The sequence below is a fragment of the Paludibacter propionicigenes WB4 genome, assembly GCF_000183135.1.
Lineage (GTDB): Bacteria > Bacteroidota > Bacteroidia > Bacteroidales > Paludibacteraceae > Paludibacter > Paludibacter propionicigenes.
The window spans coordinates 1,095,757-1,211,099 of the sequence record NC_014734.1 but is presented as its reverse complement, the minus strand read 5'-3'; the positions used below and the strand labels follow the sequence as shown (position 1 = coordinate 1,211,099).

General features: G+C 37.1%; 93 protein-coding genes and 3 tRNA genes (1 of these 96 running past the window's edge). 68 read left to right on the top strand and 28 right to left on the bottom strand.

The genetic code is table 11. From position 1 onward, the window contains the following. Positions 1–23: 23 nt before the first annotated feature. Positions 24–959, top strand: a complete 936-nt coding sequence (locus PALPR_RS04970; RefSeq protein ID WP_013444523.1) for a ketopantoate reductase family protein — start codon at positions 24–26, stop codon at positions 957–959. 345 nt (positions 960–1,304) lie between these two features. Here PALPR_RS04970 and PALPR_RS04965 read toward each other — a convergent pair whose 3' ends face one another. Next, the gene (locus PALPR_RS04965) at positions 1,305–1,931 is read right to left on the bottom strand and encodes a carbonic anhydrase (RefSeq protein ID WP_013444522.1); all 627 of its coding nucleotides are present in this window, start codon (positions 1,929–1,931) and stop codon (positions 1,305–1,307) included. A 6-nt stretch (positions 1,932–1,937) separates the two neighbouring features. Further along, complete coding sequence (locus PALPR_RS04960; RefSeq protein ID WP_013444521.1) at positions 1,938–2,363, bottom strand: OsmC family protein; 426 nt, start codon at positions 2,361–2,363, stop codon at positions 1,938–1,940. Between the two features lie 125 nt (positions 2,364–2,488). Between PALPR_RS04960 and PALPR_RS04955 the strand changes: the two genes are divergently transcribed. Further along, positions 2,489–3,589 carry a lactonase family protein gene (locus tag PALPR_RS04955; protein WP_013444520.1) on the top strand — a complete coding sequence of 367 codons (1,101 nt, stop codon included), beginning with the start codon at positions 2,489–2,491 and terminating at the stop codon, positions 3,587–3,589. A 76-nt stretch (positions 3,590–3,665) separates the two neighbouring features. Here the strand turns inward: PALPR_RS04955 and PALPR_RS04950 are convergent, their stop codons facing one another. Together PALPR_RS04950 and PALPR_RS04945 are read right to left on the bottom strand one after the other, a co-directional pair. Then, a complete protein-coding gene (locus PALPR_RS04950; RefSeq protein ID WP_013444519.1) occupies positions 3,666–7,178 on the bottom strand; it encodes a bifunctional proline dehydrogenase/L-glutamate gamma-semialdehyde dehydrogenase in 3,513 nt (1,170 codons plus the stop codon). 422 nt (positions 7,179–7,600) lie between these two features. Further along, positions 7,601–8,275, bottom strand: coding sequence for a superoxide dismutase (locus PALPR_RS04945; protein ID WP_013444518.1), 675 nt, complete (start codon positions 8,273–8,275; stop codon positions 7,601–7,603). A 252-nt stretch (positions 8,276–8,527) separates the two neighbouring features. Here PALPR_RS04945 and ruvA point away from each other — a divergent pair, with 252 nt between their 5' ends. The 5 genes from ruvA (at position 8,528) to PALPR_RS04915 (ending at position 21,698) form a co-directional block, all read left to right on the top strand. Next, a complete protein-coding gene (gene ruvA, locus PALPR_RS04940) occupies positions 8,528–9,118 on the top strand; it encodes a Holliday junction branch migration protein RuvA (protein WP_013444517.1) in 591 nt (196 codons plus the stop codon). Between the two features lie 92 nt (positions 9,119–9,210). Beyond that, positions 9,211–16,665: a T9SS outer membrane translocon Sov/SprA gene (sov, locus tag PALPR_RS04935; RefSeq protein WP_013444516.1), complete on the top strand. Its 7,455-nt coding sequence runs from the start codon at positions 9,211–9,213 to the stop codon at positions 16,663–16,665. Positions 16,666–16,853: 188 nt separating this feature from the next. Continuing rightward, positions 16,854–17,429, top strand: coding sequence for a nucleotide exchange factor GrpE (locus PALPR_RS04930; RefSeq protein ID WP_013444514.1), 576 nt, complete (start codon positions 16,854–16,856; stop codon positions 17,427–17,429). A gap of 73 nt (positions 17,430–17,502) precedes the next feature. Continuing rightward, positions 17,503–18,654, top strand: a complete 1,152-nt coding sequence (dnaJ, locus tag PALPR_RS04925; protein WP_013444513.1) for a molecular chaperone DnaJ — start codon at positions 17,503–17,505, stop codon at positions 18,652–18,654. Positions 18,655–19,376: 722 nt separating this feature from the next. Further along, complete coding sequence (locus PALPR_RS04915; RefSeq protein WP_013444511.1) at positions 19,377–21,698, top strand: outer membrane beta-barrel family protein; 2,322 nt, start codon at positions 19,377–19,379, stop codon at positions 21,696–21,698. Between the two features lie 74 nt (positions 21,699–21,772). Here the strand turns inward: PALPR_RS04915 and PALPR_RS04910 are convergent, their stop codons facing one another. From PALPR_RS04910 to cdd, 6 genes are all read right to left on the bottom strand, one after another. After that, positions 21,773–23,749: a DUF349 domain-containing protein gene (locus PALPR_RS04910; protein WP_013444510.1), complete on the bottom strand. Its 1,977-nt coding sequence runs from the start codon at positions 23,747–23,749 to the stop codon at positions 21,773–21,775. A 164-nt stretch (positions 23,750–23,913) separates the two neighbouring features. Continuing rightward, entirely contained in the window at positions 23,914–24,675 is a 762-nt protein-coding gene (locus tag PALPR_RS04905; protein ID WP_013444509.1) for an SDR family NAD(P)-dependent oxidoreductase, read from the bottom strand. 78 nt (positions 24,676–24,753) lie between these two features. Continuing rightward, entirely contained in the window at positions 24,754–25,977 is a 1,224-nt protein-coding gene (locus tag PALPR_RS04900; RefSeq protein WP_013444508.1) for a bifunctional 3,4-dihydroxy-2-butanone-4-phosphate synthase/GTP cyclohydrolase II, read from the bottom strand. Beyond that, positions 25,974–27,395: an LptF/LptG family permease gene (locus PALPR_RS04895; RefSeq protein WP_171805021.1), complete on the bottom strand. Its 1,422-nt coding sequence runs from the start codon at positions 27,393–27,395 to the stop codon at positions 25,974–25,976. Before PALPR_RS04895 ends, PALPR_RS04900 begins: the two co-directional genes overlap by 4 nt. A gap of 244 nt (positions 27,396–27,639) precedes the next feature. Beyond that, complete coding sequence (locus PALPR_RS04890; RefSeq protein WP_013444506.1) at positions 27,640–28,023, bottom strand: START-like domain-containing protein; 384 nt, start codon at positions 28,021–28,023, stop codon at positions 27,640–27,642. A 128-nt stretch (positions 28,024–28,151) separates the two neighbouring features. After that, positions 28,152–28,634 (bottom strand): cytidine deaminase, encoded by a 483-nt coding sequence (gene cdd, locus PALPR_RS04885; protein ID WP_013444505.1) that lies wholly within the window; start codon positions 28,632–28,634, stop codon positions 28,152–28,154. A gap of 172 nt (positions 28,635–28,806) precedes the next feature. Between cdd and PALPR_RS04880 the strand changes: the two genes are divergently transcribed. The 5 genes from PALPR_RS04880 (at position 28,807) to PALPR_RS04860 (ending at position 32,847) form a co-directional block, all read left to right on the top strand. Next, positions 28,807–29,763 carry a glucosaminidase domain-containing protein gene (locus PALPR_RS04880; protein ID WP_013444504.1) on the top strand — a complete coding sequence of 319 codons (957 nt, stop codon included), beginning with the start codon at positions 28,807–28,809 and terminating at the stop codon, positions 29,761–29,763. Positions 29,764–29,825: 62 nt separating this feature from the next. Beyond that, a complete protein-coding gene (locus PALPR_RS04875; protein WP_013444503.1) occupies positions 29,826–30,116 on the top strand; it encodes a DciA family protein in 291 nt (96 codons plus the stop codon). Between the two features lie 92 nt (positions 30,117–30,208). Next, positions 30,209–30,730, top strand: coding sequence for a hypothetical protein (locus PALPR_RS04870; protein ID WP_013444502.1), 522 nt, complete (start codon positions 30,209–30,211; stop codon positions 30,728–30,730). Positions 30,731–30,865: 135 nt separating this feature from the next. Then, positions 30,866–32,410 (top strand): acyl-CoA carboxylase subunit beta, encoded by a 1,545-nt coding sequence (locus PALPR_RS04865; RefSeq protein WP_013444501.1) that lies wholly within the window; start codon positions 30,866–30,868, stop codon positions 32,408–32,410. A gap of 101 nt (positions 32,411–32,511) precedes the next feature. Next, positions 32,512–32,847: an acyl-CoA carboxylase biotin carboxyl carrier protein subunit gene (locus PALPR_RS04860; RefSeq protein WP_013444500.1), complete on the top strand. Its 336-nt coding sequence runs from the start codon at positions 32,512–32,514 to the stop codon at positions 32,845–32,847. Between the two features lie 40 nt (positions 32,848–32,887). On the opposite strand, the gene PALPR_RS04855 is transcribed toward PALPR_RS04860, so the two are convergent. Beyond that, complete coding sequence (locus PALPR_RS04855) at positions 32,888–33,421, bottom strand: NUDIX hydrolase (RefSeq protein ID WP_013444499.1); 534 nt, start codon at positions 33,419–33,421, stop codon at positions 32,888–32,890. Positions 33,422–33,699: 278 nt separating this feature from the next. Here PALPR_RS04855 and PALPR_RS04850 point away from each other — a divergent pair, with 278 nt between their 5' ends. From PALPR_RS04850 to PALPR_RS04680, 35 genes are all read left to right on the top strand, one after another. After that, entirely contained in the window at positions 33,700–34,989 is a 1,290-nt protein-coding gene (locus PALPR_RS04850; protein WP_013444498.1) for a nucleotide sugar dehydrogenase, read from the top strand. A 201-nt stretch (positions 34,990–35,190) separates the two neighbouring features. Continuing rightward, positions 35,191–35,715, top strand: coding sequence for a UpxY family transcription antiterminator (locus PALPR_RS04845; RefSeq protein WP_148226426.1), 525 nt, complete (start codon positions 35,191–35,193; stop codon positions 35,713–35,715). 223 nt (positions 35,716–35,938) lie between these two features. Further along, complete coding sequence (locus PALPR_RS04840; protein WP_083807177.1) at positions 35,939–38,389, top strand: SLBB domain-containing protein; 2,451 nt, start codon at positions 35,939–35,941, stop codon at positions 38,387–38,389. Positions 38,390–38,391: 2 nt separating this feature from the next. Further along, positions 38,392–39,480 carry a GumC domain-containing protein gene (locus PALPR_RS04835; protein WP_013444495.1) on the top strand — a complete coding sequence of 363 codons (1,089 nt, stop codon included), beginning with the start codon at positions 38,392–38,394 and terminating at the stop codon, positions 39,478–39,480. 312 nt (positions 39,481–39,792) lie between these two features. After that, complete coding sequence (locus PALPR_RS04830) at positions 39,793–40,242, top strand: hypothetical protein (RefSeq protein ID WP_013444494.1); 450 nt, start codon at positions 39,793–39,795, stop codon at positions 40,240–40,242. Positions 40,243–40,250: 8 nt separating this feature from the next. Beyond that, positions 40,251–40,535 (top strand): hypothetical protein, encoded by a 285-nt coding sequence (locus PALPR_RS04825; RefSeq protein ID WP_041620243.1) that lies wholly within the window; start codon positions 40,251–40,253, stop codon positions 40,533–40,535. A gap of 11 nt (positions 40,536–40,546) precedes the next feature. Continuing rightward, a complete protein-coding gene (locus PALPR_RS04820) occupies positions 40,547–40,879 on the top strand; it encodes a hypothetical protein (protein ID WP_013444493.1) in 333 nt (110 codons plus the stop codon). Between the two features lie 75 nt (positions 40,880–40,954). Next, complete coding sequence (locus tag PALPR_RS04815; RefSeq protein WP_013444492.1) at positions 40,955–42,298, top strand: UDP-glucose dehydrogenase family protein; 1,344 nt, start codon at positions 40,955–40,957, stop codon at positions 42,296–42,298. 44 nt (positions 42,299–42,342) lie between these two features. Then, positions 42,343–43,644, top strand: a complete 1,302-nt coding sequence (rfbH, locus tag PALPR_RS04810) for a lipopolysaccharide biosynthesis protein RfbH (RefSeq protein ID WP_013444491.1) — start codon at positions 42,343–42,345, stop codon at positions 43,642–43,644. After that, the gene (locus PALPR_RS04805; RefSeq protein WP_013444490.1) at positions 43,644–44,339 is read left to right on the top strand and encodes a ferredoxin--NADP reductase; all 696 of its coding nucleotides are present in this window, start codon (positions 43,644–43,646) and stop codon (positions 44,337–44,339) included. The genes rfbH and PALPR_RS04805 overlap by 1 nt, the downstream gene beginning before the upstream one ends. 134 nt (positions 44,340–44,473) lie before the next feature. Then, the gene (gene rfbF / locus PALPR_RS04800; protein WP_013444489.1) at positions 44,474–45,247 is read left to right on the top strand and encodes a glucose-1-phosphate cytidylyltransferase; all 774 of its coding nucleotides are present in this window, start codon (positions 44,474–44,476) and stop codon (positions 45,245–45,247) included. Between the two features lie 38 nt (positions 45,248–45,285). Then, positions 45,286–46,431 (top strand): CDP-glucose 4,6-dehydratase, encoded by a 1,146-nt coding sequence (gene rfbG / locus PALPR_RS04795; RefSeq protein WP_013444488.1) that lies wholly within the window; start codon positions 45,286–45,288, stop codon positions 46,429–46,431. After that, positions 46,432–47,328, top strand: a complete 897-nt coding sequence (locus PALPR_RS04790) for an NAD-dependent epimerase/dehydratase family protein (RefSeq protein WP_013444487.1) — start codon at positions 46,432–46,434, stop codon at positions 47,326–47,328. A gap of 3 nt (positions 47,329–47,331) precedes the next feature. Beyond that, positions 47,332–48,357, top strand: a complete 1,026-nt coding sequence (locus PALPR_RS04785) for a GDP-mannose 4,6-dehydratase (protein WP_013444486.1) — start codon at positions 47,332–47,334, stop codon at positions 48,355–48,357. A gap of 6 nt (positions 48,358–48,363) precedes the next feature. Next, complete coding sequence (locus tag PALPR_RS04780; RefSeq protein WP_013444485.1) at positions 48,364–49,308, top strand: glycosyltransferase family 2 protein; 945 nt, start codon at positions 48,364–48,366, stop codon at positions 49,306–49,308. After that, positions 49,308–50,720, top strand: a complete 1,413-nt coding sequence (locus tag PALPR_RS04775; RefSeq protein WP_013444484.1) for a lipopolysaccharide biosynthesis protein — start codon at positions 49,308–49,310, stop codon at positions 50,718–50,720. The genes PALPR_RS04780 and PALPR_RS04775 overlap by 1 nt, the downstream gene beginning before the upstream one ends. A 186-nt stretch (positions 50,721–50,906) precedes the next feature. Continuing rightward, positions 50,907–51,920 (top strand): glycosyltransferase family 2 protein, encoded by a 1,014-nt coding sequence (locus PALPR_RS15305; RefSeq protein WP_013444483.1) that lies wholly within the window; start codon positions 50,907–50,909, stop codon positions 51,918–51,920. Between the two features lie 309 nt (positions 51,921–52,229). After that, positions 52,230–53,510, top strand: coding sequence for a hypothetical protein (locus PALPR_RS04765; RefSeq protein ID WP_013444481.1), 1,281 nt, complete (start codon positions 52,230–52,232; stop codon positions 53,508–53,510). 2 nt (positions 53,511–53,512) lie between these two features. Beyond that, positions 53,513–54,631 carry a glycosyltransferase WbsX family protein gene (locus PALPR_RS04760; RefSeq protein ID WP_245544427.1) on the top strand — a complete coding sequence of 373 codons (1,119 nt, stop codon included), beginning with the start codon at positions 53,513–53,515 and terminating at the stop codon, positions 54,629–54,631. A 110-nt stretch (positions 54,632–54,741) separates the two neighbouring features. Then, positions 54,742–55,962: a glycosyltransferase gene (locus tag PALPR_RS04755; RefSeq protein WP_013444479.1), complete on the top strand. Its 1,221-nt coding sequence runs from the start codon at positions 54,742–54,744 to the stop codon at positions 55,960–55,962. Positions 55,963–55,965: 3 nt separating this feature from the next. Then, entirely contained in the window at positions 55,966–56,985 is a 1,020-nt protein-coding gene (locus tag PALPR_RS04750; RefSeq protein WP_013444478.1) for a polysaccharide biosynthesis protein, read from the top strand. A gap of 95 nt (positions 56,986–57,080) precedes the next feature. Continuing rightward, positions 57,081–58,208: a capsular polysaccharide biosynthesis protein CapF gene (locus PALPR_RS04745; protein ID WP_041620691.1), complete on the top strand. Its 1,128-nt coding sequence runs from the start codon at positions 57,081–57,083 to the stop codon at positions 58,206–58,208. A 63-nt stretch (positions 58,209–58,271) separates the two neighbouring features. Then, positions 58,272–59,417, top strand: a complete 1,146-nt coding sequence (gene wecB, locus PALPR_RS04740) for a non-hydrolyzing UDP-N-acetylglucosamine 2-epimerase (protein WP_013444476.1) — start codon at positions 58,272–58,274, stop codon at positions 59,415–59,417. Continuing rightward, positions 59,402–60,601, top strand: a complete 1,200-nt coding sequence (locus tag PALPR_RS04735; protein ID WP_083807175.1) for a glycosyltransferase family 4 protein — start codon at positions 59,402–59,404, stop codon at positions 60,599–60,601. Before wecB ends, PALPR_RS04735 begins: the two co-directional genes overlap by 16 nt. Before the next feature lie 13 nt (positions 60,602–60,614). Then, entirely contained in the window at positions 60,615–61,223 is a 609-nt protein-coding gene (locus PALPR_RS04730) for a sugar transferase (protein WP_013444474.1), read from the top strand. Further along, positions 61,217–61,879, top strand: coding sequence for a WbqC family protein (locus PALPR_RS04725; RefSeq protein WP_013444473.1), 663 nt, complete (start codon positions 61,217–61,219; stop codon positions 61,877–61,879). Before PALPR_RS04730 ends, PALPR_RS04725 begins: the two co-directional genes overlap by 7 nt. Then, a complete protein-coding gene (locus PALPR_RS04720; protein ID WP_245544426.1) occupies positions 61,857–62,852 on the top strand; it encodes a hypothetical protein in 996 nt (331 codons plus the stop codon). The genes PALPR_RS04725 and PALPR_RS04720 overlap by 23 nt, the downstream gene beginning before the upstream one ends. Then, a complete protein-coding gene (locus PALPR_RS04715) occupies positions 62,849–63,529 on the top strand; it encodes a PIG-L deacetylase family protein (RefSeq protein WP_013444471.1) in 681 nt (226 codons plus the stop codon). The genes PALPR_RS04720 and PALPR_RS04715 overlap by 4 nt, the downstream gene beginning before the upstream one ends. Positions 63,530–63,869: 340 nt before the next feature. Then, a complete protein-coding gene (locus PALPR_RS04710) occupies positions 63,870–64,919 on the top strand; it encodes an ATP-grasp domain-containing protein (RefSeq protein ID WP_013444470.1) in 1,050 nt (349 codons plus the stop codon). A 4-nt stretch (positions 64,920–64,923) separates the two neighbouring features. After that, positions 64,924–65,733, top strand: a complete 810-nt coding sequence (locus PALPR_RS04705) for an NAD-dependent epimerase/dehydratase family protein (RefSeq protein ID WP_013444469.1) — start codon at positions 64,924–64,926, stop codon at positions 65,731–65,733. Then, positions 65,730–66,383 (top strand): metallophosphoesterase family protein, encoded by a 654-nt coding sequence (locus PALPR_RS04700; RefSeq protein WP_013444468.1) that lies wholly within the window; start codon positions 65,730–65,732, stop codon positions 66,381–66,383. The genes PALPR_RS04705 and PALPR_RS04700 overlap by 4 nt, the downstream gene beginning before the upstream one ends. Before the next feature lie 50 nt (positions 66,384–66,433). Then, positions 66,434–67,573, top strand: a complete 1,140-nt coding sequence (locus tag PALPR_RS04695) for a DegT/DnrJ/EryC1/StrS family aminotransferase (RefSeq protein WP_013444467.1) — start codon at positions 66,434–66,436, stop codon at positions 67,571–67,573. A 133-nt stretch (positions 67,574–67,706) separates the two neighbouring features. Beyond that, a complete protein-coding gene (locus PALPR_RS04690) occupies positions 67,707–68,645 on the top strand; it encodes a Kelch repeat-containing protein (RefSeq protein ID WP_171805020.1) in 939 nt (312 codons plus the stop codon). Between the two features lie 103 nt (positions 68,646–68,748). After that, entirely contained in the window at positions 68,749–70,161 is a 1,413-nt protein-coding gene (locus tag PALPR_RS04685; RefSeq protein WP_013444465.1) for a capsule assembly Wzi family protein, read from the top strand. A gap of 301 nt (positions 70,162–70,462) precedes the next feature. Further along, positions 70,463–72,385, top strand: a complete 1,923-nt coding sequence (locus tag PALPR_RS04680; protein ID WP_049776946.1) for a polysaccharide biosynthesis protein — start codon at positions 70,463–70,465, stop codon at positions 72,383–72,385. A gap of 47 nt (positions 72,386–72,432) precedes the next feature. Here the strand turns inward: PALPR_RS04680 and PALPR_RS04675 are convergent, their stop codons facing one another. The 4 genes from PALPR_RS04675 to PALPR_RS04660 all read right to left on the bottom strand — a co-directional run bounded on the left by PALPR_RS04675 (position 72,433) and on the right by PALPR_RS04660 (position 78,344). After that, complete coding sequence (locus PALPR_RS04675; RefSeq protein WP_013444463.1) at positions 72,433–74,070, bottom strand: ABC-F family ATP-binding cassette domain-containing protein; 1,638 nt, start codon at positions 74,068–74,070, stop codon at positions 72,433–72,435. A 99-nt stretch (positions 74,071–74,169) separates the two neighbouring features. Then, complete coding sequence (locus PALPR_RS04670) at positions 74,170–77,064, bottom strand: M6 family metalloprotease domain-containing protein (protein ID WP_013444462.1); 2,895 nt, start codon at positions 77,062–77,064, stop codon at positions 74,170–74,172. 102 nt (positions 77,065–77,166) lie between these two features. Further along, positions 77,167–77,535: a DMT family protein gene (locus PALPR_RS04665; RefSeq protein WP_013444461.1), complete on the bottom strand. Its 369-nt coding sequence runs from the start codon at positions 77,533–77,535 to the stop codon at positions 77,167–77,169. Positions 77,536–77,567: 32 nt separating this feature from the next. Next, positions 77,568–78,344 carry a PP-loop family protein gene (locus tag PALPR_RS04660; RefSeq protein WP_013444460.1) on the bottom strand — a complete coding sequence of 259 codons (777 nt, stop codon included), beginning with the start codon at positions 78,342–78,344 and terminating at the stop codon, positions 77,568–77,570. Between the two features lie 265 nt (positions 78,345–78,609). Here PALPR_RS04660 and PALPR_RS04655 point away from each other — a divergent pair. The 3 genes from PALPR_RS04655 (at position 78,610) to PALPR_RS04645 (ending at position 78,958) form a co-directional block, all read left to right on the top strand. Beyond that, positions 78,610–78,682, top strand: a tRNA-Gly gene (locus PALPR_RS04655). Between the two features lie 69 nt (positions 78,683–78,751). Beyond that, a tRNA-Leu gene (locus PALPR_RS04650) sits at positions 78,752–78,835 on the top strand. A gap of 36 nt (positions 78,836–78,871) precedes the next feature. Further along, positions 78,872–78,958, top strand: a tRNA-Leu gene (locus PALPR_RS04645). A gap of 59 nt (positions 78,959–79,017) precedes the next feature. Here the strand turns inward: PALPR_RS04645 and PALPR_RS04640 are convergent. Then, positions 79,018–79,986 carry a cation diffusion facilitator family transporter gene (locus PALPR_RS04640; protein WP_013444459.1) on the bottom strand — a complete coding sequence of 323 codons (969 nt, stop codon included), beginning with the start codon at positions 79,984–79,986 and terminating at the stop codon, positions 79,018–79,020. Positions 79,987–80,033: 47 nt separating this feature from the next. Further along, a complete protein-coding gene (locus tag PALPR_RS04635) occupies positions 80,034–81,815 on the bottom strand; it encodes a B12-binding domain-containing radical SAM protein (protein ID WP_013444458.1) in 1,782 nt (593 codons plus the stop codon). A 177-nt stretch (positions 81,816–81,992) separates the two neighbouring features. On the opposite strand from PALPR_RS04635, the gene PALPR_RS04630 reads away from it, so the two are divergent. The 12 genes from PALPR_RS04630 to recN all read left to right on the top strand — a co-directional run bounded on the left by PALPR_RS04630 (position 81,993) and on the right by recN (position 95,795). Continuing rightward, positions 81,993–84,665, top strand: coding sequence for an AsmA-like C-terminal region-containing protein (locus PALPR_RS04630; protein ID WP_013444457.1), 2,673 nt, complete (start codon positions 81,993–81,995; stop codon positions 84,663–84,665). A 28-nt stretch (positions 84,666–84,693) separates the two neighbouring features. Continuing rightward, positions 84,694–86,097, top strand: coding sequence for a tetratricopeptide repeat protein (locus tag PALPR_RS15300; RefSeq protein WP_013444456.1), 1,404 nt, complete (start codon positions 84,694–84,696; stop codon positions 86,095–86,097). A 103-nt stretch (positions 86,098–86,200) separates the two neighbouring features. Beyond that, positions 86,201–86,410, top strand: coding sequence for a CDGSH iron-sulfur domain-containing protein (locus tag PALPR_RS04620; RefSeq protein ID WP_013444455.1), 210 nt, complete (start codon positions 86,201–86,203; stop codon positions 86,408–86,410). A gap of 165 nt (positions 86,411–86,575) precedes the next feature. Next, entirely contained in the window at positions 86,576–87,379 is an 804-nt protein-coding gene (locus PALPR_RS04615) for an MBL fold metallo-hydrolase (RefSeq protein WP_013444454.1), read from the top strand. A gap of 41 nt (positions 87,380–87,420) precedes the next feature. Beyond that, on the top strand, positions 87,421–88,164 hold the full coding sequence (locus PALPR_RS04610; protein ID WP_013444453.1) for a polyprenol monophosphomannose synthase: 744 nt from the start codon (positions 87,421–87,423) through the stop codon (positions 88,162–88,164). Positions 88,165–88,179: 15 nt separating this feature from the next. Continuing rightward, a complete protein-coding gene (locus tag PALPR_RS04605; RefSeq protein ID WP_013444452.1) occupies positions 88,180–89,529 on the top strand; it encodes a dihydroorotase in 1,350 nt (449 codons plus the stop codon). Between the two features lie 21 nt (positions 89,530–89,550). Next, the gene (locus PALPR_RS04600; protein ID WP_013444451.1) at positions 89,551–90,576 is read left to right on the top strand and encodes an FAD:protein FMN transferase; all 1,026 of its coding nucleotides are present in this window, start codon (positions 89,551–89,553) and stop codon (positions 90,574–90,576) included. A gap of 98 nt (positions 90,577–90,674) precedes the next feature. Continuing rightward, positions 90,675–91,478: an outer membrane protein assembly factor BamD gene (locus tag PALPR_RS04595; RefSeq protein ID WP_013444450.1), complete on the top strand. Its 804-nt coding sequence runs from the start codon at positions 90,675–90,677 to the stop codon at positions 91,476–91,478. Positions 91,479–91,492: 14 nt separating this feature from the next. After that, on the top strand, positions 91,493–91,822 hold the full coding sequence (locus PALPR_RS04590) for a DNA-directed RNA polymerase subunit omega (RefSeq protein ID WP_013444449.1): 330 nt from the start codon (positions 91,493–91,495) through the stop codon (positions 91,820–91,822). 169 nt (positions 91,823–91,991) lie between these two features. Beyond that, complete coding sequence (coaBC, locus tag PALPR_RS04585; RefSeq protein WP_013444448.1) at positions 91,992–93,188, top strand: bifunctional phosphopantothenoylcysteine decarboxylase/phosphopantothenate--cysteine ligase CoaBC; 1,197 nt, start codon at positions 91,992–91,994, stop codon at positions 93,186–93,188. 21 nt (positions 93,189–93,209) lie between these two features. Continuing rightward, the gene (porD, locus tag PALPR_RS04580) at positions 93,210–94,106 is read left to right on the top strand and encodes a type IX secretion system protein PorD (RefSeq protein ID WP_013444447.1); all 897 of its coding nucleotides are present in this window, start codon (positions 93,210–93,212) and stop codon (positions 94,104–94,106) included. Positions 94,107–94,136: 30 nt separating this feature from the next. Then, positions 94,137–95,795 carry a DNA repair protein RecN gene (gene recN / locus PALPR_RS04575; protein WP_013444446.1) on the top strand — a complete coding sequence of 553 codons (1,659 nt, stop codon included), beginning with the start codon at positions 94,137–94,139 and terminating at the stop codon, positions 95,793–95,795. Between the two features lie 66 nt (positions 95,796–95,861). Here recN and PALPR_RS04570 read toward each other — a convergent pair whose 3' ends face one another. From PALPR_RS04570 to PALPR_RS04560, 3 genes are all read right to left on the bottom strand, one after another. Beyond that, positions 95,862–96,905 carry a glycine N(alpha)-acyltransferase GlsB gene (locus tag PALPR_RS04570; RefSeq protein WP_013444444.1) on the bottom strand — a complete coding sequence of 348 codons (1,044 nt, stop codon included), beginning with the start codon at positions 96,903–96,905 and terminating at the stop codon, positions 95,862–95,864. A 403-nt stretch (positions 96,906–97,308) separates the two neighbouring features. Next, positions 97,309–98,613: a UDP-N-acetylglucosamine 1-carboxyvinyltransferase gene (gene murA / locus PALPR_RS04565; RefSeq protein ID WP_013444443.1), complete on the bottom strand. Its 1,305-nt coding sequence runs from the start codon at positions 98,611–98,613 to the stop codon at positions 97,309–97,311. Positions 98,614–98,811: 198 nt separating this feature from the next. After that, positions 98,812–99,414 carry a DUF4290 domain-containing protein gene (locus tag PALPR_RS04560; protein WP_013444442.1) on the bottom strand — a complete coding sequence of 201 codons (603 nt, stop codon included), beginning with the start codon at positions 99,412–99,414 and terminating at the stop codon, positions 98,812–98,814. A 152-nt stretch (positions 99,415–99,566) separates the two neighbouring features. Here PALPR_RS04560 and PALPR_RS04555 point away from each other — a divergent pair, with 152 nt between their 5' ends. Both PALPR_RS04555 and PALPR_RS04550 read left to right on the top strand, forming a co-directional pair. Then, positions 99,567–100,892 (top strand): DEAD/DEAH box helicase, encoded by a 1,326-nt coding sequence (locus PALPR_RS04555; RefSeq protein ID WP_041620676.1) that lies wholly within the window; start codon positions 99,567–99,569, stop codon positions 100,890–100,892. A gap of 270 nt (positions 100,893–101,162) precedes the next feature. Continuing rightward, on the top strand, positions 101,163–101,612 hold the full coding sequence (locus tag PALPR_RS04550; protein ID WP_013444440.1) for a cold-shock protein: 450 nt from the start codon (positions 101,163–101,165) through the stop codon (positions 101,610–101,612). Positions 101,613–101,684: 72 nt separating this feature from the next. Here PALPR_RS04550 and PALPR_RS04545 read toward each other — a convergent pair whose 3' ends face one another. From PALPR_RS04545 to PALPR_RS04530, 4 genes are all read right to left on the bottom strand, one after another. Next, positions 101,685–102,683, bottom strand: coding sequence for an aldose 1-epimerase (locus tag PALPR_RS04545; protein WP_013444439.1), 999 nt, complete (start codon positions 102,681–102,683; stop codon positions 101,685–101,687). Between the two features lie 183 nt (positions 102,684–102,866). Next, positions 102,867–103,439, bottom strand: a complete 573-nt coding sequence (locus PALPR_RS04540) for a YceI family protein (protein WP_013444438.1) — start codon at positions 103,437–103,439, stop codon at positions 102,867–102,869. 200 nt (positions 103,440–103,639) lie between these two features. After that, positions 103,640–104,287, bottom strand: a complete 648-nt coding sequence (locus PALPR_RS04535; RefSeq protein ID WP_013444437.1) for a carbohydrate-binding family 9-like protein — start codon at positions 104,285–104,287, stop codon at positions 103,640–103,642. Between the two features lie 157 nt (positions 104,288–104,444). Continuing rightward, positions 104,445–105,563: an NAD(P)H-dependent flavin oxidoreductase gene (locus PALPR_RS04530; protein ID WP_041620673.1), complete on the bottom strand. Its 1,119-nt coding sequence runs from the start codon at positions 105,561–105,563 to the stop codon at positions 104,445–104,447. Between the two features lie 256 nt (positions 105,564–105,819). On the opposite strand from PALPR_RS04530, the gene PALPR_RS04525 reads away from it, so the two are divergent. Continuing rightward, a complete protein-coding gene (locus PALPR_RS04525) occupies positions 105,820–106,368 on the top strand; it encodes a 3'-5' exonuclease (RefSeq protein ID WP_013444435.1) in 549 nt (182 codons plus the stop codon). Between the two features lie 112 nt (positions 106,369–106,480). On the opposite strand, the gene tpx is transcribed toward PALPR_RS04525, so the two are convergent. Next, the gene (tpx, locus tag PALPR_RS04520) at positions 106,481–106,972 is read right to left on the bottom strand and encodes a thiol peroxidase (protein WP_013444434.1); all 492 of its coding nucleotides are present in this window, start codon (positions 106,970–106,972) and stop codon (positions 106,481–106,483) included. 115 nt (positions 106,973–107,087) lie between these two features. Here tpx and PALPR_RS04515 point away from each other — a divergent pair, with 115 nt between their 5' ends. The 3 genes from PALPR_RS04515 to PALPR_RS04505 all read left to right on the top strand — a co-directional run bounded on the left by PALPR_RS04515 (position 107,088) and on the right by PALPR_RS04505 (position 112,139). Further along, positions 107,088–108,272, top strand: a complete 1,185-nt coding sequence (locus PALPR_RS04515; RefSeq protein WP_041620232.1) for a hypothetical protein — start codon at positions 107,088–107,090, stop codon at positions 108,270–108,272. A 33-nt stretch (positions 108,273–108,305) separates the two neighbouring features. After that, on the top strand, positions 108,306–109,988 hold the full coding sequence (locus PALPR_RS04510; protein ID WP_041620230.1) for an alpha-amylase family protein: 1,683 nt from the start codon (positions 108,306–108,308) through the stop codon (positions 109,986–109,988). A 393-nt stretch (positions 109,989–110,381) separates the two neighbouring features. Beyond that, entirely contained in the window at positions 110,382–112,139 is a 1,758-nt protein-coding gene (locus PALPR_RS04505) for an oxaloacetate decarboxylase (protein ID WP_013444431.1), read from the top strand. Positions 112,140–112,714: 575 nt separating this feature from the next. Here the strand turns inward: PALPR_RS04505 and PALPR_RS04500 are convergent. The 3 genes from PALPR_RS04500 to PALPR_RS04490 all read right to left on the bottom strand — a co-directional run. Continuing rightward, on the bottom strand, positions 112,715–114,163 hold the full coding sequence (locus PALPR_RS04500; protein WP_013444430.1) for a family 43 glycosylhydrolase: 1,449 nt from the start codon (positions 114,161–114,163) through the stop codon (positions 112,715–112,717). 41 nt (positions 114,164–114,204) lie between these two features. Further along, on the bottom strand, positions 114,205–114,939 hold the full coding sequence (locus PALPR_RS04495; RefSeq protein ID WP_013444429.1) for a hypothetical protein: 735 nt from the start codon (positions 114,937–114,939) through the stop codon (positions 114,205–114,207). A 301-nt stretch (positions 114,940–115,240) separates the two neighbouring features. Further along, on the bottom strand, positions 115,241–115,343 hold the end of the coding sequence (locus tag PALPR_RS04490; RefSeq protein ID WP_013444428.1) for a CatB-related O-acetyltransferase. Its footprint extends 533 nt past the window's final position; only the last 103 of its 636 coding nucleotides appear in the window; the start codon falls outside the window, past its right edge — the gene reads right to left on this strand; the stop codon is at positions 115,241–115,243.

Here is a 115,343-nt window from a genome sequence, read left to right as displayed (position 1 = left end):
CAGTTTTTTAAGGATAAACAAATATGAAAATAAAAGTTGCAATTGTAGGACTCGGAGGAGTAGGAGGGTATTACGGCGGAATGCTGGCAAAAAAGTATGCAGATGATCCCAATGTTGAAATTTACTTTGTGGCACGTGGAGCGCACCTCAAAAAAGTGCAGGAAAACGGCCTGACCCTGATAACAGAAGAAGGAACTTTTCAGGTACATCCCGCTCTGGCTACAGACAATGTCACCGAAATAGGCGTTGCCGATTATATTATCCTGACTCCCAAAAGTTATGATCTGGAATCGACAGTGACTCAGATAAAACCCATGGTAGGGCCTCATACAGTTATCGTGCCCCTGCTGAATGGTATCGATAATTCGGCTAGAATCAGAACCTTATTGCCCGGTACCGAGGTATGGCAGGGCTGTTGCTACATTGTGGCACGTCTTAACGAACCGGGTGTGGTAGAAAGTTCTGGCGGGCTGCACCGGTTCCACTTTGGATATGAATTCAAACAAAACAACGATCGTCTGGCCAGTTTCGAGATAATGTTGAAAGCGGCGGGAATTGATGCTTACTTTCACGAAAAGATTATGCACGTTATCTGGACAAAATTCTTTTTCATCTCGGCCACAGCTTCACTCACCTCTTATTTTGATGTAAGCTTTGGTGCTTTACTTACCGACGAGGTTCGCAAAGCGACGCTTATCGGTTTGTTGGAAGAATTGCTCCTGATATCCAATGCTGAAGGTGCCGAAATAGAACGTACGGTGATTGATAAGGTTATTCATCAACTGGAAAAACTTCCTTTCGAAACCACTGCATCCATGCACAGCGATTTTAAAGCAGGCAAAAACACCGAAGTACAGGGACTGACGGGCAGTGTTGTTGAGCTCGGAAAAAAACACGGCATCGCAACGCCAATTTATGAGAAAGTATACGCCGAGCTGAAAAGCCGGATGAACCGGTAAAAGCGGAGAACAAAAAACGGGGCAGCTTAACTGAGCGCCCCGTTTTTTTTATGCTATAACATGAGTTCGAATAAGTAAATTTCTTATGATTAAATGGAACTTAGTTCTAGAATCCTGAAAGGATTCAATTTGAATAACCGCGGGTGTAACCCGTGGTATAAGTATAAAATATTCAGAACCCCGAATGGGGTTCAATGTGTAAATAAATTATATTGAACCCCATTTGGGGTTCATATTCAAGTTTAGTTTTATCCACGGGTTGCACCCGTGGTTATTTACATTCAAGTCCTTTGGACTTAAAAAAGTAGAGTTGTAGAAATTTGATAGCCTTATATCGAACTCATATTATACTATCCTGTATATTTCCATAATATTCTCCAATATCTTTTCAAAATCAATTTTCAGGTCAATGAGTGCACCGCTATGGACATCAAACACCCAACCGTGTACGGTAAGCTGTCTTTCCTTTATGGCGCGCTGCACATCGGGCGTTTTAATCACATTCACACACTGTTCCTGCACGTTAAGTTCCACCAACCGTTTGTATTTTTCTTCTTCATCTGTAACAGTGTCGAGTTCCGCTTTATGAAGCCTGTACACATCCCGAATGTTCCGTAGCCAGGGGTTCAATATGCCCAGGTCTGCCGACTGCATGGCGGCTTTTACACCATTGCAGTAGTAATGTCCGCAAACCACAATGTGCTGAACTTTCAGGTGACTAACAGCATAATTGATAACAGACATGGCGCTCATATCCGTATTGGGCACCATATTACCAATATTTCGGTGAACAAAAACTTCGCCGGGCTGCGCACCCATCAATTCTTCGGTGCTTACCCTACTGTCGGAACAGCCGATATACAAAATGTGAGGTTTCTGACCTAAAGATAATTTTTTGAAATAATCTTTGTCCGTTTTTAGTTTTTCGTTGACCCAACGCTGGTTATTTTCAAAAATGTATCGTATTTCCATTTATGTTTATGATTCAATAATTTTGATTTCCGATGTCACTTCAATGGCTTTCCGATAAAGTGCTTCTACACCACAGTAGGTTTCTTCCGACATGCGAACTGCTTTTTCAAGCTTGTCCAGGGGAAGATCTTTACCCGTAAATTCGTAAATAACATGCATTTTTGTATAATGTTTCGGATGTTCGTCGGCCACATCTCCCTGCACTTCGATGTTTACTTTCTCTATGTTTACGCGCATTTTCTGCAAAATAGACACCACATCCATACCCGTACATCCGCTCAGAGCCACCAATTGCAGTTTCTTGGGGCTTGCTCCTGAATTTTGTCCACCACCTTCCGTTGTGGCATCCATCATTACTTTGTGTCCATTTACATCGGCTTCAAAAGCCATATTACCTTTCCATTCGGTTCTGATTACATGCTTGTCTGACATTTTTCTTGTTCTTTATAGTGTTGTTTGACTACGAAAATAACGTTATTTCTTCTGACATTGTTTTTCGTTCAAATAATTCTTGAAAAATATGTACTTTTGAAACTGATTAAAATACATTCTTAAATATGAAACGAATAGACTTACTACTAATAATTGCGCTGCTCCAAACTTTATCGGTTCAAAGTCAGAGTTACCATTTGTTGATTGGCACGTATACCAATCCTGACAAGAGTCAGGGAATATATTCCTACAATATCAATCTGAAAACCTGTGCTTTTACCCAGCAATCGGATGCCAAAGGAATTAGCAATCCAAGCTTTTTGGCACTTACACCCGATAAGAAATATGTGTATTCGGTCAGCGAAAATGGTGACGCCAGTTCTGCCAACGCTTTTCAATTTGATAGCAAAACAGGCAAGCTGACTTTTTTGAATACCTACCTGACTAAAGGTGCCGATCCTTGTTACATTGCAACAACCCCCGATCATGTATTTACTGCGAATTATTCAGGAGGAAGTGTTTCTGTTTTTGGTCGTAAGGCGGATGGGTCTCTGACCGATGCTTTGCAGATAATTCAGCATGTAGGGAAAAGTGTCAATGCAGAGCGTCAAGGAGAACCTCACGTGCATCAAATCATTGTTTCGCCCGATAAAAAATATACGCTGGTCAATGATTTGGGTACCGATAAAGTAACCGTGTATGCTTATAATCCGTTGGCAAAAACGGATATTCTGACTCCGGTCGATACCTTGAATGTAAAACCGGGAAGCGGTCCGCGTCATTCGGTTTTTACGAAAGACGGCAAAAGGCTGTATCTGGTTCACGAAATAGACGGAACGGTTTCGGTGTTGGGAATGAAAAACGGAAAGCTGAAATTGTTACAGGAAACCACGCTCGATCGTAAAGCTGGCACTGTAAACGGAGCTGCCGACATTCATCTTTCGCCCGACGAAAAATACCTGTATGCTACCAATCGTGGATCGGCCGATGATATTACCTGTTTTGCGGTAGCTGCGGATGGAAAACTGCGGTTTAAACAACAAATACCTACAGGAGGTAAAATGCCTCGCAACTTCGCTATTACACCCGATGGACAATATGTTTTTGTCGGTCATCAAACCACAGATAACATTGTGATCTTTAAACGTAATATTCAAACCGGTTTACTTCGCAATACAAGAAAACAAATCAAAGTCGGTTCGCCGGTTTGTCTGTTGTTTTATTAATGACCAAATAAAAAAATCACTTTTCCAAAGTATTATACTTCGGAAAAGTGATTTTTCTTTTTTCTATAGATTTCTCTTATACTTCTTCCGTAATACTACCGTAACGGTGATATTCAAAAGCAATGCTTTGTTCTTTCAGGTAATGAAGCAATTCCAATCGTCCTTCAACAAGTGGTTTCGCCGTAGCAACATATTTGCCCAATACGGCTGCTTTGCGGTAAAATTCGGCCGAAAGCTGATCGGAGCAGGTGCGAATGCGTTCGTAATCGTTCATGCCGTTTAAAAATTCCGTTTCCGTCTGTACAACTAAAATCCATTCTTTTTGCGTGAATGATTTCAGCATGTCCAATTTCGGATCTTTCGGATCGATGCTCAACGTAACCGGTGTTTTCGCAATCTGAGCTGCAGCCAGTATCATAAATATATCGCTTGCTGCGTCAGCAGGCTGAACTCTCAAAGCAACACTTCTCAATGCTAAATAGCGGAAAGTATTTTTCTCACCCATCAATTGATGAATGTCTTTTTCCTCCGAAAACTCGTTTTTCATGTTTTCAATGTAGCTGGCCACCGCTGCTTGGAAACGGGCATTTTCATCGGCATTCAGTTTCGACGAGAAATCCTTGAATTCGGCGGTTGTTTTTACTGAGGTTGATACCTGAGCATTTTCCGCGATATTGACAAAGCACGAAACATAATTACGTCCACCGGCTTTAATGCCACCACCAAATGCCGATCGTTTCATTCCACCGAATGGTTGGCGGTTTACAATGGCACCGGTAATTCCACGGTTTATATACAGATTTCCTGCTTCAATGCTGTTTTTCCATAATAATTGTTCTTCCTCATCCAGACTTTGCAAGCCCGAAGTCAGCCCGTATTCCGACGAGTTTACCAGGTTGATTCCTTGTTGTAAATCATCAATACAAACCACAGCCAACAGCGGTGCAAAAAGTTCGTTTTTGAATGTATAGCTATCGGGTTTTACGCCCCATTTTACACATGGTTTCAGAATATAACGTTTCTCATCGGCAAACTCGGGTTTCACCAACCACCATTCGCCTGCTTCCAAATGATCGATGGCATAAAGCAGCTTGTCGTTTTCATTCGTAATCATCGGACCGACTACATTGCCACCGTTCCACACACCACCGGTGTGCATGCTGGTTACTGCGTCTATCAGTTTTGTTTTGAAGTCGGGATCATTGTAAACTTCTTTTTCAAGTAATAACAACGAACAAGCCGAACATTTTTGACCGGCATTGCTGAATGCCGACGTAACTATGTTCTGAATAGCATGATCACGGTCGCCACTGGAGGTAAGAATAATGGCATTCTTTCCACCCGTTTCGGCCGATAACGGACAAGTCGGATTGTTTTCGAGTAAGCGGAAAGCGGTGTCGGTACCACCGGTCAGAATAATATGTTTGATGGATGGATGCGCACTCAAATAATTCAACGGTTCGCGACCATCGGTGCAGACTACCTGCAGTGCATCTTTCGGTACACCTGCCTCCCAAAAGCATTTGGCAAATTCCCAGGCCACGGGCAATGCCACTGTGGCGGGTTTTAATATTACACTGTTGCCACCGGTAAGTGCTGCTGCAACTCCTCCAACGGGAATGGCCAATGGAAAATTCCAGGGTGGAATAACCAGTACAATTCCTTTTGGTGTGATGGCTATTGATTTCAATTCCATAAAACTTTTCATGGAAACAGGGTAGAAGCGACAAAAATCGATGGCTTCCGAAACTTCTACATCGCCTTCGCCAAAAGTTTTGCCTGTAATGGCCGACATGCAACCAATTAAATGTCCACGACTCTTGGCTAAATTGTCAGCCGCTTTGTGCAGTATTATATTCCGTTCGTCTAAAGTTGTTTTTCTCCAGTTCGACGAATCGGTTTCGGCTGTGGTCAGAATTTCTTTTACTTGTTCCATATTCGACAACGCTGCTTCGCAAACACACACTTCTTCTTGTTGGCTGCGGTCGATATAGCGGAATCTCTTTTCCGAACTTACTTCTTTGTCTCCTATCTGAACCGGAATCTGATAGGGCTTATCGGTTGCCGACTTTTTCCATTCGGTGCGGATTGTATCTGCCCAGAGTCTGTTTGGTTTTAAATCAAAGTTTGTATCCGGTTCGTTGTGGAAGGTGTTGTAATCTTTGTCGGTTGTTTCCGGCTCTTTATTTCTGTCTTGTGTACGGAATGGTTTTGCTTCTACTTTATCTTTCAAGGCAAAAGCTTCCAGAAATTGTTTTTGCAGGAAATTCCATTGTTCACTATCATATTTGAGGTTGAATGAGTAGCTCAGGAAGTTATCTTTACCGGTGTTTTCATCCAACCGGCGTACCAAATAAGAAACAGCATTGAGGAAATGTTCGTTTTTTACCACCGGCGTGTACAGAATAATCTGTTTGCCCAGATTTCGCATCACACGTGGCAAGTGATTGGCCATACCTTCCAGCATCTCGAAAGTAACTCCGTCTTCAACGCCATTTTTTGTACTTAATAAATAAGCGTAGCCAATGCTGAAAAAGTTATGAGAAGCAACGCCGATATGCAAGGCTTTTGTGTTTTCGGGTTCCATTGCCCGGTCCAGAATGTGAAGATAGTTTGCATCAACATTTGTTTTAGTCCGAAGAACCGGATTTTCCCAGCCTTTGAGTGATGAAACGATAGATTCCATCTGAAGGTTAGCTCCTTTTACCAAACGCATTTTTAATGGAACACCGCCTTCGGCTATCCGTTTCTTTGCAAATTCGAGCAATTCAGTCTGGAAATTCCAGGCATCGGGCAGATAAGCCTGAACGACAATTCCGGCCGAGTAGCTTTTAAACCGAGGAAGACTTAAAACGGTTTTGAAAACATCAAGCGTGAGCTCGGTATCTTTGTATTCTTCCATGTCCAGATTGACAAACTTGGAGCTTGAAACTCCATTTTCGTCGATATACGGATAATCGATGGATTGCTGATAGATACGGGTTAATCGTTCACAAAGTTCAATTTTGTTTTGCTCATAGTTGAACGGATTTATCTGAGCATAAATTCCGGATATTTTAATGGAAATATAATTTATTTGCGGATCTTTCAGCGCTTCGAGGTAATGGTGGTAACGATGATCGGCCTCGCCATCGCCCAAAACCACTTCACCCAGCAGATTCACATTTTGTCCGATCTTTTGTTGTCTGCGTGTTGAGAGATGTTGATTCAAAAAAGAAGCTTCTTCGTTGATAATTACTTTTGCTGTGTCCGAACGAAGGCGATATTTGATAATGGGAACTGCAATGTAGTGAAATCGATAACCAAAACTTGTGAATAATTTGAAAAGGAAAGTGTCCGTAGAACTTAGAAATTTTGGAATGCCATACTGTTGGACTAGAATTTTAATACGTAGCGCCAACTTTTTGTTATCGTGAATTTGCGACGACTCGTCAAGCATTTTTGAGAGCAGTGTTTTGTCACCCGGATTCTGGATGAGAATGGCATACTTTTTTTGCTCCTTTAATTCATCGTTTGTAATCTCTTTTTCTGATTTGCTAAGAAAACTTTTTGCCCACTCAAGGACCTCGGTAGAACTAATTTTTTCCATAAAAGCTACATTGTTTAAATTCATCTGCAAGATAATTGAAAAGAATGAAATATGTATAAATATTAGATTTTTTTTATGATTATCCGTGCTTTTACCTAAGGCATTAAAATCTTCTTAGAACAATGAATATGTCGGTGCGCTGCAGCTCAAAATTCTATAATAATTACGTTTCTACAAATATCTCGGGACGCTGTCCCTCTTTAAGTTTGCCAAATGGTGCAGAGCACCTAAATCTTTGAAGAATAATGAGACCTAAAAACGAAAGAGGTGCAGAGCACCGGCATATATTTTCTTACATCATGTATAGGCAACAAAACGGATATTCATATTTTTTTATAACCAATTACTCCAAACTAAAAATCCTGCGAAGCACGCAGGATTTTTAGTTGTTTCTTAAGGATAGAAAGGAGTTTTTGAATTATTTATTGCTCGATTAACTGTTCTACTTTAGTCCAGTTTACTACACTCCAAAATGCCTTTGCATATGCTGCGCGTTTGTTTTGATATTTTAGGTAGTAAGCGTGTTCCCATACATCGAGTGCCAGTACCGGTTTTCCTTTAATCTCGGCATTGGGCATAAGTGAGTTGTCCTGATTCGGCGTAGAAATTATGCGCAATTTTCCGGCAGGATCTTTTATAAGCCAGGCCCATCCTGAGCCGAACCGTCCGGCGGCAGCTTTCTCAAATTCGGCTTTGAACGCATCCACACTTCCGAAATTTTCACTCAGAATTTTTTCGAGTTTAGGGGACATAGTGGCTGTTCCGGCAGGTGCCATTATTTCCCAAAAGAAGGAGTGGTTGTAAACCCCGCCACCGTTATTTCTGACAGCAGTCTGAATGTCGGCAGGCAGCGTGTTCAGAGTCTGAATAAGCTCTACGAGACTTTTTTTGTACAGCTCGGGATTTTTCTCCAGTGCTTTGTTCAGGTTGCTCACATAAGTTGCGTGATGCAAATCATGATGAATATGCATCGTTACACTATCGATATACGGCTCCAAAGCATCGTATTTATACGGTAAATTTGGCAATTTGTACTGCCCGAAACCGAGTATGGAAAATGAAATAAGCAGCAATAAAAGGATGTTTAATCGTTTCATAATTTATAATTTCAAATTTTAATTAGTGCATTTATTTGACTAGATAACAATCCATCAAAGAATTTTGTTGTAATTAGCCCGGAATAAGGGTATTTTTGTGTTTAAATAATACTATTTCAATAAAATTAGCGTTATCTATTTTGCGACATTTAATACCTTTTTTTGATTTCAAATTAGTATTTGTTGTACACAGATAAATTAAGTATATTTGCATGTTAAGAAAATAAATAATTACCTTCGCATTTATAATACATGATAGACTATATAAAAGGTGAAATATCAGAGCTTACTCCGGCTTATGTTGTACTGGAAACAGCTGGAATCGGCTATTTTATTCATATCACTTTACCTACTTTTTCGTTTTTGGGAGAGCATACTTCGGCTAAGCTATATGTTTATGAGTCAATAAGAGAAGATGCACATGTTCTTTACGGATTTCGCCTACAAAGTGAACGTCAGCTGTTTTTATTGCTGATTTCAGTTTCGGGTATCGGTGCCAATACCGCCCGAATGATTATGTCATCCTATTCGGCTCAGGAGATTCAGGATATGATTGCTTCCGGCAATGTTTCTGCTTTAAATGCAATAAAAGGAATCGGAACGAAGACGGCGCAGAGAATTATTGTGGATTTAAAAGACAAAATAATGAAAAGTGCGGGTGGAAGTGAGATCATCAGCTTAGTTCCGAATGTACAGAATGAGAAAAAAGAGGAGGCTGTTTCGGCTTTGGTTATGTTAGGTTTCGCGGCATCTGCTTCGCAAAAAGTAGTTGATAAAATTGTTCAGGAACAACCGGCGCTCAAAGTGGAACAACTCATTAAACTGGCGTTGAAAATGATGTAGTAACCAATTCAGCTAAATGAATATCTATTTGAATAACGAACCTTAACGAACTTTGATTTTGCATTATTAACAGTGCAATACTTTTGATATCTATGATTTTTTCAAATAAAACAATTTCTATTCTGGTTTTCTGTTGTATTATACTCAGTTCTACTTATGCCTTAGTGGCCGGAACTCAGCATTCTACAACAGATTCTTCATTAGCGCAAATACCTCAGTCTCCCGCCGACACCGCACAGCCTATTAAACCGAAATTTTCGGTGAAACCGATCACACAAAATACTTACGAAGAGCTTAACGCAAAATATCCGATGGATGCTCCCAGACCGGATAACGTGAAATCGGTTGTGGAATACGATACAAAATCCGGAAACTATATTCTGAGGATACTTGCCGGAAACAATGAAATTGCCACTCCTTTTTTGATGACCGATCAGGAATATAAAAAGTATTCTGCTCAAAAGGAGATGCAAAACTACTGGAAAGAGAAAAACAACAAAGCTGGAATTGCCAATGAGGATAAGTATTCCAAATCAGATTTGAAGTTCGATATAGGTCCTGCCGATAAAGTTTTTGGTCCCGGAGGTGTACAATTAAAAACTCAGGGATCTGCCGAACTGATTTTTGGGTATAAAACCAATAAAATTGATAATCCGGCATTGACGGAACAAATGAGAAAATCAAACATTTTTGATTTTAATGAAAAGATACAGCTTAATGTCACCGGAACTGTTGGTGATAAAGTCAATTTCGGACTGAATTACAACACCGAATCCAGTTACGATTTTGACCAGAAAATGGTGAAACTGGCGTACAAAGGCAAGGAAGATGATATTATAAAAAGTATTGAAGCCGGAAATGTAAGCATGCCGCTCAATAGTTCGTTAATAACGGGAAGTACGGCATTGTTTGGTATTAAAAGCGAAATGCAGTTCGGTCGGTTAAACGTAACAGCCATTGCCTCGCAGCAAGAGTCCCAAACACAAACCGTAAGCTCCAAAGGTGGTTTGCAAACAACCAAATTTGATATTCCGATTGACAATTACGATGATAACCGACACTTCTTTCTGGCACATTATTTCAGGGATAATTTTGAGCCTTGGATGAGCAAGCTTCCCTATGTGTCTTCGGGGATAACCATCAACCGAATGGAAGTTTGGGTTACCAACAAACGTGGAAACTACGATCAGGCTCGCAACATAATCGCTTTCATGGATTTGGCAGAGACCAAGGTCATTGACAACAGTCACTGGGTGGCTCCTACACCCAACATTATTCCGTTTAATAAGGCTAACACACTTTACTCCGAAGTTACGGGGTTGGGTGGAGTGAGGGATGTACAACAGACAAACTCTATTTTATCGACAGCTTATGGCGCGTTGGGAATCAATGGGGGTGAGGATTATGAAAAAATTGAGAGTGCCCGTAGACTTGACCCTGCGGAATATACTTTTAGTCCCGATTTGGGATTTATATCATTAAAAACGGCATTGAACCCGGATGAAGTGTTGGGTGTGGCATACGAATATACTTACAAAGGTCAGGTGTATCAGGTTGGTGAGTTTTCTACCGATCCGATTACTGCACCGCAGGCGTTGGTTGTAAAATTGATAAAATCAACCACGCAATCGCCTCAGCTGGCTTCCTGGAAGCTGATGATGAAAAACGTGTATGATTTGGGAGCATTGCAGCTTCAGCCGGATAATTTTAAACTGGATGTAGTTTATCGGAATGATTCAATAGGAACAGAGCTTCAATATATTACAGAAGGAAATATAAAGAATAAAACCTTGTTGAAAGTAATGAATCTCGACAGGTTGGATTCCAAAAAATCTGTGGGACCGGACGGTAAGTTTGACTACGTGGAAGGATATACAGTACTTCCATCCACCGGTCGAATTATTTTTCCTGAACTTGAGCCTTTTGGCTCGTATTTGAAGGGAAAAATTGGTAATGACAATATTGCCAAAAATTACATTTATCCGGAACTTTATGATTCGACTTTGGTGGTTGCTCAGCAATACAGTGAAAGGAATAAATTCCGTCTGGTGGGGATGTATAAAGGTTCATCCGGTTCAGAAATAAAACTGAACGCAATGAATGTCCCCAGAGGATCGGTTGTGGTAACTGCCGGTGGAACGGTGCTGAAGGAAGGTGCTGATTACGTGGTCGATTACACGATGGGAACAGTAACTATTCTGAATAAATCTTTGATTGCTTCGGGAACCAATGTGGATGTAAAACTCGAGAACCAATCTGCTTTCAGTATGCAACGCAAGACTTTGCTTGGCACGCATCTAGAGTATAAATTCAATAAAGATTTTAGTCTTGGGGGTACCATTATGCACCTCTCCGAATCGCCTTTGACCACTAAAGTAAATACAGGCAACGAACCCATTTCCAATACCATTTGGGGTTTAAATACTTCCTGGCGAACAGAGTCTCAGTTTCTCACCAAAATGTTGAATGTATTTCCGTTTGTCAATGCTACAAAGCCATCGACAATTGCTGTCAATGCTGAGTTTGCTCAGTTAATACCGGGACATTCCAGAGTAGTCAGTTCGGCAGGGTTAGCTTATATCGATGATTTTGAATCAACACAAACATCCATTGATATACACTATCCGACAGGTTGGTATCTGGCCAGCACTCCTTATAATCCCGATCCTAAGAGTGCGCTTTTTCCGGAAGCAGCGTTAAGTGGCAATGTGAATTACGGAAAAAACAGAGCTTTGTTTTCCTGGTTTTATGTTGATCCTATTTTCAATAATAGCGATACGCGTTCCAATCCGGATTATATCAGATCAGATGAGGCACTTCAGTACAATAATCTTACGCGTAATGTGTTGGAGCAGGAAATTTTTCCATATAAACAAACCTTGGCTACTCAGTCTTCCCGAATGACTGTGTTGAATCTGTCATTCTATCCAAAAGAGCGCGGACCTTATAACCTGGATGTAAATCCAACGGCAATTTCAGCCGGTATGAATCCTGATGGAACACTGGCTAGTCCACGAAAACGTTGGGGAGGTATTATGCGAAGATTGGATGCCACAGATTTTGAAACTTCTAACATTGAATACATTGAATTCTGGATGATGGATCCGTACGTGAAGGATGGTTTATCGGCCGATAAATCGGGAGATTTATATTTCAATTTAGGTGATGTCAGTGAAGATATTCTGAAGGATGGGAAAAAATCTTTTGAAAACGGTATGCCTGCCGATGGCGATGTTTCTAAAACGGAAACAACCGTTTGGGGGCGTGTACCGAAAACGCAATCTACGGTTAATGCGTTTGATAATTCTCCCGGAGCTCGTAAAAATCAGGATATCGGATTGGATGGATTGTCATCAACAGATGAATTTATTTTTCCTACTTACAAGGATTATGTAGATGAGGTTAAAGCCCGGGTATCATCGGATGTTCTGGCCAAAATGCAAAGTAATCCTTTTTCTCCTCTAAAAGATCCCGCAGGAGATGATTACCACTTTTATCGTGGGTCTGATTATGATAAGGATCATCTCAGTATTCTGGATCGTTATAAGCATTTTAACGGACCTGAAGGAAACTCGCCTGATGCTAATAATGTGACAGAATCATACGGAACTTCTGCTACATCTATTCCTGATGGTGAAGATATTAGTGGCGACAATACAATGAATGAATACGAGAAGTATTATCAATACCACGTCAAAATAGATAAGAATGAAATGGTAATAGGTAAGAATTACATTACCGATAAAATTACGTCTACAATCAATGATGTAACCGGACCTGTAACCTGGTATCAGTTTAAAATTCCAATTCGTCAATACGATGACAAAATAGGAAGTATCCGGAACTTTAAGTCTATCAGATTTATTCGTATGTTCATGACCAATTTTGCAGATGAAGCTCATTTGCGTATGGCTACTCTCGATTTGGTCAAAGGAGAATGGCGAAGTTATACAAAACCGATAAATGGAGTTACATCAACCGGCACACTCGATGTACAGGCTGTAAATATCGAAGAAAATGGGAAAAGATCCCCGATAAAATATATTTTACCTCCGGGAGTTACCCGTGAAACTGACCCGGGTCAACCTCAGCTTATTCAGCAAAACGAACAGTCCATGGTTTTGCGTGTCAGTGACTTGTCGCCGGGAGATGCTAAGGGTGTATATAAAAATACAGCATACGATATGCGTCAGTACAAACGCTTGCAAATGTTTGTTCACGCAGAAAAGAAAGATCAGGCAGATAACCTGAAAGACCATGATTTAACCTGCTTCATTCGCCTTGGTTCGGATATGGTAAATAACTATTACGAGTATGAAATTCCGCTTCGTATTACTCCTCCGGGAGAATATTCGGGCAATAAGGTGTCTGATCAGGAAACAGTCTGGTATCCTGAAAACATGTTTGATTTCTCCTTCGATGTGTTGACTAATACAAAACTGAAACGAAATAAAGCAAAGCAAAACAATGTATCGAATGTTTCCAACCTTATTCCTTACATCGTTTACGATCCGGATAAACCGCTGAATAAGGTAACAGTAGTTGGGAATCCTTCCATTTCCGATGTTGAAAATATAATGATTGGTATCAGGAATCGCAGTAGTTCAAACAAGTCGGGCGAAATATGGGTGAATGAGATGCGTATGTCCGAATTTGATGAATCGGGCGGTTGGGCAGGTATGGCCAATGTGGCTGTTGGTTTATCCGATGTAGGGACTATGAATCTGTCAGGAAGAGTAGAAACTGCCGGCTATGGAGGTATCGAGAGCAATGTAAACACCAGAAGGCTTGATGATTTGTATCAGGTGAACTTTTCAACAGCTTTGGAATTAGGCAGATTTTTGCCAGAAAAGGCTAAACTTAAAATACCGGCATATTACTCCTATTCCAACGAAACGCTTTCTCCTAAATATAATCCGCTTGATGAGGATGTTTTGCTTTCGGATGCTTTGAATAATTCAGATAACAAGACGTTTAAAGATTCATTGAAATTAATGTCCCAAACTGTCAGCACATCCAAGAGTTTTAATATAACAGGTGCCAAAGTAAACATTAAAAGCGAAAAACCTAAGTTTTATGATCCGGCAAATGTGTCAATATCATATGCTTATACCGAAACGAATCAACATAGTCCTGAAGTAGAAAGTAATTTGATAAAAGATCAGAGAGGGACGATTGACTATAGTTTTTCCTTCAATCCAACTCCTGTTGAGCCTTTCAAAAATGTAAAAGCGCTTAATAGTCCTGTATTGAGATTGATCAAGGATTTCAATTTCAATTACTTGCCGACTTCGTTAAGTATGAGCTCTGATATGAACCGCCAGTATTCGCAGGTCAAACTGCGGAACTTAAGCGGAAACTCAACAGGCATACTCGATTTGAATTCCAGCCGGGATTTTATGTGGAACAGGCAGTTTAATCTTAAATGGGACTTAACTAAATCTATAAGTCTGGAACTCCAAACAGCCATGAATGCAAGCATTATAGAACCGAGGCTTACACCCGAAATAGGCAAGCAATACTATGAATCGTGGAGAGATACGGTTTGGTCAAATATTAAGAAACTGGGAGAACCCTATAATTATCAGCAGGTATTCAATGCATCGTGGAAACTTCCTATTGACAAACTTCCTATGATGGATTGGGTTACCGGAAATGCCAGTTATAATTCCAACTATAAATGGAATAAGACTGCAAAAATTGAGGGTGCAACTAACTTAGGTAATGTAGCAACTACAATGGGTGCATGGCAATTGGATGGAGCTTTTAATCTCGAAAATCTTTACAATAAATCCAAGTATCTGAAAGATGTGAACCGCCGATACAGTGCTCAGTCAACATTAGGTAGACCCAAGTTTCAGTCCAGAACATACACTCAGAATGTGAATCTAGAAAGGAATAAGACGTTAACGATCAATCACAGATTGGGTAGTGAGAAGTTTAAATTTACTGCTGTGGATAAAACAGGGAAGTCCATACCGGTCAATTATAAGATAAAAAATGCTACTACCATTGAAATCACGCCGACGCTAAAAGCCGATAGTGTGCTGCTTACTTTGGTAAGTCTCGATCCAAATGTTCAGTCAGGAGCGCAGTCTAGCCTCGATTTTGCAGTGAGGGCATTGATGATGGTAAGAAAAGTTACATTTACTTACAGAGAGTCCAACAGTATGGTATTACCCGGATTTAAATACCAACCAAACTTCTTAGGTCAGCAAAATGTGGATGGTGTAATGTCGCCCGGATACGGTTTTGTTTTCGGATTTGCCGATATCAATACCATCAAGAGTATGAAAGATAAAGACTGGCTGGTATCAAATGATACCGTGGTGACACCGGCTACCCTTGCTTATACATCCGACTTGGATATCAAAATCAACTTAGAGCCGGTCACGGGTTTCAAGATTGAATTGAATGCTAAACGTTATCAGGCAAAAAACACATCAATTCAGTACATGTTCACTGATATGCCGCTGAATTATACGGGTAGTTATAACATCACGCTTATGGCCTTGTCCACATCGTTTAAACCTATGGGCACAGCTCAGAATAATTATAAATCAGAGCTTTTTGATAAATTTCTGGCTAATCGCAAAGTAATAGCTGACAGATTAAACAGCAAACTTGTGGGTACCCGATACCCTGAATCCGGCTTTTTGAAAGCGAATAATTTGGGAGGTACTGACTATAATTCTACTTTGGGAGCGTATGATTTAAATTCTACCGATGTACTTATTCCCGCATTTTTGTCAGCATACACCGGGCGTAATGTAAATTCAGTGAGTACAAATCCGTTTCTTTCATTACTGAGCATTATGCCTAACTGGCGAGCAAGTTATGATGGTCTGACGAATATTCCATGGATAAAGAATCATTTTAAATCAGTAAGTCTTACGCATGCGTATACCTGTAAGTATAGCATAGGTTCTTACACTTCATATTCTACCTGGGTAGGTATGGATGGTGACAACTCCGCACTGGGCTATATTCGCGATGTGCAAAGTGATTTAAATGCCATACCGTCTTCACCTTACAATATTTCAGATGTGTCTCTTTCCGAACAATTTGTTCCACTTATAGGTTTAAATGTAGCTTTCAAAAACAGTACAAAAGGAAACAATATGACCGGCAAACTGGAGTTCCGTAAGCAACGCACCATGGTATTGAATTTATCGAGTACACAGCTTATTGAAACCGGAAGTAATGAATATGTAGTTGGTCTGGGTTATACGCTCAAGGATTTTGATGTTATTCTCCGGTTGAAATCAGACAAACAAACCAAGGTTAAAAATGATTTGAAATTAAGTGCCGATGTTTCATATAAAGATCTTAAAACCTTGTTACGCAAAGTGGAAGAAAATATAACACAGGCCTCGAGTGGTAACAAAGTTTACACGCTGAAGGTTATGGCTGACTATGTTTTCAGCTCTAAACTCAATATCCAGTTATTCTATGATCGTCAGTCGAGCACGCCACTTATTTCATCTTCTTATCCAGTTTCGTCAACCAATTTTGGTGTAAGCTTTAAATTCATGCTGGTTCGATAAATTCAGCGTGGGCTTGTTCATTTTGTCCTGATTATTGTCATAAAACACATATTTATGACATTCTGCCACCTCATTTCTGCCAAAAAAGGAAAGTGGGTGTTTTGGCAAAATTATTGACAATAAAAAATCAGATGAACCCGGACTCTCACTACCAATTGTTGAGAGCACAGTAAACATATAAAATGGATATGAAGAATAAGAAACAAGCTGAAGAAACACAAGAAGTAAACAACAGCTGTGAAACTCAGGAGACTCAAACGACAGAAACAACCCCCGCTTCTGAAACTACAGAGCAGGCTGCCGATCAGATAGTGGATGAACTGGAATTGATGGCGCAGAAATGTACCGAACTCAATGATAAAAACCTGCGTTTAATGGCCGAATTCGATAACTATAGAAAACGAACCATGAAAGAACGCATGGATTTGTTGAAAACAGCCAGTGAAAAGGTGTTGGTTGATATGTTACCGTTGGTCGATGATTTTGAGAGAGGCTTGAAAGCGATGGAAACATCAGAAGATGTACAGGCTGTAAAAGATGGTGTAGATTTGATTTACTCAAAATTTATTGCTTTTTTGGCACAAAACGGAGTAAAAGCCATTCCTACTGAAAACGAGGTTTTTGATACCGAATATCATGAAGCAATCACAACTTTTCCTGCACCAACAGAAGATTTAAAAGGAAAGATTGTAGATTGTGTTTCGAAGGGTTACACTATGAATGAAAAAGTAATTCGTTTTTCAAAAGTAGTAGTAGGAGAGTAATTTTTATTAATGAGATTGATTGTGATAAACTGATAATCACATCATCGCATCAAATTATATATCACAATAAAATATGTCCAAAAGAGATTATTACGAAATACTTGGAGTGTCTAAATCTGCTTCTGCTGATGAGATAAAAAAGGCATACCGCAAAAAAGCTATTCAGTATCACCCCGATAAAAATCCGGGCGATAAGGAATCAGAAGAAAAGTTCAAAGAGGCTGCCGAGGCTTATGAAGTACTGAGTGATGACCAGAAACGTCAACGCTATGACCAGTATGGACATGCAGGTGTAGGTGGTGCTGCCGGAGGTGGATTCGGTGGAGGAAGTATGAACATGGACGATATTTTCTCTCACTTTGGCGATATTTTCGGAGGTCACTTTGGCGGTTTTGGCGGCTTTGGCGGAAGTCAGCGCGGTGGAGGACAACGGGTGCGTAAAGGTTCTGATTTAAGAGTGAAGGTAAAGCTTACTCTGGCAGAAATTGCATCCGGAGTAGAAAAGAAAATTAAAGTAAAAAAACAGGTTGCTTGTACACATTGCAATGGAACCGGTGGTGCCAACGGATCATCGACCACTACTTGTACCACTTGTAATGGACAGGGACGCGTGATGCGGGTACAGAATACCATTTTAGGACAAATGCAAACTGCAGCCGAATGTCCTACCTGTGGAGGCGATGGAAAAATTATTAAGGATAAGTGTACTCATTGTAACGGTGACGGAGTCGTACGCGAAGATGAAGTAATTACTATCAATATTCCTGCCGGTGTAATGGAAGGTATGCAACTCTCAGTTAGTGGAAAAGGAAATGCGGCTCGCAGGGGAGGAGTGAACGGTGACTTATTGGTACTGATCGAGGAAGAACCTCATCCAGAGCTGGTTCGAGACGAAAATGATTTAATATATAACCTGTTGTTGACGGTTCCTATGGCTACTTTAGGTGGCTCGGTGGAGGTGCCGACTGTAGAAGGAAAAGTAAAAGTAACCATTGCTCCCGGAACTCAACCGGGTAAAGTACTTCGGTTACGTGGTAAAGGTTTACCTAATGTGAACCGTTATGGTACTGGCGATTTACTTGTTAATATTGGGGTTTATATTCCCGAAAATCTGAATAAAGAAGAAAAAACAATTATGGAAAAACTAGGAAATTCGGATAACGTAAAACCGAATGCCTCAGCTTCTCGTAATTTCTTCTCGCATTTTAGAAACATGTTTGAATAAAATATACTAAATTTATAGTAATAAGGTCTGATAGAAATTCTTCTATAAGACCTTATTTTTTTTAAAATATGTGCTAGTTTTCAGTGCTTTATACTTTTAGCTGAAAAGATTATTGAGAATAATTTGTATATGTTAAGTATATGTATTATTTTTGGAGTGCAAAAAAAGTGAATTTACATAAGAAATAATCGGTCATCCCTGATCTGTTTTTCGCTAGATTCCTGTAGATCTAATTCTGACAAACCTGACATAAACTTTAATCATTGGCATTGCGGCCAATACTAACGGTATTGAGATAATACTAATAAATGAAAAGTCAAATGGAAATAGATGAGAAAATTTTAAAAGAAACCGTTCATTGTCGTAAGAATTTCGAATGTTTAAGAGCTCATACCGAATTTTTTGGAAGAAATGGTAGAGTAGAACGTTGCCTTGATGGCAAAGTGCATATTGTAAAATGCAGTCAGATTATTTGTCATTACAAGATGAGTTTTGGGAAGTACATAATCTGTAATTGTCCTATCCGAAAAGAGATATACCAAAGACACAAGCAATAATTTCTTTGTTTAAACGACTTCTCAATTATTTATTACCGATGAGCTAAACATGTTGTCGGCATAGTTTATTAATGAATAATTGTGGCGGCTGGAGATTCATATATATGAATTTCTTCGATATCTAGATTGTTGTAACAGTGTGTTACGAATTTTTATTAGAAAATCATGAGAATTTTAGTTTGTTTTATTCTTAGCCTTTTTGCCGTAGTTTCACGATCTGAAAATGTTTTAACAGGAAAAGTCGTTGACCCGGATAATCAACCGGTAAGCCAGTTTAATCTTGTTTTAATCTCGCCATCTGATTCTTCAACTATTTCAAGCACCTCATTTACTGACGGTATTTATACACTGAAGGATATACAACCCAACGAATATATAATTAAAATTACCTCTTTTGGCTATGCAGCTCTAAAAAAGACAGTGAAAACAAGATTAGGTGTCACTTCATTACCTACTCTTGTGTTACAACCTAACTGCATAAAAGAAATTACTGTCATAGCGCAGCAACCCACCATTCGAAGTACAGCTGACCGTATCATTATTAATGTGGAAAACAGCATATTGTCCAATGCATTAAATGGCTCGGACATGCTTCAAAAGACACCCGGACTGATTAGAGATACATCAGGTGAACTTATCGTAGCAGGCAAGGGGATACCCAAATATTATATTGATGGTAAAGAAGTTCATTCTATGAATGAGGTTAGAATACTCAATCCCAAAAATATACAATCTCTCGAAATTATTGATAATCCATCAGCTGCTTATGATGCTGATGGACATGCAGTTATTTTGATTAATACGCTCGATAAAGCAGATCAATATCTGTTACGTCTGGGAGGTGACTTTACGCAGTCAAGAAAAGGTTCGGTAAGCGAATTTATAGAAGGAGCCTTGAAAGCAGGAAAAATAACAACGAACTTGTATGTTGATCATTCAACAATGAACAATAAAACCTTTGAAGATAATTACAGTGTTATAACCGTCAATAATAATTTAGAAACGCATGCAGAATCTGTATCATTTGATTCAGAAACTTCGTATCGTTTATCTGTAGATATTGATATCGCAAAGAACCAAAGTCTTATTTTTCAGAGTAATGGCTATTATACAGATGCTAGTAAAATAAACCGAAATCAACTTTCGTATTTCTCAAACCCGGCATTCGATAATTTCAATACGCATGTGGAGAAATTTATACAATCATGGCAAACTAATAATACTATAAGTTATAATTGTAAAATAGATTCGTTGGGGCAGAATATTAAACTGATAGCAGACTATACCATTGGAAATAAGGAGAACACAAATAATTTTTACAATCAAATTGTAGGTAATGAGAATAATCCGCCGTTCTGGAATAAAAATTATAATAAAGGAAAGCCGGTAATTTACTCGATAAAAGCCGATTATACAAAACCGTTCAGTAAGACAATGTTATTGGATATCGGGACAAAATATTACTGGATAAAAGGAAATGACATCACCGATATGACAGGTAGCACCAATCTGTATCAGCATTATCTGACAGATGAACAAAACCTTTCTGCGTATGCTTCTCTAAATATGAAGTTGGATGATAAACTTGAATTCAGAGTCGGCTTAAGAGGCGAAAAAACCTTCAGGAAAATACAGAAAGATTATGTTGTTTTTTCAGATGCTAATCAGTTTGGCTTATTTCCCAGTGCGTCAATAAACTATTCTTGTTCCGAATCTTTCTCAACCGGAATTTCATACAGTAAACGTATATCCCGTCCTTCTTTTTCGGCACTTGACCCAAGCATTTACGTAGATTCGTTGACTAACCGAAAAGGCAACCCCAACTTAATTTCGACGGATATACATTCATTCCAGTTATCCTGCAAATTTTTCAGTTTCATTTCATTCAGGGTTGGTTATAGTTACCTTATACACCCCATTTATTTCATGGTATATAAGGATGAAGTGCAGCCACAGCTCACTGATGTTCGTTTTATAAACGGAGATAACGTGGGTCGTTATACTGCCTCTTTAACTTTCAACAAACAGTTGTTACCCTGGTGGAGCATTACATTGTCCGGATTATTTTATACCAGTTCATATCCCTATATTGATGATAATAATGTAAGACGAAATAATAATACTCCGGGAAAGAATATAACACTTCAGAATTCGATAAAACTGCCGGCTAAGGTTCTGTTTGATATCGGTTATCAGTATAATGGAAAAGGATCTTGGACAACGAGTTATAATGAACCATATTGGAATTTATATTTTTCCTTACAACGAAGTTTTTTGCGGGAGTCACTTACATGCACAGTTACAGCGAACGACTTGTTTAATCAGTTGACATCACGTCAGCATTCCGTGCTGTCGGGACAGAATTTAAATGTATTTGATGCTGACGATACTTATTTTGGAATAAGCATAAAATATCAAATAGGAAGATCTAAGTATAAATATTCTTCAAAGTCAGAAAACTCGGAAGAACGCCAGCGGTTACATTGATAGCGAATATGTATAACGAGAAACTCCCAAATTGAATTTTCAGTTTGGGAGTTTCTTTGCTATTTATATTTTTATTATTGAATGTTTTCGTCTATAAGATTGATTTTTTGCTCTATCAGTTTACTTTCTTCTTTCAGAGTCTCAATTTTACGTTCCATTTCTTTAATCAAACCACCACCTTTTTTTGAGTTCGAAGAGAAAAATCCGATATTATTCTCGTAAGTTGCAATCTCTGATTTTAAATGTTCGTAGGTGCGCATAAGCTTTTCACGTTCGCGGAATAGCTTGTTTTCACCTTTAGTACTCATGTCTTTCAAGTTGTTGCGGAATGAGTCCATGCGGCGGTTAGATGAATCCACATTCAGAGTTTCGAATTGTTTGTCAACAGCATCTCTGTATTCTTTGTAGATTTTATCTTTTTCTTTGAACGGCACATGTCCTATGGTGTTCCATTCGGCCATAATAGCACGCAGGGCTGTTACTGATTCGCCGGGATTTTCTGTCTTTTCGAAAGCATTTATTCTGTCAATGAGCTCTTTCTTTTTTGCTAGATTCTCATTTTCTACAGTTCGTTGTCCGGATGTATTTTTGTTTTTTTGTTCAAAGAAATAATCGCAGGCGCCTATGAAACGTTTCCATAGCTCATCTGAATATTTTTTAGCAACAGGTCCTACTGTTTTCCACTCTTTTTGGAGCTGAATAAGTTTATCTCCTGTTTCTTTCCATTCAGTGCTGTCTTTTAGCTCTTCTGCTTTTTCGCACAAGGCTTTTTTCTTTTCAGCATTGGTGGTCAATACATTTTTAGTTTCCTTGTAAAATTCAGCTTTTGCTGCAAAGAAAGCATCGCATACTTTGCGGTATCTGTCAAATACTTTTTGATTTACTTTGCGAGGTGCAAACCCAATTGTTCTCCATTCTTCTTGCCAGGCCAACACCGTTTTTGTTGCTTCATCCCATGCTTTATAATTATTAAGACTACTGAAATCAAAAGCTTCAATTTTTTCGCATAACGCATTTTTGGCTTCATAGTTTTCATCTTCAAGCTTACGGATTGAATCAAAGTAAGATTGATGCTTTTTATTTATAGCAGTTGATGCTTCTTTAAAACGGCTCCAGATTTGTTCTCGTATTTCGCGGGCCACAGGGCCTAAATCATGCCATTCTTCGTGAAGTTTTTGTAATTGTTGGAAAGCTGATATAACATCATTTTCTGAAGCTAGTTTTTCAGCCGCTTCACATAATGCAGTTTTTAATTCAAGATTTTTCTTGAAATCGTATTCTCTTAGTTCATTATTAATCTTAATCAGATCCCAGAATGATTCCTGATATAAATTATACTGTTTCCACAAATCGGTAGAGGCACTTGCAGGAACCTGACCTATGGTTTTCCATTTTTGCTGTAAAGCCCTGAACTCATTAATATGCGTAGAAACGTCATCATTACTTTCTACTAAAACTTTCATTTGACCTAGCAAATGTTGTTTTTTCAATAAGTTCGTTTCTTTTTCTTTTTCAAGCTGGGCTGATAGAGCTGCCTTTTTGGCTTTGAATGTGTTTAGCAGCGCTTTAAATGATTCTTCGAGCTCATCTTTTGGAGCTAAAAATTCATTTTCTTCGTTACCATCTTCAATAAATGATTTTTTTAGCTCTTCTATTTCAGCTTTGGTCTTTTTGTAAAATAATTGCTTGATAAGCTCCACTTCGTCCTTAACCAATTCTACTTCTTTGTTGATTAGCAACTTAAGTGCGTCAACTAGCTCTGCTTTAGTACTTGTACTATAGTCTATTTTAGTAGATTTTTCTTCAATCGGTTGCTCTGTAACTACTTCCTCAGGACTTTCTTCCTGAATTTTATCAGCAACTGGCTCTTCCGTAATTTCGGTTACCGCGGCATCAGCAGATACCTCAGGTACTTCAATAACTTCAATAACTTCAGCTGTTTCAGCAACTGTTTTGTTTTCAGTTACTTCAATAGTTTCTTTAGTTTCGGCAACTTCAGGAGTTTCGCTTGGTACGATTTCAGGATCCTTGTTTAAATCAAGTGGGCTCATTTTCAATATTTATTTAATATGTTTGTTTTGCGGTTACAACAAAACTTTCAAAAATTTCAACTAATAATAACAGAGAGACAAAAATAGGGTAATTTTTTTAAATAATGTTATTACTCCCCAAAAATCTTGGAATAAAGACGTTTTTCTGAACATTTTATCTGCAATTAATTTGCATTTCTGTGTGCAATATATGTATTTGCCTGTTGAGCAGGATTTATTTGAATATCATTGATGCTAACATGAGCAGGTCTGGTAACAATAAATTCTATCGTATCGGCAATATCTTCGGCACTTAGTGGAATCAGTCCGGCATAAACAGCTTTGGCCTTTTCTTCATCGCCATGATACCGTATAATAGAGAATTCAGTTTCAGCCATTCCGGGTGAAACCGAACTAACTTTTATTCCGTGTTTTACCAGATCAAGTCGAAGCCCCTTAGTAATGGCATTTACTGCATGTTTTGAGGCACAATAAACGCTGCCATTAGGATAGACCTCAATTCCTGCAATCGAAGACAGGTTGATAATAAGCCCGGATTGTTGTTCAATCATTCCCGGAACAACAAGCTTAGTCATATAGAGTAATCCCTTAACATTAGTGTCAATCATTTTTTCGTAATCTGCCAAATCGCTTTCCTGAAATGGAGAAGCACCCGCAGCAAGACCGGCATTATTAATCAGTACGTCGATTTTCTGAAATGCGGGTGGCAATGAATTGATTGCTTCAGTGCATGCCGAATTGTCACGTACATCAAAGCAAAGCGAAATTACCTTGACTGAGTAATCGGATTGTAATTGTTTAGTAAGTTCTTCTAATCGCTCAGCTCTACGTCCGGTAACGATAAGATTATAACCCAATCCCGCCAAGCGCAACGCAATTGCATGACCGAAACCCGATGTGGCTCCGGTAATAAGTGCTGTTTTCATAACTAATCTTATTTATATTGAAAGCTTTAATGTTTCACTAAGGCATTGACCCCCAAAATTGAAACATTATAATATGAGTTATTTTTCGTCTCCTTTTACATATTTCAAATCGTGTCCCATCCGAACCTTTTTAGTTTGCATGTAGAATTCATTGAATTTGTTTGGTTCTATTTCGATAGGAACGTTTTCAACAATTGAAAGTCCGTAAGCTTCCAAACCTATGCGCTTAACGGGGTTGTTAGACATTAGGCGGATTTTGGTAACTCCTATTTCGCGTAAGATTTGAGCACCTACTCCGTAATCACGTTCATCAGCGTTGAAGCCCAAATGTAGATTCGCATCCACAGTGTCCATTCCTTCTTCCTGCAATTTATAAGCCCTGATTTTGTTCATCAGTCCTATTCCTCGCCCTTCCTGATTCATATAAACAACTACTCCTTTGCCTTCTCTTTCAATTAATTGCATAGCTTTGTGGAGCTGATCCCCGCATTCACAACGCATAGAGCCAAAAATATCACCGGTGATACACGATGAATGAACCCGTACTAAAATAGGTTCATCTTTTTCCCACTCACCCTTAATGAGTGCAACGTGCTCCATTCCGTTTGATATCTGACGGAAAGGAATCAATTTAAACTGACCATATTTGGTCGGCATGTTTACTTTTTCGCCCATTTCTACCAACGATTCGGTTTTAAGGCGATAGGCAATCAAATCTTTAATCGTAATTATTTTTATATCGAATTTATCTGAAATTTCGAATAAATCCGGTAGTCTAGCCATGGTGCCATCTTCATTCATAATCTCGATGAGGGCGCCTGCCGGTTGTAATCCGGCCAGACGAGCTAGATCTACTGCAGCTTCTGTGTGACCAGCGCGGCGCAAAACACCTTTGTTTTTGGCTCTTAGCGGGAAAATGTGCCCGGGACGGCCAAATGTTTCAGGTTTTGAAAGTGGATCGGCCAAAGCTTTGAAAGTAGCAGCACGATCGGCAGCCGAAACTCCGGTGGTACAACCTTCGAGCATATCCACACTAACAGTGAAGGGAGTAGAGTGTATGGAAGTATTTTTATCTACCTGCATTTCAAGTTCCAGTTCGTCGCAGCGATCTTCTGTAAGCGGTGCACAAACAACTCCACGACCGTAAGTAATCATGAAGTTAACCATGTCCGGCGTAATTTTTTCAGCAGCGCAGACAAAGTCACCTTCGTTCTCACGATCCTCGTCATCTACTACTATCACAAATTTTCCATCACGAATGTCGATAAGAGCTTCTTCAATTGTATTTAATGTTGATTTCATTTTGAATCAATTAGTTTTATTTTTCTGTTTCTTATAGAGTTGAACTTTGATTTAATCAGAGCCCATGCTTTTATATATTGTTCTGTATCTAAAATGCTTGCATCTACAACTGCTTTGTATGTAAGGAAAATCCCGATAGGCAACAAAACAAATGAACTTAACCACATACCTTGATACGATAGCCACAAACCCTCTTTAACCATTTTGTATCCGGTGTTGTCGATAATATAATATATGATAAACATAATTACAGATATCACTACCGGCATACCCAATCCTCCTTTACGAATAATAGCGCCTAACGGGGCTCCGATGAAGAAAAAAATCAGGCAGGCAAAAGATAATGTAAATTTACGATGTCTTTCAATCTCATGTTTAGTGATATAAGTAACTTGCGAGCCTATCATTGTTTTGTTGTATTCAACAGTTTCACTCATGAGTTTTGCTTTTTCCACTGCCGAGTTAGAAACTCTTACCATGGCTTCCTGAGGTAATGAGAGGAAAAGCGAATCTGTATTGTAAATCTTGCGAACTTTCTTCAGACTGTCGTTTAACGAACTACCAAATATAACATCTCTTCCAAAAAAATGTTGATCAACAAGAGTTTTTCCCTGAAGTGCAGCAGATACGTTAACATCTTTGCTTACTGAATCTATAGAATGAGTAAGCTGCTGGAAATTTTTGCTAACATGCTCATTTTTAAGGATAGATTCATCGTAACGGGTAAAATCAGAATTGAAATCTATTAAAAGATCTTTTGTTTTAAAGATTTCTCTGCGATAAGGAATACTCGTCGTAGAACTACTCAATTTTTGATTATTCAAGTTTGAAAAACTTTCGCCATCGAAAAGCGAAAGCATGATATACTTTTTATCTTCGGTGAACTGAACTTTTCCTGAGTCGGCAACGGTTACTTCAGCGTTTTCAAATCCTCCCGAAAAATTGTATATCATCACGTTCTTGAGAATATGATCTTTTTTGTCCTTTACATAGATTTGTACATTAGGTATTCCGGAGTAGAATTCACCGGTTGGGATATCAAGCTCAGGAGACTTTTGTTTTAGCGAAATGACTAAAGTATATAACTTAGTTTGTGCAACAGGCAAAACGTAATTAGAGAAGAAAAATGCACCAACACAAACAAATGAGATGAAAATAATAAGCGGTCGGATAATTCTAAAAAGAGAAATACCGGCAGCTTTCATGGCGGTTAGTTCAAAGTTTTCTCCAAGATTACCGAAAGTCATTAATGATGCCAATAGTATTGCAAGGGGCAGAGCCATTGGTACAACGGAGAAAATTGCATAAATAAAAAACTCTGCTAAAACTGACCAACCAACTCCTTTTCCAATCAATTCAGAAACATGTTTCCATAAAAACTGCATTAACAGGATGAAAATGCAGATGAGAAAAGTCATCAAGAACTGCGTAATAAAACGTTTAAATATGTAAGAGTCAATTTTTTTTATCCGAAACATGCTTGTTTTTTTTGGAACAACAAAATTACTGCAAAAAGTTCAATAATCAAGTATCTGATTTGCGAAATTAGCTTAACATTAAGTGTTGGGAAAGTGTGGTGAAAGAAAGAGAAACCATCAGGCTTCATAGCCTAATGGTTTCTCTTATTATAATACGATATGATTTGTAGGAAATAGTTGTTGTTTAAATACCGGTTTTCCGTCTCAGCGTTTCTATTTGATTGTTCCAAAGAAGAGTCAGGTCATCTTTTTCTCCTTTTTCAGCAAAGTCAGTAATGATGAGTGCCATTTCTCCGGTCACTTGCAATGCTACTATCTTAAACTCAAAATAATAATCAGTATCTACATCTTCTTCCCATTGAAACCGAACACTGACATTGGGTTTTGTGTGAATTAAAAAAGCTGTTTGTTCATTTTTCTCCCAACAAAATGTATATTCATTATCATTGACAGTAACTCCATCGGCAAACCATTCGGCTAATCCCAGCGGTGTGCTGATTGAGTTCCATAATACATTAATTGACGCAGTTTTGAGTTGATATTCGATTTTTAATATGGTTTTCTTCATTGAACTATCGTTTTGCGGCTTAAAAGCTAAGAGCTAAATTTAGTCTCTTATTTTTGCGTTCGCAATATAGTTATTTTTTTTGAGAAAACTGTGATTTTAGTAGAATAATAAACTGTTTTCAATACAATTTATCCATTAAGACTGCTCTTTTCGAAACATAATGGTAACAACTGCCTGATATTTTCAAGTTGGAAAATATTGTTGGTTCCATACAGAAGAACCGTAATATTTTTATCAAATCGCATTTCAGATTCAAGCAATACCTGACGACAAGAACCACATGGCGTAATAGGTTCAGGCAAAAATTTGCCATTGGTAAATGCCGCAATGGCTATCGTTTTTACAGCAACATCGGGAAATTGTGCATTGGCATAAAACATAGCGACACGTTCGGCGCATAGTCCCGAAGGGTAGGCTGAATTTTCCTGATTACTCCCTGCGAATATTTCCCCATTTTCAAGTTCCACAGCAGCGCCTACATGAAAATTGGAATAAGGAGCATAAGCTTTAGCAACCTGCTCTTTGGCTTTGTCTATGAGCGTTTTTTGTGCTGAGTTCAATTCGTTGAAACTTAAGATTGATACTTTGGTTTCTATTGTTTTTTCTGTCATATTTTTTATTTGTGAAGGTAAGATATTCAGGTAGCATTCTCCAGATGAACAATGAGGTATATGGTCTGGTAGACACTGAATAAATACAAAATTATAAAATTATCTAATCAAACGAGTCTTTTTGATTAATTAGTTTTAATTTTGTAGCAAATAAAAACAATAATTTGAACGAATGAAGCTTAGTATTAAACCCCAAATTTTAGTTATATTTCTGTCTGTTAGTTTATTCGCTGTGTCTCAGTCTAAAAGCCGGGCTTATTTAGATTATATTGACCAATATCACCAATTGGCTGAAAGACAACAACGAGAACATGGAATTCCGGCAAGCATCATCCTTGCTCAGGGTTTGCTTGAATCGGGGGCAGGGCAAAGTACTTTCGCCAAAGAATCGAACAACCATTTTGGCATCAAATGTAGTGACTGGACCGGAGATAAATACTATCATGATGATGAAACGAAGAATGAATGTTTCCGCAAATACAATCAAGTGCTCGAGTCTTATGAAGATCATTCCTTGTTTCTTAAAAAAAGAAGTCGTTACGCATTTTTGTTTAGTCTAAACCCAACGGATTATGAAGGTTGGGCCCAGGGTTTGAAAAAAGCCGGCTATGCAACCGACCCAGCCTATGCCTATAAACTCATTTCTATTATTGAAAATTATGAATTACACCAATACGATTTAGTTGGAAGTTCTTCTGCTGGATTTGCTGAAAGTAGAAGAGCGGATGATAAATCAGATAATACTGTGCAGACTCGCGGAGCTTCGATGGGTGTAATCAATGCGGTTACAATCCATACGGTAGTGAAAGTAAACAAGGTAAAATTTGTAACTTCTGTTGGAGGCGACACTTATGCAACAATTGCTAATGAATTTAATATGACTGAGAATCGCTTGCGTGGTTTTAATGAGGTGAATTCTACTGTCGTTCTAAAACCTGGAATGCGGGTTTTCATTGAGATGAAACGTAATAAAGCCCCAAAAGAAAACAATAACCATACTGTCACTGCCGGAGAATCGATGTACAGCATTTCACAAGATTATGGAATGAAGGTTGTTAGTCTTTATAAACTGAATAATATGTCGTTCACTGATGGTGTACGTTTAGGACAGGTGCTGGTTTTGCGATAAAGAGTTTTCAATTCTCAGTTATTTGTTGATTGGCTATTTTCGAATCTAATTAGAAATTAATCATGCGAAAAAAAAATACAGAATTATTGAGCGATGTGATTCGTCAGGTGCTCAGGGAACATCATCTTGATCGCCCGCTGAATGAGAAGCGTTTGATAGAATCATGGCCATTGGTGCTGGGCACTAATATCATGCAATATACTTCTGAGTTGGTGGTGAAAAACAGGATACTCTATGTAACTCTAACTTCATCTGTGCTTCGTCATGATTTGTTTATGTCGAGAGAAGAAATTAAAAAATCATTGAATGACAGGGTAGGGGTGGAAGTGATTGTAGATATTGTATTTAAATAAGCCCTTTCCTTTTTCTATTTTTATAAGTTTGTTGACTTTCTGAATACCAAATTAAAGCTCTTTTAGGGTTTTGGGGTTTAGCTGCAATTATTATGGATTACCGTGAACATCTTCGCCAACCGCTATCTAAACGTTTTGTTGATATCTTAGCTACAGAGATTTTTCTAAATCCAGCCGATTTTGATATCGTATATCGTCTTATTTATGATGAAGATATTGCTGTGGCGTGGCGTGCTGCCTGGGCTTGCCAGAAGATAAGCGAAAAACATCCTGAATGGTTTTCTGAACGGCATTTTGAAGAATTGTCTACTTTAGCCATTGCTACTTCTCATGGTGGTTTGTTGCGTGGTTGTTTGTCTGTAATCAATAATATAGCCTTGCCGGAGTGCCTTTCGGTAGAATTCATAAATGCATGCTTTGACTGGATGATTTCTCCTAAATCGCCTATAGCCGTTCAGGCACTTTCCATGAAAATATTACTTCGCATTTGCCGTAAAGAACCCGAATTTAAACAAGAGTTATCGGTTGTTTTGGAAAATATCGATTTTGAGAATTATTCTGCGGGCTTTAAATCTGTCAGAAAAAATATTCTTAAAGCTTTGAACGGCAAATAGTTTTGTATTATTAATAGTAAGTATGTTCGGGAGATTGCACACTTTAACGATAAAAGTGTTACTTTTGTCCTCCGATATAAGGGTTATATTTTTTGATGTAGCCCGTAACTTTATGTTTAATTAAATAAAAGTTTTATGACTTTAAAGAAAAACATTCTGGCATTACGACAAAAAAAAGCAATTGTTGAAAAAGGTGGAGGTGACAAAGCCATTGAGAAACAAGTAGCTATGGGCAAGATGACTGCCCGTGATCGTATCCTTGCATTGTTGGATGCCGGTTCATTTCACGAATATGACCTTTTCGTTGAACACGAAGAGCGCAATTTCGGAATGGATGACAAAGTGCTGGCTGGTGATGGCGTAATTACCGGTACAGGAACAATGAACGGTAATCCTATTTGTATTTATGCACAAGACTTTACCGTAATGGGTGGTTCGCTTGGACTAAAACATGCGCGTAAAATTACTAAAATTATGGATCATGCGCTTAAAATGAAAGTGCCATGTATCGGAATAAATGACTCGGGAGGTGCTCGTATTCAGGAAGGTATCGGCGCTTTGGCCGGTTACGGTGAAATTTTTTATCGTAATACTATGGCTTCCGGTGTTATTCCTCAAATTTCAGTAATCTTAGGTCCATGTGCCGGTGGTGCTGTTTATTCTCCAGCTCTTACCGACTTTGTGTTTGTGGTAGAAAATATTTCTAAAATGTTTATTACCGGCCCGAATGTTATCGAAACTGTATTAGGTGAAAAAATTTCTCAGGAAGATTTGGGTGGTGCACGTGTACATGCCGAAATTACCGGAAATGCTCATTTTTATGCTTTGAGCGAAATGGAATGTATTGAGCAAATCAAAGAACTTGTTTCATTGATTCCACATAGCAACCAACAAAAAGCTAAAAGTGTAGAACCTAAAGAACCTACATTTAATAAGAATATTGAGAATATTATTCCTGCCGATCCAAAACAGCCATACGATGTACGTGAAGTGATTTATGCACTTACAGATGATTCTAAATTCCTTGAAGTTCACGAACTTTGGGCTGCCAATATCGTTATTGGTTTCGGTCGCTTGAATGGTGAAACTATTGGATTTGTGGCTAACCAACCACTTTATCTCGCTGGTGTACTCGACTGTGATGCTTCTGATAAAGCAGCCCGTTTTATCCGTTATTGCGATGCATTTAATATTCCTATCGTTACCTTGGAAGATATGCCGGGTTACTTGCCGGGTGTTGACCAAGAACATGCAGGTGTTATTCGTCACGGAGCTAAAATGTTATATGCATATTCAGAAGCTACTGTTCCTAAAATTACAGTTATTTTACGTAAAGCGTATGGTGGTGGTTATATTGCTATGAACTCGCGCCACCTTGGTGCTGACTTTATGTTGGCTTGGCCAAGTGCCGAGATTGCAGTAATGGGTCCTGAAGGAGCTGCTAACATTATTTTCCGCAAGGAAATTATGGAAGCTGAAGACGAAGATGCTATGCGTCAACAAAAAGTTCAGGAATATATCGAGAAATTTGCTAATCCTTATGTGGCTGCATCAAAAGGTTATATCGATGCTGTTATTGAGCCATTGGAAACACGCGATATGTTATTGCATGCATTAGAAGTTTCTAAAAATAAAGACGATTACCGTCCAGCTAAAAAACATGGAGTTCCTCCATTCTGATTCATAATTTCTAATTCACAATTCACAATTAAAGTTGACAAGGTTTTCTGAGTTAGTATTAATCATGAGCTGTCAACTATAAACTGTCAACTAAATAAATTATGGAAACAGAAAAAAAGGAATATGTAGATTTTGCGGTAACTGCGCGTAAATACAAAACGCTTCTTACTAAAAAATATCAGAATAGAAAGCCATGGATTAATCCAAGTCCGTATGATATACAGTCTATCATTCCTGGAACTATTCTTGAAGTATTTGTAAAAGAAGGCGATATTGTAACTGAAGGAGCTCCTCTTTTAATTCTGGAGGCAATGAAGATGCAAAATCGTATTGAAATGCCTTTCACTGCGCGAGTAAAGAAAATCAATGTAGAAGTTGGAATTAAGATTCCGAAAGATTCATTGATGATTGAGCTGGAAGCAGTTGATAACGAATAAAAAATTCGAAATATATAGAATAAGGGTTGATTAGAAATAATCAACCCTTATTTATTTTGCCTGATATAGCTGTCAGGTTTTCTTTAATGATTGTTGTCCATTCTTGTTCGAAGTTCGGAGTGAAAACGCTTTTCCCAATATGTGATTCAATATCTTCAATAGTCCAGAATTTACCTTCCGATATCTCTTCTGGATCAGGTGTAATGAAACCGTCGTAAACAGTGAAATAGCTATGAACTAATTCGGCTTCCTGATTCGAAACGAATTTATATCGTTTCAGAAATACGGGATAACAATTTTCAATACCCAACTCTTCCCGTACTTCCCGTTGGAGAGCCAGTTCGATTTCTTCGCCGTAATCAACATGTCCGCCTACAGATGTATCCCATTTACCGGGCTGAATGTCTTTGTTTAAAGCTCTCTTTTGCAGGTACAATTCGCCTCTAGAGTTGAATACATGTAAGTGTACAACAGGATGTAGAAAAAACGACCCTGCATGGCATTCGGTGCGTGTTACCTTTCGGATTATTTTGCCGTTTTCATCTACCTCAGGGAAATATTCAATCGATGCCATAATCGTAAATTTAAATTGAAATGCAAAGTAATAAAAATATATTCAGATATAACTATTTCAAAATTAATTCTTCTGCAATAGAAAAGTATATTTGCTAAATTTTATAGAATGAAATGATATGTTTTGAAAAATAATTTTAGTATCTTTGTATTCGCTTTTTAAAAGAGCTTCTCTTAATTTTGAAAATTAGTTTATTGTTTGATTAGTAATGTTTTAGGGTATAGGTATTTTAAGAGGTGATGTTGTAATAATTTAATTGTGTAAATTAATTGTTATTGATGAAAGAATTTAGAATTGCTGTTGTCGGGCTGGGTTATGTGGGTTTACCACTTGCTATTGAGTTTGGCAAAAAGTATAAAGTACTTGGATACGATATAGATAAAAACAGGGTTGGTGAATTGCAACAAGGCGTTGATCACACTTTGGAAGCCGATCTGGATGGTTTGCATGAGGCTACAGCTCTTTGTAGCTCAAACCCTAATTTCGGCTTGTCATTTTCGAGCAATGAAATCGACCTGAAAGAGTACAATACTTTTATAGTAACTGTCCCCACACCAATCAATAAATTCAATATGCCTGATCTGAAGCCGCTTATAATGGCTTCGGAAATGCTTGGGCGTGTCATAAGCAATGATGCCATTGTAATTTATGAGTCAACCACATACCCCGGTTGTACTGAAGAAGACTGCATCCCTGTTATAGAAAAAGTCTCAGGGCTCAAATTCAATAAAGATTTTTATGCGGGTTATAGTCCGGAACGCATAAATCCCGGCGATAAAGTAAACACGCTTACCAAAATTAAAAAAGTTACCTCCGGCTCCACTCCACTTATTGCCGATCAGGTAGATAATTTATACTCCTCAATCATTACAGCCGGAACGCATAAAGCCCCCAGCATAAAAGTAGCAGAAGCATCGAAAATTATAGAAAATGCTCAGCGTGATGTGAATATCTCTTTCGTCAATGAATTAGCCCTTATTTTCGATAAAGTAGGCATTGATACCAACGATGTGATTGATGCTGCCGGAACTAAATGGAACTTTTTAAAGTACCGACCGGGGCTTGTCGGTGGACATTGTATCAGTGTGGATCCTTATTATTTGGCTAGTAAGGCGGAATCGTTGGGTTATGTGCCTCAGGTAATACTCTCAGGTCGGCACGTAAACAACAGTATTGCGCCTTTTATTGCCAATAAAGTGTTGAAATTGATGATACAGAAGATACATGCCATAAAAGGTTCTAATGTACTGATGCTAGGTGTGACTTTTAAAGAAAATTGTCCGGACATACGCAATACCAAGGTGGTTGATATTTATCGGGAATTGTGTGAATTTGGGTTGAATGTGGATATCTATGATCCGTGGGCATCAGTGGCGGAAGTAAAGCATGAATATGGTGTGGATATTATAGATAAGGTAGATGGTAAAAAGAAATATGATGCTGTTTTACTGGCTGTGGCGCATGATGAATTTAAAACAATAGATTTCGAGAAGTACTATAAGGCCGGTTCTGTCGTTTTTGATGCGAAAGCTGTAATCGACAGGCGATGGGTGGATGGAAGACTTTAGTCAGTGAACAGTGAACAATGAGCAGTGATCAGTTTTTGTTCTAAAATTACTAAAAAATTATAAACAGGTAGTGGTAGGAGGGTGAAAGTTGGTCTTAATGTTGAATAAAGAAATAAATAAATAAATAAATAAACTTGTAACTCGTAACTATTCACTTGTAACTACTTAGAAAGCATTTAGTGTAATTGAAATATTTTGAAGTTGAAAGAAGAACGCGCCATACAATCAGAGAAGTTAAGTTGGTATGCAGTATATACTGCACCGCGGGCGGAGAAAAAAGTGAGCGAACGTTTTTCGGATGTGGGAATAGAGCACTATTTAGCGCTACAAAAGGTAAAACGCCGTTGGAGCGACAGAATTAAAGAGGTACTAATCCCAGTTGTAAACGGTTATATTTTTGTACATATTCAGGATAAAGATTTTGAAAAGGTAACAAAAATATATGGTGCAATAGCCTTTGTCAGAGAAGGAGGGCGACCGGTCGCAATACCCGATTGTCAGATAGAAAACCTACGATTGATGGTGGAAGGCGCTGATGAACCGATAGAATTTAGTGTGGAAGATTTTGCTCGTGGTGAGTCTGTAACTATCACCAAAGGACCTTTAACAGGGATGATGGGCGAGTTAGTTGAAGTAAAAGGAAAACATAAAGTATTAATCAGACTTGAACGTTTTGGTTCGGCAATTACTACAGTGCCGGTATCGTTTATCGAAAAAGTACTGTAGTTGCTTAATGCTTTTGTTGGATAACATATAATTAAAATGATCTTATGCCGGGAGTAGGTGCAACGTTTCTGTTGTTGGCTACATCTGGTTATAGGTAAGAAATATTTCAGGTTTAAAAAATAATTCGTTATTTCCAGTGTGGGAGTGACGAACCTCTTTGTGCTAAATAGAGGAGTTTTTTAGAATAACCTTTTAAATTGTAAACTATTTTCAATATATACCTATGCGGAAAATTAAATTTGTCTTTCTATTCTCATTAATTACGACTTGTTTGATGGCTCAAAACATTGATTTGAGTAAGTTGAGTCCTGAGCAATTGGCAGCCTATAAAAAATATAAAGATGGAAATGCCGGAGCTGTTACTAATACTCAACAGGCTGAAGTAGTTGATAGAAATGTGAATAACGGACAAGAAGATATTGACGAGTTGCGGGATACTCAGAAGAAAGCCAGCAATAAAGCAAATGAGAGCAATTTTGCAAACCAAAATCAAAAAAGTGAGAAATCCAAAACCTTTTCAGGAGGTATCTTCGGTTCTTATTTGTTTGATAAACAAAATCTGACTTTTGAACCAAAGTTAAATATTCCTACCCCTCCCAATTACATCCTCGGTACGTACGATGAATTGATAATTGACGTATCTGGCATGTACGAGGCGAACTTTAAGCCTAAAGTTAGCCCGGAAGGCTACATACGTGTACCCAATGCCAGCCCGATAAAAGTAAGTGGTCAGACCGTTGAGAATGTTACCCGTATTATTAAAAGCAGACTTGTCGGTATTTATCCCGGAGCGCAGATTAATGTAAGTCTGGGAAGTATTCGTAGCATTCGTGTGACGGTAGTCGGTGAAGCTACCCGTCCGGGAACCTACACGCTTCCGTCTCTTGCAACAGCTTTTAATGCGCTGTATGCTTGTGGTGGCCCCGATTCTATTGGTACTATGCGCGATATTAAGGTCGTGAGACGTGGTAAAGTAGTTGCTAATGTTGATGTATACGGTTTTCTGTTGGATGGAGCTTTGACAAACAATATAGCATTACAGGACGAAGATGTTATCAAGATTGACCCCTACAAAGCTCGTGTAAGTATCTCAGGTGCTATTAAACGCGAAGGTTTGTTTGAAGCATTGCCGGGAGAAACCCTTCAGCAATTAGTTCGGTTTGCCGGTGGCTATAGTGATAATGCCAATAAATCGGTTATTACTACTATACGCTTGAAAAACAATGGAAAAACCGTAGTTGATGTTCCGGAAAATCAATTGGCAATATTTAAATTACAATCCGGAGATTCCTGTTATGTTGCTACAACATCTAAGATATTCGATAACCGTGTGGATATTACCGGTTCGGTTTATCGTCCCGGAACCTATGCATTGGAGACGGGAATGACCGTAAAAAAACTGATTGAGAAAGCAAACGGCTTAAAAGAAGATGCTTTTATGAATATGGCATTTATCAACAGGAAGCAAGCCAATCAAATACCCGAAATACTGGGATTCAATTTGGGTGAAGTACTTAAAGGTGCTGCAGAAGATATATTGCTTCAAAAAGATGATTCTGTAATGATTACCAGCCTGTTTGACTATCGCGAAGAAAAGTCCATTTCCATCTCAGGAGCAGTATTAATGCCGGGAACATTTAAATTTGTAGAGAACATAACCCTGAAAGATCTGATATTTAAAGCAAAAGGATTTACCGAAATGGCCAATACCGATTCGGTGGAGCTGGTCAGAATTATCAAAGATCCAGATCGCTTAATGAACACGACAGACAAAACTATTGTGTATAAGTTCTCGCTGGACAAGGAACTGAGCTTTAAAAAAGGTAGTGCTGATATGCTCCTCGAAAATGGAGATAAGGTGATTGTCCGTACGATCTCGGGATACGAAGAAACGCGTACGGTTAAACTGGAAGGTGAAATTTTACAACCCGGTGAATATAGCGTTACCAGTAAATCAGAACGTATTTCTGATGTAATCAAACGAGCCGGTGGATTTACACAGTATGCTTATCCTGCAGGAGCGTTTCTTATCCGAACTGAAAAAGAGACCGGAGTTCAACAGAAGCTGAACCAAATCACAAAGGAAAATGCGAAAAAACTGTATCAGAATAAAAACGATAATAAAGTGGATGCAACCATGCTTAAAACAGCAGGTATTGCAGCTCCTGCCGAAGGATTAGATTCTATTCAGAATACTTTTTCAAAATCGAAATCGGTGGATAAGGTATTTAAATCACAGGGTATTGTGGGTATTAATCTGGTAGAAATCATGAAACACCCGGGTGGAAAAGACGATTTCTTTTTGGAAGATGGTGATGATATCTTTGTGCCGCGCGAACTGCAAACTGTACGAGTAATGGGCGAGGTACTGTTCCCTACCTATGTAGGTTATCAACCTGGGATGAGTTTAAAGAAGTATATACATCGTGCCGGTGGATTTACGGAACAAGCACTGAAAAAGAAAGTATTTGTGTTATATGCCAACGGTACAGCCCGAAGCACTACCCGTTTTCTAGGAATAAAGTTTTATCCTAAATTACAGCCCGGAGCCCGTATTGTGGTTCCAGAAAAACCAACCGAGGTGAAAAATCCATTGACAGCGGGTGAAACAGTAGGCATTTTGACTTCAATAACTTCTGCTATGGTACTTATTTATTCAGTTGTAAAAAGATAAATATGAGCACAGTTCAACAACAGACTACAGCGAATAACGACGAAATATCGCTGAAAGAATTGCTACAAAAAGCGAAAGAGTGGTGGCAGTACTTACTGACCAAATGGTTGATTATTCTGGTTTTCGGACTGGGAGGAGCTGTTATTGGTTTGATAACTTCGCTGCTTACTCCTCCTAAATATACCGCAAAACTCTCTTTTGCCTTGGTCGAAAAAAGTGCAGGAGGTGGTGGATTGGCAGATTTGGCGTCATCCTTTGGGTTAAGCAGCATGCTGGGCGGCGGTAGCAGTGGTGCTTTTAGCGGTGATAATTTGTTGGAAATTATGCAGTCGCCTCATACCATACAGCAAACGCTTTTATCGCCTGTAGTATATCAGGGGAAAAAGCAAAATCTGGTAGAAGTCTATATTCAGTTTAATGAACTGCGGGATAAATGGAAGAAGAAAGACAACAAAGAGTTACAAATACTCAGTTTCCCAATAGGTCAGAAACGGGAAACTTTTACCCGTACGCAGGATAGTGTTTTGAATAGTATATACGACAAGCTGATAAAATCCAATGCGCTTACTATTGCCCGTAAAGATAAGAAGCTGAGTTTTGTCAATGTCAACTTTACCAGCAAGGACGAGGTTTTCTCCAAATTGTTCGAAGAAAAACTGATGGAGGTCACTTACGGCTTTTACAAAGAAACCCGTACTGCTCAGAGCCGTGCTAATATAAATATGATGCAGGCTAAGGCGGATTCTATCCGCAGGTTGTACGAATCTTCCCTCTACCGAAGTGCAGGTTATTCGCAGGTGAATATTAATCAGGCATTGGCTTTTGCGGCTGTGCCAAAAATTAAACAAGAAAATAATTCACAACTCTACGCCACGGTTTATACCGAAGTATTGAAAAATCTGGAAACTCTGAAGCTGGATCTGGCCCGCGAAACTCCTATCGTACAAATTATCGATACACCCCGTTTTCCGTTGGAAAAGGAAAGGCTTGGGAAAGCCAAAGCCATGGCTACAGGGGGCATATTGGGGGGCTTCCTGATTGTATTCTATTTATTGGGAGCTATGTTTTTGAAGAATGCGTTGGAAGAGTGATGTGATAATGTGTTGATTTAATGATGTGTTGATGATTAATGGTAAGTAGTAAGTAGTAAGTAGTAAGTAGTAAGTAGTAAGTAGTAAGTAGTAAGTAGTAAGTAGGGTATAATAAGTTAGTAGTTGGTATAAAGAAGTAATTAGTAAGAAGTAGGTCATATAAGAAGGTAGTAGGTAATAATTTTAGGTAGATAATAGTTTGTAGCTGCTGATTGTTGTTTTGCAATGTTTTTAATTGATAATTTTAGTGTGGTCTTTCTATTCCTTGATTTTATATTCATCAATAAACATTTTAAACATAATTAAATGAATATGATTAACACTCGACTCTTCAATTGTAAAGATGAAGAATTGCCTGTTGTTTCTAAAGCTGTTGCATTTGCGTTGAAACGCGATTTTGCAGATTTTGCTGCATACTCGCCAAAATTCACTGAAGTTTATGTAACTGACTACGAAAACAAAATTACTGTTGTTACTGATTTGCTGGAACCTAAATCGGAGACACTGGCAAAGAAAATCATTACCGAAAGGTACTCTAACACGATGAATAATCTGATTGATCCTATTAATCGTGTCACTGGTTATTTAAACCTTGCTAAGGCTACTTTGAACATTACACCCGCTTCCTTTGGTTTTGCAGCTTTGCGTAAAAGCATCTTATATCATGATGTGGAAGGTGTTATAGCGAATTTGCATATTGTGTTGGCAAACATTCAAACCTATAAAGCTCCGTTGGCTGAACAAGGTTTGATGACGAGCTGATTGATGTTTTGACGGCTGCTTTCAATTCTCTGGCGGCTGATAAGCAACAACAAATCGAAATTGCCAGCAACCGCAGAAGCATTGTTCAAAATAATGTATCGTTGCTGAACGAGTTGTATAATCAAATTGGTGAAATACTCTCGGTAGGCAAAATTCTGTACAAGGCAACCGATCCGGCAAAATTGGCGGATTATACTTTTGCAGAATTACTCAAGAAAGTCCGGCAGGTAGCTAAAAGTGCAGTAAAAACAGCACAAAAAACTGTAGAAGCTGCACCAACGACTACGAATTAAATAAACAGAATATGAAAAAGAGGAATAGAAAGAATTTTTTTCATAGACTGGTTTCTTCTAAAGACATAGCAGAAGGTTCTAAAGGCATAGCAGAGGATTCTAAAGAGTTAGCAAGACATTCTAAAGGCATAGCAGAGGATTCTAAAGAGTTAGCAAGACATTCTAAAGGCATTGCAGAGGATTCTAAAAGCATAGCAAGCAATTCTAAAGATATTGCAGAAGGTTCTAAAGACATTGCAGGGAGTTCTAAAGGCACAGCAGAGGATTCTAAAGGCTCGGTAGAGTGTTCTAAAAGCTCGGTAAGACATTCTAAAGATTATATTGGTAGCTTAGAGACTGTTTAAGAGATATTTTAGAATAATAAGAAGTCATAATGATGGATTTTGATTAATTTCAAATCTACAAATAAGAAATTTTAAATGAAGATAGTAATCGTTGGAACTGGTTATGTTGGTTTAGTTTCGGGAACTTGTTTTGCTGAAATGGGCGTTGATGTGACTTGTGTTGACATTGATAGACAAAAAATTGAGAACCTGGAAAAAGGGATAATACCTATTTATGAACCAGGTCTGGAAGACATGGTTCAACGAAATATAAAAGCAGAAAGATTACATTTTACGACAAATCTGACATCAGTATTAAATGATATTCAGGTAATCTTCAGTGCGGTTGGAACACCACCCGATGCTGATGGTAGCGCAGATTTAAAGTATGTACTTGAAGTGGCTCGCACAATTGGACAAAATATGCAACAATATGTATTGTTGGTAACCAAAAGTACTGTTCCGGTTGGGACGGCATCATTAGTTCGTCAAACCATACAAATGGAACTAGATAAACGGGGAGTTTATATTGAATTCGATATAGCTTCCAATCCGGAATTTCTGAAAGAAGGCGACGCTATTAAAGACTTTATGAGTCCTGATCGAGTAGTTGTTGGTGTGGAAAGTGAAAAGGCTAAAGAGCTAATGACTAAACTATATCGTCCATTTCTCTTAAATAATTTTCGGGTAATATTCATGGATATTCTTTCTGCTGAAATGACTAAATACGCTGCAAATGCCATGTTAGCTACCCGTATAAGTTTTATGAATGACATGGCTAATCTATGTGAAAGGGTAGGGGCAAATGTCAACATGGTACGCAAAGGTATAGGAACCGATCAACGAATTGGTGGTAAATTTTTATATGCAGGTTGCGGTTATGGAGGCTCCTGTTTTCCCAAAGATGTAAAAGCATTAATTCAAACAGCCGATCAAAACGGTTATGAGTTGCGTGTACTTAAAGCGGTAGAAGAAGTAAACGCTTATCAGAAACAAGTATTGTTTCATAAGTTGGAAAAGCAATTTCAGTCAGATTTGAGCGGAAAGACTATCAGTATTTGGGGATTGTCATTTAAGCCAAATACCGATGATATGCGAGAAGCTCCATCACTGGTGCTTATTGAAAAATTACTTAAAGCTGGTTGTAAAGTTCGCGTTTTTGATCCTGTAGCTATGCCTGAGGCAAAGAAGATAATTCGCACTAAAATGGCAGAATTGATTCCTGAAGATTCTTTCAATATGTATTTTGCCAATGACATTTATGATGCGGTTTTAGATTCGGATGCTCTTATGCTCGTAACTGAATGGAAAGAATTCCGAATGCCAACATGGCCTGTTGTGAAAAAAGCAATGACAGGCTTGCTAATACTGGATGGACGGAATATCTACGATGAGAATGAAATGAATGAATTAGGATTTAATTATCAATGCATTGGTTAAATCGAGTTTTGACGATCTAATATATTAAAGATATACTGATATAAATGAAAAGAGACGAAATACTGGCATTGGTTAAACAATATTATGCCGAACAATTTGTAGAAAAGAGTTTTGAGCCTGGTAAATCAATGGTTCCCTTTGCAGGCCGAGTATTTGATGCGGATGAATTAGTAACACTAGTGGATGCATCGCTCGATTTTTGGCTAACAACCGGACGATATGCCGAAGAATTTGAAGCTAAGTTCGCGAGTTATATGCAACAAAAAAGCTGTATATTGGTTAACTCCGGTTCATCAGCCAATTTAGTAGCACTTTCTACACTAACTTCTCCCTTGTTGAAAAATAAAAGACTTAAACGAGGAGATGAAGTCTTGACGGTAGCTGCTGGTTTTCCTACCACTGTTAACCCTGCTGTGCAACATGGACTGGTGCCTGTATTTGTCGATGTGGAGCTTGATACCTTTAATGTAAAAGTGTTGGCCATCGAAAATGCACTATCCGATAAAACAAAAGCCATTATGTTGGCTCATACTCTGGGAAATACCTTTGATTTGAATGCTGTTAAAGCCATTGCCGATAAACATGGTCTCTTCTTAATCGAAGATTGTTGTGATGCCGTTGGTTCTACCTATGATGGTAAAATGGTGGGAACTTTTGGCGATATGGCTACTACCAGTTTTTATCCGGCTCACCATATAACCATGGGCGAAGGTGGTTCTGTATTAACCAGTAATCCCTTGCTAAAACGTATTGCTACTTCTATGCGAGATTGGGGACGCGATTGCTATTGCGATCCGGGTTGCGATAATACCTGCGGACGACGATTTAAAGGTCAATATGGCGATTTGCCTGTAGGGTACGACCATAAATATGTATACAGCCATATAGGGTATAATTTAAAAGTGACCGATATGCAGGCTGCTGTAGGGGTAGCTCAATTGAAAAAGCTTCCTTTGTTTGTTGAAATCCGTAAAGCAAACTTTAAAAAACTTTATGTCGGTTTAAAACAATACGAAGAGTATTTGATGCTTCCCGAAGCTACTCCCAATTCCGACCCATCCTGGTTTGGATTTCCTTTTAATGTGCGCGAGAATGACAAATTTACCCGTACAAAACTGGCTGAGTTTTTAGAAGACCATAAAATTCTTACCCGCCAGCTATTTGCCGGTAACCTGACTAAACAACCTGCCTACAAAGATGTGGAGTATCGTGTGTCAGGAGAATTAACCAATACCGACTATATCATGCGGAACACTATTTTTATTGGTGTCTATCCGGGTATTCAACAGGTTCACATGGATTATATTTTATATGTATTTGACAAATTCTTTAATTCTATACATTAATGGGCACAATAAGCAAAGCGACTGTTCTTAGTGTAAAAGAACATGGGAGTGAGATTCGTGAATATACGCTTCAATTAGGAAAAAATCATTATTTCGAAGCCGGTTTGTTTTTGCAACTGACCCTTGAAAATAAAGAAGACTATACTCGTTGGCCTGAATCACGTAATTTTAGTATTGCATCGGCATTTAAAGAAGACGGAACTATAAAATTGATTATTCGTAAAGTAGGTGTATACACTTCACGCATATTCGATGAACTTATCGTTGGAAGTACCTGTACTGTAAAATATGCCTTTGGTGACTTTTTATTGCCTTTCTTTGAAAAAAAAAAACCGATTTGCTGCATTGCCGGTGGAACAGGGATAGCACCCATTCTTAGTTTTTGCGAACAGTTGGTGCGTGATAACTATACCGATCGTTTACATGTCTTCTATTCGTTTAAAAACGAGGAGGAAATGCAAGGAGTCGATATGTTGAAATCTATCGTACCAAAAGCACAATTGCATTTATTCTGTACCCGTCAGGAAATGGCTGAATTGCCAAATAGAAGAATTGAATGGAGAGATATTCAGACCTCTAATGTTGATGTAACAGATTCGCATTTTTATATTTGCGGAGGTGAAACATTTACATCTTACTTTGCAAAGAATTTGAGTGCAGCTGGAGCAGAGAATATCTATACAGATGAATGGTAAGTACCCCTAAATCCCCTAAAGGGGACTTAAAGACCTATTCTCTTTTTAAAAGAATAGATAATAAGATATTTAATAATAATATACAAGCAGTACTAACCTAATTCCCCTTTTGGGGTTAGGGGTAATATTTTTATATGAAAGCAGTTATTTTAGCAGGTGGACTGGGTACACGGCTCAGTGAAGCCACCAATTTAATACCAAAACCCATGGTTGAAATTGGTGGTAAACCAATTCTTTGGCATATCATGAAGACCTATAGTCATTATGGTATTAATGAGTTTATCATTTGCTGTGGTTATAAGGGCTATGTTATCAAAGAATATTTTGCTAATTATTTTCGGCACAATAGTGACTTGACAATTGATTTAATAAATAACAAAATTGAAGTGTTAGATTGTCATGCTGAACCGTGGAAAGTAACATTGATTGATACAGGTTTGAATACACAAACAGGTGGACGTGTTAAGCGTATTCAGAAATATGTAGGCAATGAACCTTTTTTGCTCACTTATGGTGATGGCGTAGCCGATTTAAATATAAGGGAAACAATAAATTTACACGAAGCCTCAGGCAAATTACTTTCGGTAACAGCTTACAAACCTAGCGGAAAATTTGGAGCATTGGATATTGATCATGATGGAAAAGTAAATTCGTTTATGGAAAAACCGGCGGGAGATGGTAACTGGATTAATGCCGGATACTTTGTTTGCCAACCCGAAGTGTTTGATTATATTCCTGAAGGTGATGATGCTGTTTTTGAACGATTACCACTCGAAAATATAGCAAAAAAAGGAGAAATGAACGCCTTTAAACATACAGGATTCTGGAAACCGATGGATACTATGCGGGATAACTTTGAATTGAACGAAATGTGGGATAAAGGGAATGCTCCCTGGAAAGTTTGGTAAATAATTCATAATGTATAATTCATAATTCATAATTGTTGATGAGCATCGATATATTTGACAACTTTTACCGTGGTAAACGAGTCTTGATAACTGGGCATACGGGTTTTAAAGGTTCGTGGTTAGCTATATGGTTACATGAGCTTGGAGCTGAAGTAATAGGACTTGCATTAGAACCCTTTAGCGATCGTGATAACTTCGTTTTATCCGGCATAGGAAAAAAAATAAAAGCGGATTTACGAGGTGATATACGGGATGGTCAAAATTTGAAAGATGTTTTTCAGAAATATCAACCGGAAATTGTTTTTCATTTAGCAGCTCAACCTTTGGTACGTCTATCGTATGACATACCGGTTGAAACCTATGAAGTAAACGTAATGGGCAGTATCCATGTTATGGAAGCCATTCGGATAACGGGTAGTGTGAAAGTTGCAGTTATGATTACCACTGATAAATGTTACGAAAACCGTGAGCAACTGTGGGGCTATAGAGAGAATGAAGCTATGGGAGGATATGATCCTTACTCTTCTTCCAAAGGTGCAGCCGAAATAGCAATTGCTTCATGGAGACGCTCGTTCTTTCATCCGGATAAATATGACTCTCACGGTAAGTCTATTGCCAGCGTACGTGCGGGTAATGTTATTGGTGGTGGTGATTGGGCATTGGATCGCATTATTCCCGATTGTATAAAAGCATTAGAAGCTGGTAAAACGATTGATATTCGCAGCCCCAAAGCCATACGCCCATGGCAACATGTGTTGGAACCATTAAGCGGTTATATGCTGTTAGCTCAAAAAATGTGGAATGAACCGACTAAATATTGCGAAGGATGGAATTTTGGACCACATGCCGAATCTATTGCTACGGTATGGGATGTAGCTACCAAAGTCGTGGAAAATTATTTTAGAGAACCAAGAACCAAGAACCAAGAACCAAGACTCTCGGAAACTAATCACTTATCACTTATCACTAATCGCTATTTAAAAGATTTATCGAATCCCAACGACTTACACGAGGCTAAGCTATTGATGCTTGATATTTCCAAAGCAAAATTTCAATTAGGTTGGGAACCAAGGCTAAATATAAATCAGACGGTTGAATTGACAGTAGATTGGTATAAAAGATATAAGACTGAAGCGGTCAATAAGATTTGTTTGGATCATATTAAAAAGTTTATAAACAAATAAATGGAAACGATTTTTTTGATTGGAGGTAGTGGTTTTATAGGAAAGAATTTAGCGGTATATCTTTCTAAGGAATACAATGTATGTATTTACGACAAGTTTATTGATTACTTATTCTTTGAGAATTATCCTCAAATCTCAACGTTCCAAATGGATTTAGTTGAAGAGCAAATCCCTATAGAAGTCAATGCACCTGAGTATATCATTAATTTGGCCTCTATAGTAACAGCAGAGAGAGACTTGTCATTATTTGATGGTCTAATTTCAAGCAACTTAAAAATTTTATTGAATCTATATAACAGATTCAAAGAAAAAAAACTTAAATTATTTGTTCAGTTTGGAAGTTCTGAAGAATATGGTTCTGAGAATTCACCATTTAATGAAATTATGAGGGAAAATCCAAGTTCACCGTATGCTCTTGTTAAACAACTGACAACAAATACGGCTATGATGTTGAACCATAATTACAGTTTTCCTATAATGGTTGTAAGACCGGGAAATTTATTTGGACCATTCCAGCATAAAAGTAAATTTATACCTTATGTGATAGATTGCATGAAAAACAATCTTCCTTTGAACGTATCACCTTGTGAACAAAAACGAGACTTTATTTATGTTGAAGATTTTGCTTATTGTATTCGTTTGCTTTTAATGAATAACAATGAATGTGTAGGTGAGATTGTAAATGTGAGTAGCGGAAATAGTATTTCATTAAAAGAAATAATCGAATTTAGTAAATCTGAATTACAATCAACTTCGACTATTAACTATGGAGCTGTTCATTACCGTGAAAATGAAGTAATGGACTTAAAATGTAATATGGATAAATTTGAACGATTGACTAAACTTAAAATTGATTTTAATATTTTGAACAGGTTAAAAGAGTTAATTAAAAAATAAGATATGAGATATTTAATTACAGGAGGTTGTGGATTCATAGGTAGTAATTTGGCCGCCGAAGTTTTGCGAAGAGGTGAAGAGTTATTTATTTTTGATAATTTATTCCGTTTTGGTAGTTCTGCTAATCTTGAATGGTTGCGAAATCAAGGTAAATTTAAATATTATCCTTTTGATATTCGCAATAATAATGATGTTGAAACGGTTATAAAAGACGTAAAACCTGATTATATCTTTCATTTATCAGGACAAGTTGCTATGACAACTTCAATTGCTAATCCTCGGTTAGATTTTGAAGTAAATGCAATGGGAACATATAACCTGCTAGATGCAGTACGCAAGTATTCTCCAGAATCCGTAATACTCTATTCATCAACCAATAAAGTCTATGGTGACTTCGAAAATCTTACTTTTGACGAAACAGATACACGTTACACATGTAGAGAATACCCAAATGGTTTTCCAGAAACCATTTCTTTAGATTTTCATTCTCCTTATGGATGTTCTAAAGGCGCTGCTGATCAATACTTACTTGACTTTCATCGTATTTATGGTTTAAAAACTATTGTATTTCGTCATTCATCTATGTATGGAAGTAATCAACATGCTACTTTTGATCAAGGTTGGGTGGGCTGGTTTTGTCAAAAAGCCATTGAAATCCAAAAAGGAATTGCAAACACTCCATTTACGATATCAGGCACGGGTAAACAAGTACGCGATGTCCTTCACGGATCAGATGTAGTAAACCTTTATTTTGCAGCCAAAGATGTGAAAGACGCATATGGACAATCTTTTAATATTGGTGGTGGAATTAAGAATAGTCTTTCGTTGTTAGAGCTTTTTACTTTACTTGAACAAGTACTCGATATTAAAATGAATTATATACAATTACCTTGGAGAGAAAGCGACCAGAAAGTATTTGTTGCTGATAATACTAAAGCAGAAAGGCTATATGATTGGAAAATAATGACATCTGCTGAAGATGGAATTAAAAAAAGTATTACGTGGATTGACAATAATAAACAGAAATAATCCCTTATGAAATTATCAATACTAATACCTACATATAATAGATCAATATTTCTTTTAAAGAATTTAGAATTGTTATCTGAATATATTGTCAATGGGAGTTTACAAAATGAAATTGAAATTATTGTTTCAAATAACAATTCAAACGACAATACGCATGAAGTTATAACTCAATTTAGAAATGAACAAAAAGAAATTCGGCTGAAATACTTTTTACAGAAAGAAAACATCGGTCTAGAAAAAAATGCGCTATTTACATTAAAGAATGCAACGGGGAAATTTGTAATGTATTTAGGCGATGATGACTATATAGAACAAGATTATTTAATGCAATCATTGGATTATTTAAATAATCATCCTGAAACATATTGTGTTATTCCAAGTTTTATTTCGATAGATGTTAACGGCAATTATTTAGCTGAAGGAAGGGACAATAAATTAGAAAACAGTCATTGGAAAGCAGGATTTAATAATTGCGTTCGTAATTCATGGAGAGGTCATCAATTAAGTGGTTTGATCATGAATAGAGATGGATTGTTAGATTCCTACATCGAAAGGAAACTTGGAAATATCTACCCATTTATTTATTTTGTGGCGTATTCGTGTTTAAATGGAGATACTTTTCATTTTACAAAACTTCCAGTAAAAATTACGCAGCCAGGACAAGAAAATAAAAACTGGAATTACGGAAAAGATGGTTTGATTAACGAGATTTTTGATAACTATTTAAAATTGCCAATAAGCAATTTAGAAAGAACAATTTTGCAACTTGATATTTATAAGAAACAGTCATGGAGGTTGTGGATGTATCATAAAATAAACAATAAAGAGTTATTAAAGGCTTTTTTTTATATTTGGTTTTCAAAAAACTCAACTAATATTTTTAAATTTTTTTTCCCTATTGAGGTCGCAGTCTTATTCACTTCAGAAAAAATAAAACGAATAATAAAGTAATGACTTCTTTTCGCAAATCGCTTGGTTTTGGGATAATTTACACTGCTATTGCAAAGTATAGCAATGTGTTTTTATCGATTTCTATTGGTGCTATTTTAGCCCGTATACTTTCGCCAGCAGAATTTGGTATTGTAGCAATTGTAACTGTCTTTGTTTCTTTTTTTAACTTACTTAGTGATTTTGGAATTGGTCCTGCAGTTGTTCAAAATCAAGATCTTTCAGAGAATGACATCAATTCCATTTTTTCATTTTCAGTAATATTGGGGATTTTATTTGCTGGTTTATTTTTTTTTGCTGCATCTATAATTTCAAACTTTTACAATGAACCTAAATTAGTTAACATATCAAGATTGCTATCATTGGCTATCTTGTTTTATTCATTCCAAGTTGTACCATATGCATTATGTGAAAAGAAGTTGCAATTTAAAAAAATTGGAATTATAAGTGTTGTTGTTCAGCTATTCAGTGGATCGTTAGCAATTGTATTAGCGCATAAAGGTTTTAGTTATTATGCTATAGTATTTAAAAGTATCTTTGATGGATTCGTGACATTTATTATTTATTATTTTTTATCACCTGTAAAGATTGTTCTAAAAATAAATATAAATTCAATAAGAAAAATATTACGATTTTCATTATTTCAGTTTATGTTTAATTTTATAAATTATTTTTCTCGTAATGCTGATAACTTATTAATTGGAAAGTATTTTAGTTCAACAGCGTTAGGTTATTACGATAAATCTTATCGGTTAATGACTATGCCAGTTGCTAATTTAACTCATGTGATAACACCGGTACTAATGCCTATACTTTCTAAATATCAAAATGACAAAGAGACAGTTTATAATACCTATCTGAAAGTAGTCAGAATATTAGCTACTATTGGTTTTCCATTATCTGTTTTTTTGTATTTTTCTGCGTCCGAAATAATTAATATAATGTATGGTTCGCAATGGAATCAAAGTATTCCTGTATTTAAATTACTAGCTCTTACAGTTGGCATTCAGATGGTATTATCCACAACTGGGTCGATATTTCAAGTGATAAATCGTACTGATCTGCTTTTTTATTCTGGGTTTTTAAGTGCGATATTTATGGTTAGTGGTATTGTCTACGGCGTTTTTTTTGGAAAAAATTTGGAGGCTGTAGGATATGGATTAATCGCAGCATTTATTATTAATTTTTTCCAAGGGTTTTACATGCTAATTAGTAGAGCATTAAATTACTCGTTTATTCAATTTCTTAAATCTTTTTCTTTTCCAATGCTTGCAAGTATTGGAATGGGACTCTTACTTTGGTTAATAGGAAAATTTAGTTTTGATTCAATAATATACTCATTCGTTGTGAAATTTTTCATCGCACTATTGTTTTTTTTGTTATTTTTATTAGTCGTAGAGGAAATCGAAAATTGATAAAACAAGAATTAGATCAGTATTTCACAAAATGATGAATTATTTAATTATTAAAATGTCAATGCAAAATATTCAGTAGTTAATGAATCTGAGTGTTTCATAAATGATTATGTGTAAGTAAATATATATTGCATATGTGTAAAATATATGATTTAAAAAACAATTAAGTTATTAATTATATCTAAGATGGTTTCAATCATTATTCCAGTATTTAATCGAAAGAAATATACTGAAGCTATGATTTCCAGTATTGTAGTTCAAACAAATCCCGATTGGGAATTATTATTAGTTGATGATGGTTCAACAGATGGCACATTGGATTTGTTGAAATCATTTGTAAGCAAAGATAATAGAATAAAGTTATTTCAAAGAGATAGATTACCTAAGGGGGGACAGACATGTAGAAATATCGGGTTTGAAAATAGTCAAGGAGAGTATGTTATATTCTTTGATTCTGACGATTTAATTGCTCCGTATTGTATTGAACAGAGAATTCGTTTTATGAATGAACATAAGAATGTAGATTTTGGAATTTTCCCAGCTCATACTTTCTTTGATGAGCGAAATCATTCAACATGCAAAAAATCAGATCAGATATATGGGGTCAAACATAAAACTGATGCATTATCTTCTTTTTTAAGGCTAGAATATCAGTTTACCATTTGGACAAATATATATAGAAAGTCTTCTATTGTTGATCTTAGTTGGGATGAGAATGTGTTAATTTTACAAGATTTAGATTTTAATATATCAGCGTTAATTGCAGGGAAAAGCTTTGCTTTTGCAGAGGATTGTAAATTTGATTATTATTATAGAATACTATATAGTTCAGATACAGTTTGTGCTAATTTTGTTAGTAAAGAAAAATGTGAATCAACTATTTATTTATTTTCTAAAACTCTAGATAAATTAAGTTTTATGTCTGATTTTAAAAAATATAAACGTGATTTAGCATTTTACATTGCGTTGTATTTTGAACGTATCTTGATTGATGCTGATATTGATAATATAGAAAAGTATTTAAAATTTTGTCACCATAAATATTCTAAATCTCTCACATTTAGATTGAGCATTGTCGCAAAAGCAACAATGTTGTTTAAAAGTCCCAATGCGCGTATGAATATACCGCATGTTTTTAATATGATATTGATACCAAGAATGGGCTTGTCAAGTTTGATAAATAAGATAAAATCAAAATGATTTGATACTGGGGTTTTACCCCAAATCTCATTGACTCTTTTATCTTGACATTAAAAATCATCTAAAAAGTCAAGACTTCGCATGCTTCACTCAAAAAAACTTACGTGCGATGACTGAAATCCTTCAAACTCCTCTCTACGATCGTCAAACAGGGTGTATTTCTACATTGTTTACACTTGTTTTTGGTTCACAGGACGAGGTTATACGTTCGTTGAAAGTCATCAATTGTATACAGGTTATGATAGTTTTTTTTATTCAAAATAAGTGAATTTGACGTAAATATAAGTTTCAAATTTAAATGTTCTTTTGATGGACCTAAATATACAGCAGATAAAAATAAACAAATACAATCAGGTTAATTATATATATCCTGTATTTTTTATTTTCTCATTCATTGGATTTTATTTTGGAATATGGAAACTTGATACTATTGTCAAACTTTGGGCTATGATTGTTAGTTTGTATATTACCTTTAGAACAAAATTCACTCTCTTTGACAAATTTTTTTCAGGATTTATTTTATACAATATCTTATCTATTGTTATATACATTTATAATGGCTGTCCAATTATATGTTATGTGAACGATATGGTAAATTATTTGTGGGCAATGTTATTCTTTTATGTTGGCTCTAACCAGAATGAAACATCACATAAATTTTATAAGTATTTCTTATATGGAAATATTATCGTTTTTCTCATAGGCTTTTATTTATATTTTAGTGCTCCAGAATGGTATTTAGATAGATTAGTAGAGATAAAAAATAATGTATGGTTTGCGGATACAAATTATAATAAAGACAATATTCTGGCTTTTCAACGATTTTCTTCTTTTCTTCAAGATGAATATGCAATAAGCCATTTTGCGATATTTTCAATTGCAGTTGCTCTTGCGATAACATATTATAGGGGTGTAAAAGTATCAATAATGAACTACATAATGATATTTGTATGCATACTAACAGCTTTTCTTTCGCAAATGAGAATTGCTATCTTTTATTCTGTTGTTGTATTGCTGGCTTTTATAATATATGGCTTTTGTGTTAGAGGTAGAAGACAATCACTAGTTTTGCTCATTATACTTTGTTCACTGATAGCTCTAGTTTATGTTTTTGCTATGTTTCTATTTAGGGATAGACTAGATATTGTAATTGATAGCGTAATAGGTAGATTAAAACAAATGTCTTTCAATGATGCAATTAGTGAGCGTACTGATCAACATGCTTACTTAATAAGAAATTGGGATTATCATATATTTGGTCACGGAATGGGAGCCGGTGGTTCTTCTGCTGGAATGTTTGGATTGCCTCATGTAAATGATGCGAATTATTATAAATTACTTTATGAAAGTGGATTGGTTGGTTCAACATGGTTTTTTATTATAATAATTATGACTTTGATAAGAGCGTTTATTAACATCAAGTATTTAATTATAGAATTAGTGATTATTTGTTATGTTCTTTCGGCTATGGTTGGTTCTAATTCTCTTACTTTGGCATATATGTATATCTTACCTTTTTGGTTTGCCATGGGCCGCGTGTGGAATTACGAGTATTTAAAACAATTAAAAAACGAATGTGTGAAAATTTAAAAATGAATATTAACAATAAGATTAAAGTTATTGCTTTCTATTTACCGCAGTATCATCCAACGTTAGATAATAATTTATGGTGGGGAAAAGGCTTCACAGAGTGGACAAATGTTGCAAAGGCTAAACCTCTTTTTTCTGGACATTATCAGCCTCATATCCCCGCTGACCTAGGTTTCTATGATTTGCGGTTATCAGAAGTCCGTCAGGCCCAGGCAGAACTAGCGCAGGAGGCTGGAATTGAAGGATTCTGCTATTATCACTATTGGTTTGGAAATGAAAAGCAGGAGTTAGAACTGCCATTCAATGAAGTCGTAAAATTGGGAAAACCTGATTTCCCGTTTTGTTTGTGTTGGGCCAATGAGTCTTGGTACTCGAAATTTTGGAATAAAGATGCTAAGGTTAAGAGTAAGAAACTACTTGTTGAACAGACATATCCTGGTAAGGATGATAATGCTAAACATTTTTATTCGCTTTTAAGTGCATTTAGAGATTCTCGTTATCTAAAAATAGACGATAGACCTATTTTTATGATTTATAAACCTCTTGATTTTCCCAAAGTAGATTCTTTTATTCAGGAATGGAAAACTCTTGCTCTCAAAAATGGATTGAAAGGTATCTATTTCATAGGTTACACGCTTAGAATAGAGACTGAATATAAAAAAATAATAAATGCAGGATTTGATGCAGTTAATTCATGTCGGCTAGACCAAATAACGATTGACAAAAACTTTTTTTTGAATTTTATTAAAACGGCGATAAGAAAGTCTGAAAACTTGATTTTTCATAGACCGATGCGGATAAGATACGCTAAGGCAATGTTACAATTTGTAGGAAAGGAAGAAAAGATTAATAATATATTTCCAACATTAATACCTAACTGGGATCATACTCCACGAAGCGGTTATAATGGTTACTTATATACTAAATCTACCCCTGAATTATTTGAAAAGCATGCATTACAAGTGTTTAATATGATAAATTCAAAGCCGGAAGATGATAGAATTTGTTTCCTTAAGTCATGGAACGAATGGGGAGAAGGTAATTATATGGAGCCTGATCTTAAATTTGGAAAGAAATATATTTATGCATTAAGAAGTGCATTAAAAAGAGGAAGTGAGTAATAATTTCAATAATAGTGAATATGTAATTTGAATTTCAGAGATTGTAAGTATACTTTGTAATTAAAAATCGCTATTTTGTATTCTAGATATAAAAAATATAAATTTTAAACATGCAAAAGTTATTGCAGATAAATAGTGATGCCAATTCTTGTTCTACAGGACGTATCGCGGAGCAAATTGGACAATTTGCAATCAGTAATGGTTGGGAAAGTTATATCGCATACGGTAGAGATAAAAACTCGAGTAAATCTCATTTAATTAGAATTGGTAATGCTTGGGACTTGATATTTCACGGTGTTCAAACAAGATTGTTTGATCGACATGGAATTGGGTCAAAAAGAGCAACTAAAAATTTGATAAAACAAATAAAAAAGATAGAACCAACCATTATTCATTTGCACAATTTACATGGTTATTACTTGAATATTGAGATTCTTTTTAATTATTTATCTTGTGCAGGGATTCCAGTAGTGTGGACACTTCATGATTGTTGGAGTTTTACTGGACATTGTACGTATTTTGATTCTATTGCGTGCTCCAAATGGAGAACACAATGTTATAAGTGTCCGCAAATAAACGAATATCCGGCCAGTTTTTTTGTCGATCGTTCTGAGAAAAATTTCCAGCTAAAAAAAAAGCTTTTCAACTCTATCCCAACTTTGAAGTTGGTATCAGTTTCAAATTGGCTAGAACATGTCTTAAAAAAGTCATTTATGTCAGATATTCCATCAGTAATTATACATAATGGAATTGACACTTCGTTATTTAAACCCATTGAAGAAAGGACAATCAAAGATAGATATGAATTAAATAATAGTTTCATTTTATTAGGTGTTGCTAGTATATGGAGTGCAAGAAAAGGACTTAATGAGTTTATTGAGTTAAGCAAAAATGTTGATTGTAACACAAAAATTATACTTATAGGATTGAACAAAAAACAAATCAAAGCTCTTCCGACAAATATTATTGGTTTACAAAGGACAGAGAGTATTAGTGAATTAGCTGAATTTTATTCAGTAGCAGATTTAGTTTTGAATTTGTCTTCTGAAGAATCTTTTGGTTTAACTACTGTAGAAGGTTTTGCCTGTGGAACTCCCGGTATTGTATATAATTGTACTGCAAGTCCAGAGTTGATTACTCCTGAAACGGGTTTAATCGTTGAAAAAGGAAATTTAGTACAATTAGTTGCTGCTATTGAACAAATAAAAATAAAAGGAAAAGCTTTTTATTCAGAAAACTGCTTAGAACGTGCTCAGAAGTTTTATAATAACCAAAAACAGTTTAATGAATACATTTTATTATATGAAAAATTATTATGCAAACAGATATAAATTATGTCCATTTTTAAAGATAAGATTTTACTAATTACAGGAGGAACGGGTTCTTTTGGCAATGCTGTGCTTAACCGTTTTCTCGATACAGACATTAAGGAAATCCGTATTTTTTCACGCGATGAAAAGAAACAGGATGACATGCGTCACCAATATCAGAATCCTAAAATAAGATTTTACATAGGTGATGTTCGTGATAAACGCTCAGTTGATGGTGCGATGAAAGGTGTCGACTATGTTTTTGCTGCAGCAGCCCTGAAACAAGTTCCTTCCTGTGAGTTTTTCCCTATGCAGGCTGTTCGAACAAATGTAATTGGAACCGAAAATGTTCTGGATTCTGCTATTGAACACGGTGTAAAAAATGTTGTTGTTCTTTCAACAGATAAGGCTTGCTATCCGATCAATGCTATGGGTATATCTAAGGCTATGATGGAAAAAGTAGCTATTGCAAAAGCTCGTGCATTAGGGAAAGATGCTAAAACGACAATTTGTTGCACGCGATATGGTAATGTGATGGCAAGTCGTGGTTCTGTTATTCCATTATGGGTTGATCAAATGCAGGCTGGAAATGATATAACCATAACAGATCCGAATATGACTCGTTATATGATGACGTTGGATGATGCAGTCGATTTGGTCATCTATGCATTTGAGCATGGAGAGAATGGTGACTTATTTGTTCAAAAGGCTCCTGCTGCAACCTTGGATGTTTTGGCAAAGGCCTTGATAGGTTTGTATAAAACAAACACAAAAGTGAGAGTTATCGGAACTCGTCATGGCGAAAAACTATATGAAACCTTGGTTACCCGTGAAGAGATGGCAAAAAGTGAAGATATGGGTAATTATTACCGAATTCCGTGCGATGCGCGTGATTTGAATTATGATAAATATTTTGTTGAAGGTGAAGAAAAAGTTTCACAAATTGAAGATTATCATTCACATAACACAACAAGACTGGATGAGGAGGGGATGAAACAGCTTTTATTGAAGCTGGAATTTATAAGAGACGGAATCAGTAAATGAAACGAGCAATAAAACAGACTTTTAAACCAAAGACCAAAGACCATGCTCATTGCGAGTTCCATACGACAAATTACAAAAAAAATAAAAATGAACGTATGAAAATACTCATAACAGGTGCAAAAGGTTTTGTCGGTAAAAACCTGATTGTTGAATTACGAAATCAAGGATTTGAGGATTTGATGGAATTTGATGTGGATAGCGATCTAAGATTATTAGATGTATATGCGGGTCAATGTGAGTTTGTATTTCATTTAGCGGGAGTAAACCGACCTGAAAATCAAGCTGATTTCATGGCCGGTAATTTTGGTTTCACATCTCAACTATTGGATGCACTTAAAAAATACCACAGTAAAGCTCCAGTCTTAATAACATCATCTATTCAGGCAGCTCAAAATAACCCCTACGGCGAGAGCAAAAAGGCCGGAGAAGACTTGTTGTTTGATTATAGTAAAGAAACCGGTTCGAGAGTGTATGTTTATCGTTTACCTAATGTTTTTGGTAAATGGTGTAGACCTAATTACAACAGCGCGGTGGCTACCTTTTGTAATAATATTGCACATAATCTTCCGATTCAGGTGAATGATCCAAATGCGGTTTTGAACCTGGTATATGTGGATGACGTGATTAATTCGTTTATTGCTAAATTAAAAGTTGAAAGTTCTCTCGCCCCAAGTCCTCATTTTGAAGAAGTATCACCGGTTCATACAAAATCATTAGGTGAGATAGTAACGCTATTGAATAAATTTAAAGATAGTCGATCAACATTACAGCTTCCTGATATGGGTAATGCATTTGAAAAAAAGCTTTATTCTACCTACCTGAGCTACTTGCCGGAGAGTGATTTTAGTTATCCTTTGAAGATGAACGTAGACCAACGAGGTTCATTCACCGAGTTTTTAAAAACAAATGAACGAGGTCAAGTATCTGTAAATATATCCAAGCCACACATAATAAAGGGAAATCACTGGCATCATACCAAAAATGAGAAGTTTTTGGTAGTTAGTGGAAAAGGAGTTATTCGGTTTCGAAAAATTGATTCGGAGGATATCATTGAATATTTTGTTTCAGGTGAAAGGCTGGAGGTAGTTGATATTCCGGTTGGCTATACGCATAATATAGAAAATTTGGGAGAGACCGATATGGTAACAATTATGTGGGTAAATGAAGTTTTCGATAAAGAAAGACCGGACACATATTTTTTGGAAGTCACCCCTAACCTCTAAAGGGGAATAAAATATCAGTTGAAGATCATACTAATATTTAAAAGAATCATACTACTCATATAAATGAACAATATTAAGAAATTAAAAGTGCTAACAGTTGTTGGCACAAGACCTGAGATAATACGTTTATCATGTGTTTTACAAAAATTAGATGCATCGGATGCTATTGAACATATCTTGGTTCATACAGGTCAGAACTACGACTACGAATTAAACGAAGTCTTTTTTGAAGATTTAGGATTACGTACACCCGACTATTTTTTGAACGCTGCCGGTAAAAATGCTACTGAAACTGCCGGCTTAATTCTTATAAATATTGATTCTGTACTGGAGGAGGTTCAACCCGATGCATTCTTAGTATTGGGTGATACAAATTCATGCTTATGCGCAATTGCAGCTAAAAAACGACATATTCCTATTTTTCACATGGAAGCAGGCAATCGCTGTTTCGATCAACGTGTGCCGGAAGAAAGCAATCGTAAGATAGTAGATCACACCGCTGATATTAACCTGACGTATAGTGATATTGCTCGTGAATATTTGTTGGCAGAAGGCTTACGACCGGATCGGATTATCAAAACTGGAAGTCCGATGTATGAAGTATTAACTACTTATTTACCTAAGGTAAAAGCTTCGACGATCCTTGAAGACTTATCGTTAACTGCTGAAAACTATTTTGTGGTTTCAGCTCACCGTGAAGAGAATATTGCCTCTGAAAAAAACTTTTTTCATTTAGTAGAAATTTTAAATATTGTGGCTTCAACCTATAATTTACCGGTTATTGTTTCCACTCATCCCCGTACCCGAAAAATGATTGATAAACATGATCTCAAATTTCATGAGAATGTAAAGTTGATGAAACCTATGGGACTGAGTGACTACATTGCTCTACAAATGAATGCAAAAGCTGTATTGTCAGACAGTGGAACTATAAGTGAAGAATCATCTATCCTTAATTTTAGAGCGCTTAATATCAGGGAAGCGCATGAGCGCCCGGAAGCAATGGAAGAAGCTTCGGTGATGATGGTGGGACTAAATCCCGAACGTGTAATGCAAGGGCTGGTACAATTAGAAACCCAACAAAAAGGTGCTGACCGTAATTTCAGACCTGTGGCAGATTATAGTATGCCAAATGTTAGTGATAAAGTGGTTCGAATTATACTCTCTTATACTGATTATGTGAAGAGAGTAGTATGGCAAGAAGTATGAATGTTTTATTTCTGACAATTGCTCTCCCTGATTTAAACAACTCGTCCAATATGTATGGGGATTTGATTCAGGAATATATCAAACAAGGGCATAAGGTTTATACAGTTGCGCCGACAGCTAAGGAAAAGACTCATATCAGTGTAGAAAATAAAGTAGAAGTCCTACGAGTGAAAACTTTAACTTTGTTTGGAGTTGGTAATGTAAAAAAAGGTATAGCTTATCAAATGCTAATACCTCAGTATTTGTTAGCTATCAAAAAGTACTTTTCAAATATTCATGTTGATTTAATCATTTGCCATACTCCACCTTTGGAATTTGCATTAATTATGCAAGTTTTAAAGAAAAAGTTTAAATGTTCGTTCTATTTATTGTTGCGTGACTATATTTGGCAGGATGCAGTGGGACTGGGTATTATAAAGGAGAAAGGGATAATATGTAGATATTATCGCTACTTAGAAAAAAAAATGTACCAGTTGGCAGATGGTATTGGGTGTATGTCGCAAGGCAATATTGAATTTGTAAAATATTATTATCCGGATCTAAATGCTGCGAAACTCCATATTTTGGATAACTTTCAGTCTCCTCAAGTTAAAGTAGAAAAAGATGATGATTTAAGGACAAAATACGAATTGAAAGGTAAGTTTGTATCTGTATATGGTGGAAATATGGGTGTTTCCCAAAAGATGGAGAATATTTTGGCTTTGGCGCAAGCATGTATGGAGTATAATGATGTTATTTTCTTATTAATTGGCAATGGAACATCTTTCAAAAAACTTAAAATAAGAGCTCAGCAAATTCAGTTGACAAATATAAAGTTCTACGATTTTATTCCCAGAGATGAGTACCAGAAGTTGATGGCTCAATGTAACTTGGGTCTGATTAGTCTCAATGAGAACCTTAAAATTCCAAATATTCCAAGTAAAACGATATCGTATTTTAATATGTCTATTCCTATTTTAGCCTCTATAGATTACGTAACTGACTATGGTGAATTATTGGAATCTACTAATTCTGGACTTTGGTCATATGGAGGTGATTTAAAAACATTAAAAGCCAATTTTGACAAACTCTATCACTCCCAAGATCTTCGTGATGAGATGGGAGAAAATGGTTATCACTATTATTGTAAGAATATGACTGCGGAATATGCATATCACAAGATAATGGACTTTCTAAACAAATAATTATTCGAAAAGTATGTATAGATTTTTTATTAAACCCATTCTAGATTTTATTTTAGCTCTTATAGGATTAATTTTACTATCTCCTGTTTTTTTTGCTCTAGCTATTTTGATAAAGTTTGATTCTAATGGTCCAGTTTTCTTTAGACAAGAAAGGTTAGGTAAAGGGGGGCGAACTTTTCGAATATTTAAATTTCGCTCTATGGTAGATCATGCCATTGAAAAAGGTACAGGTTTAGAGACTTTTAATGGAGATCCAAGAATTACTAAAATAGGATCATTTCTTCGAAAGACAAGTTTGGACGAAATTCCTCAATTAATTAATATTTTATTAGGTGATATGAGTTTTATTGGACCTCGACCTCCTGTAATCAATTTTCCGTATAAAATTGAAGATTATAATGAATTTGATAGACGGAGATTCCTTGTTAAACCAGGTATTAGCGGATTGGCTGCAATACGGTGTAGAGAAATACATGATTGGAGCATTAATATACCTATAGATGTAGAGTATGTTAGTAAACAAAGTTTCATTTTAGATGCTAAATTGTTTATCAAATCGTTACTTGTTTTTGTTAAAACCGATAATATTTATTCAAACGATAAACCTCAACGTAAATGCTAGTATCAATTCACCAACCCGATTACCTACCTTGGTTAGGCTATTTTAATAAAATAGCATTGTCAGATGTTTTTGTTTTTCTTGATGATGCCCAATTTTCTACAGACAATATTCACAATTGGAATCGTATAAAATCACCTCAAGGAGAGTTAAAGATAAAAATTCCAGTAGAACAAAAACTAGGGTATAAAATTAATGAGGTTCGTACAAAAGATGAATTAAAATGGCGTGAAAAGCATCTAAAATCTATTAGCATGTTTTATCGGCGAGCTCCATATTACGAAGAAGTATTCCCTGACTTTGAAAATATAATTATGAAAACCTACCCTGATATTTCAAAATTGAATGAAACAATTATTCGTTATTTCTGTGATGGATTTGGAATTCAAACAAAATTTTTGTTGTCATCAGATCTTAATTTGAGTACATTTAACGAGGAGAGGGTGATTGATATTTGTAAAGCTGTTGGTGGAACAAGATATTATTCAGGTAATGGAGCGAAAGCATATCAAGTGGAAGAACATTTTACAAATAGGGGAATACAACTTGAATATACTCACTTCGAGCCTTTTGAATATCCTCAGCAATGGGGTAATTTTATTCCTTGCATGTCTGTTATTGATTATGTTATGAATTGTGGATTTAAAAAATGGTGGTAAACGAATGGAAATTGGCAGTTATATTGAATTAGATTTACGCTCTGATAAGGAATATTATGTAGGTGATAATGTCGTTCGGTTGAATTCTGCAAGATGTGGAATCTATCACTGTCTCAGAATCCTCAACTGTGATACGGTTTACTTGCCATATTATGAGTGCTTCACTGTTCGTGATTTTTTGTTAAGTAAAGACATTAAGATCAGCTATTACAAAATATCAGAAAGTTTTGAACCTCAGATAAATCATATTGAGAATAATGCTGCAATTTTAATTGTAAATTATTTTGGTGTTATGGGTAGAGAACGAATGAAATATTTAGTTTCAGCATACGAAAATGTGATAATTGATAATGCTCAGGCATTCTATTCCAGTCCTATAAATGAATGCTTAAATGTATATTCTCCTAGAAAATTTTTTGGTGTGCCTGACGGATGCTATGTTATTGGAGAAGGAGTTTCAAATTATCTGGAAGAGTATTCGTTAGACTATTCTTCTTCAACTGCTGGTTTTTTATTTGAAAGAATTGAAGTTGGTTGCAACAAGGCATATTCCTCTAGAATGAAAAATGAAGAGAGAATTGACCGATCTAATATTATGCAGATGTCCAAACTTACACATGCTTTATTGAAAAATGAACCGTATAATGAAATTAAAAGTAAGAGAATTAATAATTTTAAATATGCTCATTCACTCTATAAAGAGTTAAATATGATTGATCCAATAGTTTGTTATGATGATAGTTGCGTCCCATTAATCTATCCTTTGGTAATATATGATGATGAAATTGTTGAAAAATTGAATCAAAATCAGATATATACTGGTCGTTGGTGGAATTACCTATTAAATGAAACTGAAAAAAAATCTTTTGAAAACAAATTATCATCCTACTTGATCCCAATTCCGATTGATCAACGTTATGGTTGTACTGAGTTAGATTATGTATATTCCACAATAAAGAAAATAATGAAATGAGTAATATATTAATAATTGCGCCACATCCAGATGATGAGATATTAGGTTGTGGTGCAGTAATGAGAAAGCATGTACTAGAGGGAGACGATGTTTATGTAATAATTATGACCAACGCACATGTTGGTGATCCAGAATTATATAAAGAAGAAGTGGTTGCAAGTGTTCGCAGCGAAGCTCTAGAAGCTCATGAACTCTTAGGAGTTAAGAAAACAATATTCTTTGATTTTCCTGCTCCTGCACTCGATCAATTCCCAAAGTATAAAATGTCTGCCAAAGTATCAGCTACAATTAGCGAATATAATATTCAGACTGTATATATCCCTTGGAGAGGAGATATCCATATTGACCATAAAGTTGTATACGATATCTCTTTAGTAGCTTGTAGACCTGTAGGTGACTATTCGGTTACAAGAATCTTAGCATATGAAACATTATCAGAGACAGAATGGTGTTCTCCTTTCGGTTCAGAAGCTTTTATTCCAAATGTTTTTGTTTCAGTAACTTTTGATGAATTTACTTCAAAGATTGATGCAATGAAATGTTATAAATCCCAATTAAGAGATTTTCCTGCATCTCGTTCAATTGAGTCACTTATTTCTCTTTCTAAATTAAGAGGTTCGACAATAAATAAACAACGAGCTGAAGCTTTTATGTTAATTAGAAACATTGTTGTTTGATAACACTTTTGCTTGTAAGTAGCTGAATAATTTTGAATTTTTAAAGTGAATTTCTATGCATATAAGTTGATTAGTGTGTTAACAGTAGTCTGAATCTTATAGTTCAAGACTTTCGTTGTTCTAAATTTAGAGTCAATCACTTTTGTGATGTCAGATATAATATTACAGTTAATAATCAACTTACTTGTTTACCCGTTAAAGACCGAATTTTTGTATATAACATATTAATAAGTATTCTTTCAAGTTTGTTTAAACAAAAATAGAAGTATTTTCTAAATTGAAGATATTAAGAAGTTGATATTTGTAGATTATAATTAAATAAATAAGAAAAATAAAGATTATGAAAAAGAAAAATATATTAGTAACTGGAGCCGGCGCATTATTGGGGCAGGGTATTTTGAGACTGTTGCAAGTATCTGATTTCCCTAAAAAGATATTTACAGGAGATCCTGACCCTCGTTCAACAGGTCATTGGCTTGGAGATTATGCGATTACTATTCCAAAAGTCACAGAAGTGAATTACATTGATTTTATTAAAAATATAGTAGTAAAATACAATATTGACGCAATTTTAGTTGGAACTGATGTTGAATTACCAATATTTGCAAAGCATAACAAGGAGTTTTTAGATACTTACAATTGCAGAGTAATTGTAAGTAGTGAAGAAGTCATTAGTATCGCAAATGATAAATTCCTAACTGCATCATTTTTAGAACGCAATGATTTCCCATTTCCACTATCAGTTATGGCTAATGATATTGAGAAGTTACTTCATATTGAAAAGAAAATAGGTTTTCCATTGTTTGCAAAGCCACTTGACGGGGCACGCTCCCAAGGAGTTAAGAAAATTGAGAATCATGAAGAATTGATGGAGCTTTATCATCCAGAAAGTAATCTTGTTGTGCAGCAATTTTTATCAGACGAAGAAGGTGAATATACTTCTGGGTGTATCGTAATAAATGGGAAATGCAAAGCAATTGTAACATTGAAGCGTGATTTAAGAGATGGAAATACGTATAGAGCTTATAGGAATGACTTAACTTCAATGTATGATGAATTTATTATTAAAATAGCAGAGAAGCTAAATCCAGATGGGCCAGTAAATTTTCAATTTAGGATACTAAATGGTAAGCCCGTTATTTTTGAAATAAATGGTAGGTTTAGTGGAACAACTCCTTTGAGACACTTTTTTGGATTTAATGAAGTAAGTGAATTATTGAAGTATTATTTGTTAGGTATTGAAATTAATGAGCCTAAGCTTAAAAATGGTATTGTGTTGAGAACTTGGTCTGATCTTTTTATTGATGAACAGGAATTAAATACATTGAGCACTGAAGGAGTATTTGAAAATTTAAATCCGATATTTTATAGTTTTTGCCTTAAGAAATAAGAACATGAAATTAGCAGTTGTTGTAGGTGCAAATGGATTTTTAGGGAGTGAATTGGTTAATAAACTAATAAGCTGTGATTTTGAAGTAGTGGCCATCTACAATTCAAAGTATGATAGGATAAACAATAAGGCTAGGATTTTGACTAGTAGTGAATTGTTAGACTTGGATATTTGTCCAGATTTTGTTTTTTATTCATCCGGTAATTATACAAATTCTCATTATGAATTATTAGAGATAAACAATATCTTGTATAAATATTCAGTTAAATTTTATAGATCTAAAATGATTTATATATCTAGTACAAATGTTTATGGAAATAGTAGTGATATAATTACAGAATGTTCTCCATATTATAATCCAAGTTTGTATGCTCTGTCCAAATTGGCCGGTGAGTTCGTTGTTAGAGCAATGAAACGATTTTCCATTGTAAGGTTAACTTATATTTATGGACCTGGCATTTCTAATAATTCCTTTATTCCCCATATTATTGCTTCTGCTAAAAGTAATAATAAAATTATATTATTTGGAAAAGGTGAAAGAGAACAAGATTATATATATATAGATGATGCTGTTAATATTTGTTTGGCTAGTGCGTTAAATAACGAAAATAGAATATATTTAGGTGCTACTGGCATTTCTATCTCAAATAAAAAAGTTTCTTTTGAAATAAAAAAATGGATTGAATGTTCTATCGAGTTTGAAGGGACAGAAACAGGACAATCTTATTATTTTAATCCTCGAAATACATTTGATGAGCTTGGATGGAAGCCATTAACATCCTTTTCTGATGGAATAAAGAAAATGTTAGTATGAAAATTTTAATTTTTGGCGATGTGCATGGTAATCTTATTGCACTAGAAAGATTAGTTAAACTAGAACAATCGCAAGTTGATTTTTTTGTTTGCCATGGAGATATAGTTAATTATGGCCCATGGACGAACGAATGTGTGCGACTCTTAAATGATATTCCTAATGTATTTGTTTTAAAAGGCAATCATGAAAAATACTTTATAGATGGATTTTATGATGGAACAAATATTGTCGCAAGAGCTTCTTTTGAAAAATGCTATGCTTCTTTTGATAAGTCTTTAGTTAAAGTACTCGACCAATATGAAAATCAATTTCAAATTGATGATTTTATAATACGGCATACAATTGAAAATAGATATATATATGCGAATACCAATATTGCTGATTTAAAAATTGATTGTAATTATATTATTGGACATTCTCATCAACAATTTGAAGGTGAGTTAAATGATTACAAGCTATATAATACTGGTAGTCTAGGTCAGAATAGACAATTTATTAATAAGTCATGTTATTTGATTTTAAATACAGATACAAAAAAAGTAGAATTTAAGTCTTATATTTTCGATATTAAAAAGGTTATAAACGAAATGAAAGTTCAAAATTATCCTCAAATATGTATTGATTATTACTTATCAAAGCAACAATTGTAATCAATAAGGTATTTTCAAAAATTAAATGGAGTAACTAAACACAATATTATATGAATAAGAAAATATGGCTTTCACTCGCGCATATGGGAGGTAGAGAGCAAGAATATATTAAAGAGGCATTTGATACAAATTGGGTAGTGCCTTTAGGTCCCAATGTAAATGCATTTGAAGAATCATTAATCAACTATATAGGCGAAGATAAGAAAGTCGTGGCCTTAAGTGCGGGTACTGCTGCTATACATTTAGCATTATTGCAGCTTGGTGTTGGACTAGGTGATGAAGTAATTTGTCAATCGTTTACGTTTTCAGCTTCAGCTAATCCAATCACTTATTTAGGAGCTAAACCTGTATTTGTTGATAGCGAAGCGGATACTTGGAATATGGATCCCGTTTTCTTAGAAGAAGCCATACTTGACAGGGTTAAACAAACGGGGAACAAACCAAAAGCGATAATTCCCGTTCATTTGTATGGCATGCCTGCAAAGATGAACGAGATTATGAAAATTTCTGTTCGTTACGAAATACCGGTTTTAGAAGATGCTGCCGAAGCTCTGGGCTCAGAGTATAACGGACATAAATGTGGAACATTTGGGGAATTTGCTTGTCTTTCATTTAATGGAAATAAGATAATTACCACATCCGGTGGTGGTGCATTAGTTTGTAGCACGGAACAGGAAGCTCATAAAACAGTTTTCTATGCAACACAAGCTCGTGATAATGCACCTCATTACCAACATTCAGAAATCGGCTATAATTATCGTTTGAGTAATATTTGTGCAGGAATTGGTCGTGGGCAAATGTTGGTACTTCAGGATCACGTGGATAAGCGAAGAGAAATTAACTCCTTTTATCGGAATGAATTATCGTCTATTGACGGAATTTCCTTTCAAACTGAACCCACTGATTTATTTCACTCAAACTATTGGTTGACATCTATTCTTATTGATCCAAATAAAACCGGTGGTAAAACGGCCGATGAATTGAGACTTGCGCTCGATGCAGCCAATATTGAGTCAAGACCTCTTTGGAAGCCAATGCATCTACAACCAGTATTTGCAAATTGTCCAAGCTATGTCAATGGTACTTCAGAAAAGCTATTTAATATGGGTTTGTGTATTCCGTCAAGTTCAATTCTGTCAGAAGAAGATTTGAAAAGAGTAGTAGATGTGATTAAAAGTTTTTTCAATTAATAATGCATATCAGGATTTTAAATAGGAATCACTAATCACTCGCAATCAATATCAGACTATCAACTCAGCCCTACTTACAATTCAATAAATGAACTTTCCCAAATCACTTTTGTATATTCTCTTTGCCTTTTTTATGAGCTGCAGCGATATGGTTGAATCGCCTTATCCTTCCATATTGTTTCAGAAAACAGCTTCCCTTCCCGATATCGGTAGAGCTTCTGCAGTAGCCTTTGTAGTAAATGGTAAAGGCTATGTTACATTGGGTAGAAACAGTAATGCAAGTGATTCGTTGAAGGATTGCTGGCAATATGATCCGGTGTTGGACAATTGGACAAAGAAAGCTTCTTTCCCGGGTGTAGCTCGTGTAAAGGCCATTGCTGTTGTGGTGAACGATAAAGCCTATGTAGGACTTGGTTTTAATAGACACAAAGGAGCTTATTCAGGAGGAACCTTGCAAGATTTTTGGATGTATGACCCTGTCTTTGATCATTGGACGCGAAAAGCTGATTTCCCAAGCACAGCTACCGATGCCAGTGTCAGCTTTGTGCGGAACAACAGTATTTATGTAGGGGCAGGATTCAATGGGTCTGCTTATACCAATGAATTTTGGAAATACAATCCGGATCAGGACAGCTGGGTACGACTAAAAGATTTTCCCGCCTGGGCGAGAATGTGTGCGGTGTTATGTGCCGATGAGAATCACGTCTATTTCGGAACCGGTTACCGTTTTGAAGATTATAATGACTGGTGGGAGTATTTCCCGGCTACTGACAGTTGGGCAAGACGTAAAGATATGCCGGACAAAGGACGCGTTACATCGGTCGGATTTTCGATAGCTAATCGGTACTTTGTTGCCTCGGGCAGGCATTGGGGTGGTCCACAAACTGGCGGTAAACTACTTTCAAATATAATGGAATACGACGCCAACCGGAATACTTGGTATAAACGGGGAGATATCCCCGGTGGAGCTCGTGAAAATGCCGTATGTTTTGTAATAAACGGCAAAGCGTATATCGGACAGGGGGAAAATAATACGGATATTATCAATGATTTTTGGAGCTTTGAACCGTGAAATTAGTCGGTAGTCAGTAGTTGATAGTGTATAGTTTATAATTCATAATTCATAATTCATAATTCATAATTGATAGTCCATAACTCATATTTTCTTATAGTGCATGTTTAAAATACGATATATTCTTTTATTTCTGATATTTTTACCTGTCCTTACTCATGCCCAAAATGATACGATAAAGTATAATGTGGGTTTTATGGGGGTGGCTTCGTCGGGGAAGTATGCGCCATTTTGGTTACAAAGTGATCAATATGGAAAAATATCTTCTTCTCCTTTCGGAGTGGGAGTTTTGGCCGGTGTGAGTAAGGAATTCGGGGCTAAGAAAAGATTGTTTGATTATCGGTTTAAAGCGAATCTGATGCTTCAAACTGATAAGGGCAAAGCAACAGCTTTTTTGCACGAATACTATGTTCAGGCGCGTTTTTCTGTATTCGATCTGACACTCGGTGCACGCGAAGAGCAGTTGGGTAGTCAGGATTCTGCTTTGTCCTGTGGTGGAATCCTGTTTTCGAAGAATGCACGTCCTATGCCTAAGATCACCCTCGGAATAGAGCGTTTTACAGTAGTTCCATTTACCTATGCATTGTTGGAAGTAAAGGGAGCTATCTCGCACGGATGGTTTACAGATGATATCTATACAACGAACCTGTTTCTTCATCACAAGTATTTGTATGGAAGAGTAGGGGGGGAACTTCCTGTACATATAGAATACGGCGTGGATCATGTGGCACAATGGGGCGGTTCTGTTCCCGGATATGGGAAACAACCATCAAGTATATTCGATTTTAAATCGATTTTTTTAGGACACTCAGGAGGAGCAGATGCAACAAGAAATGACCAGCTAAATGCGTTAGGAAATCATATAATATCCCAACATTTGAAACTGGAACTGGATATTGCTGATTTCAGAGTAAGTGGATACTGGCAAAATCTGGCAGAAGATGGACCGGTAAAATTGATGTGGTATGCTATGAATAAAGCCGATGGTCTGTGGGGGGTATCAGTCCGAAATACAGAGTTTCCTTTTATCGAAGGCATCGTGTATGAATATCTGAATACTACGGATCAATCGGGTCCATATCACGATAAAGATGGACTGGTGTACGGAGGTGCTGACGATTATTTGAATAATGGTATTTATCAGAATGGGTGGACGTATTATTCCAGAACCATCAGTACACCCTTTCTTAGTTCTCCGTTGTATAATGCTAATGGAGGAGTATCCATACAAAATAACCGGGTGATTGTGCATCATTTCGGGATAGATGGCTCTGTGAGTGGGTATAGCTACAAGTTCTTGTCTAGTTTTAGTAAAAACTATGGAACTTATTCTGCACCCTTTGCAACGAATGGAATAAAAAACACATCTTGCTTACTGGAAGTAAGCAAAAAATACCCCCGTTGGGCTAACATCGAGCTTAGATGTTCTGCGGGGGCAGATTTTGGAAAGTTGTATGGTAATTCTGTAGGATGTTTATTTTCTATACTGAAAACTGGAAATTTATTTAAGTATTAGTTTTCTGGTACTGAATGTTTTCTATTTCTAAGATACTATGTAATTTGAGTTATTTCATAAAATCAATAATTTACATGATGTAATTGTCTGGAAAAATGCTAGATTTGCATTAGAATTATATTTTTTGAGTTGATTCAAAAATCTAATTAATAGACGATATAAAACGAATAGGTAAAAGCTTGTATCTTGACCGTATCAGACTACCTATTACAAATAAATATACATTGTTGTGTATTTCATTGCTACAAAGACTTACATGGAAAAAATACAAAATAGACTACGATCTCTCTTTAAATTAATAATGAGAACATCATTAATTAATCGATGGATTGTATTTGAAATAGACTTATTGATTTGCATTGCCGGATATGGTATTGCAACTTTTATTCAAGTGCGGAATTCGAATATGGACATTACCGGCTCCAGATTATTCCTAGCCGGTGTAGTTTATATCCTTAGTACATCGGTATGTTTTTACACGCTGAAGCCTTATCGCGGATTGATACGACATTCAAGTCTGATAGAGATGTGGCGTCTATTTGTGTCGTTGGTAATATCTGTTATTGTTTTGTACGTTTTTATACTATCTTTTGGATATTCATTTTCCTATCGTTTCTTTTTCGTACAAAATGTGTTTTTAATTAGTCTGGTAATGCTGCTGCTATTGCGCTACGCCATAGTACTTGTCTATAATTATACGGTTAATTACACCACAGAAGTTCGTAATAAATCGTTGATTTATGAAATAGATATGCACAGCATAGCACTGGCTCAATGGCTGAATAAAAGTGCTGCCAATAAGCATCAGGTTCAGGGCTTTTTGACTCGTAATAAGAATGCCAAAAAAACCCGAATTCATGGGTTGCCTGTACACACCTTAAACGAAGACAGATTGGACTGGTTTTTACGTAAGAATGAGGTAAACACGATTATCTTCCCCGATTATAAAAGTGTCAGAAACGAACAATCTTTCATTTCTGCTTGCATTGAAATGGGAATGTCTGTGTTGGTTTCTCCTCCGTTTGAGGGCTTGGATTCAAACAATAAGATTCGCTATCAGATGAAACCCATACAGTTTGAAGATTTACTGGGCAGGGATGAAATCATGATAGATATGGAAAAGATTGAATTACAGACCCGGGATAAAATTATACTGATTACGGGTGCTGCTGGTTCAATTGGGAGCGAACTTGTAAGACAATTAGCTCACTTCAAACCGAAATTGCTATTAGTATTTGATGTTGCCGAAACACCATTGCATAATTTGCGGATGGAAATGGAACGTAATTATCCAGAACTTAAATTTGTTCCGATAATAGGTGACGTCCGAAGTGAGAATAGATTGGATTTCGTGTTCAGAAAATACCACCCACAGATAGTTTACCATGCTGCAGCATACAAGCATGTGCCACTTATGGAGGAAAATCCATGCGAGGCTGTTTTGGTAAATATAAAAGGTACTATGAATCTGAGCAATTATGCCGTGCGCTATAAGGTCGAAAGCTTTGTCATGATTTCTACCGACAAGGCGGTAAACCCAACCAATGTTATGGGTGCTTCCAAAAGAATTGCTGAGATTTACGTACAGGCTTTGGCTAAAGAAACTCAGAAAAATGGTGGCAAGGTAAATTTTGTGACAACCCGTTTCGGTAATGTGCTTGGATCAAACGGTTCGGTGATTCCCCACTTTAAGGAGCAGATAGAAAAAGGTGGTCCGGTGACGGTAACACACCCTGATATCATTCGTTACTTTATGACCATCCCTGAAGCTTGCAGATTGGTATTAGAGGCTGCATCGTTTGGAAATACTGGTGAGATATATGTTTTTGATATGGGAAGTCCGGTGAAGATTGTAGATTTGGCTAAACGAATGATCGAGTTGGCTGGGTTTGTTCCGAATAAAGATATTAATATTGAATTTATTGGTTTACGACCGGGTGAAAAATTATTCGAAGAATTGCTAAACGATAAGGAAACCACTATCCCTACTGAACACGAAAAAATAACAATCGCCAGTGTTCGTCAATATGAGTTTGAAAAAGTACAGAGTGCAGTGCAGAATATCATTGAGTTTTCCAACGCGGTAAAAGTAGAATGTACGATTAAGGCAATGAAGGAATTAGTACCGGAGTTTAAAAGTAAAAACTCTCCTTACGCTGAATTTGATAACCATGAATTAACGGAATGTTTAATGGAAATCAATAAGGAGAAAATTAATCAGTAATAAAAAAGTCAACTACATTGTAGTTGACTTTTTTCATTCTAAACCTCTTAGTTTTTTTTCTCTATTTCACGAAGACTCTCCATTTTTTTCTTAGCCAGAAATCCGTATATGTCTTCAAGGTGCTCTGTCACTTTTTGATTTCCAAACTCGTAAACCTTGTTGACTAAATTATCCAGAAAATCACGGTCGTGCGAAACAACGATAAGTGTTCCATCAAAATCGACTAATGCTTGTTTCAGAATATCTTTGGTTTTCATATCCAGGTGATTGGTGGGCTCATCGAGGATGAGCAGATTGACCGGTTCCAGTAATAATTTGATCATAGCAAGTCGTTGCCGCTCACCGCCAGATAGCACTTTTACCTTCTTGAACGAATTGTCGCCGCCAAACATGAACGCTCCCAACAAGTCCTTTATTTTATTGCGGATATCGCCTACGGCCACATCATCAATGGTTTGAAATACGGTGAGGTTTTCATCAAGCAAAGAAGCTTGATCCTGTGCAAAATAGCCTATTTTTACATTGTGTCCCAGCGTTAGCGTGCCTTCATGGTCAATCTCTTTCATAATAGCTTTAACCAGCGTTGATTTTCCTTCACCATTTTTCCCAACAAAGGCAATTTTCTCCCCTCTTTCAATCATGAAATTTGCGTTGGCAAAAATGCGTTTCTCACCATAGCATTTCCCTACGTTTTCAGCCGTAACAGGATAATTACCCGAACGGGGAGAGGGTGGAAATTTAAGACGCAAAGCCGAAGTGTCTTCTTCATCTACCTCGATCAATTCCAGTTTTTCCAACATTTTTACACGCGATTGAACCTGCAGTGTTTTAGAATATGTTCCTTTAAATCGTTCGATAAATTCAGTTGTTTCGGCAATCATTTTCTGTTGTTCGTCATACTGTTTTTGCTGCTGCTCACGGCGCTCTTTGCGTAGCTCAAGGTAATGGGAATATTTAGCTTTATAGTCGTAAATACGTCCCATGGTAACTTCTATCGTACGTGTTGTAATGTTATCAACAAAAGCCCTGTCGTGCGAAATTACTACTACTGCTTTTGCCGAGTTAATTAGAAAATCTTCAAGCCATTGAATGGATTCGATATCCAGATGGTTGGTTGGTTCATCAAGCAAAATAACATCAGGACGTCGGAGGAGAATCTTTGCCAACTCAATGCGCATACGCCATCCGCCGCTAAACTCCGAAGTATTACGGGTAAAATCTTCGCGCGAGAATCCCAGACCCAAAAGCGTTTTTTCTATGTCAGCATCATAATTAATTTCTTCAATGCTATAAAATTGTTCGCTCAGAGCAGATACCCGCTCGATAAGCTCCATATAACTGTCAGATTCGTAGTCGGTTCTGGTGGTCAACTCTTCGTTCATCGCCTCTATCAGTTTCCCCATTTCGTTGATTTCTGAAAAAGCCATCGAGGTTTCTTCGAAAACGGTTCGATCATCTTTGAGCAGTAAATGTTGAGGCAGATAAGCAACAACAGTCTCTTTAGGATAAGAAATGGAACCACGTGAGGGTTCGCGAACTCCGGCCAGAATTTTGAGCAGGGTTGATTTTCCGGCACCGTTTTTACCCATAAGAGCAATACGGTCTTTCTCATTAATAACAAAGGAAATATCTGAAAAAAGTGTTTGTCCGCCAAATTCGACGGTGAGAGCATCAACTGATAACATTATAATTTTTTTTCGATTAGTTTGGAATTTTACAAAAAAAACTTTCCGTCATTCGGCTCTGCAGTCAATAGACGGAAAGTTATAGTTTAAAAAGGATGGCTACAGAATGACTTTTGTAACGCGATCGCCGGCTTGTATAATATAAATATGATTGCGAGCCAGCCCATGTATTTCCACTTTATTTGAGCTTGGATTTTTTATGGACGTGATTAATTGCCCTATAGTGTTATATACATTAACTGATACGTTAGTGGCCGGAATATATACATTTACAGTTCCGCTGTTATCGACGTAAATACTATCTACAACTGCTATCAGGCTTTTTGCTTTAGACTTGTCCTGAAAAGTGTTTAGATGAATAAGATTTGAAAAATTGGTGATATTTTCATACTTAATGCTTTTGTCAGTATTTAAAGTTTTATCACTCGCTTTCACTTTGTAGTAGTAATCGCGATTAGAAGCGAGATTAATCAGCGTGTCGGAAGTAGCGGTAAGCCATTTATCTCGCGCTAAGTATTCAAGTTTTTGCGAAAATCCTACCTTTACATCATCTACTACTATGTATCCGGCCACTTTGGTATATGTTAACCGGAATTGGTTGTAATTCTTATTCGTGTTGAAGAAATATGAGTTGGTGGTGTTGAGCGAACTGGTAATAGGAATTGAATCCACTTTGTTCCAACTAGTACCATTCCATGCATCTACCTGAAGATACCCATTTATTCCGGCTAATGATCTGATATAAAAAGATAAGCTTGTAACAGGAAGCATGTATTGTTCAGTTTGGATGTATTCACCCGAGTTTTTGAACTCTATTGAAGGAATAGAATCCCCACTATAAATAGTTGAAGAAGATATAGCCGAAGCTGTAATTGTCCAGTTAGCAGGAGCTGTAAGTCCTTTGTTGAATCCTTCCGTTAATGTTGATTCGCCATTAGATAAACTATAAGCAGTTAAATAATAACCTGTAGCATCAAATACAGTGTTCCAGTTTGCGACAAAACTGGCAATGGTTATATCGGTTGGAGCAGTGGCAACCGGAGGTACTACGTAAACCGGACGAGTTGAAGTACCAGTCATGGGAACCGTCTCATTGTCAGCACCGGTAGATTGAAGTAATAACGTGTCTTTATGAATCTCTGTAAACGAAGGTTCAGTAGGGTTATACCGTATTAGAATACGAGTAGAAGCAACAGTTGAATCAATAGGATTTCTGGCTAAAGTAATCGTTTTGGACCATGCAGTTTCAGGGTCTGTTTCTTTTTTCATTTCAAAGTGTTTACTGACTTTGAAGGTAAGATTGATATCTGATTTTAGATTAACCCCGCCGATGTTGATAGTTTTTGCGTCGGTAGGTGTGCCCTGTACTGTTTTAAAGGCACTTAAAACGCCGTTTTTAGTTATTGTTGGAAGATTGCCACCTCCCATAAATCTGAATTTGATAACATCATTTGTTTCTGTGATATAGGTTAAGGGCTTATTAATGTTTGTCCCCGAACGCAAAACTGGTGAATATGAAGTTACAGCAGAGGTTCCGGGAAAAGGATCACCTGCTAAGGTTGCATCTGAGGCTATTCCATCTGCTTCCATAATATCAATTCCCATTGTGGCTGCATTATTGTTTGGGGTATTATTACCCCATGTTGAAGCATTGTAATAAACACGGGTAACCAACATACCATGCCCCGGCAGATAACTATCCCAACCAGTTTTTTGTCTGTTTTCCAATAAAAAGAATTCAACCGGAGAAGGATTTACTCCATCCAGGTTTGAGTTTCCGTTTTGAGTGATGATATAAGCATTATTGCTTGTTGTAAGTGTTTCCAGAATAGCATTTTGTGGCTTTTTAAGCTCGGTTGGTGTTAGCCAATTCAGGTAAAAACGTTCGTAAGCAGAATAAGCCGGTGGAGTTCGTCCAGAGTTTAAATACGGACCAGAATCCATTATATCCCAATAAGACAAGGTGCTATATGAATAGTCTCCATCTGTATTGTAGAGATCGTCTAATCCAAGTACATGACCAAATTCATGGCAAAAAGTTCCGATACCGCACATATTTGAACCTGAATTTCCTTTTAATTCAGAGGTACAAGCATAATCATATACAATCTTACCATTAAACGTCGTGTTGTAATTAGCTAATGTCCAACGATGAGGCCAAACTGTATTAGCAGGACCACCCTCTGCCTCATTATAACCGGCATAATAGATAAATACGTTATCAACCATTCCATCATTATCGGTATCGTATTGCGAGAAATCAACTCCGGCTTCAGATGCTTTTTTACATGCATCAATCACCATTTGTTGAGGATTGGTATCATTTCCTTTAGTACCTCCTGCATTTGTACCGTAATAAGCCATTGTGTTATCCAATGTATATGGACCAACTACATCGAATTGGGGATTAAAAACGCCCATTGAGTTGTCGTGAAAGTAATCTCTTGCCGAACCTGTACCTCCATTGGCACTGTATCCATTTTGGTTCAAGAGGTTTGTAAAGGATATTTGTGGGGTTGATGTTACAAAGCTTTTATCTGAGAAATTTACTAGTATAACCAATGACTTAGGGCTACCGGTTAGTGGATATACTTTCTTTTGAACTGAGCCGGAAACAACAGCTTTTGACCGTTGAATGCGTTTGAGTATGCTTTGTTTGGTTAAATCTATGTTAGGTGTTAAAGTCTTTATAAATTGTAACTCTGTTGAGGTTCTTTTCTTTAGTTCGTTTGCTTTTATGTTTGTAGTTACTAAGTTACCATTAATGTCTTGATATGCATAAGTTAGAATCCCTTTCTCATTGGCAATTAAGGGGTATCCATCTAGGGTAGTTTTATAATTGAAAAACTCATCTCCACGTAATCTGATGGTTATCTCAGTGCCATCCGGTTGAGTTATTTTAAAAGGATATGGGGAAGCCGGAACGGCGTTTAATTTTATAGAGAAGGAAAATATTGAAATAAAAATAATGAACCATCTCGTATACATTCTCATACGCAAATTTCTTTAGGCTGCAAAGATAAGAAAAAATTGTATTCTCTTGTGAATATGAGTATTTCAGGTAATAAAAAACAGTTAAATATCTGTCGATGGTTCTTATTTTTTAAAAACAAAATAAACAGCTAGTATGAGAAAGATAAATGCAATAGCATGATTCCAGCGAAAAGTCTCATTTTTAAATGCAACAAGAGAGAAAACAGTAAATACCAAAAGTGTTATAACTTCTTGTATAACTTTTAGTTGAATCAGTGTAAAAGGTCCGCCATTTTCCCTAAAACCCATACGATTGGCAGGTACTTGAAAGAAATATTCGAATAGAGCTATTCCCCAGCTGATGAGAATTACGATAATCAGTGGCAATGATTCAAACCATTTAAACTCTTTCATTTTTAAATGACCGTACCACGCAAAAGTCATAAATATGTTCGAAATAACCAGAAGTGTTATTGTGAGGAAGATTTTCATTGCAATTGTATATTTTCAAAAATAAATGGCTACTATAAATTATGATTTTTGGTGCCTTTACCAGTAAATTTGTGAGGTAGATACTCTGATTTAATATTCTCCATGGCTGCCCAAATGCTTTGTCGAACATCAGGATTCCATTTCTCAAGCTCTGAAATCAAATTTTTAGCGTCTCGTCGGGACGAATCTTTTTCGTGTGGGCAGTTTTTAATTTGTTTTTGATAAGCCTCAATTCGTTCCATTTCTTTCATTTCTTTTTCAGATATCAGCGCCAGAGGACGTATTATAGCCATGTCAAATTTATTCATTTTTAGTTTTGGTGGCATAGTCCCGAACGATCCCTGATAAAAAAGATTGAGTAGTAGGGTTTCTGTTATATCATCCAAATGGTGTCCCAGAGCGAGTTTGTTGCATCCCAGATTTCGGGCAACATCAAACAGTGCTTTTCGGCGATGCCACGAACATAGAAAGCAGGTCGATTTGTGGGTGTCGGTAGTATCATCAAAGCGCGTAACATGATGTACGAAAGGAATATCAAATTTGTTGCAATAGGTTTTAAGATACTCTAAATCCGATTGGTAGGGAATGTTTTCGACTGAAATATGAACAGCGGTGACCTTAAAGCGAGGAACGAATATTTTTTGCCGTTCGCCCAGTAACTCCACTAAAGCCAACGAATCTTTTCCACCTGAAAGTCCAATCAGAATATGATCGTCATTATCAATCAATCGGTAATCGTTGATAGCTTTTTTGAATTTCTGACGGATGGTTTGGAGTGTTTTTTTATCGGCTTTGCTTAGTTCGTCCATATTGAGTGTTTTTACGGAGCGCAAAATTACAATAATCCATTCAATTATTGGTCTGCGAGTCTTTCTAATTTAGTTTTTGCGCATTTTTGTTGGGTACAACAAGCTGTATATTTGATTTTTACCAAAGTCTACAGAAGCAAAAAGATAGAAAATAGCTATTTTTTTTGCTTCAGGTATTGGCAAATTATCAAAAACGCACTATCTTTGCACCGCAATTGGAAAAATTGCAGTAAGGCAAAGCGATGCCAAGTAAAAAATAATTATTGCGAAAATAGCTCAGTTGGTAGAGCACGACCTTGCCAAGGTCGGGGTCGCGGGTTCGAGTCCCGTTTTTCGCTCACGGAATGAATAGCGAAACGTGCGTGTTTCGCTTTTTTTCTCTAAAATCGAAAGTAAATTTATTAATTGCCCAAATGGTGGAATTGGTAGACACGCTAGTTTCAGGGACTAGTGGCCGTAAGGTTGTGGGGGTTCGAGTCCCCCTTTGGGTACTGACGATTTTTTGCCCTCATTTTTTTAGAATACATGCGCAGATGGTGGAATTGGTAGACATGCTACTTTGAGGGGGTAGTGCCGGTTACGGCGTGTGAGTTCGAGTCTCATTCTGCGTACCAGTAAAATAAAAAAGAGTTTCTTCCGAAAGGGAGAAACTCTTTTTGCGTTTAGTATTATCTTATTCGCAGCATTTTTCGAAAATGCAGCGTTCGTTAGCGGTTTCAAATTCGATAGTGGCATGTTGGATGCCTTCTTCACGGAGTGAATCGCGAATTGTAGCTTTGAGTTCCGCCAGTTTTTCCATATCGAGAGTGTTATTCAACACCACATGCACGGTGAGCACATTGTACGTTCCATCTACCGACCATGCATGCAAGTCGTGCACACTTTCCACACCTTCAAATTGTTGAATACGATTTGATATATGAGTCATATCTACTTCGGCCGGTATACCCTGCAAAATAATGCGCAGGCTTTGGCGCATATTTTTGAATACGTTATACAAAACAAAGCAAGCAATGGCCACAGACATGATGGGGTCGAGTACTGGCACATCGAAGAAGTGCATTACTATGGAGCCAATCAAAATGGCCAGCCAACCTAACACATCTTCGAGCAAATGAAGTGATACCACCCTTTCGTTGATAGAATTTCCTTTTTTCAATCGAAAAACGGCTGCACCGTTTACCAACACACCGACGATAGCCAATAAAAACATTCCCTCTGTTTTGGTGGCTTCAGGATGAAAAATACGTGGAATGGCTACTGTCAGGATTAGCACGCTTCCCGTAACAAGTACGATGGAATTGATGATGGCTCCCAACAGCGAAAAGCGTTTGTAGCCGTAGGAGTAGGAGGTGTCGCTTCCTCTTTTGGCAACTTTCTGAAAATACCAGGCTAATCCCAGCGAAAGGCAATCGCCCAAATCGTGAATGGCATCGGATAAAATAGCAATACTATTGGTAAAAAAACCGCCGACTATTTCCACCAGTGTAAAAAATAAATTTAGAAAGAAAGCTGTTTTTATATTTTTTACATCGGAGTGATCGTGGTGATGATCGTGGCTGTGGTGATGTTTATGTTCCCCGTGTCCCGATGGGGAGTTTGAACGGGTTGTGTTTATATTATTTGCGTGTAAATCTTCCATATTAAATATTATTTAGTAACTCTCTTTTCTGTATTTGAGTAAGGAGCTTATTTAAACCACTTTCGGACTTCAATGTCGTATCCGGCACCATTCATATAGTTGTATGTTGCCAGATTAAGTCCTTTTCCATAAAAATCCAAATCAATTTCATGCGAAGTTGTAAATGGTATTTCGTTGTTGGCAAAACTTCCTTTGTCTGTATCAATATGCTTTGCACCAACCGTTTCCGGTTGTTGTCCCGAAGGGCTGTGTATAGTCATGGCGTAACGATGCCAGAATGCCGACTGAATATAACCTTCTTCAAATAAATTCCGAACGACTTCGAGCGATTCGATGGTTTCTTTTTCAGTTTCGGTAGGAAAACCATACATCAAGTATGCGTGGGTCATGATACCGACTTCGGCGAAATTTTTCATGCTTTCGCGCGCAGTTTCTATTGTAATGCCTTTATTTATAAGTTTCAAAATACGTGGCGAAGCAACTTCCAACCCTCCTGAAATGGCAATACAGCCTGACTGCGATAATATATAACAAAGTTCCGGGGTAAATGATTTCTCGAATCGAACATTTGTCCAGTAGCTTACGGTTATTTTACGACGAAGAATTTCTTCGGCCAGTTTCCGAAGTAGGGCAGGAGGTGCTGCTTCGTCCACAAAGTGAAATCCCGATTGACCGGTTTGCTGCATGATAGCTTCCATTCGGTCGACGATTAATTCAATTGGCGCAGCCTCGTACCGTCCGATATAATCCAGACTTCCATCGCAGAATGCGCATTTACCCCAATAACAGCCATGCGCCAGCATCATTTTGTTCCATCGACCGTTGCTCCACAAGGCGTGCATAGGATTGGTGAGTTCTATCAGATTGATGTAATTATTCTGAAGTAACCCGTCGTAATCAGCCGTTCCGCTTTCGCTAAATTTAATGTTTTCTTTACTCTCAAAGTTTGCCCGAACGATTATTCCCGAACTGTCCCGATAGAATGTACGAATGAATTCACCACCGGTTAGAAGTCGCAATAACGGCAGCTCACCGTCGTCGAATGTGATAAAGTCAATGTAGTTGAAAATGGTTGGGTCGGTCAGGTCGCGTAGTTCGGTATTTATGTACCCGCCTCCAAAAATAATTTTAGTGTTCTGCGAGTTTGTTTTGATCCATTGCGCACATCGTAAAGCGCTATACAGATTTCCCGGGAAAGGAATGCTAAAGCCTACGAAGTCGGGCTTGGATTCGGTTATTCTTTTTGCGAAAATTTCCAACATCAACTCATCAATCAGCGATAGCGGCTTCTCTAATTCCGCTTGTAAGGGTGCAAATTCGGGTAGTCGCAGGCAGAGGGATTCAGCGTAGCGGATCAATTCAAAACGTGAGTCAATCGTCTGATTGATAAAGTCACACAAATCTTTCAGAAAAAGTGTGCATAAGTGTTTTGCCCGGTCGTGATTTCCAATAGCTCCAAATCCCCATTCTAAATCATCTTCGCTGGGAAGTCTTTTGTTGACAGGCCAAAAGTCGCGGTTTGAGAATCGTTGCGCCAAGGAGTTGTCTCGCTCGCTCAAAAATCGCATTACCGGATCAATAGTTTGTATATAAAAATCAGCCTGTTGAAGCATGATTTTATTTTGCTTGGAGAGTTTAGGAAGAGCGCCTGCTTTTTCGAAAATTGCTTTCAGATTTTTACTTGTAAAAAGAGTCTGAATAAGTTCAATACTTAAATCCATTTGTTCGGCATCAACGCCTTTGGAACGTAGAAAACCCAATAAATGACATGTAGCGGGGTATGGTGTGTTGAGCTGTGTTAGCGGGGGCGTTACAAGCAGAATCTTCATGCGATTGATATATTTTGTGCAAACTTACGGAATTATTTTTGCAAAGCCGATAAATATTATTTTTTTGCTGATATTCATCTATATATTGGTTAAATAGTTGTATTTTTGCAGGTCTCGAAAACACTAAGTTGTTTGAGTGTGTTTTATCTATATTGTTAACGAAATATTCAATTCATTATGAACGCAAAAGTAAAGAAAGGGCTTAAAATTGGTGGCTCAACAGTTGTTGTATTTTTTCTTATTCTTTTGATTTTACCGTTTGCCTTTAAAGGCAAAATTACGAAATTGGCAAAGGAGCAGATTAATGGAAAATTGAATGCAACGGTTGATTTTGATAAAATAAATCTGAGTTTTATACGCCATTTCCCATTTGCTACAGTAAGTATCGAAAATTTACGTATTGTAGGGATAAATGAGTTTAAAAAAGATACCTTGCTTTCTAGCGAAAGTGTTGATCTGGTGCTGAATTTAAGCAGCTTATTTTCGGATAAAGGTTATGAAATCAGAAAGTTGCAAATCAATAATTCGCGAATTCTGGCGCATGTTTTGCCTAACGGAAAGGACAACTGGACAGTGACAAAAACGGATTCTACCCAAAAGAATGACACTACGCCCATGAGCTTCAATTTAAAATTGAAAGATTTTGAAATAAAGAAAGCTTATATCGTATACTGGGATGAACTGGGAAAACAAAAAGCGGTAATACATAATCTGAATCATCATACGTCAGGAGATTTTACGGCCGATAGTTCTATGTTGAAAACCAAAACAACCATCGATTCGCTTGACTACTGGATGGGAGGAGTGAAATATCTTTCGAAAGCTGATGTTGAACTAAATGCGACTATTGATGCCAATCTGAACAAGAAAATTTATAAGTTTAGCGAAAACTCATCGCGTATCAATGCCATTCCATTTTCTTTTGCCGGTTGGGTGAAGATGCTCGACGATGGTTACGATATGGATTTAACGCTCGATGCGAAGAAAGTTGATTTCAAGGCTATTTTATCTATGATTCCAGCTATTTATTCAAATTCATTTGAAGGGGTGAAAGCCGGTGGTGCTGTGAATATGTCGGGCTTTTTGAAAGGAAAAATGGTAGGGGATAATTATCCTGCTTTCGACTTTAAACTGACTGCCGTGAACGGTTGGTTCCAATATCCAAAATTGCCTAAATCAGTACAAAAAATCAATATTGCGGCTGATATTTCTAACCCCGGCAAAACGCTTGATGCTACAGTCGTGGATATTTCAAAATTTGCTTTTACGCTGGGTGGCAATCCATTCTCAGCGCGAATGCGGGTGGCTTATCCAATGTCTGATCCAGAATTGACCATGAAAGCTGTTGGAAAACTGGATTTGGGAAATATAAAAGAAATTTATCCGCTCGAAGCCGGAACTCAACTGAACGGAGTGTTGGATATGAATCTTGATTTGAGTGGCAGAATGTCTTACTACGATAATAATCAATACGATAAATTCAAATTTGCCGGAAAGCTCAATATCGCCAATATGTTAGTGAAAATGAAAGCTTCTCCTCAGGATATTTCTATTGCTAAAGCCAACATGGTTTTCAATAATCGCTATGCCGATTTGTCAACCTTGCAGATGAAACTTGGACGAAATGATCTGACTATGAGTGGAAAATTGGAGAACTTCGTAGCTTACGCCTTGCATGATAAAACATTGGTGGGAAGCCTCAACATGCAATCCAACTATTTTAATGTGAGTGATTTTATGACGGCTGATGCTAAGGCTACTAAGGCTGATACTGCGAAAATGTCTCTGATTCAGATTCCGAAGAATATAAACTTCACCATGAAGGCCGATTTCAAAAAGCTTGTTTATTCAAAAATGGATTTTTCAAACGCAAAAGGAACGTTGCTAGTTGCTAATGGTGATATGAGAATTCAAAATATGGGCTTACAGGCTTTTGGAGGTAGTATGACGATGAATGGTTTGTACAGTACAGCTGATGTAAAGAAACCGTACGTAAACTTTGACGTAAATCTTGCGGATGTGACTTTTACAGAAATATTTAAACAAGTGGAGACTTTGCGGAAATTTGCTCCGGTGTTCGAAAAAGCTACCGGAAAATTTTCTTCTAAGCTATCGGTAAATTCTTTGTTGCAGCATGATATGATGCCGAACCTTGCTTCGCTTATCGGTAATGGTTCTTTCTCTACAAAGTCCATTGGGTTAAGCAATGTAGAAGTTATTAATGCTTTGGCTTCCAAACTTAATAAATCAGGATTGTCAAGCAGTACAATTAAAGATCTGGCGTTAAGCTTTGACATTAAAGATGGAAAAGTAAATACAAAACCTTTTGATGTTACGCTGGGCAATATAAAAATGAAATTAGGTGGTTCTACAGGTTTGGACAAAACGATAGCCTACGCAGGTACTGTTCAAATGCCTGATCAGTTTAATATGGGTAAATTTTCCAATCTGAATTTGAAAATAGGTGGAACTTTCTCCAAACCTAAGGTGCAGATAGATGTGATGAGTATAATCAATAATGTTATCGGTGATACTAAGGCTAAAGCGGTGAGTGCTGTGAATAAGCAGATAGATGCCGCAAAACCAAATGCAATAAAAGCAGCACAGGAGCAAGCAGACCAAATACGCGCTGAAGCTAAAAGAATTGGTGATCAGCTTATTTCCGAAGCAAAAAATCAGGGTGATCAGTTAGTGGCAAAAACATCAAATCCAATAGCTAAAGCTGTTGCACAGCGAGCTGCTAAAAAATTGGTGGAAGAAGCACAAAAGAAATCTGACGATTTGAATACTAAGGCTGATACAAAGGCGAAAGACCTGATAGAAAAGGCTTCCGGCAATGCCAAATTATAGTTTGTAAATTTTCAATTAGTTTTTTAGGATGAAATGTAAGTTGATTTTTTTCTCTTTATTGTTGTGCCTGGCGATTTCCGCAAAGCAGGTTGATAACGGTGAAGCATTATTTAATAGCAAACAATACCTGAAAGCTCGTGGGGTATATGAGAATCTATTGAAACAGAGACCCAAGGATGCTTCGTATAACTATAAATATGCCCGGTGCTGTTATGAGTTAAAGGATTATGAAACTGCTATCGTTCACTTTGAGTTGGTGGGAGCAAAGTTATTTCCGATGCGCGATTTGTATTTGGGCGAATTGTATTTTAATACCTATCGTTTCGATCAATCGGTACTGGCTTATCAGGCTTATATGTCAACGCTTAAGCCCGATGACAGTAGAATTCCGGAATATAAACAGAAAATAAAGCAGGCCGAAACCGGTGCTAAAATGTTGAATAAGGTGGAGGATATTGCCATTGTAGACAGCGTTTTGGTTGGAAAAAATGAGTTTTTGAAATACTACAAGTTTAGTAATGAATTAGGCTCACTTCATCAGGAGTTACTTAAAATTACAGCTCGTCGTACGGTCGATAAGATTAAATATACCACACAACGCCAGGATAGAGTGTACTATTCAGATTCAATCCAGGGACAAATGGATATTTTTACATCTTACCGCTTATTGGATGGATGGTCTGCTCCAACTCCTGTTTCTTCGGAAATAAATTCTTCAGCTAATGAAAATTATCCATTTTTGTTGCTGGATGGTGTGACGGTTTATTTTGCTTCGGATGGTGAAAAGTCGCTGGGAGGATACGACCTGTTCATTTCCAGATTTAATCCTGAAACAGATAGTTTTCTAACACCCGAGAATATAGGATTCCCTTTTAATTCTCCGGCTAATGATTACATGATGGTTATTGATGAGCAGCATCATTTGGGTTGGTTTGCCACGGATAGAAATCAGGTAGCGGGTAAAGTTATGATTTATACGTTTGTTCCGAATGAAACAAAGAACATAGTCCGCTCCGATGATAAGAATTACATTCGTAACCTTGCTATGCTCAAAACTTACCGTAAAGCGACTGATGTTTCGGTTCGGACTGATTCGGTAATTCAGAAACAATCTCAAAAAGACGACAATCGGATAGAGTTTGTGGTTAATGATTCTATAGTTTATACTAACATAAACCAGTTTAAGAGTCCTGAAGGGTTAAAGTTGTGGCAGGAGATGCATAAGCTATCGCTGGAAGATAAAATACTTAGAACTAAGCTGACCGACTTGAGAACGCAATATTCTAACGTTGTAACGGAAAAAGAAAAATCGGAAATCGCTCCCAAGATTCTTGAGCTGGAGGTGAAAATAAGAGAGGAACAAAAACAAATTTCGCTCAAAACTATTCAAATTCGAAATGCAGAATTAAAATCGATACAAAACCTGAAATAATAATAGTGAAATAAAGATTATTTTATTGATAAACAGGTTTGTTTGACAAACTTTTTTCCTGAATATTTTGTTTTTAATTATAATAATTTTAAACTCTGAATATATGGAAAACGCAAATCAAATTTTGGTAAAGACGACCAAAAATGGCCCTTATGTGATAAAAGGAAATTTTACGTTGGATTTGCCAACCGGTGAAACGAAAGAATGTAACGGGAGTACATTTCTTTGTCAATGTGGAAATAGTCAGAATAAGCCATTTTGTGATGAGTCGCATAAGAAATCAGTGATTGATGCAGCTAATACATGGTTTTGATGAAAAAAAATATAAATTGTCTAAACAAACAGATAGAAGCAATTTTCTATCTGTTTGTTTTTTAGTGGGTTGTTACTTACGTTATATTCAATTAACGTTATTTCCATTTAATTGTACTGTAACTTCCGTTTTTAGTGTTAATTTTGCCTGTTCAAAAATATATTAATGGATAAATTGCGATTTCAGAGTTTTGGAAGTGGAAGTAGTGGTAATTGTTATTTTATTGGCAATGCTTCCAATGGTTTGTTGATTGATGCGGGTCTTGGTGTTCGTTCTATTCGAAAGAATTTGCGAAACATGGGCTTGGATTTTGAAAATATATGGGGTGTCTTTGTAACTCACGATCATGCTGATCACATCAAGGCTGTGGGTCCGATAGGGGAAAAGCACAGAGTTCCGATATATACAACCCGCAAGGTTCATGAAGGTATTCAGCGAAGTTACTGCGTTACCGAGAAATTATACTCAAGCCGAAAATATATCGAGAAAAATGAAACGATTGAAGTGGGAGAGTTTAAAGTGACTGCTTTCCCCGTTTCGCACGATGCCACAGATAATGTGGGTTATACCGTTGAATATAAGGAAAAAAGATTTACATTTGCTACAGATTTGGGTTTTGTTAGTGAAGAAGTTGCGGAGCATTTATCAAAGTCGGACTACATGGTGCTCGAAGCAAATTACGACGAACAAATGTTGATGCAAGGTTCGTATCCGGCTTATCTAAAAAACCGGATTATAGCAAAAACGGGACATTTAAGCAATGATCAGGCCGGACTTTTTTTATCGGAAGCCTACAACGAACGCATTAAACATATTTTCTTATGTCACTTAAGTCGTGAGAATAATTTACCCGAACTGGCCTATACCACCATTCAAAACTATTTGGAAACTAAAAAAGTAAAGGTTGGAGTGGATGTTCAGCTGGTCACGTTAGACAGAATGAATATTTCAGAACTATATATATTTTAAAGCCGACTTATTGAGCCTCAATTTTAAAAATTATAAAAAGCATGTCATTAAACTTAGTCATAATTCCTACTTATAACGAGAAGGAAAACATAGAAAACATTATTCGGGCAGTTTTTAGTCAGCCACTTACTTATCATGTGCTTATTATAGAAGACGGATCGCCTGATGGAACTGCTTCTATTGTAAAGCGCTTGGAGACTGAATTTCCTGACAGCTTATTTATGATCGAACGGCAAGGAAAACTGGGCTTGGGGACTGCTTACATCACCGGTTTTAAGTGGGCTTTAGCTCATGGCTACGAGTATATTTTCGAGATGGATGCCGACTTTTCGCATAACCCTGTTGATTTGAATCGATTGTATGATGCATGTGCCAATCAGGGTGCTGATGTCGCCATTGGGTCGCGCTATGTGACTGGGGTGAATGTTGTAAACTGGCCCATTGGTCGGGTTTTGATGTCCTATTTTGCGTCTAAATACGTTCGCTTTGTTTTGGGTGTTCGTATAGCCGATACTACTGCCGGCTTTAAATGTTATCGGCGTGAAGTGCTCGAAACCATAGAGCTCGATAAAATTCGTTTCAAAGGATATGCGTTTCAGGTAGAAATGAAATATACGGCTTTTGAGTGTGGATTCACGCTTAAAGAAGTGCCTGTGATTTTTATAAATCGTGAGTTGGGAACCTCGAAAATGAGTGGTGGTATTTTTGGTGAAGCCTTTTTTGGCGTAATTGAGTTGAAAGTGAGCGGCTGGTTTCGGAAATTTCCACAAAAAAAGAAAAGTTAAAATTGTGACTCAAGAATGAATTCTATACAACTCATACGAAATGCAACTATCGTTAACGAAGGAAAATCTTTTGTTGGCTCAGTTGTTATTGATGGTAAACATATTCGGGCTGTTTATTCTGACAATCAGACGATAGAGATTTCAGAACCCTATACAGAAATTGATGCTACAGGTTTATTTTTGTTTCCGGGAGTGATTGATGATCAGGTTCATTTTAGAGATCCGGGATTGACTCACAAAGGCGATTTGTACACGGAAAGTAAAGCAGCTGTGGCGGGAGGCATAACTTCTTTCTTCGAGATGCCTAATACCAAGCCTCAGGCTACGATAATTGATTTGTTGGAAGATAAATACCAGGCTGCTTCGCAAAAATCGTTTGCCAACTACTCATTTTTAATGGGCGTAACAAACGACAATTTTGATGAGTTGATGAAGTTGAATCCACGAAATGTGGCGGGTGTAAAAATGTTTATGGGTTCTTCCACCGGCAATATGTTGGTAGACAATGAAAAAACCTTGCACAAAGTTTTTTCGGAGCTTCCGTTATTGATAGTTACCCACTGTGAGGATGAAACTACGATAAAACAAAATATAGCTCACTATAAAGATTTATTGGGAGATGACATTCCTGTTGAGTATCATCCTTTGATTCGTAATGCCGAAGCTTGTTATAAATCATCGTCTTTCGCAGTAGAGTTGGCGACAAAGTATAACTCCCGCTTGCATGTTTTTCACTTGTCGTCGGCAAAGGAAATGTCACTTTTTTCATCCGATATAAAATTAAAAGATAAACGCATAACTTCAGAGGTTTGTGTTCATCATTTGTGGTTTTCTGACGCAGACTATGCAACATACGGCAACCGTATCAAGTGGAATCCTGCAATTAAATCTGAATCAGACCGATTGGCTTTGATTGATGCCGTTAATTCAGGAAAAATAGATGTTATTGCTACCGACCATGCTCCTCATCTACTTTCTGAGAAGGAAGGCTCGTGCCTAACGGCAGCTTCGGGTGGACCGCTTGTTCAACATTCGTTGGTTGCCATGCTGCAACTCGTTAAGCAGGGTGTGTTTACAGTAGAAAAAGTAGTTGAAAAAATGTGTCATGCGCCGGCAGAACTGTTTCGGATTGAAAACAGGGGATTTATACGTCCGGGATATTTTGCAGATTTGGTGCTTGTTGATTCGAATAGTCCATGGGTTGTTTCTAAAGAGAATATCCTGTATAAATGCGGTTGGTCACCTTTTGAAGGTACAAAATTTGATGCAGCAGTGTCAAAAACCTGGGTGAATGGAAATCTGGTTTATGATAATGGCCTGTTTGATGAATCTGTCAGAGGCGAAAGATTATTATTTGAATGTTAGAGAAAGATTAAACATGGCTTTATGAAGAATAAATCGTTGATATTTTCTACTCTTGCACTGATTCTGATGATTGCAGCTTTGGGTGTTTACTTCTTTTCTCATAAAGAGGCAAGATATATACATAACGAAGGGCAGACCCAAGGAACTACGTATTCTATAATTTATCAACAGCCGCAAGAAACAGATTTGCAGGAGAAGATTGAGAAACGACTTTATGAGTTCGATCTGTCGCTATCAACATACGTTTCACAGTCCATAATCTCAAGAATTAATGCAAATGATTCAACCGTGAGGACTGATGATGATTTTGATGAAATGTTTAGAACAGCCCAGAGTGTTTCTGAAAAAACCAATGGTGCTTTTGATATAACTGTCGGACCATTAGTAAAAGCCTGGGGTTTTGGTTTTGGCAACAAGGATCATGCTAAAGTACCTGATGTGAAAGAGTTTCTGCCTTTTGTGGGTTATCATAAAGTGAAACTTGATAATCATAGAGTGATAAAGACGGATTCTCGTATTTTGCTGGATGCCAATGCTATAGCCCAAGGGCAGTCATCGGATATAATCGGTAGATTACTTGAAAGCAATGGTTGTAAAAACTATATGGTAGAAATAGGGGGTGAAGTAGTTTGCAAGGGTCTGAATCCGCAAGGAAAAAAGTGGAGAATTGCTATCGATAAGCCCGTTGATGATTCAACCAGCGTAACAACTGAGGCACAATCTGTGATTTTGATTAGTAATGGAGCAGTAACCACATCGGGTAATTATCGAAAGTTTTACTATCTGAACGGGAAAAAATATGCGCACGAAATAGATCCACATACAGGTTATCCGGTGGTACATAATTTGCTGAGTGCAACTGTAATTGCTCCAACCTGTATTCAGGCAGACGCTTACGCAACAGCATTTATGGTTGTGGGAGTGGATCGTGCTCTTGAAATTTGCAAGAGCATTCCCGGCATGGATTGTTATTTGATTTATACCGACAAGAAAGGAGATAATCAAGTGATTTATACCGATGGTTTTAAGAAGTACTTAACTCAATAATTTTCAACTAAGAAGTGTAATTTACTTCTTGTGTTAAATGACTCGTTTTATTTTTTTATTCATGATTAAATAACTATTTTTGCACTCCAAAATTTTTTATGAAAAAGACCTCATTTTTCCTTTTAATTGTTGTTTTAACCTTGGCTTCGTGTAGCGATTATCAAAAATTGCTCAAGTCAGACGATGCTGAGTTGAAATATAACAAAGCTGTCGAGTATTTCGGTAAAGGTGATTTCATGCGAGCAACGACTTTATTTGACGCTGTAGCAACTTATTACAAAGGTACTGAACGTTCTGAGATTGTGCTGAATTATTTGGCAAAGTCGTATATGGGACAGAAGGATTATTTTTCGGCGAGTGAATATTACAGAACTTACGTAAAAACATTTCCGAGAGGTAAGTTTGTAATAGAGTCAAAATACATGATTGGCTACTGTTACTATCTTGATTCTCCTGATACAAGGCTCGATCAGGCGGATACATATAAAGCCATTGCGGCTTTTCAGGAATTTATAGATATATATCCGGAAAGTGAATTGGTGAAAGATGCTACTAAATTATTGGATGAATTGAATGATAAATTGGCTTATAAAGCATATTTGAGCGCCAAGTTATACTATAATTTGGGGAATTATATGGGTAATAATTATGAGTCGTGCGTAATTGCAGCCCAAAATGGTCTGAAAAATTACCCTGCTACAAAATATCGTGAAGATTTTATGTTGCTGATATTGAACTCAAAATATGAATTAGCTGTTCAAAGTTTTGAGACAAGAAAAGCAGACCGTTATAGAAATACCATTGATGAGTGTTATAATTACATTAATGAGTATCCTGCAGGTAAATACAGGAAGCAGGTTGATAAAATTTTGAATGAATCGAAGAAAATTGTGAAAGAATAAAATAAGATAGTATTATGGACTATAAAAAAGTAAATGCACCGTCGAATACCATTTCCAGAGATATGAACTCAATGAGTGCCAATATCGGAAATGTTTATGAAACTGTAAAAGTAATTGGAAAACGTGCTAATCAAATTAGCGTGGAAATCAAATCTGAGCTTGATAAAAAATTATTGGAGTTCGCATCCTTTAATGAAAATATTGAAGAAGTTTTTGAAAACAGAGAACAAATTGAAATCTCTCGTTATTACGAAAAACTACCAAAGCCGGTTTTAATTGCTACTCAGGAGTTTTTGGAAGATAAAGTTTACTTCCGCAATCCTATCAAAGATAAGTTGAAATAGTATTTTCAACTCTAACTTAAAAGATAAAAGGATGTTGTGTTGTTTTTAACATGATATTCTTTTATCTTTTTTTGTATGTGTATTGTTCAATTCATTTTTGTATTTTTGTAAATTAGATTTGTTTTATAATTGACAGATTATTGTTGATGTAATAAATAGTGAAAATAGTATGGCTTTACAGGGTAAAAGAATAATTTTAGGAGTTACAGGGAGTATTGCTGCATATAAATCGGCTCAGTTGGTTCGGCTGTTGGTAAAACAAGGTGCAGAAGTAAAGATTATAATGACTTCTCTGGCCAAAGAATTCATCACTCCTCTCACTTTGGCAACACTTGCTAAAAATCCCATTTTAGTCGACTTTTTCGACCCAACGAATGGGAATTGGAACAGTCATGTGGATTTGGGTTTATGGGCCGATGCCTATTTAATAGCTCCCGCTACCGCTAATACTATAGGTAAAATGGCAACGGGTGTGGCTGATAATTTATTGTTGACTACTTACTTATCCGCCAAATGTCCGGTATTTGTTGCGCCAGCCATGGATTTGGACATGTTTGCGCATCCTGCTACACAACGTAATCTTCAATCATTAAGGTTGATCGGAAATCAGATTATTGAGCCGGCTAGCGGCGAGTTAGCCAGTGGATTGGAAGGTAAGGGTAGGATGGCAGAACCTGAAAATATCGTACGATATCTGGATGACTACTTCACTCCAAAACCCTTGCTGGGTAAAAGAATATTAATCACAGCAGGACCTACATACGAAAAAATAGATCCGGTACGTTTTGTAGGTAACTATTCTACAGGGAAAATGGGTTTTGCATTGGCAGAAGTGTGTGCTCAACAAGGTGCCGAGGTGTGTCTGATTGCCGGACCGGTTCAATTAGCAACCAAGCATCAAAATATTGAGCGTATCGATGTAGAATCGGCAGAAGAAATGTATTCTGCGGTGATGAGTCGTTTCTATGGAATGGATGGAGCGATTTTGTGTGCTGCAGTGGCAGACTTTACAGCACTGGATGTGGCTCCTGAGAAATTAAAAAGAGGGAAAGACAATTTGGTATTGGAACTCCAACCAACCCGAGATATTGCAGCGGCTGTGGGCGAAATGAAGTTAGAATCGCAGTTTTTGATAGGATTTGCACTTGAAACTAATAATGAAGAAGCTAACGCTGCAAGCAAAATGGAGCGTAAAAACTTCGATTTTATAGTGTTGAATTCTTTGCAGGATGCTCAAGCCGGATTTGGATATGATACGAATAAGATTAGTATTCTGTTTCGGTCAGGTGATAAAAAAGAATTTGAGCTGAAGAATAAAACTTCTGTAGCCCAAGATATTGTATCAGAAATTTACGCTATTTTATAACTTTTGTCAATATAACTGATAATGAAATATTACCTGTTGTTATTTAGTATTTTTCTGACAATCGGATCGATAAGTGCACAGGAACTTAATTGTACAGTTCAGATAAATTCAGATCAGATTCAGGGAACGAATAAATCTGTTTTCAATACTCTTCAAAAGTCCATTTCTGATTTTATGAATAACAGAAAATGGACTGAATTATCGTTTGGCAATACCGAACGGATAGAGTGCACATTGAATATAATAATTAAGAAAGTTGACAGTGATGTTTTTACTTCTGAAATTCAGGTACAATCGCGTCGTCCGATATTTAATTCTGCATACAACAGTACGCTTTTTAATTTTAGAGATCAGCAGTTCACGTTCAATTACAAAGAGTTTGATCAGTTGGAGATTAATCAAAATGCAATTACTTCCAACCTCACAGCTGTGTTAGCATATTATGCTTATATTATTATCGGATACGATATGGATTCTTACTCGCGCTTGGGAGGTACTGCATATTTTCAGTCAGCAGAAAGTATAGTGAATTCTGCTCAAGGTGCTGATATGACTGGCTGGAAAGCGTTTGAAAGCACAAGAAACCGGTATGCATTGGTAAACAATTTGCTTGATGAGGCTTTTAAAAGATATAGAAACTACTTCTATGAATACCATAGGTTAGGATTGGATGAAATGAGTAATAATGCAACAAATGCGCGTGCCCGCATTGCTGAAGGTTTGCCGTTTCTGCGTGAAGCTAATCGCTCCAGACCATCGGCAGTTGTTATTTCATCATTCTTAGAAGCTAAAAACGATGAATTGGTAAATGTATTTTCCAAAGGATCTACACAGGAAAAGAGTGAAGCAATTGAGATTTTGACAGATATTAATCCCACTCAATCAGACAGGTATTCACAAATATTGAAAACTTATTAAACGCCATTTACTCACCACTCATATTTAGTTATGCTGAAATCGCTACACATTTCAAATTATGCTTTAATCACAGAATTAGATATTGATTTTCAATCTGGTTTTTCGGTTATAACCGGAGAAACCGGTGCCGGAAAATCGATTATTCTTGGTGCTTTGTCTCTTATTTTGGGACAACGTGCCGATTCTAAATCTATCAAAATTGACGCGGAGAAATGTGTTATTGAGGCTGAATTTGATATCTCCAATTATACCCATCTGTCAGATTTTTTCATTCAAAATGATTTGGATAATGAAGAAAGCAGTTGTTTGATTCGGCGCGAGTTAACAAGCAGTGGTAAATCCCGGGCATTTATTAATGACACGCCTGTTAGTTTGAATGTAATACGCGATTTGAGTAACAGACTTCTTGATATTCATTCGCAGCACGAGAATTTGTTGCTTTCGAATGTGGGTTATCAGTTGGATGTTGTGGATACGATTGCTCAGAACTCTGTGCAGTTAAATGCTTATCGTCAGTCGTATCAACTGTGGCGAAGTCTCCAATCTGAACTCAAACAGTTACAGAAATCTGCCGAAAAACAAGCCTCTGATTTGGATTACATACAATTTCAGTTTCAGCAACTCACAGATGCAAAATTAGATGCTAATGAGCAAGCAGAACTGGAAATGGAGCAGGATACATTGAGTCATGCCGAAGAGATAAAAACCCAACTGCTGAAAGCCGGTCAGTTGATGAGCGATGAAAGCATGTCGCTTGATTTACTTAAGGAAACCATTCAGGCCGTATCGCATATTAAAGCTTATATTCCTGATGGCAACGACTGGTATGAAAGGTTACAATCTGCATTCATAGAACTGAAAGATATTTCGTCTGAAATAAGCTCATACGAAGAACGTGTAGAGTTTAATCCGGAGCGCTTGTCAGTTGTTGAAAGTAGACTGAGCGAGTTGTTTACGCTTCAAAAGAAATATAAAGTAACATCGGTTGCCGAACTGATTGAGTTGCGCGATGACTTTGGCAAACAGCTGCAACGTATTGAATCGTTTGATGAAGAATTGGAAATGCTGAATGTAAAGCTAGCGCAGGCACATGAGCAATTAGAGTTGGATGCACAATCTTTGACCAAAAGCAGGCAGGAAGCTTGTAAACCAATAGAATCATATCTGGTGGAGCAGTTGATTAAGCTGGGAATACCAAATATACAATTTATAGTTGAAATTAGCCCTGAAAGTGAATTTACCGAAAACGGAAATGATCAGGTTCAGTTTCTTTTCTCTGCAAATAAAAACCGCGCGCCTCAGCCGGTTACTCAAATAGCATCGGGAGGTGAGGTGTCTCGTTTAATGCTGTCGATTAAATCACTTGTGGCTCATAAAGCAGACTTGCCAACCATTATATTTGATGAAATAGACACGGGAGTGTCCGGTGAGATAGCACATCGTATGGGCGAAATAATGCGAACTATGAGTACAGACATGCAGGTGATTACCATTACTCATTTACCGCAAATTGCAGGGAAAGGTGCACAGCACTATTCTGTATTTAAAGATGATACCGGACTTCAAACCCAAACTCATATACGAAGGCTAAATGATGAAGAACGCCTGGTAGAATTGGCACAAATGTTAAGTGGTAAGAACATTACTGAAGCTGCTTTGAAGAATGCAAAGGAATTACTTCAAAATTAGTTGCTTTACTAATTTTATATAGAATAAAAAACTCCGATAACTTATTGTCTATCGGAGTTTTTTTTATCATTTCCCTTGTTTCTTTTTCTGTTTAAGTTCCGCACGCAGCAGTTTTCTCGCCAATTTTTCAGCATGCTTGGCTTCACGGGCTGCTTTTCGTTCTTCTATTACCTTTTTAAGGTACTCTAAGTAAGAATCAATATATCTTTTGCGTTTGGTTTCCAATAGATCGGCCATTGTAATCATAATTCCTGATTCGTAAACCGAACCAAAATCGGGGTCAAAGATAGAACCAAAAAAGCGCATGGTGTCAGATAATCCAATATAGGCATTAAACATCGACGGAATACAAACTCCCTCGTGTCTGATGGTTTTTTGAAGCGTTTTGTAGTCTGAAGATGAATCATTTCCTACAAATATTTTTTTAGCCACCTGTTCATTCTCGAGACTTACATGAATTGGTTTTTTAGGACTTATCATGCTATCCGGATCGGGGAAATAACGATACATGTATTCGTAAATCAGTTCGCGAGCTGTAACAGGATAATGATCGTAGATGGTAACTTTGCCAATAAAGTAGCGAGCCTTTTTTACTGTATGAGTCAAAGCTCCAAGCCCATCCCACAAGTTGTCAAGTGCGAAAAGGCTTTTGGTACCCATTTTAGAGGTTTGATAATCGGGTTGAACAAAGGCTCTACCCAATTCGACTGTATAAGGAAGAAATTCTTTAATAAATTTGTCTGAGAATGTGAATAAATGAGACATCACAAACTTAGGTTGTCCTTTTTCATCGAAGTCTACATCGGCTCCGGGTAAATAACGATATCCTCCAATTATTTCCAGCGCGATCGGATCCCATACAATTAGTTGATAATATGGTTTTTCCATGTAATCATATTCATCCGTATCAATTTCTTCGCCTGTGCCACCACCGCTCGACCGAAACGAAATTTCACGTAAGCGTCCAATTTCACGCATGACATTAGGAGAATCGTGTGCAGTAGTCACGTATATCTCGTTATGAGCTTTATTGGTGGGTCGTAAAAATTTGTCTGTCGAAAGTTCTTGCTTTAGAATTTCTTTGTCAACTGGTGGTATTATTGGTTTCATTTATAAAGAATACATTGAAAATAGCTTCGTGTAGTATTGAACACAAAAGTAGTTATTTTTTGAAGTATGTTTATACACAAATAAAGGTTTTTTATGTGACATTTGTAAGAAAAGTTGTGTGTATTTTAGAATCTTATTAGTTTAATGCACAGTATTGATTTTAATGTGCAGGAAATGCGTTTGTGCATTCCTATTATGCTATAAGCCGGAAGACAATGCGCATGCATATTCTTGTCTTTCTATCAGCAGCAAGCCAATGCATGCGTGCATTTTCGTCCCGCAGTCAGCGGCAAGCTCATGCATACATGCATTTTCGTCCCACAGCCAGTTTGACCAAAATACACAACAAAAAACGCTTCCAGGAATGAATCTTAGAAGCGTTTGTAAATATCCTGTTGGAGTTTTATATTCTTTTTATATTTGCACCCAATGCATTCAACCTGATGTCAATATCCTGATATCCCCGATCAATTTGGTCGATATTATGAATGGTACTTGTTCCTTCGGCACAAAGTGCTGCAATTAGTAACGCAATTCCGGCACGAATATCAGGTGAACTCATGGTAGAAGCGCGTAGATGAAGATGATTTCCCTGTCCGATTACAGTTGCCCGGTGTGGGTCACATAAAATAATCTGAGCACCCATGTCTATTAGCTTATCAACAAAAAACAGGCGGCTTTCAAACATTTTCTGGTGAATGAGTACACTCCCTTTTGCTTTGGCAGCAACAACCAGAAAAACACTGAGTAAGTCTGGCGTGAGTCCGGGCCAGGGTGCATCGGCAATTGTCATGATGGAACCATCGATGAACGATTCTATGGTATAGTTTTTTTGATAGGGAATAAAAATATCATCGCCTCGTTGCTCTAGTTGAATACCCAGTCGGCGGAAACTGTCAGGGATAATTCCCAGTTCGTTGTAGGCTACATCTTTGATTGTAATTTCAGAAGCTGTCATAGCAGCCATTCCAATGAAACTACCTACCTCAATCATATCGGGCAAAATACGATGCTGGCAGCCGTTCAGTTTAGTCACTCCTTCTATTGTCAGCAGGTTTGAACCAACTCCCGATATTTTCGCCCCCATGGCATTCAGCATCTTGCAGAGCTGTTGCAAATAAGGTTCACAGGCTGCATTGTAAATGGTGGTAATACCTTCTGCCATTACAGCAGCCATCAATATATTGGCAGTTCCGGTAACCGATGCTTCGTCGAGCAACATGTAGCAACCGGTTAGCTTTTTGGCTTCAATTTCGTAACGTTTCGCCGATGGGTCATAATGAAATTCGGCGCCAAGTTTTTGAATTCCTATAAAGTGAGTGTCTAACCTGCGACGTCCGATTTTATCGCCTCCGGGTTTTGGAATAATGGCTTTGCCAAATCTGGCAACGAGTGGGCCGACAATCATAACCGAACCTCGTAAGGATGCACTTTTACTGTAAAAATCTTCTGTCTGAAGATAATCCAGATTGACCTTGTCTGCTTTAAATGTGTAGGTGTTTGCGTTTTCCCGTTTGATATCAACCCCCATATCTCCTAGTAGGCTTATGAGATTATTTACATCAAGTATATCCGGGATATTACTAATGGTAATGCTTTCGGAGGTAAGAAGTACAGCACAAATTACTTGTAATGCTTCGTTTTTTGCACCTTGTGGTGTTATAGATCCTGAGAGTCGACGACCACCCTCAATTTGAAATGACGACATAGATTATCGGTTGTCAGTCATCAGCTATCAGCTATCAGTCATCAGTCATCAGCCATCAGTTATCAGTCGTCAGTTTTAGTTATCAGCTATCAGTTATCAGCTATCAGTAGGAATTAACTGATAACCGCTTTCTAATCACTGTTCACTGTTCACTGTTCACTGCTCACTGTTCACTGTTCACTGCTCACCGTTTACTGCTCACTGTTCACTGGAGTTATTTTTTCTTTTTAGGCTTATTTTTTTGTTGAATAACACATCTCTCGATTCAACTAACTTGAAAAAATCTTCTGAAATATCGAGCTTTCCTTTAGATAATTCCCGGAGGTCATCAAATATCTTTCGATCGTCAACCACTTCTTTATTCCAGGTAAGAAAACACTTTTTCATCTGGTTTGCAATCAATCGAATCAGTTCGTTTTTTTCTTCACCATCAGGGTATTCAGCAACTTTTTCGATCATTTCTTCCAACGTACGTCCGTAATGTTGGTAGCGAATGCGGGAATTTTTATAAGGAATGGATTCAGGGCGGGTATATAAATTTTCTTCCTGGAGGATCTCGTATGGAAAATCAATATCCAGTTTAAAACCGGACATAATTGCCACGTGATCCCACAGCTTGTGTTTAAAATCATTTACATCGCGCAGGTAAGGGAACAGATTACCCATGATGTTGATAATTGTTTTTACGCAACGGGTACGTTCTTCGCGATCTTCAATGGTGAGCGCATGAGCCACCATTTGTTGTATGTTGCGCCCATATTCGGGCATTATTAGTTTACCTTGTAAGGTTGTATATTCCATATTGTGTTGAGTGATATGATAGGATACAAAAGTAGCTATTTTTTTTGGATGTAACATCTTATGCTTGTCAACATTTCGTTCTTTCGCCTTTTCCGCTTTATTATTAGATTTATAAAGATTAAATCCCAATGATTTTACCTTATCTTTGCAATATGAGAAATAATATTGCCCAAATTGATAATACCCTTAAAAGCATGGGTATTGAATCGCTCAATGCTATGCAGGCGGCTACTATAGCTGCTGATGAAAAGGATCAGGATGTTATACTGCTGTCACCAACAGGTTCTGGGAAAACGCTTGCATACCTCATACCTTTGCTGTTGAGTCTTAACCCGGATATACAAAAAGTTCAGGCTCTTGTTCTGGTACCAACGCGTGAGTTGGCTCAGCAAATTGAACAAGTTTGGCGAAGTATGAGCACAGGTTATAAAGTAAATATATGTTTTGGAGGACGTCCGTCGAATGCTGAGAAGCGGGAACTGGCATTTCCTCCTGCAGTGCTTATCGGAACACCCGGTAGGTTGCAGGATCATATTGAACGCGCTAATTTCGAAATTGATGCTATCCGGACGCTTGTGCTTGATGAATTTGATAAATCGCTCGAAATGGGATTCACAGACCAGATGGAAGCAATTATTAGCCGAATACCGGCACTAAACAAGCGGATACTCACTTCGGCAACAGATGCTGTTGCAATTCCACCTTTCACAGGTATTCAAAATCCTATTCGGCTCGATTTTTCAGAGAAAGACAGAGTTTTGGCTGGGTTGAAAATCTTTTCGATCAAAGGAAATAATAACGACAAAATGGATTTGCTTTACCGTTTGTTGTGTTACCTGGGAAATGACTCATCGTTGGTGTTTTGCAATCAGCGCGATACGGTAGAAAAAGTAAGTGCCTATTTGACAAACCGTAAACTGAAAAACGAATTCTTCCACGGAAAATTAGAGCAACCAGAACGCGAAAGGGCTCTTTCCAAGTTTCGTAACGGAAGTTGCACTACATTTATTTCAACTGATTTAGCTTCGAGAGGATTGGATATTCCTGAAATCAGAAATGTAATTCATTTCGATGTTCCGGTTCGCAATGATGAATTTATCCACCGTAACGGGCGCACGGCGCGCATGAGTACCGAAGGGTCTGCTTTTGTACTTTTATCTGCCACAGAAGATCTTCCGGGTTTTATTACGCCTTTACCAACACCTTTTGCATTGCCACTCATTGCTTCTGCGCCACCAAAACCCGAGTGGGCAACTCTATACATTGGAAAAGGAAAGAAAGACAAACTCAGCAAAATGGATGTCGTTGGGTTTATGTTTAAAAAGGGTCAGTTGGCAAAAGAAGAGTTAGGTATGGTGGAGGTTAAGGATTATTATTCGTTTGTCGCAATTAAAATCGACAAAGTCAATGATGTATTGAGATTGGCTGGCAATGAGAAAATCAAGAATATGAAAACCAAGATTGAGCTTGCAGAGTAGTGCTTAATTTATCTTGGTTATTGATGTGAATTAGTGAGGCTATCTATTAGGTGATAATCGGTAATTAGTCATTTAACTGTCACGAAATCAATTAAAAAGAATATCCCAATTTTTTTCTGTATCTTTGCATTCAAGATAGATGTATAAATCTCCTTCTCGCCAGTTGAGTTTGCAGTAAACTGGTTCTTAAGAAAGCTTTCTCCTGTCTGAAATAGTATCTCTCTTAGTTCAACCAGAACTCTTCCAACATTATAAAAACTAAATAATTGAATGGCAAAATCCCAAAATGCATTTATTAAACAAGAAAACGAAAAGAAACGCTTAAAAAAGCGAAAAGAAAAAAAAGAGCGTAAAGAAGAGCAACGATTAAATCCTTCGGAAGGAGGACTTGATAATATGATTGCTTATGTCGACGAATTTGGCAGATTGACCGATACGCCACCGGATCCGACTAAAAAACTCAAGGTTGATGCTTCAACTATTGAGGTTGGTGTGCCCAGACGCGAAGAAGAGTTTGTTTCTCCGTTCAGAAATGGACGTGTAGATTTTTATGACGATTCTAAAGGCTTTGGATTTATAAAAGAAACCGGAACTCAGGAAAAATTCTTTGTTCACGTAAATAGCTGCTTACAAGCAATAAAAGAAGGTGATTTGGTTGATTTTGAGCTTGAACAAGGCAAAAAGGGATTGAATGCAGTCCGTGTAAAGAAAACAGTATAACTTCTGATAATAATGAATAATGGCTAGTCCGGTAAACCTATATTGTTTTACGGGACTAGCCATTACTTTTTATCATTTCACATAGAATCGGGTAGTGCCGCTCCAGCTTTTACCAGATTCTACGGTCTGAAATCCGGTGATGTTTTTCGGTAAGTTCAGATTTGGAGCATTGATAGCCCATGTCTGAGGTTCAGGGCAAACCCAGTCTACCTCACCACCATTATTCCACAGTGTCCAATGTTTAAATTGGCTATCAACTTCATAATAAACGCTTATATTATCTTTAGTATTGGTCAATATCGCTCCATGATAAGGTTTTTCGTTGTCGATTAATGCTTCGTCTGTCAAAGCAATTTCGATAGGTTTTCCGGTAACAGCCATGCCTTCTGTCCGAAGTAGTGATTCTTCGTCCGATAGATTTAAAAGATTGCCTGTAGGCAGACCTCTCTCAGATAATTCCCAGCGTTTGCCTGCCGAAAGGCGAAGTTTGTAATCCGATTTATCAGTGTTTTTTGAAAAAGGGAGTAGGATAGGAGTATGGTAACCGACACCTAACGGCATAGACTTCGCACTGTTATTGCAGAAAGTGACTATGTGTGTCAATTCATTGTCTGTGAGTATAAAACGCATTTTGCACACAAAGTCATGCGGAAAATCAAGGAAAATATCATTGTTAACTTTATTTGAGAAGAAACTCGCTTCAACTTCTGCAGCATCGTCCGAAATGCGTGTGCGTGTAATGGTAAACGGCTGAGATTTGATGATGCCGTGGTGATAGTTATTTTGAGCAGGTATGGTAATAGGATATTGGTATTCTGTTCCTGCATAGGTGTATTTACCATCTTCAATCCGATTTGGGGGAAACAATAAAGGAACTCCAAAAATTTGTGGTCTGTTCAGGAATGTTTCCATTTCTTCAGCGGTTGGTGTACGTAGTATATCTATATCCAACTCTTTATTATATAGTTTTACTAAGTTGGCTCCAACCGAAGGTACAATTATGGCTTCATATACCTTTGTCTCCAGTAAAACGGCATCTATTCCCTGCCACGAAATTTTTTCAATTTTCATTATTTTTCTATTATGTAGATTGTTGTTTGTTTGGATTTTTAAATTATTGCAAATTTAATCAATTGAACCGGAAACACTGACATCTTGTTCCATTTTTACGTAAATGTTTTTTATACAAAATGAAAGAAGGCGTATACAATTAAATGTATACGCCTTCTTTAAGTATTCGTACTTTATTTTTGATTAATTGGCGGGGCTAAACTCTACACTTGCATCAAGGGTAACTTCGTCGCCAACCACTGCAGCTGCATATTTGTTACCAATACCGAAATCAGACCGTTTTACAACTCCTTTTATTGTAAAAACTGCAATTTCTTTTTTATTCATTGGATTCGTAACTTTTCCTTCGAATACTACATCAAGCACAACGCTTTTAGTTACTCCGTGCATGGTTAGATTTCCTGTCAGTTTATACTGATTTCCTTTTATTTTTTTTAGTCCAGTGCTTTTGAATGTCAGGGTTGGATATTTCTGAGCATCAAAAAAGTCTTCACCTTTAAGGTGGTTGTCTCGTTGTTCCTGATCGGTGTTAACACTGGCAATCTGGGCAGTCAAGTCAACTTTAAGGTCGCTGTAGTCTGCTTTTGAAGTAGATGCTTTAGCTTCAAATTGTTTAAAGTTCCCTGTAACGTGCGAAATCATAAGATGCGATATATTAAACCCTAGTCTGGAATGAGATGCGTCAGAAACCCATGTTTGAGAGAAGGCTGAAACAGCAAATAGCATAAGTACTATTGAAAAACCAATTTTCTTCATAATTTTTTTATTTTTTGAGTAATGTTTTTTGTTGATTAAGTTTGTTTATTTATTATGCTTTAAAAAACGCTCAATCGTCTATTTTGTTCTGTTGAAAAACGTTATTTTGTGTTTGTTACAAATATATATGAATAAAAAATCGTCGTATAGCTCAAATATGAGCTATACGACGATGTAAATAAAGGCTTTAGAATAAGAATCTAAAAATAAAGATCTCCGAAGAATTCCGGACGATGAAAGTCAGGCTTTGGAGTTTGTACCGGATTCCATGTTACATAATGCGGAGAATCGGTGCCATCAGCACATTTATAGAAATTTCCTCTGATTTTTTCAGGCAAATTGTTTGGGTCGATACCCATAATGCGTAATGGAATTTTGACCGTCAGTTCCCATTCAAACATACCTTCCATTTCTTTAAAAGCACGCCGCCCTAACGATGGATATCGTTTTATCATTGATAGCTCTTCTTTGCTGTAGGGTGTTACATCCGAGTTTCTTGCTAACCTTTTGGAAGCTTTGCATGTGCCGATACAATTGAATTCAAAATTCATGTATTTGTCACTATTCGGAACCTGACAAAAGAACTCAACACAGCTATCCTCATTCACAGGATCCTGATCGTTGGAGTATATGGCGCGTAGCATACTGCCCCTTACCGAATATTTGATAAAAATACTATCGCTAGATCTGGCAATATTAAATAACGTAATAGGTCTGTATGGATATTCAGCCTTCCAATTCAATATTTCTATGTTAGAAGCTTCACCAAATGTATCAAGAATATCTCCCGCTGATTCGATATCTATATCATTCAAAGCTTCTGTAAATCGAATAACCAAGCTTTTCATTTTTGTATATTTGTAATTTTCTGCAATATTACCCAATAATTTCGATAAAATGATTTTTTTCTATAATAATAAATAGTTAAATTAATGCTATCTAAAAGAAAAAGAGGCTGTTTATTTACAACCTCTTTTTCTCTAAGCTTAATTTTGTCCTGACAAATTACTTTTGCTTATCAAAAGATAACTTATTCTTTAATTTCTCAATTGCTTGTTTATGAGCTTTTTCAAAGTTTGTTTTCAAATCGTCAACAACTTCTTTCACTGAGAAAATTCTTGGAGCTAAATAGGCGTTGCTGCCTGCAAAAGCATATCCTTTGTCTAAGTTGCCTTTGTAAGCATTGTAAAGTGCAACAATTATGCAATATGGAACTTTTTTGTAATCGCATGTACGAAGACAATCGTATGGGCATGATTTTGGTCGGGTCAACCCCAACTTTACTTTATCCAGAAACACATTGCTGAGTGCACGGCCCGGCATTCCCACAGGACTTTGAATAATTTCAACGTCGTTTTCTTTTGCGTTTACATAAGATTGTTTAAACTTATCATCAGCGTCGCACTCATGTGTAGTCACAAATCGACTGGCAATCTGAACTCCTTTGGCTCCTAATTCCATAAATTTATACATATCCTCTCCGGTATAAATACCGCCGGCAGCTACTACAGGTATTTCCTGGTTGTATTTGTCTTCGAAGTAAGACACTTCTTTTACTACCTCAGGAATTAGTTTTTCAAGCGAAAAATTAGGATCACTGATCTGCTCGCTTTTAAATCCTAGATGACCTCCTGCTTTTGGTCCTTCGACCACTATTAAATCGGGCAGGTAATCGTACAGCGTTTTCCACTTTTCGCAAATAATTTTTGCAGCTCTGGCCGACGAAACGATAGGAACCAGTTTGGTGGTGCAACCTTCTGTTCTGAATTTAGGTAAATCCAGCGGTAAACCGGCTCCTGCAAATATTACATCGGCTTTTTCTGCAATAGCTGTCTTAACCATTTCATTGAAATTGGTCAAAGCCATCATGATGTTTACTCCAATAATACCAGAAGTTTTTTCTTTTGCTTTTTTAATTTCTTCTTTCAACCCACATATACAGGCTTCCATATAGTCTTTCGCTGTATTGCGATAGATGAGCCCCAGTCCCGCACAAGAAATTACGCCTACTCCCCCTTCATTTGCAACCGCAGACGCTAATCCATTTAAGGAAATTCCAACTCCCATTCCACCCTGAATAATGGGTATGCGAGCAGTAAGATTTCCAATTTTTAAATTATTCATTTTGCACATTTTGATGATTATTGTGCAAAGATACATATAATTGAGCATACATATTGATTCAAGTGCATTATCCGTTTTGTATTTAACAGAAATCATGTTTAAATTTCCGTTTTGGTATAATTATAAGTAAAATGCGAATATAAAAGCTTGCAAGGATTGAGTAAATGAAGGAAAAATGAGTAAAAAAGCAAGATATAATCAAAAAATAATGGACGAATGATATATCTTTGAGGGCAAAAACAGAGATATTGAACAAATGAATTTTACGGCTATTGATTTTGAAACGGCACATGCTGAATTTCCGTGTGAGATAGGACTTACGAAGGTTGAGAATGGGATAATAACTAAAAGCCAGTCATGGTTAATAAAGCCGGCTTGTTTTCCGTATATGAATCCGTGGAATCAGCGTGTTCATGGAATTTCCTCGGCTGATGTTTCGTCAGCATCTACCTTTGAGGAGCTTTGGGGTGAGTTAAAGCTTTGGATTGAAAACGATTATTTGGTTGCGCACAATGCAGCCTTCGATATGCGTGTGTTGCGTTCAGTGTTGGCTTATTATGATTTGGCAGTTCCCCGGACAGAGTATTTCTGTAGTGTTAGTATATCGCGTAAAACGTGGAAACATTTACCTAGTCATTCGCTGGGGGTGGTGAGTCAGTTTCATAATATTAGTTTTAATCATCACCGGGCAGGCGATGATGCGAGAGCATGCGCCATAATTGCGTTAAAAGCTTTTGATAGTGTAAATGCATTAAATGTCAGGGATGGATTAAGTAAGTTGGGAGCGTCGTTAAAGAAACTATGATAAATAAAAAAAACCTCCCTGAGCTTCACAGCAAAGAGAGGTTATCGTTAAATTAAAACTCTATTTTCTTTATTCACACAAAAATACTTGTCTACAAACAAGTAATATCTTATCAAAAAGCGGTAATATCGTAATTTGGTTCATCTACAATTTCCGGAACAAGCTCAGTATATATTACCTTTCCGTTTTCATCTATAGCCACAACAGAACGTGATATCAAACCTTTAAGCGGACCATCTGTCAGCAAAACACCATAGTCGGTTGCAAAAGTATTGTATCTAAAATCAGAAGCTGTAATTACATTTTCCAATCCTTCGGCACCACAGAAACGACTTTGAGCAAAAGGTAAATCTTTAGATACACAAATCACCACTACATTTTCTTTCTCAGAAACCCACTTGTTAAACTTACGAACTGAAGCAGCGCAGGTACCTGTGTCGAGGCTCGGGAAAATATTGAGAACAACTCTTTTTCCTTTGTAGTCGCTCAAATGAATTTCCTGTAAACCACTGCCTACCAATGTGAATTCCGGTGCTTGACTTCCAACTGCAGGTAATTGACCGTTGGTTTGTACATCGCCGCCTTTAAATTTTACTGTTGCCATAATAAATGAATCTTATAATTTTAGTTTAAAAATATGTCTGTTAATATCTAAATAACATCGGTAAGTGGTTTTTTGTTTATATTTGCCCCAGATTATTTCAAAAAAAAGCAAGAACATGAAAAATATAACACTTAATTCCGTTTGTACTATTTTCTTCGTTTTGTTTGTTTCCGCCTGTAGCAAATCGCACGAATATAAAGTCGACAGTACTTTTTCGGACTATCTCAAACGATTCGAAAACGAAGCTGCCGCCCGTGGACGATCGTTGAATCCAGAGCAAGATGGTTTGATTATTGAATTTGGAACATTAAAGGATAGTGCGGCTGGTCTCACACATTATGAAACACCTGTTCGGATTGAAATTGACAAAACATATTGGGATGCTATCTCAAAAACAGCCGGTGCTGACATGATGAAAGAAGATTTACTTTTTCATGAGCTCGGGCATGCATTGTTAGGACGTAAGCATTTAAACACAACGCTCGAAAACGGCGATTGGAAATCAATGATGTGTGGAGGAGAAAAAGTAAATAACCGTTCATGGAATATAAATTACAGAGGCGAACGCAGGAAATATTATATTGATGAATTGTTTAATGAAGGTACGTCAGCACCTGCTTTTGCGTCTAATACACTAGCAGTTGATACACTTGGTTTCAAGCCACTGATTCAACGAAATTTTGACAGTGAATCTCAGGCTATATGGTCTATTGGTGATAAAAGTCAGTATAGTATTACATTGGACAATGGACGTCTGCGCTTTCAGTCAAAAATTGACCAAACATACATGGTATTTGCAAAACTTGTCAGTCCCATAAGCATTTCTTCTGATTTTGCATTTGAATTTACCCTTCAATATCCTACCGGGTCGACCTCCAATCAATATGGAATGGTTTTTGGTGCAATTCCAACGACAGTGGACTCTACCGAGTATTTTACTATCAATAATAATCAAAAAATGTTTTTGGGAAATCGTTCATGGTATAGTTTTTATACGGAGTTGACTAAATCGAGTATCACTTCTGGCGGCGTCAACAAAATGAAGATTTTTAGGATTGGCACTATGCTTTATTATTTCATAAATAACGTATATTGTTATCAGTCAGAAATTTTTGCAAGTAGTAATATAGGCCAGTTTGGGTTTATGGTTCCGCCCAGAGGAACAGTGTGGATTGATAATTTGCTGATATCGCAAAAGACAAGTGCGGCAGTAAATTCTAAAGTAAAACAAGAGATTCAGATAGTAACCGGCGTAGAACCTGTTTCAGGGTTTAATCAAAATAAAATATACAATCAATAAGCGAAATTATTGATTTTCATTAAATATAAATTCATGTCTAAAATCAGCATATATCAAGTGCTTCCTCGCCTATTTGGCAACGAAAAAACAACAAACAAACAAAACGGAACAATACAGGAAAACGGTTGCGGAAAATTCAATTCATTTACTCCCGGGGCATTAGCATCAATCAAGTCTCTCGGGATTACTCATGTGTGGTACACAGGGGTTATTGAGCATGCCACACAAACCGATTATTCTTCATTTGGAATACGAAAAGATCATCCGGGAATTGTAAAGGGTAAGGCCGGATCGGCCTATGCCATAAAAGATTACTACGACGTAGATCCTGATTTAGCCGAGAATGTTGAAACGAGAATGGCTGAATTCGAGGCACTGGTTGACAGAACCCACGAAGCCGGAATGAAAGTGATAATTGATTTCGTCCCAAATCATGTAGCCCGGCAATACTATTCCGACGCTAAACCGAAAGAAGTGGTTGATTTGGGCGAAAATGATCATCCTGAGTGGGCATTTTCTCCTTTGAACAACTTTTATTACTTGCCTAATCAGCCATTTAGTCCAACATTTCAGGTGCAGGGTTATACAGAATATCCGGCAAAAGCTACAGGAAATGATCAGTTTACTGCGAGCCCGACGCTGAATGATTGGTATGAAACAGTAAAGTTGAACTACGGTGTGAATTATGTTGAAGGAAATCAGAAACAATTTGATCCTATACCTGATACATGGTTTAAGATGCGCGACATACTTCTTTTTTGGGCATCAAAGAAGATAGATGGATTTCGGTGCGATATGGCGGAAATGGTTCCGGTAGAGTTCTGGGGTTGGGTCATTTCGCAGATTAAGCAACAATATCCCGGCATTCTTTTCATCGCAGAGGTGTATAATCCTGCTGAATACCGAAACTATATCTGCAACGGAAAATTTGATTACCTGTATGACAAAGTCGGTATGTACGACATGCTTCGTAATGTGACAAGTCGTAATTTCCCTGTTCGAGAGATTACTAATACCTGGCAAGCCTTGGGTGGCATAGAAAACCAAATGCTTAATTTTCTGGAAAACCATGATGAACAACGCATTGGTTCCGGATTTTTCTCGGGTAACGGAATGTATGCTCAGCCGGCTATGATCGTTGCAGCTACTTTGACTCAGGCTCCGGTTATGATTTATTTCGGGCAGGAGTTGGGCGAACAAGGTATGGAATCTGAAGGCTTCAGTGGCATGGATGGTCGTACCTCTATTTTCGATTATTGGGGGCTGAAATCTATTCAGGCGTGGTCTAATGGAGGTAAATTTGATGGAGGAAAATTGTCGCAAGATCAAAAAGAACTGCAAGAATTCTACAAAAAACTGCTGAATATAGCCATCTCGGAGAAAGCGATAACCGATGGATCGATGTATGATTTGGTGTTTGCCAATTTTGAAAACAATAAATTCAATACACATGAGCAATTTGCTTATTTTCGGAAGTATGAAGATGAACTGTTGCTTGTAGTGCTCAATTTCGACGATAAGCCGCTGGATACTGAAGTGTTTTTCCCGTTTGAAGCTTTTCAATACCTTGGTTTGGAAGAAGGTCAGACTTATAGAATTGTCAACTTATTGAATGATTCGGATAAATTTCCGTTGTTTACATTATCGTCTAAAAATCCTTTGGTAATTCATATGCCTGCATGGAAAGGCTTTATTTTGAGATTGACAAAAGCTTAGTTATAACACATTGTTATAAAACTCTGCAATTTCGTTCATGCGATATTGCAGAGTTTCTTGTTTTTGGACTTTATTGCAAACTTTTAAATTGATTTTAAAAGGCTGTGTTTAGTTTAGTGGTTTGTACATTTCAATCTGTTCATTTTGATTTCGTTACTTAAACATTCCAATAGCTTTTAAATTGAAATTCCGACAAAAAATCGAACAGAAATAATTAGAGAATTATTTCTTTAATTTCTTTGCTGTTTGAAAAAAAAGTCGGATATTTATACTCGATTAGAAAAAAATAAATTTTTCATTTAAAACAATGGTAATGAATTGTTTGTTGTTTTGAAAGTGACAACTTTTTGTTCTTATTTCTATTGGAATCAAATAATCAATTTTACATACAAAATGAAGGAAATTAAATTCAGTCTTGTTTACCGCGATATGTGGCAAGCGTCGGGCAAATATGTGCCCCGTAAAGACCAATTAGCAAAAATTGCTCCCGTAATTATCGAAATGGGCTGTTTTGCACGTGTTGAAACCAATGGTGGAGCATCTGAACAAGTGAACTTGCTTTACGGAGAAAATCCGAATGAGGCAGTTCGTACGTTCACTAAACCATTTAATGATGCCGGTATTCAAACTCATATGCTCGATCGTGGATTAAACGGTTTACGTATGAATCCGGTTCCTGCTGATGTTCGCGAGCTGATGTACAAAGTAAAGAAAGCTCAGGGTGTTGACATTACACGTATCTTCTGCGGTCTGAATGATGTTCGTAATATAATTCCATCTATACATTATGCCAAAGCAGCCGGTATGATTGCTCAGGCTACCATGTGTATCACTTATTCTGAAATTCACACGGTTGAGTACTACGTGAATATGTCGGAGCAACTGATTGCTGCAGGAGCTGATGAAATTTGTTTGAAGGATATGGCCGGTATTGGTCGTCCTGAAATGTTGGGAAAAATCGTAAAAGCAATCAAAACAGCTCACCCTGAAACAATCATTCAATATCATGGTCATACTGGACCTGGTTTTTCAGTTGCTTCAATGCTTGAAGTTGCTAAAGCCGGTGTTGATTATCTTGATGTTGCCATGGAACCTCTTGCATGGGGTATGGTTCACCCTGATGTGATTACCATTCAGGCTATGTTGAAAGATGCAGGATTTAAAGTTCCTGAAATCAATATGAATGCCTATATGGAAGCTCGTCGGTTGACTCAAAGTTTCATTGATGATTTCTTGGGTTACTTTATTGACGAACGTAATAAATTCATGACTTCATTGCTTATAGGTTGTGGACTTCCGGGCGGTATGATGGGTTCTCTTATGGCCGACTTGAAAGGTGTACACGCAGGAATTAACTCATACCTGAAAGGTGCAAACAAAAAAGAACTTAGTACCGATGAGTTGTTGGTGATGTTGTTTGACGAAGTGAAATATATCTGGCCTAAGCTGGGTAATCCACCCTTGGTAACTCCATTCAGCCAGTATGTAAAAAATATAGCTTTGATGAATGTTATGTTCCTGGTTAAAGGTCAACCACGTTGGAGCATGATTGATAAAAACAGCTGGGATATGATTCTGGGTAAAGCCGGAAAACTTCCGGGAACACTTGATCCGGAAATTATTGCATTGGCTGAAAAGAATAAACTTGAATTCTTCGAAGGAAATCCTCAGGATAACTATCCAAACGAATTGGATAAATTTATCGCAGAGATGAAAGAACTTGGCTGGGATAGAGGAAAAGACGATGAAGAATTGTTTGAATTTGCTATGCACGAAAAGCAATATCGCGATTTCAAATCGGGTGAAGCAAAGAAACGTTTTGAAAAAGAGCTTGAGGCTGCTATCAAAGAAAAATATGCAACCAGCACCATCGAATTACCTGATTTACGCGCATTGAAATATCCAAATGCTGAGCCTGTGGTTTCTAATGCAACAGGACGTGTTATCTGGGAGCTTGATTTTAATGAAGTTTCAGTAGAGCCAGTTCACGGTAAGGAAATCAAAGAATTCGATACTTTGTGTACTATACAGACAAACTACGGACTGGAACACATTGGTAGCTTCTGCGATGGCCGTATTGTCGGTATCGAAAAGAAACAAGGTGAAGTTGTACGTAAAGGCGAAGTTCTGGCGTATATCGAAAAGAAATAATTATTTCGCTTTAAATAGTTTATAAAAAAGAGACATTGCATTGAGCAATGTCTCTTTTTTTTGCGTCTCTATTTCAGGATGAACTAATTAACGTGAGTTCGATATAAGAATCTAGATATTTAGTCGCTATGTCATTAAAAACAAAGGAATAAGGTTTTAAATTTTATTTTTTTCTATTTTCTACTAAGGTGAAATATTGAGAAAAATAAGGTCAAACCTTAGTAGAATCAACTATCGCTACCAAACAAAACCTTATTTGTCGTCTAAATGATTTGAATATGCTCCATTCTGAATTCGCTTATCTCGAACTCACGTTAAATAAAAAAATAGTGGTGTCTGATAAACTATTAATACAAACTTCTGAATACAGCTTTATATAAGTTTATTCTATTACCGTCTCAACGGGGCTTTTTGATAAACTGTATCGTAGCGATAGTATGGTAGTCAGTCAGTAGCATAATCTGTTTCAGCCCTGTAGGGCGACAGTATAAGAATCTATTTTTTACCGGACAATAATATAAAAAAAGACACAGATAATTAAACCTGTGTCCTTTTTCATTAAAGTGTTATGGTAATTAATGAGCTTTAAAATTCCATTTAGAATTATCGCTATTCATATTGAATGGTGCAAGTGTAGGTGTGCTGTCACCCGAAGATACCAGCGCTAACTTTTCGTTCGAATTTGGAACTACTTTAGGCATTATTCTGTATGTACCATCAGTCAATTGATCGATTCTCCACAATTGCTCAGGAGCGCCTGTAAATGTAGGAACAGTTATCACTTCAGCATCGGCTGTAGCAGCTAAAGCTCTTTCTGTACCGGCGATCACTATTTTGTAATAAGGACCTCCGATATAACCTCCAGCTTCGGGAACTGCAGTAATTGTCCATTTTTGATGAGGGCGGAACATATAATCTCCAATTCTTACACCGGTATTTCCTGTTGGCCATGTTTTGATTACATCAGCCAATTCTTGAGAAGCAACAGGTTTTATTGGTTCATCGGTATTACGTCCGAACCCACGCATGCCACCAGCCATTCTTACAAAGTCAACAACTAGTTCCAATGCATAACCTCTTCTTTCTGATTCAATTTCATAAGTTCCTTCTTTGAAATTGTCACCTGCAACAGGCCATCCGTTTTTCCAGAGTAAAGGGCGAATAGCCAATACACTGCGTCCACTTTGATCAAGGTCAGCTTCATAATGACAAGACATCTTTTCAACTCCATCGGCAACTATAAAACGTCCGAAGTGTCCGGGTCCGGTAACTCTACCACCTGCAGCCACTACCATTTTACCACCGCCTTCGAGCATGTCTCTTCCCATATTATCGATGTAAGGACCTGTTACTTTTCTGGAACGACCCACAACAATGTTGTAAGTTGAGTTAGCACCATCGCAACAGGTTCCGTGAGTACCCAGAAGGTAGTACCATCCATCGCGATACATTAAATCGGAAGCTTCACAATCAATAGCAATATTAATTTCTTTGTTGCCTTCAACTCGTTTTCCTGTTTTAGGATCGAGCTCTACAAGGCGAATAAAACCAAAGTAAGTTCCATAAGACATCCATAAGCGTCCATCAGTTGGGTCTAGCAGAAGTCCCGGATCAATAGCATCGCAGTCTTCCATGTTTGCTGAAGAAGCTACTACCACAGACTCTGTAAATTTAAAGTCAGGAGATTTTGGATCTAAGGTTTTGTTCCACATGGTATTTAATTTACCATCGTGTCCACCACCTAAACCACCACCGGTAGAGCCATAAACTACAAGGTAGCGGTCACCAATTTTTATTGCATCGGGAGCAGCACCTCCACCGGGTCTTACGGCACCACTGTTCCATGTCCAACCGTCTTCGGATATCAATCCGCCTCCGCCTGTGCCGAATGTGTAATATTTTCCATCACACTCCACTATGGTTGATGGATCGTGTATGAATGGCTTTCCGATTTGTGCTACAGCACTTCCGGTTAGTAATACTGATAATAGGGCAGTTGCGCCCACTATTTTAATTTTTTTCATTATTGTACAATTGAGATCTTAAAAAGGATAACTAACTAATTTTATTCATAACTAATGGTGAGATTTTTAATCGGCTCTCCTTTTTCATCAAGAAAGCGAAGACAAAAATCACTCATTCCGGGACCATTAATAATTACTCCCCGAACGATATTCTTTCCTTTGTTAAGCGTCAGACGAGGTGATACACAATCATCCGCTACCATGCGTCTGTCTCCTGAAAGCAGCAGTGCTTCCTTGCCGTTCAGCCACCACATAGATGCTGAATTGGATCCTACTGCCATTCTTACATTTTTCATTTCTTCGGGACAGTTAACCACGGTTACAGCCCAAAAGATTACACCATAATACTGCTTTCTGGTTTCGTAAGCGAAACGAAATAGTTTTACATTGTAATTTGTGCTTTCTAATGCATGCCATGTGAGTTCCTGAGTTCCGGCTTTTACTTTTTCTCCATCCTTTGGAAGGATCGTAAATTGGTTAGGGAAATACTCGGTTGCAAATGCGGTTCTTAGATAGCTGTCAGTAAAGACAGTGTTTCCTCGGTTGGGTTTATTAATTGGTTCCAATAGTAACCAACGTTGAATAAATCCCTTAGCATCCGGTGTTTTCTTTTTGATAGTTCCCGGAGTGAAGTACGGTGCGATACTGCGTGTTGTATCGCGTTTGGCGACGTAGCTAAGGTTGCTTTTCGATGCAACGGAACAGCTTTGCGATCCCATTCCAACCAAAATAGCAGCAGCTACCGCCACTAATAAAGTTTTGTGTTTAATGTTCATAGTAAATCTTTACAGTGTTTACGATTGTTGTTTTTAGAAATAAGTTTACTTCTCGCAAAAGTACAAAAAAATATCATTTTTAGCTAATAGAATGATAAATATTGTCACAAAATAATTTCGTTTGAATATAATTCTTTAATTAAATGACTAATACTATTACCTACATCTGATATTTTACTTTAATAATAAAGATTTCTCAAGAAGGTTTCTGTACTTTTAGGGTAGTTTTTCTTTATTGATACGGTTCACGGAGCTCATACAGCAGCGGGGCAGGGGCATAAGCGTCTTGTCGATTCGTTTTTTATATGTCTGTGGCTTCTTCTAATTTGCCAATATTAGAGCCTGTCAAATGCTGAATGTTCTTTGTTATTTTCTCTATATCCCATTCCCACCATTTTAGTTTG

What these genes read in the sequence shown, in the direction of transcription:
- PALPR_RS04670 (WP_013444462.1), bottom strand. Translation starts at nt 77,064, where the DNA reads ATGAGAATGTATACGAGATGGTTCATTATTTTTATTTCAATATTTTCC.
- PALPR_RS04730 (WP_013444474.1), top strand. Translation starts at nt 60,615, where the DNA reads ATGTATAGATTTTTTATTAAACCCATTCTAGATTTTATTTTAGCTCTT.
- PALPR_RS04700 (WP_013444468.1), top strand. Translation starts at nt 65,730, where the DNA reads ATGAAAATTTTAATTTTTGGCGATGTGCATGGTAATCTTATTGCACTA.
- PALPR_RS04555 (WP_041620676.1), top strand. Translation starts at nt 99,567, where the DNA reads ATGAGAAATAATATTGCCCAAATTGATAATACCCTTAAAAGCATGGGT.
- PALPR_RS04950 (WP_013444519.1), bottom strand. Translation starts at nt 7,178, where the DNA reads ATGGAAAAAATTAGTTCTACCGAGGTCCTTGAGTGGGCAAAAAGTTTT.
- PALPR_RS04495 (WP_013444429.1), bottom strand. Translation starts at nt 114,939, where the DNA reads ATGAACATTAAACACAAAACTTTATTAGTGGCGGTAGCTGCTGCTATT.
- PALPR_RS04790 (WP_013444487.1), top strand. Translation starts at nt 46,432, where the DNA reads ATGGAAACGATTTTTTTGATTGGAGGTAGTGGTTTTATAGGAAAGAAT.
- PALPR_RS04815 (WP_013444492.1), top strand. Translation starts at nt 40,955, where the DNA reads ATGAAGATAGTAATCGTTGGAACTGGTTATGTTGGTTTAGTTTCGGGA.
- PALPR_RS04875 (WP_013444503.1), top strand. Translation starts at nt 29,826, where the DNA reads ATGCGAAAAAAAAATACAGAATTATTGAGCGATGTGATTCGTCAGGTG.
- PALPR_RS04630 (WP_013444457.1), top strand. Translation starts at nt 81,993, where the DNA reads ATGAACGCAAAAGTAAAGAAAGGGCTTAAAATTGGTGGCTCAACAGTT.
- PALPR_RS04505 (WP_013444431.1), top strand. Translation starts at nt 110,382, where the DNA reads ATGAAGGAAATTAAATTCAGTCTTGTTTACCGCGATATGTGGCAAGCG.
- PALPR_RS04660 (WP_013444460.1), bottom strand. Translation starts at nt 78,344, where the DNA reads ATGGACGAACTAAGCAAAGCCGATAAAAAAACACTCCAAACCATCCGT.
- PALPR_RS04680 (WP_049776946.1), top strand. Translation starts at nt 70,463, where the DNA reads ATGAGAACATCATTAATTAATCGATGGATTGTATTTGAAATAGACTTA.
- PALPR_RS04895 (WP_171805021.1), bottom strand. Translation starts at nt 27,395, where the DNA reads ATGACTTTTCTCATCTGCATTTTCATCCTGTTAATGCAGTTTTTATGG.
- PALPR_RS04785 (WP_013444486.1), top strand. Translation starts at nt 47,332, where the DNA reads ATGAGATATTTAATTACAGGAGGTTGTGGATTCATAGGTAGTAATTTG.
- PALPR_RS04610 (WP_013444453.1), top strand. Translation starts at nt 87,421, where the DNA reads ATGTCATTAAACTTAGTCATAATTCCTACTTATAACGAGAAGGAAAAC.
- PALPR_RS04805 (WP_013444490.1), top strand. Translation starts at nt 43,644, where the DNA reads ATGGGCACAATAAGCAAAGCGACTGTTCTTAGTGTAAAAGAACATGGG.
- PALPR_RS04500 (WP_013444430.1), bottom strand. Translation starts at nt 114,163, where the DNA reads ATGAAAAAAATTAAAATAGTGGGCGCAACTGCCCTATTATCAGTATTA.
- PALPR_RS04540 (WP_013444438.1), bottom strand. Translation starts at nt 103,439, where the DNA reads ATGAAGAAAATTGGTTTTTCAATAGTACTTATGCTATTTGCTGTTTCA.
- recN (WP_013444446.1), top strand. Translation starts at nt 94,137, where the DNA reads ATGCTGAAATCGCTACACATTTCAAATTATGCTTTAATCACAGAATTA.
- PALPR_RS04835 (WP_013444495.1), top strand. Translation starts at nt 38,392, where the DNA reads ATGAGCACAGTTCAACAACAGACTACAGCGAATAACGACGAAATATCG.
- PALPR_RS15305 (WP_013444483.1), top strand. Translation starts at nt 50,907, where the DNA reads ATGGTTTCAATCATTATTCCAGTATTTAATCGAAAGAAATATACTGAA.
- PALPR_RS04620 (WP_013444455.1), top strand. Translation starts at nt 86,201, where the DNA reads ATGGAAAACGCAAATCAAATTTTGGTAAAGACGACCAAAAATGGCCCT.
- PALPR_RS04840 (WP_083807177.1), top strand. Translation starts at nt 35,939, where the DNA reads ATGCGGAAAATTAAATTTGTCTTTCTATTCTCATTAATTACGACTTGT.
- PALPR_RS04510 (WP_041620230.1), top strand. Translation starts at nt 108,306, where the DNA reads ATGTCTAAAATCAGCATATATCAAGTGCTTCCTCGCCTATTTGGCAAC.
- PALPR_RS04945 (WP_013444518.1), bottom strand. Translation starts at nt 8,275, where the DNA reads ATGAAACGATTAAACATCCTTTTATTGCTGCTTATTTCATTTTCCATA.
- cdd (WP_013444505.1), bottom strand. Translation starts at nt 28,634, where the DNA reads ATGACAGAAAAAACAATAGAAACCAAAGTATCAATCTTAAGTTTCAAC.
- PALPR_RS04890 (WP_013444506.1), bottom strand. Translation starts at nt 28,023, where the DNA reads ATGAAGAAAACCATATTAAAAATCGAATATCAACTCAAAACTGCGTCA.
- PALPR_RS04705 (WP_013444469.1), top strand. Translation starts at nt 64,924, where the DNA reads ATGAAATTAGCAGTTGTTGTAGGTGCAAATGGATTTTTAGGGAGTGAA.
- PALPR_RS04965 (WP_013444522.1), bottom strand. Translation starts at nt 1,931, where the DNA reads ATGGAAATACGATACATTTTTGAAAATAACCAGCGTTGGGTCAACGAA.
- PALPR_RS04850 (WP_013444498.1), top strand. Translation starts at nt 33,700, where the DNA reads ATGAAAGAATTTAGAATTGCTGTTGTCGGGCTGGGTTATGTGGGTTTA.
- PALPR_RS04960 (WP_013444521.1), bottom strand. Translation starts at nt 2,363, where the DNA reads ATGTCAGACAAGCATGTAATCAGAACCGAATGGAAAGGTAATATGGCT.
- PALPR_RS04600 (WP_013444451.1), top strand. Translation starts at nt 89,551, where the DNA reads ATGAAGAATAAATCGTTGATATTTTCTACTCTTGCACTGATTCTGATG.
- PALPR_RS04745 (WP_041620691.1), top strand. Translation starts at nt 57,081, where the DNA reads ATGAAAATACTCATAACAGGTGCAAAAGGTTTTGTCGGTAAAAACCTG.
- PALPR_RS04915 (WP_013444511.1), top strand. Translation starts at nt 19,377, where the DNA reads ATGAGAATTTTAGTTTGTTTTATTCTTAGCCTTTTTGCCGTAGTTTCA.
- PALPR_RS15300 (WP_013444456.1), top strand. Translation starts at nt 84,694, where the DNA reads ATGAAATGTAAGTTGATTTTTTTCTCTTTATTGTTGTGCCTGGCGATT.
- PALPR_RS04900 (WP_013444508.1), bottom strand. Translation starts at nt 25,977, where the DNA reads ATGAAATCAACATTAAATACAATTGAAGAAGCTCTTATCGACATTCGT.
- rfbH (WP_013444491.1), top strand. Translation starts at nt 42,343, where the DNA reads ATGAAAAGAGACGAAATACTGGCATTGGTTAAACAATATTATGCCGAA.
- rfbG (WP_013444488.1), top strand. Translation starts at nt 45,286, where the DNA reads ATGAGCATCGATATATTTGACAACTTTTACCGTGGTAAACGAGTCTTG.
- PALPR_RS04530 (WP_041620673.1), bottom strand. Translation starts at nt 105,563, where the DNA reads ATGAATAATTTAAAAATTGGAAATCTTACTGCTCGCATACCCATTATT.
- ruvA (WP_013444517.1), top strand. Translation starts at nt 8,528, where the DNA reads ATGATAGACTATATAAAAGGTGAAATATCAGAGCTTACTCCGGCTTAT.
- PALPR_RS04930 (WP_013444514.1), top strand. Translation starts at nt 16,854, where the DNA reads ATGAAGAATAAGAAACAAGCTGAAGAAACACAAGAAGTAAACAACAGC.
- PALPR_RS04910 (WP_013444510.1), bottom strand. Translation starts at nt 23,749, where the DNA reads ATGAGCCCACTTGATTTAAACAAGGATCCTGAAATCGTACCAAGCGAA.
- PALPR_RS04545 (WP_013444439.1), bottom strand. Translation starts at nt 102,683, where the DNA reads ATGAAAATTGAAAAAATTTCGTGGCAGGGAATAGATGCCGTTTTACTG.
- PALPR_RS04735 (WP_083807175.1), top strand. Translation starts at nt 59,402, where the DNA reads ATGGCAAGAAGTATGAATGTTTTATTTCTGACAATTGCTCTCCCTGAT.
- murA (WP_013444443.1), bottom strand. Translation starts at nt 98,613, where the DNA reads ATGTCGTCATTTCAAATTGAGGGTGGTCGTCGACTCTCAGGATCTATA.
- PALPR_RS04775 (WP_013444484.1), top strand. Translation starts at nt 49,308, where the DNA reads ATGACTTCTTTTCGCAAATCGCTTGGTTTTGGGATAATTTACACTGCT.
- PALPR_RS04830 (WP_013444494.1), top strand. Translation starts at nt 39,793, where the DNA reads ATGATTAACACTCGACTCTTCAATTGTAAAGATGAAGAATTGCCTGTT.
- PALPR_RS04515 (WP_041620232.1), top strand. Translation starts at nt 107,088, where the DNA reads ATGAAAAATATAACACTTAATTCCGTTTGTACTATTTTCTTCGTTTTG.
- PALPR_RS04870 (WP_013444502.1), top strand. Translation starts at nt 30,209, where the DNA reads ATGGATTACCGTGAACATCTTCGCCAACCGCTATCTAAACGTTTTGTT.
- PALPR_RS04535 (WP_013444437.1), bottom strand. Translation starts at nt 104,287, where the DNA reads ATGAAAAGCTTGGTTATTCGATTTACAGAAGCTTTGAATGATATAGAT.
- PALPR_RS04715 (WP_013444471.1), top strand. Translation starts at nt 62,849, where the DNA reads ATGAGTAATATATTAATAATTGCGCCACATCCAGATGATGAGATATTA.
- rfbF (WP_013444489.1), top strand. Translation starts at nt 44,474, where the DNA reads ATGAAAGCAGTTATTTTAGCAGGTGGACTGGGTACACGGCTCAGTGAA.
- PALPR_RS04640 (WP_013444459.1), bottom strand. Translation starts at nt 79,986, where the DNA reads ATGGAAGATTTACACGCAAATAATATAAACACAACCCGTTCAAACTCC.
- PALPR_RS04955 (WP_013444520.1), top strand. Translation starts at nt 2,489, where the DNA reads ATGAAACGAATAGACTTACTACTAATAATTGCGCTGCTCCAAACTTTA.
- PALPR_RS04605 (WP_013444452.1), top strand. Translation starts at nt 88,180, where the DNA reads ATGAATTCTATACAACTCATACGAAATGCAACTATCGTTAACGAAGGA.
- PALPR_RS04595 (WP_013444450.1), top strand. Translation starts at nt 90,675, where the DNA reads ATGAAAAAGACCTCATTTTTCCTTTTAATTGTTGTTTTAACCTTGGCT.
- PALPR_RS04860 (WP_013444500.1), top strand. Translation starts at nt 32,512, where the DNA reads ATGGAAACAGAAAAAAAGGAATATGTAGATTTTGCGGTAACTGCGCGT.
- PALPR_RS04560 (WP_013444442.1), bottom strand. Translation starts at nt 99,414, where the DNA reads ATGGAATATACAACCTTACAAGGTAAACTAATAATGCCCGAATATGGG.
- PALPR_RS04970 (WP_013444523.1), top strand. Translation starts at nt 24, where the DNA reads ATGAAAATAAAAGTTGCAATTGTAGGACTCGGAGGAGTAGGAGGGTAT.
- PALPR_RS04780 (WP_013444485.1), top strand. Translation starts at nt 48,364, where the DNA reads ATGAAATTATCAATACTAATACCTACATATAATAGATCAATATTTCTT.
- PALPR_RS04570 (WP_013444444.1), bottom strand. Translation starts at nt 96,905, where the DNA reads ATGAAACCAATAATACCACCAGTTGACAAAGAAATTCTAAAGCAAGAA.
- PALPR_RS04865 (WP_013444501.1), top strand. Translation starts at nt 30,866, where the DNA reads ATGACTTTAAAGAAAAACATTCTGGCATTACGACAAAAAAAAGCAATT.
- PALPR_RS04820 (WP_013444493.1), top strand. Translation starts at nt 40,547, where the DNA reads ATGAAAAAGAGGAATAGAAAGAATTTTTTTCATAGACTGGTTTCTTCT.
- PALPR_RS04855 (WP_013444499.1), bottom strand. Translation starts at nt 33,421, where the DNA reads ATGGCATCGATTGAATATTTCCCTGAGGTAGATGAAAACGGCAAAATA.
- PALPR_RS04695 (WP_013444467.1), top strand. Translation starts at nt 66,434, where the DNA reads ATGAATAAGAAAATATGGCTTTCACTCGCGCATATGGGAGGTAGAGAG.
- tpx (WP_013444434.1), bottom strand. Translation starts at nt 106,972, where the DNA reads ATGGCAACAGTAAAATTTAAAGGCGGCGATGTACAAACCAACGGTCAA.
- PALPR_RS04905 (WP_013444509.1), bottom strand. Translation starts at nt 24,675, where the DNA reads ATGAAAACAGCACTTATTACCGGAGCCACATCGGGTTTCGGTCATGCA.
- PALPR_RS04550 (WP_013444440.1), top strand. Translation starts at nt 101,163, where the DNA reads ATGGCAAAATCCCAAAATGCATTTATTAAACAAGAAAACGAAAAGAAA.
- PALPR_RS04675 (WP_013444463.1), bottom strand. Translation starts at nt 74,070, where the DNA reads ATGTTATCAGTTGATGCTCTCACCGTCGAATTTGGCGGACAAACACTT.
- PALPR_RS04635 (WP_013444458.1), bottom strand. Translation starts at nt 81,815, where the DNA reads ATGAAGATTCTGCTTGTAACGCCCCCGCTAACACAGCTCAACACACCA.
- porD (WP_013444447.1), top strand. Translation starts at nt 93,210, where the DNA reads ATGAAATATTACCTGTTGTTATTTAGTATTTTTCTGACAATCGGATCG.
- coaBC (WP_013444448.1), top strand. Translation starts at nt 91,992, where the DNA reads ATGGCTTTACAGGGTAAAAGAATAATTTTAGGAGTTACAGGGAGTATT.
- wecB (WP_013444476.1), top strand. Translation starts at nt 58,272, where the DNA reads ATGAACAATATTAAGAAATTAAAAGTGCTAACAGTTGTTGGCACAAGA.
- PALPR_RS04760 (WP_245544427.1), top strand. Translation starts at nt 53,513, where the DNA reads ATGAATATTAACAATAAGATTAAAGTTATTGCTTTCTATTTACCGCAG.
- PALPR_RS04690 (WP_171805020.1), top strand. Translation starts at nt 67,707, where the DNA reads ATGAGCTGCAGCGATATGGTTGAATCGCCTTATCCTTCCATATTGTTT.
- PALPR_RS04685 (WP_013444465.1), top strand. Translation starts at nt 68,749, where the DNA reads ATGTTTAAAATACGATATATTCTTTTATTTCTGATATTTTTACCTGTC.
- dnaJ (WP_013444513.1), top strand. Translation starts at nt 17,503, where the DNA reads ATGTCCAAAAGAGATTATTACGAAATACTTGGAGTGTCTAAATCTGCT.
- PALPR_RS04665 (WP_013444461.1), bottom strand. Translation starts at nt 77,535, where the DNA reads ATGAAAATCTTCCTCACAATAACACTTCTGGTTATTTCGAACATATTT.
- PALPR_RS04725 (WP_013444473.1), top strand. Translation starts at nt 61,217, where the DNA reads ATGCTAGTATCAATTCACCAACCCGATTACCTACCTTGGTTAGGCTAT.
- PALPR_RS04755 (WP_013444479.1), top strand. Translation starts at nt 54,742, where the DNA reads ATGCAAAAGTTATTGCAGATAAATAGTGATGCCAATTCTTGTTCTACA.
- PALPR_RS04590 (WP_013444449.1), top strand. Translation starts at nt 91,493, where the DNA reads ATGGACTATAAAAAAGTAAATGCACCGTCGAATACCATTTCCAGAGAT.
- PALPR_RS04615 (WP_013444454.1), top strand. Translation starts at nt 86,576, where the DNA reads ATGGATAAATTGCGATTTCAGAGTTTTGGAAGTGGAAGTAGTGGTAAT.
- PALPR_RS04880 (WP_013444504.1), top strand. Translation starts at nt 28,807, where the DNA reads ATGAAGCTTAGTATTAAACCCCAAATTTTAGTTATATTTCTGTCTGTT.
- sov (WP_013444516.1), top strand. Translation starts at nt 9,211, where the DNA reads ATGATTTTTTCAAATAAAACAATTTCTATTCTGGTTTTCTGTTGTATT.
- PALPR_RS04765 (WP_013444481.1), top strand. Translation starts at nt 52,230, where the DNA reads ATGGACCTAAATATACAGCAGATAAAAATAAACAAATACAATCAGGTT.
- PALPR_RS04710 (WP_013444470.1), top strand. Translation starts at nt 63,870, where the DNA reads ATGAAAAAGAAAAATATATTAGTAACTGGAGCCGGCGCATTATTGGGG.
- PALPR_RS04750 (WP_013444478.1), top strand. Translation starts at nt 55,966, where the DNA reads ATGTCCATTTTTAAAGATAAGATTTTACTAATTACAGGAGGAACGGGT.
- PALPR_RS04525 (WP_013444435.1), top strand. Translation starts at nt 105,820, where the DNA reads ATGAATTTTACGGCTATTGATTTTGAAACGGCACATGCTGAATTTCCG.